This window comes from Streptosporangium heterodermiicola (genome assembly GCF_051390675.1).
Classification (GTDB): domain Bacteria; phylum Actinomycetota; class Actinomycetes; order Streptosporangiales; family Streptosporangiaceae; genus Streptosporangium.
The window spans coordinates 1-115,343 of record NZ_JBPJSR010000023.1; the positions used below are offsets into that span (position 1 = coordinate 1).

The 115,343-nt window shown below is 72.9% G+C and carries 81 protein-coding genes and 1 pseudogene (1 of these 82 running past the window's edge); 34 read left to right on the forward strand and 48 right to left on the reverse strand.

What is annotated here, in order from left to right; genetic code table 11:
• A partial coding sequence (locus ACSC1Q_RS35110) for a fibronectin type III domain-containing protein (protein ID WP_436763027.1) occupies positions 1-690 on the forward strand: 690 nt, incomplete at its 5' end.
• Positions 691-947: 257 nt separating this feature from the next.
• Here ACSC1Q_RS35110 and ACSC1Q_RS35115 read toward each other — a convergent pair.
• From ACSC1Q_RS35115 to ACSC1Q_RS35140, 6 genes are all read right to left on the reverse strand, one after another.
• Entirely contained in the window at positions 948-1,700 is a 753-nt protein-coding gene (locus tag ACSC1Q_RS35115) for a TetR/AcrR family transcriptional regulator (protein ID WP_436763028.1), read from the reverse strand.
• Positions 1,690-2,475, reverse strand: coding sequence for an SDR family NAD(P)-dependent oxidoreductase (locus ACSC1Q_RS35120; protein ID WP_436763029.1), 786 nt, complete (start codon positions 2,473-2,475; stop codon positions 1,690-1,692). Before ACSC1Q_RS35120 ends, ACSC1Q_RS35115 begins: the two co-directional genes overlap by 11 nt.
• Before the next feature lie 51 nt (positions 2,476-2,526).
• The gene (locus tag ACSC1Q_RS35125) at positions 2,527-2,730 is read right to left on the reverse strand and encodes a hypothetical protein (protein ID WP_436763030.1); all 204 of its coding nucleotides are present in this window, start codon (positions 2,728-2,730) and stop codon (positions 2,527-2,529) included.
• Positions 2,731-2,847: 117 nt separating this feature from the next.
• Positions 2,848-4,002 carry an inorganic phosphate transporter gene (locus tag ACSC1Q_RS35130; protein WP_436763031.1) on the reverse strand — a complete coding sequence of 385 codons (1,155 nt, stop codon included), beginning with the start codon at positions 4,000-4,002 and terminating at the stop codon, positions 2,848-2,850.
• A gap of 189 nt (positions 4,003-4,191) precedes the next feature.
• On the reverse strand, positions 4,192-5,091 hold the full coding sequence (locus ACSC1Q_RS35135; RefSeq protein ID WP_436763032.1) for a sulfotransferase family protein: 900 nt from the start codon (positions 5,089-5,091) through the stop codon (positions 4,192-4,194).
• Positions 5,092-5,183: 92 nt separating this feature from the next.
• Positions 5,184-6,341, reverse strand: coding sequence for an alkaline phosphatase PhoX (locus ACSC1Q_RS35140; protein WP_436763033.1), 1,158 nt, complete (start codon positions 6,339-6,341; stop codon positions 5,184-5,186).
• A gap of 197 nt (positions 6,342-6,538) precedes the next feature.
• Here ACSC1Q_RS35140 and ACSC1Q_RS35145 point away from each other — a divergent pair, with 197 nt between their 5' ends.
• Both ACSC1Q_RS35145 and ACSC1Q_RS35150 read left to right on the forward strand, forming a co-directional pair.
• Positions 6,539-6,877, forward strand: coding sequence for an RNA polymerase sigma factor (locus tag ACSC1Q_RS35145; protein WP_436763034.1), 339 nt, complete (start codon positions 6,539-6,541; stop codon positions 6,875-6,877).
• Positions 6,871-7,470: a hypothetical protein gene (locus ACSC1Q_RS35150; protein ID WP_436763035.1), complete on the forward strand. Its 600-nt coding sequence runs from the start codon at positions 6,871-6,873 to the stop codon at positions 7,468-7,470. The genes ACSC1Q_RS35145 and ACSC1Q_RS35150 overlap by 7 nt, the downstream gene beginning before the upstream one ends.
• Before the next feature lie 141 nt (positions 7,471-7,611).
• On the opposite strand, the gene ACSC1Q_RS35155 is transcribed toward ACSC1Q_RS35150, so the two are convergent.
• From ACSC1Q_RS35155 to ACSC1Q_RS35170, 4 genes are all read right to left on the reverse strand, one after another.
• Complete coding sequence (locus tag ACSC1Q_RS35155; protein WP_436763036.1) at positions 7,612-8,556, reverse strand: helix-turn-helix domain-containing protein; 945 nt, start codon at positions 8,554-8,556, stop codon at positions 7,612-7,614.
• Between the two features lie 473 nt (positions 8,557-9,029).
• On the reverse strand, positions 9,030-10,304 hold the full coding sequence (locus ACSC1Q_RS35160) for a lysine N(6)-hydroxylase/L-ornithine N(5)-oxygenase family protein (protein ID WP_436763037.1): 1,275 nt from the start codon (positions 10,302-10,304) through the stop codon (positions 9,030-9,032).
• Between the two features lie 85 nt (positions 10,305-10,389).
• Entirely contained in the window at positions 10,390-11,424 is a 1,035-nt protein-coding gene (locus ACSC1Q_RS35165; protein WP_436763038.1) for an iron-siderophore ABC transporter substrate-binding protein, read from the reverse strand.
• A gap of 93 nt (positions 11,425-11,517) precedes the next feature.
• Positions 11,518-23,844, reverse strand: coding sequence for a non-ribosomal peptide synthetase (locus tag ACSC1Q_RS35170; protein ID WP_436763039.1), 12,327 nt, complete (start codon positions 23,842-23,844; stop codon positions 11,518-11,520).
• A 139-nt stretch (positions 23,845-23,983) separates the two neighbouring features.
• Between ACSC1Q_RS35170 and ACSC1Q_RS35175 the strand changes: the two genes are divergently transcribed.
• Positions 23,984-25,453 (forward strand): salicylate synthase, encoded by a 1,470-nt coding sequence (locus ACSC1Q_RS35175; RefSeq protein WP_436763040.1) that lies wholly within the window; start codon positions 23,984-23,986, stop codon positions 25,451-25,453.
• Positions 25,454-25,738: 285 nt separating this feature from the next.
• Here the strand turns inward: ACSC1Q_RS35175 and ACSC1Q_RS35180 are convergent, their stop codons facing one another.
• Together ACSC1Q_RS35180 and panD are read right to left on the reverse strand one after the other, a co-directional pair.
• The gene (locus tag ACSC1Q_RS35180) at positions 25,739-27,310 is read right to left on the reverse strand and encodes a (2,3-dihydroxybenzoyl)adenylate synthase (RefSeq protein ID WP_436763041.1); all 1,572 of its coding nucleotides are present in this window, start codon (positions 27,308-27,310) and stop codon (positions 25,739-25,741) included.
• A gap of 5 nt (positions 27,311-27,315) precedes the next feature.
• The gene (panD, locus tag ACSC1Q_RS35185; protein ID WP_436763042.1) at positions 27,316-27,723 is read right to left on the reverse strand and encodes an aspartate 1-decarboxylase; all 408 of its coding nucleotides are present in this window, start codon (positions 27,721-27,723) and stop codon (positions 27,316-27,318) included.
• A 78-nt stretch (positions 27,724-27,801) separates the two neighbouring features.
• Between panD and entS the strand changes: the two genes are divergently transcribed.
• On the forward strand, positions 27,802-29,058 hold the full coding sequence (gene entS, locus ACSC1Q_RS35190) for an enterobactin transporter EntS (RefSeq protein WP_436763043.1): 1,257 nt from the start codon (positions 27,802-27,804) through the stop codon (positions 29,056-29,058).
• 185 nt (positions 29,059-29,243) lie between these two features.
• The gene (locus ACSC1Q_RS35195) at positions 29,244-29,654 is read left to right on the forward strand and encodes a hypothetical protein (RefSeq protein ID WP_436763044.1); all 411 of its coding nucleotides are present in this window, start codon (positions 29,244-29,246) and stop codon (positions 29,652-29,654) included.
• 70 nt (positions 29,655-29,724) lie between these two features.
• Here ACSC1Q_RS35195 and ACSC1Q_RS35200 read toward each other — a convergent pair whose 3' ends face one another.
• The 5 genes from ACSC1Q_RS35200 to ACSC1Q_RS35220 form a co-directional block, all read right to left on the reverse strand.
• Positions 29,725-30,525, reverse strand: coding sequence for a hypothetical protein (locus tag ACSC1Q_RS35200; protein WP_436763045.1), 801 nt, complete (start codon positions 30,523-30,525; stop codon positions 29,725-29,727).
• Positions 30,526-30,671: 146 nt separating this feature from the next.
• A complete protein-coding gene (locus ACSC1Q_RS35205; protein ID WP_436763046.1) occupies positions 30,672-31,091 on the reverse strand; it encodes a hypothetical protein in 420 nt (139 codons plus the stop codon).
• 1,134 nt (positions 31,092-32,225) lie between these two features.
• On the reverse strand, positions 32,226-35,837 hold the full coding sequence (locus tag ACSC1Q_RS35210; protein WP_436763047.1) for a non-ribosomal peptide synthetase: 3,612 nt from the start codon (positions 35,835-35,837) through the stop codon (positions 32,226-32,228).
• A 144-nt stretch (positions 35,838-35,981) separates the two neighbouring features.
• Positions 35,982-37,010, reverse strand: coding sequence for a FecCD family ABC transporter permease (locus ACSC1Q_RS35215; RefSeq protein ID WP_436763048.1), 1,029 nt, complete (start codon positions 37,008-37,010; stop codon positions 35,982-35,984).
• A complete protein-coding gene (locus ACSC1Q_RS35220; protein WP_436763049.1) occupies positions 37,007-38,026 on the reverse strand; it encodes a FecCD family ABC transporter permease in 1,020 nt (339 codons plus the stop codon). The genes ACSC1Q_RS35215 and ACSC1Q_RS35220 overlap by 4 nt, the downstream gene beginning before the upstream one ends.
• 291 nt (positions 38,027-38,317) lie before the next feature.
• Here ACSC1Q_RS35220 and ACSC1Q_RS35225 point away from each other — a divergent pair, with 291 nt between their 5' ends.
• From ACSC1Q_RS35225 to ACSC1Q_RS35235, 3 genes are all read left to right on the forward strand, one after another.
• Complete coding sequence (locus ACSC1Q_RS35225) at positions 38,318-38,782, forward strand: nuclear transport factor 2 family protein (protein WP_436763050.1); 465 nt, start codon at positions 38,318-38,320, stop codon at positions 38,780-38,782.
• Between the two features lie 219 nt (positions 38,783-39,001).
• On the forward strand, positions 39,002-39,682 hold the full coding sequence (locus tag ACSC1Q_RS35230; protein WP_436763051.1) for a pyridoxamine 5'-phosphate oxidase family protein: 681 nt from the start codon (positions 39,002-39,004) through the stop codon (positions 39,680-39,682).
• A gap of 71 nt (positions 39,683-39,753) precedes the next feature.
• Positions 39,754-40,395 (forward strand): response regulator, encoded by a 642-nt coding sequence (locus ACSC1Q_RS35235; protein ID WP_350974286.1) that lies wholly within the window; start codon positions 39,754-39,756, stop codon positions 40,393-40,395.
• An 83-nt stretch (positions 40,396-40,478) separates the two neighbouring features.
• On the opposite strand, the gene ACSC1Q_RS35240 is transcribed toward ACSC1Q_RS35235, so the two are convergent.
• The 16 genes from ACSC1Q_RS35240 to ACSC1Q_RS35315 form a co-directional block, all read right to left on the reverse strand.
• Positions 40,479-42,206: a sensor histidine kinase gene (locus ACSC1Q_RS35240; RefSeq protein WP_436763052.1), complete on the reverse strand. Its 1,728-nt coding sequence runs from the start codon at positions 42,204-42,206 to the stop codon at positions 40,479-40,481.
• 73 nt (positions 42,207-42,279) lie between these two features.
• Positions 42,280-44,103, reverse strand: a complete 1,824-nt coding sequence (locus tag ACSC1Q_RS35245) for a hypothetical protein (protein ID WP_436763053.1) — start codon at positions 44,101-44,103, stop codon at positions 42,280-42,282.
• A gap of 38 nt (positions 44,104-44,141) precedes the next feature.
• The gene (locus ACSC1Q_RS35250; RefSeq protein ID WP_436763054.1) at positions 44,142-48,431 is read right to left on the reverse strand and encodes a DUF6603 domain-containing protein; all 4,290 of its coding nucleotides are present in this window, start codon (positions 48,429-48,431) and stop codon (positions 44,142-44,144) included.
• Positions 48,428-49,720, reverse strand: a complete 1,293-nt coding sequence (locus tag ACSC1Q_RS35255; RefSeq protein WP_436763055.1) for a ComEC/Rec2 family competence protein — start codon at positions 49,718-49,720, stop codon at positions 48,428-48,430. Before ACSC1Q_RS35255 ends, ACSC1Q_RS35250 begins: the two co-directional genes overlap by 4 nt.
• Before the next feature lie 18 nt (positions 49,721-49,738).
• On the reverse strand, positions 49,739-52,432 hold the full coding sequence (locus ACSC1Q_RS35260; RefSeq protein ID WP_436763056.1) for a LamG domain-containing protein: 2,694 nt from the start codon (positions 52,430-52,432) through the stop codon (positions 49,739-49,741).
• Positions 52,429-52,593, reverse strand: coding sequence for a hypothetical protein (locus ACSC1Q_RS35265; RefSeq protein WP_436763057.1), 165 nt, complete (start codon positions 52,591-52,593; stop codon positions 52,429-52,431). The genes ACSC1Q_RS35260 and ACSC1Q_RS35265 overlap by 4 nt, the downstream gene beginning before the upstream one ends.
• 89 nt (positions 52,594-52,682) lie before the next feature.
• Positions 52,683-56,090, reverse strand: coding sequence for a hypothetical protein (locus tag ACSC1Q_RS35270; protein ID WP_436763058.1), 3,408 nt, complete (start codon positions 56,088-56,090; stop codon positions 52,683-52,685).
• A 532-nt stretch (positions 56,091-56,622) separates the two neighbouring features.
• The gene (locus tag ACSC1Q_RS35275; RefSeq protein ID WP_436763059.1) at positions 56,623-58,026 is read right to left on the reverse strand and encodes a helix-turn-helix domain-containing protein; all 1,404 of its coding nucleotides are present in this window, start codon (positions 58,024-58,026) and stop codon (positions 56,623-56,625) included.
• Positions 58,027-58,150: 124 nt separating this feature from the next.
• Entirely contained in the window at positions 58,151-59,665 is a 1,515-nt protein-coding gene (locus ACSC1Q_RS35280; RefSeq protein WP_436763060.1) for an FAD-dependent monooxygenase, read from the reverse strand.
• 336 nt (positions 59,666-60,001) lie between these two features.
• The gene (locus ACSC1Q_RS35285) at positions 60,002-60,430 is read right to left on the reverse strand and encodes a nitroreductase family deazaflavin-dependent oxidoreductase (protein WP_436763061.1); all 429 of its coding nucleotides are present in this window, start codon (positions 60,428-60,430) and stop codon (positions 60,002-60,004) included.
• Positions 60,431-60,616: 186 nt separating this feature from the next.
• Entirely contained in the window at positions 60,617-62,680 is a 2,064-nt protein-coding gene (locus ACSC1Q_RS35290; protein WP_436763062.1) for a hypothetical protein, read from the reverse strand.
• Entirely contained in the window at positions 62,677-66,603 is a 3,927-nt protein-coding gene (locus tag ACSC1Q_RS35295) for a DUF5682 family protein (protein ID WP_436763063.1), read from the reverse strand. The genes ACSC1Q_RS35290 and ACSC1Q_RS35295 overlap by 4 nt, the downstream gene beginning before the upstream one ends.
• Positions 66,604-66,788: 185 nt before the next feature.
• On the reverse strand, positions 66,789-67,988 hold the full coding sequence (locus tag ACSC1Q_RS35300) for an ATP-binding protein (protein ID WP_436763064.1): 1,200 nt from the start codon (positions 67,986-67,988) through the stop codon (positions 66,789-66,791).
• Positions 67,989-68,288: 300 nt separating this feature from the next.
• Positions 68,289-73,340, reverse strand: a complete 5,052-nt coding sequence (locus ACSC1Q_RS35305) for a DNA-binding protein (RefSeq protein WP_436763065.1) — start codon at positions 73,338-73,340, stop codon at positions 68,289-68,291.
• Entirely contained in the window at positions 73,337-74,197 is an 861-nt protein-coding gene (locus ACSC1Q_RS35310; RefSeq protein WP_436763066.1) for a DUF4132 domain-containing protein, read from the reverse strand. Before ACSC1Q_RS35310 ends, ACSC1Q_RS35305 begins: the two co-directional genes overlap by 4 nt.
• A 329-nt stretch (positions 74,198-74,526) precedes the next feature.
• Positions 74,527-74,943 carry a winged helix-turn-helix transcriptional regulator gene (locus tag ACSC1Q_RS35315; RefSeq protein WP_436763067.1) on the reverse strand — a complete coding sequence of 139 codons (417 nt, stop codon included), beginning with the start codon at positions 74,941-74,943 and terminating at the stop codon, positions 74,527-74,529.
• A 115-nt stretch (positions 74,944-75,058) separates the two neighbouring features.
• On the opposite strand from ACSC1Q_RS35315, the gene ACSC1Q_RS35320 reads away from it, so the two are divergent.
• Complete coding sequence (locus tag ACSC1Q_RS35320; protein ID WP_436763068.1) at positions 75,059-75,916, forward strand: SDR family oxidoreductase; 858 nt, start codon at positions 75,059-75,061, stop codon at positions 75,914-75,916.
• Between the two features lie 165 nt (positions 75,917-76,081).
• Here ACSC1Q_RS35320 and pdxR read toward each other — a convergent pair whose 3' ends face one another.
• Complete coding sequence (gene pdxR, locus ACSC1Q_RS35325) at positions 76,082-77,551, reverse strand: MocR-like pyridoxine biosynthesis transcription factor PdxR (RefSeq protein ID WP_436763069.1); 1,470 nt, start codon at positions 77,549-77,551, stop codon at positions 76,082-76,084.
• 254 nt (positions 77,552-77,805) lie between these two features.
• Here pdxR and ACSC1Q_RS35330 point away from each other — a divergent pair, with 254 nt between their 5' ends.
• A complete protein-coding gene (locus tag ACSC1Q_RS35330) occupies positions 77,806-79,032 on the forward strand; it encodes an MFS transporter (protein WP_436763070.1) in 1,227 nt (408 codons plus the stop codon).
• 190 nt (positions 79,033-79,222) lie between these two features.
• Positions 79,223-79,804 carry a dihydrofolate reductase family protein gene (locus tag ACSC1Q_RS35335; protein ID WP_436763071.1) on the forward strand — a complete coding sequence of 194 codons (582 nt, stop codon included), beginning with the start codon at positions 79,223-79,225 and terminating at the stop codon, positions 79,802-79,804.
• 33 nt (positions 79,805-79,837) lie between these two features.
• On the opposite strand, the gene ACSC1Q_RS35340 is transcribed toward ACSC1Q_RS35335, so the two are convergent.
• The 3 genes from ACSC1Q_RS35340 to ACSC1Q_RS35350 all read right to left on the reverse strand — a co-directional run bounded on the left by ACSC1Q_RS35340 (position 79,838) and on the right by ACSC1Q_RS35350 (position 82,049).
• Positions 79,838-80,599: an SRPBCC family protein gene (locus ACSC1Q_RS35340; RefSeq protein ID WP_436763072.1), complete on the reverse strand. Its 762-nt coding sequence runs from the start codon at positions 80,597-80,599 to the stop codon at positions 79,838-79,840.
• A gap of 49 nt (positions 80,600-80,648) precedes the next feature.
• Positions 80,649-81,551: a helix-turn-helix domain-containing protein gene (locus ACSC1Q_RS35345; protein ID WP_436763073.1), complete on the reverse strand. Its 903-nt coding sequence runs from the start codon at positions 81,549-81,551 to the stop codon at positions 80,649-80,651.
• 141 nt (positions 81,552-81,692) lie between these two features.
• Complete coding sequence (locus tag ACSC1Q_RS35350) at positions 81,693-82,049, reverse strand: ArsR/SmtB family transcription factor (protein WP_436763074.1); 357 nt, start codon at positions 82,047-82,049, stop codon at positions 81,693-81,695.
• A gap of 48 nt (positions 82,050-82,097) precedes the next feature.
• On the opposite strand from ACSC1Q_RS35350, the gene ACSC1Q_RS35355 reads away from it, so the two are divergent.
• The 4 genes from ACSC1Q_RS35355 to ACSC1Q_RS35370 all read left to right on the forward strand — a co-directional run bounded on the left by ACSC1Q_RS35355 (position 82,098) and on the right by ACSC1Q_RS35370 (position 85,110).
• Entirely contained in the window at positions 82,098-83,267 is a 1,170-nt protein-coding gene (locus tag ACSC1Q_RS35355) for a cation diffusion facilitator family transporter (protein ID WP_436763075.1), read from the forward strand.
• Positions 83,268-83,544: 277 nt separating this feature from the next.
• On the forward strand, positions 83,545-84,144 hold the full coding sequence (locus ACSC1Q_RS35360; protein WP_386162672.1) for a hypothetical protein: 600 nt from the start codon (positions 83,545-83,547) through the stop codon (positions 84,142-84,144).
• A gap of 73 nt (positions 84,145-84,217) precedes the next feature.
• Positions 84,218-84,445 (forward strand): hypothetical protein, encoded by a 228-nt coding sequence (locus ACSC1Q_RS35365; RefSeq protein WP_350974245.1) that lies wholly within the window; start codon positions 84,218-84,220, stop codon positions 84,443-84,445.
• A 122-nt stretch (positions 84,446-84,567) separates the two neighbouring features.
• Complete coding sequence (locus ACSC1Q_RS35370) at positions 84,568-85,110, forward strand: nucleoside/nucleotide kinase family protein (protein ID WP_436763076.1); 543 nt, start codon at positions 84,568-84,570, stop codon at positions 85,108-85,110.
• Positions 85,111-85,119: 9 nt separating this feature from the next.
• Here ACSC1Q_RS35370 and ACSC1Q_RS35375 read toward each other — a convergent pair whose 3' ends face one another.
• Positions 85,120-85,530 (reverse strand): RidA family protein, encoded by a 411-nt coding sequence (locus ACSC1Q_RS35375; protein ID WP_436763077.1) that lies wholly within the window; start codon positions 85,528-85,530, stop codon positions 85,120-85,122.
• A gap of 110 nt (positions 85,531-85,640) precedes the next feature.
• Positions 85,641-86,513 (reverse strand): alpha/beta fold hydrolase, encoded by an 873-nt coding sequence (locus ACSC1Q_RS35380; RefSeq protein ID WP_436763078.1) that lies wholly within the window; start codon positions 86,511-86,513, stop codon positions 85,641-85,643.
• Positions 86,514-86,584: 71 nt separating this feature from the next.
• Here ACSC1Q_RS35380 and ACSC1Q_RS35385 point away from each other — a divergent pair, with 71 nt between their 5' ends.
• The gene (locus tag ACSC1Q_RS35385; protein WP_436763079.1) at positions 86,585-87,106 is read left to right on the forward strand and encodes a CGNR zinc finger domain-containing protein; all 522 of its coding nucleotides are present in this window, start codon (positions 86,585-86,587) and stop codon (positions 87,104-87,106) included.
• 360 nt (positions 87,107-87,466) lie between these two features.
• Positions 87,467-88,045: an HAD-IA family hydrolase gene (locus ACSC1Q_RS35390; protein WP_436763080.1), complete on the forward strand. Its 579-nt coding sequence runs from the start codon at positions 87,467-87,469 to the stop codon at positions 88,043-88,045.
• An 89-nt stretch (positions 88,046-88,134) separates the two neighbouring features.
• Here ACSC1Q_RS35390 and ACSC1Q_RS35395 read toward each other — a convergent pair whose 3' ends face one another.
• The gene (locus ACSC1Q_RS35395) at positions 88,135-89,202 is read right to left on the reverse strand and encodes a sugar phosphate isomerase/epimerase family protein (protein WP_436763081.1); all 1,068 of its coding nucleotides are present in this window, start codon (positions 89,200-89,202) and stop codon (positions 88,135-88,137) included.
• A gap of 246 nt (positions 89,203-89,448) precedes the next feature.
• On the opposite strand from ACSC1Q_RS35395, the gene ACSC1Q_RS35400 reads away from it, so the two are divergent.
• On the forward strand, positions 89,449-90,123 hold the full coding sequence (locus ACSC1Q_RS35400; RefSeq protein WP_436763082.1) for a pyridoxamine 5'-phosphate oxidase family protein: 675 nt from the start codon (positions 89,449-89,451) through the stop codon (positions 90,121-90,123).
• Positions 90,124-90,235: 112 nt separating this feature from the next.
• Here the strand turns inward: ACSC1Q_RS35400 and ACSC1Q_RS35405 are convergent, their stop codons facing one another.
• The gene (locus ACSC1Q_RS35405) at positions 90,236-91,069 is read right to left on the reverse strand and encodes a Sco1979 family transcriptional regulator (protein ID WP_495573951.1); all 834 of its coding nucleotides are present in this window, start codon (positions 91,067-91,069) and stop codon (positions 90,236-90,238) included.
• Positions 91,070-91,350: 281 nt separating this feature from the next.
• On the opposite strand from ACSC1Q_RS35405, the gene ACSC1Q_RS35410 reads away from it, so the two are divergent.
• The 3 genes from ACSC1Q_RS35410 to ACSC1Q_RS35420 all read left to right on the forward strand — a co-directional run bounded on the left by ACSC1Q_RS35410 (position 91,351) and on the right by ACSC1Q_RS35420 (position 96,271).
• Positions 91,351-93,303: a serine/threonine protein kinase gene (locus ACSC1Q_RS35410; RefSeq protein WP_436763084.1), complete on the forward strand. Its 1,953-nt coding sequence runs from the start codon at positions 91,351-91,353 to the stop codon at positions 93,301-93,303.
• The gene (locus tag ACSC1Q_RS35415; protein ID WP_436763085.1) at positions 93,300-95,252 is read left to right on the forward strand and encodes a serine/threonine protein kinase; all 1,953 of its coding nucleotides are present in this window, start codon (positions 93,300-93,302) and stop codon (positions 95,250-95,252) included. The genes ACSC1Q_RS35410 and ACSC1Q_RS35415 overlap by 4 nt, the downstream gene beginning before the upstream one ends.
• 158 nt (positions 95,253-95,410) lie before the next feature.
• Positions 95,411-96,271, forward strand: coding sequence for an aldo/keto reductase (locus tag ACSC1Q_RS35420; protein WP_436763086.1), 861 nt, complete (start codon positions 95,411-95,413; stop codon positions 96,269-96,271).
• A gap of 105 nt (positions 96,272-96,376) precedes the next feature.
• Here ACSC1Q_RS35420 and ACSC1Q_RS35425 read toward each other — a convergent pair whose 3' ends face one another.
• Positions 96,377-98,218: a discoidin domain-containing protein gene (locus ACSC1Q_RS35425; protein WP_436763087.1), complete on the reverse strand. Its 1,842-nt coding sequence runs from the start codon at positions 98,216-98,218 to the stop codon at positions 96,377-96,379.
• 516 nt (positions 98,219-98,734) lie between these two features.
• On the opposite strand from ACSC1Q_RS35425, the gene ACSC1Q_RS35430 reads away from it, so the two are divergent.
• Positions 98,735-100,399 (forward strand): serine hydrolase domain-containing protein, encoded by a 1,665-nt coding sequence (locus tag ACSC1Q_RS35430; RefSeq protein ID WP_436763088.1) that lies wholly within the window; start codon positions 98,735-98,737, stop codon positions 100,397-100,399.
• On the opposite strand, the gene ACSC1Q_RS35435 is transcribed toward ACSC1Q_RS35430, so the two are convergent.
• A complete protein-coding gene (locus tag ACSC1Q_RS35435; RefSeq protein WP_436763089.1) occupies positions 100,382-101,119 on the reverse strand; it encodes a response regulator transcription factor in 738 nt (245 codons plus the stop codon). The two genes, ACSC1Q_RS35430 and ACSC1Q_RS35435, sit on opposite strands and share 18 nt — an antisense overlap.
• Positions 101,110-102,411 (reverse strand): sensor histidine kinase, encoded by a 1,302-nt coding sequence (locus ACSC1Q_RS35440; protein ID WP_436763090.1) that lies wholly within the window; start codon positions 102,409-102,411, stop codon positions 101,110-101,112. The genes ACSC1Q_RS35435 and ACSC1Q_RS35440 overlap by 10 nt, the downstream gene beginning before the upstream one ends.
• 444 nt (positions 102,412-102,855) lie before the next feature.
• Here ACSC1Q_RS35440 and ACSC1Q_RS35445 point away from each other — a divergent pair, with 444 nt between their 5' ends.
• Together ACSC1Q_RS35445 and ACSC1Q_RS35450 are read left to right on the forward strand one after the other, a co-directional pair.
• Positions 102,856-103,365, forward strand: a complete 510-nt coding sequence (locus ACSC1Q_RS35445) for a hypothetical protein (protein WP_436763091.1) — start codon at positions 102,856-102,858, stop codon at positions 103,363-103,365.
• Positions 103,366-103,823: 458 nt separating this feature from the next.
• Positions 103,824-104,792 (forward strand): annotated as a pseudogene (locus ACSC1Q_RS35450) (RNA polymerase sigma factor); the annotation flags it as partial.
• Between the two features lie 259 nt (positions 104,793-105,051).
• On the opposite strand, the gene ACSC1Q_RS35455 reads toward ACSC1Q_RS35450, so the two are convergent.
• Together ACSC1Q_RS35455 and ACSC1Q_RS35460 are read right to left on the reverse strand one after the other, a co-directional pair.
• A complete protein-coding gene (locus ACSC1Q_RS35455; RefSeq protein ID WP_436763092.1) occupies positions 105,052-105,882 on the reverse strand; it encodes an NAD(P)H-binding protein in 831 nt (276 codons plus the stop codon).
• Between the two features lie 461 nt (positions 105,883-106,343).
• Positions 106,344-107,117 (reverse strand): class I SAM-dependent methyltransferase, encoded by a 774-nt coding sequence (locus ACSC1Q_RS35460; RefSeq protein WP_436763093.1) that lies wholly within the window; start codon positions 107,115-107,117, stop codon positions 106,344-106,346.
• Positions 107,118-107,494: 377 nt separating this feature from the next.
• On the opposite strand from ACSC1Q_RS35460, the gene ACSC1Q_RS35465 reads away from it, so the two are divergent.
• A complete protein-coding gene (locus tag ACSC1Q_RS35465) occupies positions 107,495-108,184 on the forward strand; it encodes a histidine kinase (protein ID WP_436763094.1) in 690 nt (229 codons plus the stop codon).
• The gene (locus tag ACSC1Q_RS35470; RefSeq protein ID WP_436763095.1) at positions 108,178-108,693 is read left to right on the forward strand and encodes a LuxR C-terminal-related transcriptional regulator; all 516 of its coding nucleotides are present in this window, start codon (positions 108,178-108,180) and stop codon (positions 108,691-108,693) included. Before ACSC1Q_RS35465 ends, ACSC1Q_RS35470 begins: the two co-directional genes overlap by 7 nt.
• On the opposite strand, the gene ACSC1Q_RS35475 is transcribed toward ACSC1Q_RS35470, so the two are convergent.
• Positions 108,690-109,130, reverse strand: coding sequence for an Lrp/AsnC family transcriptional regulator (locus ACSC1Q_RS35475; RefSeq protein ID WP_436763096.1), 441 nt, complete (start codon positions 109,128-109,130; stop codon positions 108,690-108,692). The genes ACSC1Q_RS35470 and ACSC1Q_RS35475 overlap by 4 nt on opposite strands.
• A 34-nt stretch (positions 109,131-109,164) precedes the next feature.
• Between ACSC1Q_RS35475 and ACSC1Q_RS35480 the strand changes: the two genes are divergently transcribed.
• Positions 109,165-110,052: an SMP-30/gluconolactonase/LRE family protein gene (locus tag ACSC1Q_RS35480; RefSeq protein WP_436763097.1), complete on the forward strand. Its 888-nt coding sequence runs from the start codon at positions 109,165-109,167 to the stop codon at positions 110,050-110,052.
• 164 nt (positions 110,053-110,216) lie between these two features.
• On the opposite strand, the gene ACSC1Q_RS35485 is transcribed toward ACSC1Q_RS35480, so the two are convergent.
• Positions 110,217-110,633, reverse strand: a complete 417-nt coding sequence (locus ACSC1Q_RS35485; RefSeq protein WP_436763098.1) for an SRPBCC family protein — start codon at positions 110,631-110,633, stop codon at positions 110,217-110,219.
• Between the two features lie 327 nt (positions 110,634-110,960).
• Between ACSC1Q_RS35485 and ACSC1Q_RS35490 the strand changes: the two genes are divergently transcribed.
• From ACSC1Q_RS35490 to ACSC1Q_RS35515, 6 genes are all read left to right on the forward strand, one after another.
• On the forward strand, positions 110,961-112,004 hold the full coding sequence (locus ACSC1Q_RS35490; protein ID WP_436763099.1) for a CPBP family intramembrane glutamic endopeptidase: 1,044 nt from the start codon (positions 110,961-110,963) through the stop codon (positions 112,002-112,004).
• Between the two features lie 160 nt (positions 112,005-112,164).
• Positions 112,165-112,479: an ArsR/SmtB family transcription factor gene (locus tag ACSC1Q_RS35495; RefSeq protein WP_436763100.1), complete on the forward strand. Its 315-nt coding sequence runs from the start codon at positions 112,165-112,167 to the stop codon at positions 112,477-112,479.
• Between the two features lie 35 nt (positions 112,480-112,514).
• Positions 112,515-113,462 (forward strand): SRPBCC domain-containing protein, encoded by a 948-nt coding sequence (locus tag ACSC1Q_RS35500; RefSeq protein WP_436763101.1) that lies wholly within the window; start codon positions 112,515-112,517, stop codon positions 113,460-113,462.
• 93 nt (positions 113,463-113,555) lie between these two features.
• On the forward strand, positions 113,556-113,963 hold the full coding sequence (locus ACSC1Q_RS35505; RefSeq protein WP_436763102.1) for a RidA family protein: 408 nt from the start codon (positions 113,556-113,558) through the stop codon (positions 113,961-113,963).
• Between the two features lie 173 nt (positions 113,964-114,136).
• A complete protein-coding gene (locus tag ACSC1Q_RS35510; protein WP_436763103.1) occupies positions 114,137-114,445 on the forward strand; it encodes a hypothetical protein in 309 nt (102 codons plus the stop codon).
• A protein-coding gene (locus tag ACSC1Q_RS35515) for a bifunctional WXG100 family type VII secretion target/C40 family peptidase (protein ID WP_436763104.1) crosses the window boundary here: on the forward strand, positions 114,442-115,343 show its 5' portion. It continues 226 nt past the right edge of the window; only the first 902 of its 1,128 coding nucleotides appear in the window; its start codon is at positions 114,442-114,444; the stop codon falls past the right edge of the window. The genes ACSC1Q_RS35510 and ACSC1Q_RS35515 overlap by 4 nt, the downstream gene beginning before the upstream one ends.

Below are 115,343 nucleotides of genomic sequence, written 5' to 3' on the forward strand. Positions count from 1 at the left end.
GTGGTCGGAAGCGGGGGTGACGGGCAGGCGCCGACCGTGCCGGGCAATCTCGTCTCGACGGCGAAGACGGCCACCACGGTGACGCTGTCGTGGTCGGCCTCCACCGACAACGTGGGGGTGGCCGGATACCAGGTGCTGCGCGGCGGCACGGTCGTGGCCACCGCCCCGAACACGCCGTACACCGTGACCGGCCTGACCCCGGCCACGGCGTACAGCTTCACCGTCGTCGCGCGCGACGCGGCCGGCAACACCTCCGGCGCCTCGAACGCCGTGAGCGTGACCACGTCGGCGTCGTCGTCGACCTCGGTGATCTCCCTGCGCTCCAGGGCCAACAGCCGCTACGTCACCGCCGCCAACGGCTCGCCGCTGATCGCGAGCGGGACGTCCGCCGGGGCGGCGCAGCAGTTCGAGCGCGTCGACCTGGGCGGCGGCAACGTGGGGCTGAGGGCGAGGGTCAACAACCAGTTCGTGTGCGCCGAGGGCGCCGGGGCGCAGCCGCTCGTCGCCAACCGCGCCGCGGCCGGGGCGTGGGAGACCTTCCAGCTGGTCACCAACCCCAACGGGTCGGTCAGCCTGCGCGCACAGGTCAACGGCAAGTACGTGTGCGCCGAGGGCGCCGGGGCGCGGCCGCTCATCGCCGACCGCGACGCGATCGGCCCCTGGGAGCAGTTCGACCTCGTGACCGGCTGAGAATCTGACCGGCTGAGACGGCGTCCCCGCCGGGCGGGCCACGGTGCCCGCCCGGCGCTTCCACCACGAGATCACGGCGTCACAGTGTCACGAAGCCGGGGCGTCACGAGATCACGGCCCCGGGACCAGGGCATCGGGCCGAGGCGTCACGGGGTCAGGACACCTCGGGGCCAGGGCATCACGAGGTCATGGGGTGGAGCGGCACGAGGCCAAAGCGTCACGGAGTCACGGAGTCACGGAGTCACGGGGTCAGGGCGTCATGGCGAGACGTCGGCTCGCAGGGATCGCCAGATCCGCCCGGGGAGCAGCCTGCACGCCTCGTCCAGGTCGATGCCGGGGGCGCCGGCCAGCCACCGGCGGGCCGTCTCCGCCACCGGGCCGACGACCAGCATCTCCGTCAGCGCGTCCGGCAGCTCCACGACCAGCCCCGCCTCGGCGTACGGTCGCAGCCGGCCCAGGATCCCGGCCAGCCTGGGCTCCTTCTCCTCCGCGATCAGGGCGGCGTGCGCGGGGAGGAAGGCGGCGTAGGCGGAGGCGTGGACGAAGTGCGCGGCGGCCCTGTGCTCGCGGGTGAAGCCCAGATAGCCGATGACCACGGCCCTGATCCCGGCGGCGGCCCGCGCCTCGGCCCCCTCACGGCTCTCGGCGTCGACGCCCCCACCGCCCTCACCTCTCTCGCCCTGAGCGCCCTGAGCGCCTTGAGCGCCCTGAGCGCCCTCGCGGCCTTCGGTCTCGCCGCCCTCGCCGGACTCCGTGCCCTCCCCCGGAGGCACCGCGGCGAGTGCGGCGATGACGGCGTCGAGCAGGCGGGACAGGCAGCGGGCGTAGAGTGCCGCCGCCAGCCCGTCGAAGCTGCCGAAGTGGTGGTAGAGGCTGCCGACGCTGACGCCGCTCGTACCGGTCACCGCCGTCATTGTGAAGCCGTCGGCGCCCTCCCGCTCGTAGAGGTCCAGCGCCGCGGCGAGCAGCCGCTCCCTGGTCTCCTCGCCGCGCCGGTGCCTAGGCGACACCGGTCAGCTCCGCGGCCTGCGCCCACAGCCTCCCCGCCACCGCCGGGTCGGCGGCCACCGGGGCGAGGGGCGTCTCGCGGTCGACGTCGAAGTAACGGCCGGTGCCGGTACGGTCGAGTGCCAGCCGCACGACGGGGGCCGCGCCGTCCGCCGGTGCCCTCCACAGCAGCTTCGCGGCCTTCAGCAGCAGGCCCACCGGCCCGCCCCGGTCGCCGAGCCCGGTCCTGATCACCCCGGGGTGCACGGCGTCGATCGTGATGCCCCGCTCCCTCCAGCGTTCGGCCCACAGCGGCATCAGCGCCAGGTTGCAGAGCTTGGTGTCGGCGTAGGTGCGTACGGGAGAGAAGCCGGCGCCCGCCGGAGTGCGCGCGGGGTCGGCCCTGCCCTTGACGTACAGGCCCGCGGTGACCTGGACGACCCTGTCCAGGCGGTCCTCCAGCAGGTGGTCGAGCAGGAAGGGGGCCAGGTGGTTGACGGCGAAGGACTCCTCGAACCCGTCCTCGGTGAGCCGTCGCGCCGACGGCCAGATCCCGGCGTTGTGGACCAGCACGTCGAGCCTCGGGCAGGTCCCGGCCAGCGCCTCGGCGGTGGCGCGGATCCCCTTCAGGGTGGAGAGGTCACCGGTGACCAGGTCGGCGCCGAGCCGGGCGGCCTCGTGCGCGGCGCCGGGATTTCTCGCCACGAGCACCACCCGGTGGCCGCGGCGGGCGAACTCCTCGGCCGTGGCCAGCCCGATCCCGCGGTTGCCTCCGGTGATGACGGCAGTGGCTCTCATCCTGGAAGCGTAACCGATTCTAGAGAGTCTCTCTAGAATCCGGGCGGGCAGTCAGCTCGCGAGCATGGTGTGGAGGCCGATGACGATGCCGGCGGCCACGACCAGGAAGCAGAGCCCGGCCCCCGCGCGGCCGGCCGCCCGCCCGCTGGACAGGCCGACCAGGGCCAGGGAGAAGACGGCGACCAGCCCGGCGCCCGCCAGCAGCGAGGCGAGCAGGACCCTCCACAGCGCGTCCAGGTCGATGTAGTCGTTCACGCGGCACCTCTCCTTGTCTTCGTGGCCGGGGTGAACCGGTCGGCCCGGCCGATGTACGCGTTCACGCGGCGTTCCCTCTTGGTCTCGTGGCCAAGGCAGGCCGGTCGGTGTGGTCGTTCACGCGGCGTGCTCCCTCGGCCTCGTGGCCGGGGCGAGGCGGCCGGTCCATTCGTCGTTGACGTTCCCGGCGTTGACCGGCCGGCGCCGCGAGGCGAGATACAGCGCCCCCGACAGCGCCAGGGCGACGCCGAAGACCACGGCGACCCCCAGCGCGCCGCCGATCACGTTGGCGCCCGCCCAGGCCAGCGCGCCGACCACGGCGGCGGCCGGGAGGGTGATCAGCCACGCGGCCCCCATCCTGGCCGCGATGCTCCAGCGGACCTCGGCCAGGTGCTTGCCGATCCCGGAGCCGATCACCGAGCCCGCGCACACGTGCGTGGTCGACAGCGGGAAGCCGAAGTGGGAGGAGGCGAAGATGACGGCCGCCGAGGAGCCCTCGGCGGCGAAGCCCTGCGGGGTCTCGATCTCGGTCAGGCCCTTGCCGAGGGTACGGATCACCCGCCAGCCCCCCAGGTAGGTGCCCAGCGCGATCGCGGTCGCGCTGGCCACGATCACCCAGGTCGGGGTCCCCTCGTCCTTGCCGATGGCACCGGCGGCGATCATCGCGAGGGTGATGATGCCCATCGTCTTCTGCGCGTCGTTGGTGCCGTGAGCCAGGGAGACCAGCGAGGCCGAGCCGATCTGGCCGTACCTGAAGCCGCGTTTCCTGGTGCCGTCGGGGACGTCGCGGGTGATGACGTAGACCAGGTAGGTCCCGACGGTGGCCACCAGGATCGCCGCCAGCGGTGCCAGCACGGCCGGGATGAGCACCTTGGACACGATCTCGGCGCCCTTGACGGCCGAGGCGCCCGCCGCGATCAGCGTGGCCCCGACCACGCCGCCGATCAGCGCGTGCGAGGAGCTGGAGGGGATGCCGAAGTACCAGGTGAGCAGGTTCCAGGCCAGACCCCCGATCAGCCCGGCGAAGACGACCGTCAGGGTGATGGCGCCGGCCTCGACGATGCCGGTCGCGATGGTGGCCGCGACCTTCAGCGACAGGAACGCCCCGGCGAAGTTGAGGACCGCCGACAGGGCGACCGCGACCTTGGGGCGTAACGCGCCGGTCGCGATCGAGGTCGCCATCGCGTTGGCGGTGTCGTGGAAGCCGTTGGTGAAGTCGAACGACAGCGCGGTGACGATCACGATGGCGAGCAACACGAAGTTCGCATCCATGCCCACGGATATGACACCTCAGAGGACATCTATGCAGATCAGAGAATTCCATTCCCAGAATTCATCCTCCCGTCGACCGCGCTTCACCTCGGGCGCCCCGGGCAACGGAGATCGTCGGGAGTCACACCCGCTCCCGCGCCGGGGTTCCCGTACGGGCGGGAAGCCGTCCCGGGGGGCCGGGGCGGTCGATCAGAGATATCCCCACTCGGCGCAGATCTCGCGCAGTTCCTCCGGGATCTCCTCGGGGGCGGGCAGCGGCCTGCCCGGCTGGACCCTGCCGGTCCTGATCTTGTCGCGCCAGTCGCCGATGCCCTTCACGAACTCCCCGTGCCCGTGGTCACCGTACGTGATCATGCCGGGCTCGTAATCGACCCCGAGATGGTCGCAGACCCGCCGCATCTCCCCCTCCGGATCGGCGACGAGCGCCTCGTACGTCAGGGTGAGCCCGTCGAGCAGCCGCCTGGCCTCGGTGAGGTAGCGCATGTACTGCAGGGTGTGCCGGATCGCCTCCGCCCAGGGGCGTTCCAGCGGGGCGGCCTCGTGCCACGACAGCGCGATCGAGGCGGGATGGCGCATCAGGAAGATGTAGCGCGCGTCGGGCCAGCAGGTCGCGAGGCGCCGGTGGGCGAAGACGTTGCTGGGCGTCTTGTCGACGATGATCTGCTTGCCGCTCCCGGCCAGCTCGCGGTGGAGCATGCGGTCCCACAGGATGTGCTCGATGTCGCTGGTGGAGAGGCCGAGCGCCTCCATCGCCTGGCGCAGCGGGTCGGTGGTCAGCGTGACCGCCATCCGCCGCACGTGCAGCTCGTGCGGCGCGTGGATCCGGGAGTGGCTGTTCAGCATGACGCGCAGCAGGGTGGAGCCGGACCTCACCGGCGACAGCACGAACACCGGTTCGCGCAGCAGCCGGTCGGTCTCCGGGTCGGCCGGGGGCCGGGGAACGTCGGCGGGCGGGGGTGGGGGCGGCGGGGGTTGCGGAGGAGTGACCCCGCGCCGCACCCGGGTGATGTTGTAGCCCGTCATCCCTTCGAGAGCCGTGTTGACTCTGGTCTTCCACGCCATGACCAGCACCGTAGGGAGCCAAGGCATCGGGAGAGTGAACGTGACCTGTGTGTTTGTGCCGCGCCGTGCGACCACCGCCGCACGGCGCGGCCTCCCCTCGGGGACGGATCAGGGACGGATCAGGTACGGAACGGGCCGGTCACGCAGTAGGTGATGCCCCCGGAGGAGGAGCCGGACGTGCCGCGCTGGGAGGAGAAGTACAGGCGGTTGCCCGCGGGGGTGAAGGCGGGGCCGGTGATCTCCGAGGACCCCTGGCCGCCGACGCGCAGGAAGGAGGAGACGGTGTCGTTCGCGGTGATCAGGCAGATCTCCATGTTGCCGCCGTCCTCGGCGACGTACAGGTCGCCGAAGGTGGAGCCGGTGACGTTGTCCACGCCGGTCAGCGGGGCGGTGCCGGGGCTGACGAGGCTGTCGTCGTAGGCGAGCTCGTAGGTGCCCGCGGCGACGTTGACCTGCCAGACCCGGTTGTCGCCCTTGGTGGTGAACCACACGGTGTCGTTGGCGTAGTAGCACCCCTCGCCGCCGTTGAAGGACTTCGACCCGGAGACCTGGCTGCGGGTCGCGGTCGGGGAGCCGTCGGGGTCGGGGACGTTCGCCCAGGTGAACGAGCCGCTGGTCGCGGAGCCCGCGCGCAGCACCTGCAGCGTGCCGGAGGACAGGTCACCCCAGGTGGTGGGGACGAAGCGGTAGAACCGCCCGTTGGTCTCGTCCTCCGTGAGGTAGATGACCTTGCGGACCGGGTCGGCCGCCGCCGCCTCGTGCTTGAACCGGCCCATGGCGGGACGCTGGATCGCCGCGCCCCCGAAGGGGCGGGTCTCGTAGACGAAGCCGCGGTCGACCTCCTCGCACGACAGCCAGGTGTTCCACGGCGTCGCGCCGCCCGCGCAGTTCTGCCGGGTGCCCGACAGGATCGAGGAGGCGGAGACCACGTTGCCGGAGGAGTCGAAGCGGATCGCCGAGGCTCCTCCGCCGGGGTTGATCTCCGAGTTGGACACGTAGATCCAGCCGCTGCCGTCGGCGAAGCAGGCGCCGCCGTCGGGGGCGCTGTGCCAGGTGTAGGAGGTGCCGGGAACCACCTGGCCGGAGCGGGCGATCACCCGGCTGGTGAACCCCGCCGGGAGCTGGATGCCGTTGGCGTCGGCGGCCAGCAGGGGGCCGTAGGGGCCCGGGGCGTTCTGGGCCGGGGCCGCGAGGGCGGCGTCCTGCCAGAGACTTCCGGTGAGGGCCAGGGTGCTCGTACCGAGCACCGAGGCACGAAGGAATGTGCGGCGTTCCATCGACGAACCTCCAAGACGAGGATCAGCAGAACCACTTCCCTGAGCGATCACCACGGTAGGAGCGTCGGTGAACTGCCGCTAGTTAATCCGGTAAACGGCATATGTCATACATATGCTGATTAAAGGGGAATGTCCCGCTCAAAGGGGCCGGAAGGTTTTCCGGTACGGGGTGAAACAATCCGCCGGCGTCCGGACACGTGCGGAGTGGAAGAGTCCCCGACGAGAGGGAGCAGCGTGGGCCCCCTGACCCCAGACAGCGCTTCGAGAAGATCTACACCGCGCACTACCCCGACATCCTCGCCTACCTCCGGCGGCGCACCGTCTCCTCCGACGACGCCGCCGACGCCCTCGCCGAGACCTTCACCGCCGCCTGGCGTCGCCTGGCGGACATCCCGGACGGCCACGCGGCCCGCCTGCGGCTGTACGGCGCGCGCAAACGCCTGGCCAGAGAGCTGGACACCGCCGGATTCGACCTGACCCGGTACGGCTCGCGCGCGATCGCGCTGACGAAACTGACGGAGGGAAAGACGTGCTGAACGACGTCCACCGCACCATCGACCGCCTGGTGGCGGACATCGCACCCGACCCCGGCCCCGGCATGACCCCGCTCGCCATGGAGCTGTTCGAGGAGATCACCACGGCCCCGGCCGTCGCGCCCGCGCCGCCGCGCCGCCGTCACCGGCGGTTCGCCGTGCCGGTCGTCGCCGCGCTGGCCGCCTCGGCGGTGGTCGCCGGATGGGTCCTCCCCCCCGCCCTCGGCGTCGGACCGGCCCCGGCCTCCGCGGCCCCGGACATCAAGCGGGAGGACGACCACTACATCATCACGGTGAAGGACCTCTTCGCCGATCCGGACACGTACCAGTCCGAGCTCAAGGCGCGGGGCCTGGACATCACGCTCAAACTCCTGCCGACGTCCGCGAGCAGGGTGCGGAGCGTGTTCGTGCTCAACTCCGTCGACCTGCTGAAGGCGGGGGAACCGGCGCCCGCCGAGGGCGGCATCACGACCGCCGACGCTTGGTACGTCCACGACGGCGTCATGAGCGCGGCGGGCCGGGCGACCGTGCTGACCGACCCCGCGCCGAATCCCACATCCCAGCCGCTGGACGCGTCCTGCCCCGGCGGCTCCTGAACCACCGGAGGTCTTCCACGGAGACGCGGAACCGGCCGGAGGCGGTGAACACCGCTTCCGGCCGGTTCCGGAACGCGGCGGCGGGGCCCGTCGGCCGCCGTGGCCCGCGCACCACGCGTCGAACAGGCGGTACGCGGGCCGTCAGGCGCAGACGGGCAGCGCGGGGTTGTCGTGGGTGCGTACGGCGGGGAGCCAGGCGACGCCGCCGGGGACGTCGGCGAGGCGGACCCGGAACCAGCGTGTCGTGCCGACGCCCCTCTCGTCCTCGACGCGGTCGCCCCCGTAGAGGACGCAGTCGGCCCACAGGACGTCGTCGTGCCACACGCGATGACCGACCACGTTGCCGGCGTCGTACCTCCGCCGGGGGTCGCGGGCCAGCCCCATGCTGCAGGCCGGCACCCGCTGCGGCCGGCTCCTGCAGTCGCCCTCGATGTTGAAGACCCGCACCGGCGCCGTCGAGGAGGCGGTGACGGTCTCGCCCTCCACGATCGTCGGCGAACCCGCGTCGCTCCCCGGCCCCAGCACGACGAAGGTGGTCACGGTGATCACGGCGGTCACGGCCAGCGCGATCGTCACCGCGGCGACCGGCAGCGGACGCCAGCCTCGGCGGCGTTCCTGCGAAGCGGGGGCGACCGGCCGCGACGACGGCTCGGCTCCCCCGCGCCCGGCGTCGTACGCGCCGTGCGACGGGCCGCCGGTCACGGGCTCGGCCGGTGCGGCGTCGTCCAAACCGTCGTCCAAACCGTCGTCCAAACCGTCGTCCGGGCCGTCGGCCGGGCCGTCGTCCGGGCCGTCGGCCGGGCCGTCGTCCGAGCTGCCGTCCGGGACCGCCGAGGAGCGCGCGGCGTCGGCGAGCGCCCACAGGCGGTGGAGCTCCCTGAGTTCCTCGCCGCTCGCGCCGCACGCCTTGGCGAACGCGTGGACCGTGCCGTAGCCGGTCGGGAGTTTCACACCGGCGCAGTAGCGTTGCAGGCTGGAGCGGCTGATTCCCGTCTGCCTGGCCAGCGTCTCGAAACTGCTGCCGGAGCGGCTCTTGAGCATCCGCAGCCGGGCCGCGAACCGCTCGGCCTCTTCCGCCCGCGCCATCGCGCCTTCCCTTTTCAGAAATGAACCGCCCGCGGAGCCCGTATCGCCGAGGATCGTATCCCACCCCCGTCCCAGCCGGTGGTGAAGTGCCCAGTTCAGAGGGGATGAGCCGTCCCGGCATCCCACCCGGGCCGTTCTTCTTGCGGGGGGCCGGGGCCTGCTGCGAACGTCGTTCCCGCCGCGCCCATCTGGAACGGCCGGTCACGGACAGGCGCGCGAACGTCGTTCCCGCCGCGAGCCCGGGAAGGGCGCGCGAACCGGCCCTGACGGCCGTTCCAGATGCCTCGCGAGCCCGGGGCGACGCGCGCACGCGAGCGTGCGCGCGTGTGCCGGATCGCCGGATCGCCGGATCACGGCTTTCACCGGCGTGATCCACCGGAACGGGCCGTCCGGGAACGACGGGCCGTTCAAAAACAACAGACCGTTCAGGAACACGGGCCGTTCGGGAACAGGGGCCTCGAACGGCCCGCCGGTCACATCTCCGCGGCCTGGGGGACCGACGCCGAGCGCCGGGCGATGGAGCGCACGATCTCGCCGGTGCGGACGGCGGTCATGGACAGCAGCGACGAGGCGATCCCGTGGCTGTCCTCGGTGGCCCCCTGGAGGTAGACGCCCCAGCTCTGCCCGGGATCGACGGCGACCCGGTAGTCGCGCTCCACCAGCAGCTCGCCCGCCTCGCCCGTACGGCAGTGCTTGCGCGCCTCGCCGAGCAGGTCGAGGGGGTTGCGCTCGCGGTAGCCGGTCGCGCAGACGACCGCGTCGGCCTCGATCGTGCTCACCTCGCCCGTGGGCAGGAAGCACGTCCGGACCCGGGCGCTGTCGCCGTCGTCGTGCACGTCGAGCAGGCGGGAGGCGTTCAGCATGCGCAGCCGCTGGACCCCGGCGACCTTCTCCGCGTACGAGCGCCGGTAGAGCTCGTCGATGAGGTCGAGGTCCACCACCGAGTAGTTGGTGTTGCGGGAGTACGCGAACAGCATGCGCTTCACGTCCTCGGGAGCGGTGAAGAAGTGGTCGACGGCCTCCGGGTCGAAGATGCGGTTGGCGAAGGGGCTGTCGTCGGCCGGCGAGTAGCCGTACCGGGTGAAGACGGCGCAGACCTCCGCGGCCGGATAGGTGCGGTGCAGGTGTTCGACGGCCTCGGCCGCGCTCTGACCGGCGCCGACCACGACGAACCGTCTGGGCTCGCGCTCGCCGAGGGTTTCGAGCCGGCCGAGCAGCTCCTCGGTGTGCCAGATCCGCTCGCCCTGCCGCACGCCGTCGGGGAGCACGGGGTCGAGGCCGACCGCGATCACGAGGTTGCGGGTCAGGCAGGTGTGCAGCTCGTCGCCGTGCTGCACGACGACCTCAAGGGTGTCGTCGTCGTGCGGGCGCACCGCGACGACCTCGGAGTCGTAGCGCACCAGGTCGGTGAAGGAGGAGGCGACCCACTCCAGGTAGTCGTGGAACTCCAGCCTGGTGGGGAACATGGTCTTGTGGTTGATGAAGTCGACCAGTCTCCCCCTCTCCTGCAGATAGGACAGGAAGGAGTAGGGGCTGGTGGGGTTGCGCAGGGTGACCAGGTCCTTGAGGAAGTGGACCTGCATCGTGGCGCCCTCGATGAGCATGTTGCGGTGCCAGCCGAACCTCGGTTGCCTCTCGAAGAAGACCGCGTTCACGCTGGAGCCGTACTCCTCCTCCAGGGCCACCGCGAGCGCGAGGTTGGAAGGGCCGAAACCGATGCCCACGACGTCATAGACCGGGCTCGACATGTTCGCCTCTCACGTACTGAAGGGATGGTCCCCCCGCGGCCGGGCGGCGGCGGGGGGCAGCATGGAACAGGGTGGAACGGATGGGTCAGGCCCCGCCGACGGCCTTGGCGGCCTTGGCGACCTGGGGCACGACCTGGTCGATCACGTACGGGACCGCGAGCGGCGTGGGCGTGCGCAGCGGCCAGAACGCCTTGAGGTCCAGCGGCACGTAGGAGCCACGCCTGACCACGTCGAGACCGGCGAACAGCTTGTTGGCCTCGATCTTCTTCTGGGTGGCCGCGTCGTCGTTGTAGTGGCTGAGCAGCAGGTCGACGTCGAGGACCTTGACCTTCTCCATGCTCAGCTCGGCCGCGAAGCCCTCGCCGGGAAGCGCCTTGATCTCCTCGGGCAGCGCGAGCCCGAACTGGCCGAAGAGCTTGACGCTGATGTCGGCGTCGGCCTTCATCACGCCGATGTTGCCGGAGGGGAAGACGCTGGTCAGCGCGAACGTCTTGCCGTCCAGCTCGGGGTAGGTGGTCTTGACCGAGGCGATCTTCGCCTCGACGTCGGCGACGAGCTTCTCCCCCTCGTCCGCCTTGCCGACCGCCTTGGCGACCTGGCGGGCCACCACCTGCCAGGAGTCCTCGGCGGGGCCGGTCTCGTAGGCGGTGGTCGGCGCGAGCTGGGAGAGGTTGGCGTACTCCTTGTCGATGTAGTAGTCGCCGCCCGCGAGGATGAGGTCGGGCTTGAGCGCGGCGATCTGCTCCAGCGAGAAGCCGGCCTCCCCGGCCTTCAGCAGCGTCGGCTTGGTGCCGGAGATCTTGGGGGCGGTCCAGGGGGTGAGCCCGTCGTCCTGGATCCCGGTCAGCTCCGCCATGGCGACCGGCTGCACGCCCAGGGCGAGCAGGGTGTCCTGGTCGATCTCGCCGAGGGCGACGATGCGCTGGGGTGCGGATTCGATCGTGGCGGTGCCGAGCTTGTGCGTGATGGTGACCGGGAATCCGGCGGCGGCGGCCTGGGTCGCGGGGGCGCTCGCGGCGGGCTGTCCGGCCTCGCCGCTCTCACCGGCGCACGCGCCCACCAGGCCGAGGCCCAGCAGCAGCGTTCCGGTCGCGGCCAGGCGGCGCATCGTGTCGCGCATGTGTGTGGATGTCCTTCCAAAGCCCGGGGAGGGCTCTCAGTTTTAGGTTAGGCTCACCTAACCTAACAATCTTTGGCTGTTGTGTGAAGCGCCTCATTCCAGGTGGTTCACGAGTTCTGCCACGGTTTGTGCCGTCATGAGTGTCGCGACCTTCACTCCGGCACCGCCCGGCTCTCGGCGGATGCGGCGCACCAGCTGCATGACGAGCAGCGAGTGCCCGCCCAGGTCGAAGAAGTTGTCGTGCGGGCCGACCGCGTCCACCTCCAGGACCTCGGCGAACGCCCGGCAGAGCATCGCCTCGCGGTCGCCGTCGCGCCGGGTCGCACCGGTTCCCGCGCTGGTCCCGGTGACCGTACGGGCCTTGAGCGTGACGGGCAGGTCGCTCAGGCGCGCCTCGGGGTCGGCCGCGACGGCCTCCAGCACGCCGACGAGCGCCCCGATCATCGTGTCGATCGTGGCCGGGTCGAACAGGTCGGCCGAGTAGTCGACGATGAGATGGAGCTCCTCCCCACGCTCCCGGAAGATGAAGTCGAGGTCGAACTTCGCCGCGGGCGGGCTGAAGAGCGCCTCCCGCTGCCGCAGCCCGGGGAAGCGGACGTCGCCCATGGCCTGGTTCTCGTAGCCGACCATCACCTGGAACAGCGGGTTCCTGCCCGGCACCCGGGAGGGCCGCAGCGCCTCGACGAGCGCCTCGAACGGCAGGTCCTGGTTGGCGAGACCGGCCAGGTCGGTGTCACGGACCCGGGCGAGCAGCTCGGCGAAGGAGGGGTCCCCCGAGGTGTCGGCGCGCAGCACGAGCGTGTTGACGAAGAAGCCGACCAGGTCGCCGGCCGCCTCGTCGGTACGGCCCGCGACGGGGCTGCCCAGCGGGATGTCCTCCCCCGCGCCGGTGCGGTGCAGCAGCGCGGCGACCGCGCTCTGGCAGACCATGAACATGCTCGCCTGGGCACCCCGCGCCAGCCCGCGGAGCCGCCCGACCAGCGGAGCGGGCAGCTCCCAGGTCGTGGTCCCGCCGCGCTGGCCGACGGTGGTCGGCCTGGGCCGGTCCACCGGCAGCGGGATCTCCTCCGGCATGCCCGACAGCGCCTTGGCCCAGTAGGCGAGCTGGCGGGCGTGCAGGCTGCCCGGGTCGACGGGGTCGCCGAGCAGCTCACGCTGCCAGAGCGTGTAGTCGGCGTACTGCACGGCCGGCGGCTTCCACTCCGGCGCGCCACCCGGCGTCCCGTCCGGCTCCCCGCCAGGCGTCCCTTCCGGGGCTCCGTCCGGCGTCCCGGCCCGAGCGCCGTCCAGCCGGGCCGCGTAGGCGTGCGCCACGTCCCTGGCGAACGGCCCGAAGGACCACTCGTCGAACGCGATGTGGTGGAACACGGCGAGCAGCAGGTGCTCGTCCTCCCCCTCCGGGATGAGCGCGACCCTCAGCGGGATCTCGGTGGCGAGGTCGAACGGCCGCGCGATCACCTCCCCGGGCGTGCGGGTGGTGATCTCCAGGACCGGACGTACCTCCTCCGGCGGAAGGATGCGCTGGTAGGGCACCCCCTCGTGCTCGGCGAAGACGGTACGCAGGCTCTCGTGCCTCGCCGTCACGTCGCCGATCGCGGCCCGCAGCGCGTCCACGTCCAGCGCGCCGCTCAGGTGTACGGCGAGCGGCAGGTGGTACGCCTCGCGGGGGCCGTCGTCCTCGCGCAGGATCTGGTCGATCAGCCAGAGCCTGCGCTGCGCGTACGACAGCGGGACGCGCTCGGGCCTTTCCCTGGGCGCCAGCGGGGGCCTGAGCGCGACCCCGGCCCTGTCGTGCAGCCGGGTGGCCAGCTCGGCGACGTTCGGCGCCTCGAACAGGTCGCGGATCGCGAGCTCGGTGCGCAACACCGCGCGTACCCGGCCGACCAGCCGGGTCGCGAGCAGCGAGTGCCCGCCCAGGTCGAAGAAGTCGTCGTCGATGCCGACGCCGGAGACGTCGAGCACCTCTCCGAACAGGGTGCACAGCAGGTGTTCCACCGCCGTCCTGGCGGCGCGCCCCGACCCGCGCGGACCGCCCTGCCGGTCGGGGGCGGGCAGCGCCCGCCGGTCCAGCTTGCCGTTGACGGTGAGCGGCAGCGCGTCCAGCGTGACGACCGCGCTCGGCACCATGTAGCCGGGCAGCCGCTTCTTCAGCCCCTCGCGCACCCGCGCGGCGAGCGCCCCGTGGTCGCGGGCCGCCGCCGGGTTGTTCGCGTACGACGCGGGCCTGCGGTCCGGGTCCGCCGGGAGGAAGGCGGCCCCGCCGCCGAAGACGGCGTCGTAGTGGCCGACCTCGTCGGAGGGGGTGGTCACCACGCCGGGGTCGAGCGCGTACAGCGGCTCGGGCTCGATGCCCTCCGCCGGTGCCCGCAGCAGCTCGCGCGCCTCCCGGTGGGAGGCGCCGCCCTCCAGCGCGCGCAGCGCGGCGAGCTCGGCCGACAGCCTGGGGTCGGGGACGGCGCGCACCCGCAGCGGCCCGGAGCGGGCAGACAGGCGGGCCGCCAGGTCGTCCGGCCCGGCCCAGTCCACGACCGTGGTCTCGGCGAGCTGCGCCACAGGTGACTTCCAGAGGGTCACGTCGTAGCGGTGCCTGCTGAGCTCGTTGTGGTGGACGCCCCGCTTGGTGCGGACCTCCACCCGCGCGGCCAGGCCGAGGGAGGCGAAGAACGCGGGGTCGAGCAGGAGTTCCTTCTCCATCCGCACGGCCCGGTCGATCGCCGCCGTACCGGTGCCGTCGTCGTCACCGCCGCCGTTCCCGCCACTGTTCCCGCCTCTGCCGAGCTGGATCGCCGCGTGCAGGAGGCGCACCGACCGCAGGTCGCGCACGTCGCCGACGAAGAGCGCGCCGCCGGGGGCGAGCAGGTCCATCGCGGCGGCGATCACGTCGGCGAGGTACGCGGCGCTCGGGAAGTACTGGACCACCGAGTTGACCACGATCGTGTCGAAGTGCCCGGCGGGCAGGCCGGTGGTGTCGTGCGCGGGCTGGCAGCTCAGGCGCACCGGCGAGTCGGGGCCGAGGTCGGCCCGCAGCTTGGCGATGACGGGGGCGGCGAAGTCGGTGCCCCAGTACTCGTCGCGGCCGGGGGCGAGCCGCGACAGCAGCAGGCCGGTGCCGACGCCGATCTCCAGCACCCGCCGGGGCTTGAGGGCCTCGACGCGGGCCACGGTGGTCTCGCGCCACTCGCGCATGTGCTCCAGCGGGATGGGCGACCCGTCGTAGCTGCTGTCCCAGCCCGCGAAGTCCTCGGTGTGCACGGCGGTGCCGATCTCGGTGTACTCGGCGTCGTAGATCTGCCGCCACTCGGCCAGGTGCTCGCGCTCGGCGTCGGGCCGCGCGGCGCCGTCGGGCACCACGTAGCCGATGAGGCGCTTCACCCCGGGCACCTCGGTGCCGACGGCGACGACGGCGGCCTGTCCCACCCCGGGCTCGGCGGCCAGCGCGGTCTCGACCTCCTCCAGCTCGACCCGGTAACCGCGGATCTTCACCTGCTCGTCGGTACGGCCGAGGAAGTCGATGTTGCCGTCCTGGCGGACCCGTACGAGGTCGCCGGTGCGGTACATCCGGCCGCCGCCGAACGGGTCGGCGACGAACCGCTCGGCGGTCAGGCCCGGCCGGTCGAGGTAGCCCCGGGCCAGACCGGCCCCGGCGATGTAGAGCTCTCCCGGCGAACCGGGCGGTACCGGGCGCAGCCAGCCGTCGAGCACGTAGCCCCGGGTGTTCCAGATCGGCTTGCCGACCGTGGGCGTGGCGCTGTCCTCGGTACCGCCGCCCAGCGTGTTGATGGTGTACTCGGTCGGCCCGTAGAGGTTGTAGCCCAGCACCCCCTCGGCCTCCGCGAGCCGGTCCCACACGGCCGCCGGGACGGCCTCGCCGCCCAGCAGCACGAGCGGCGGCCGGTGCTCGCCGTCGAGCAGCCCCTCCTCCAGCAGCTGCTGCGCGTAGGTCGGCGTCACGTTGATGACGTCGATCCGGTGGCGCCGCAGATACTCGGTGAGCGCTTCGGCGTCGCGCCGCAGCTCCTCGTCGCAGACGTGCACCTCGTGGCCCTCGATGAGCCAGAGCAGTTCCTCCCACGACATGTCGAAGGAGAACGACACGGTGTGCGCGATCCGCAGCCGCCGCCCGGCGGACGCCACCACCGGGTCGAAGATGTTGGCCCGGTGGTTGAACTGCATGTTGGTCAGGCCCCGGTAGGGCGTGACCACGCCCTTGGGACGGCCGGTCGACCCGGAGGTGTAGATCACGTACGCCGGGTGCTCCAGCCGTCCCGGCACGTCCCTGCCGAAGCCCGGCAGCTCCTCGGCCGTCAGCCCGGTTCCGGGCAGGCCCGCCAGCGTCTCCCGTACGGCGGGGTCGTCGAGCGGGATCTCCGCGCCCGGGTTCGCCAGCCCGGCGGCGATGTCTCGGTGCGAGACCAGGCAGATGGGGGCGGCGTCGGCCAGCATGAAGTCGAGCCGGTCGGCCGGGTAGTCCAGCTCCAGGGGAAGGTAGGCGGCGCCCGTCCTGAGCACCGCGAACAGCGCGACGACCATCTCGGCGGAACGGGGCAGCGCGAGGGCGACCACGCGCTCGGGCCCGGCTCCGTGCGCCTTCAGCAGCCGGGCCAGTCGGTTGACGGCCGCGTCCAGCTCGGCGTAGGTGAGCCGCGTGTCCGGCTGGGAGACCAGGGCGAGCTCGTCCGGGGTGCGGGCGGCCTGCTCGGCGAGCAGCTCGGCGATGGTGAGATCGGGGACGAACCGCTCGGCCTCGGCCCAGTCGCGGCGCAACCCCTCGTGCTCGTCGGGCAGGAGCAGGTCGAGCCGGTGACAGGGGGTGTCGGGCGCGGTGGCGAGGGTCTCCAGGACGCGCACGTACCGGTCGGTGAGCCGTTCGGCCTCTGCCTCGGTGAAGGCGTCGCCCCGGTACATGACGCGCAGGCCCGCGCCGGGCTCGACGACCATGGTGACCGGGTAGTGGGTCGCGTCGCGCACCTGGCGGCCGGTCACCCGCACGTCGCCGCCGGGGCCGAAACCGCGCCCGGTGGGCATGCCGGGGAAGTTCTGGAACACGAAGAGGGTGTCGAACAGGGTGCCCAGGCCCGTCACCCGCTGCACGTCGGCGAGCGCGACGTAGGAGTGGTCGAACAGCTCCGACTGGAACGTCTGCACCCGCTCCAGGACGGTGCGCAGCGGGTCGGCCGCCGAGGCGCGCACCCGGACCGGGACGGTGTTGAACAGCAGGCCGACGACGGACTCGACGCCGTCGACGTCGGGGTGGCGGCCGGACACCGAGACGCCGAAGACCACGTCGTCGCGGCCGGTGAGACCCGCCAGGAGCAGTCCCCAGGCGCTCTCGTACAGGGTGCCGAGGGTGAGGCCCGACTCGCGGGCGAGGGCCCCGAGCCGGGTGGCGAGGTCATCGGGCAACGCGCGGTGGATCTCCCCGGCGGTGGCGAGGTCGGCGGGGCGGTCGGCCAGCTCCGGCTTGAGCAGGGTCGGCTCGTCGAGCCCGTCCAGGCTGCGGCCCCACGTCTTGATCGTGGCCTGCCGGTCCTGGCCGGTCACCCAGTCGAGGTAGGCGTGGAAGGGGACGACGGGCCGGGCCCGCTCGGTGGCGGCGTCGGTGTAGGACTCCAGCAGCGAGGTGACGAGCAGGCCGCCCGACCAGCCGTCCAGCAGGATCAGCTCGGAGGTGAGCACCAGCCGGAAGTCGTCGTCGCCCACCCTGGCCAGCGCGAAGCGGATCAGCGGCGGCTCGTCGGGGACGAACGGCCGGGCGCGCTGGGCCTCGACGAACGCCTCCAGCGCCTCCGGGCCACCGGTCTCCGCGTAGGTCCAGTCGACCTCGAAGTCCTCGGGGACGAACTGCACGGTACGGCCGCCGTCGGTGCGGAACCCGGCGCGCAGGTTGGGGAACCTCAGCAGCACCTCGCGTGCGGCCCCGGCCAGCCGGTCGGGGTCGACGGGCCCGGCCAGGGTCACCACGGCCTGCTGGACGTAGATGTCGCGGTCCTCACCGGCGAGCATCAGGTGGAAGAGCAGGCCCTCCTGCAGCGGCGACAGCGGCAGCTCGGCCCGCTCCCCCGCACCACCGCTCTCACTGGAGAGGATCTCGCCGGGGACGGCCGCGACCTTGGCGAGGGCCTCGACGGTACGCAGCCGGAAGACGTCGCGGACGGCGAAGGGGAAGCCCGCGCGGCGGGCGCGTCCCACGAGCAGGGCCGCGCTGATGCTGTCGCCGCCGGTGCGGAAGAAGTCGTCGTCGGCGTTGACGCCGTCCCGCCCGAGGGTCTCGGCGACGAGCCCGGCGATGGCGCGTTCGGCGTCGGTCCGCGGTGCCCGGCCCTCGCGGACGGCGGGCTCGGGCAGCGCGCGCCGGTCGAGCTTGCCGTTGGGAGTGCGCGGCAGCTCGTCGAGGCCGACGAGCACGGAGGGGACGAGATAGTCGGGCAGGATCTCGCCGAGCCGGGCCCGGAGCGCGTCGAGATCGAGGCCCGGGTCGAGGCCGGGGTCGCCCACGACGTAGCCGACGAGGCGCGGTCCCGAGCGGGCCGCCACGGCCGCCTGGCGCACGCCCGGCTGCGCGGCGAGCACCGCCTCGACCTCTCCCGGCTCGATGCGGAAGCCGCGGATCTTCACCTGGTCGTCGGCCCGGCCCAGGAACTCCAGCGAGCCGTCGCGGCGGCGGCGCACCCGGTCGCCGGTGCGGTAGAGCCGCGATCCCGGCGGGCCGAAGGGGCTGGCCACGAACCGCTCGGCGGTGCGGGCCGGGTCGCCGAGATACCCGCGCGCCAGGCCGTCCCCGGCGAGGTAGAGCTCGCCGACCGGGACCTCGCGGAGCCCGGCGTCCAGGACGTACGCCACGGTGTTGGCGATCGGGACCAGTCCTCCGGCGCCCTCGGCGATCAGGCTGTCCCCGGCCGCCTCGGAGCAGCCGTACAGGTTGACCAGGCGGGCGGGGACCCGCGCGGCGAGGGCGGCGGGCAGGGCCTCGCCGCTGCTCACCCACGTGGTGACCGAACCGAGCTTTCCGGGCTTCCCGGTCTCCTCGTTGTCCCCGCTCCGAGAGGTCTCCACGAGCGCGGCCAGCAGGCTCGGCACGACCGTCACCAGGTTCACGTCGTGGCGGCGGATCAGCCCGGCCAGGGCGAGCGCGTCGGTGGCGGTGTCGTCGTCCGCGACGACGACGGTGTCACCGGCGACGAGGCCGCCGAGCAGCTCGGTGCTGCCGTCGATGAAGGCCGGTGAGCTCTTGGCGACCCGTACGCCGGTGGGGGCGAGGTCCGCGCCCCAGGCGAGCCGGTTGGCGAGCGCCCGCTGGGTGCCGACGACGGCCTTGGGAGTCCCGGTGGACCCGGAGGTGAAGATCACGTACGCGGGATGGTCGGGGCTGATCTCGACGTCGGCGCGGGGCGGGGCGTCGCGCGGCGGCTCGTCCACGCCGAGGACCAGCAGCGGCCTGGCGGTGTCGAGCATCAGGTCGATCCTGGAGCGCGGGTAGGTCGTGTCGATCGGCAGGTAGGCCGCGCCGGTCTTGAGCACGGCGAACAGGGCCACGACGAGCTCGGCCGAGCGGGGCAGCGCGATCGCGACGATCTCCTCGGGACCCGCTCCCGCCGCCGCGAGCCGGTCGGCGAGAGCCTCGGCGCGCTCGTCCAGCTCCGCGTAGCTGAGCGTGAGCCCGCCGACGCCGGAGCCGTCACCGTCACTGGAAACGACGCCGGAGCCGTTCCCGGAAACGATGCCGGAGACGCTGTCGGAGACGACGGCCGTGGCATGCGGGGTGCGCGCCACCTGCGCCTCGATCCGCTGGGCGACAGTGAGCGGGGCGAACGCGCGGGCGGTGTCGGGCCGCGCGAGCCCCTGGGACGGGGTGCCGAGCGACGACAGGCGCCGCGCCGGGTCCTCGGTGGCCCGGTCGAGCAGCTCGCCGAGCTCGGCGAGCATGCCGGTGACGGTCTCGGCGTCGAAGAGGTCCGTGGCGTAGGCGACGAACCCCTCGATCAGCTCCTCCCCCTCGGCGAAGTAGATGTCCAGGTCGAACTTGACGCCGCCGGTCTCGGGCAGGAACGGCTCGGCGCGCACGCCGGGCAGCCGCAGCCGCACGTCCTCCAGCCGCTGGTGGACGATCATCACCTGGAACAGCGGGCTGCGGGCGAGCGAGCGCTCGGGGGCGAGCCGCTCCACGACCTGCTCGAACGGCACGTCCGCGTTGGAGAACGCGGCCAGGTCGGTGTGGCGGACCCGCTCCAGGAGCTCGGTGAAGGTGGGGTCGCCGGTCAGGTCGGTGCGCAGCACGACGAGGTTGACGAACACGCCGACCAGGTCCGCGAGGTCCTCGTCGGGGCGGCCCGCGATGGGCGAGCCGAGCGCCACGTCGTCGCCCGCTCCGGCCCGGTGCAGGAGCGCGGCGACGGCGGCGTGCAGGACCATGAAGACGCTGGTGCCGGTCTCCAGGGCGAGCCGTCGCGCCCCGGTCAGCGGCAGCCGGAACGGCGCCAGCCCGCCCCGGTGGCTCGCCTCGGCGGGACGGGGCCGGTCGGCCGGCGGCGCGCTCTCCTCGGGCAGCCCGCGCAGCGTCCGCTCCCAGAAGTCGAGCTGGTTCGCGGGGGCCGGGGACTCGCCCCGCCAGACGGCGTAGTCGGCGTACCGCACGGGCAGCGGCGCCCAGTCCGGCGCGGTGCCCGTGGCGCGGGCGGTGTAGGCGCGCGACAGGTCGGCGAGCAGCGGGGTGAACGACCACTCGTCGGCGGCGGCGTGGTGCTGGAGCACGACGAGCACCGACTCCTCCGCCTCCTCGGCGGCCACCCGCAGCAGGGTCGCCCGGATGGGCAGGTCGGCCCCGAGGTCGAAGACGTGCGAGGCGGCTCTCGTCTCGGCCTCGCGCAGCCGTTCCTCCGGCCAGCCACGCGCGTCCACCACGTCGAAGGCGGCCTCGCCGGTGTCGAGGACGCGCTGGACCGGCAGCCCGTCGGGGCCCTCCTCCAGCAGGGTGCGCAGCGCCTCGTGCCGGGTGACGACGTCACCGAACGCGGTACGCAACGCGTCGACGTCGACCGGCCCGTACAGCCGCAGGCCGAGCGGGAGCGCGTCGGCAGCCGAGGGGCCGCGCAGGCGTTCCTCGAACCAGAAGCCGCGCTGGGCGGGCGAGGCGGGCACGATCGCGGGCCTGGTCACGTCGCGGACCCTCGGCCGGGTGCCCCGCACCAGCCTGGGCGCCAGCGTGGCGACCGTGGGCGCCTCGAAGACGTCGGCGATGGTGAGCTCGGCGTCGAGCGCGGCGCGCACCCGCCCGGCGAGGCGGGTGGCGAGCAGGGAGTGGCCGCCCAGGGCGAAGAAGTCGTCGTCGATGCCCACCGCGTCCAGGCCGAGCGTCTCGGCGAAGACCGCGCACAGCGCCGCCTCGCGGTCGTCGCGCGGCCCCCGGCTCGACACCTGGACCTCGGGCGCGGGCAGCGCGGCCCGGTCGAGCTTGCCGTTGACGGTACGCGGCAGCGCGCCGAGCAGGACCGTCGCTGCGGGAAGCATGTACTCGGGCAGCGATTCCGCCGCCTTCGCCCGCAGGTCCGCCTCGTCGAGGTCGCCGTCCGGCACGACGTACGCGACCAGCCGCTTCTCGCCCGGTGTGTCCTCGCGGACCACGACGGCGACCTGGGCGACGCCGGGGCAGGCGGCGAGCACGGCCTGCACCTCTGCGGGCTCGATGCGGAACCCGCGGATCTTCACCTGGTCGTCGGTGCGCCCCAGGTACTCCAGCGTCCCGTCGCGGCCCCACCTGGCCAGGTCGCCGGTGCGGTACATGCGCTCGCCGGGAGGGCCGAAGGGGTCGGCGACGAAGCGTTCCGCGGTCAGGCCGGGCCTGCCCGCGTAGCCGCGCGCCAGCTGCGTCCCCGCGAGGTAGAGCTCGCCGGGGACGCCGACCGGGGCGGGGCGCAGCGCGGCGTCCAGGACGTACGCGCGGGTGTTGGGGAACGGCGTGCCGATCCCGGACGACGGCAGCTCGGCGGAGGTCGCCCAGATCGTCGCCTCGGTCGGCCCGTACACGTTGACGGCCGACGCCGCCACCGCGTGCAGGGTCCCGGCGAGCGCGGCCGGGAGGGCCTCGCCGCCGACGAGCACCCGCAGCCCGCGCAGCGCGGCCGGGTCCAGCGAGCCCAGCAGCGACGGGGTGCCCTGGACGACGGTCGCCCCGGCGAGCAGCGCGCCCAGCGCCGCCGGTTCGCGCACGGTCTCGCGCCCGGCGAGCACGACGGTCGCGCCGCCGATCAGCGGCACGTACAGCTCCAGCGCGGCGATGTCGAACGCGATCGTGGTCACCGCGACGAGCCGGTCCCCGGCGCCCAGGGCGAGGCGCTCCCTCATGGTGACGAGGAAGGCGGTGAGCGCGGAGTGCGGGACGGCCACGCCCTTGGGGCGGCCGGTCGAGCCCGAGGTGTAGATGACGTACGCCAGGTCGCCGCCCCTGACCGGGTGCGACTCGTCCGCGCCGGGGGACGTGTCGCCCGGGGTCAGCGTCTCGGTCCCGGGCGGGAGGAGTGCGGCGGTCTCCGGGGTCAGCGTCTCGGTCCCCGGGGGAAGGAGGGCGGCGGTCTCCGGGGTCGCGATCACGCAGAGCGGGGCCGCGTCCCCGATCATGTACGCGAGCCGGTCGGCCGGGTGGTCGAGGTCCAGCGGCAGGTAGGCGGCGCCCGACTTCAGCACGGCGAGCAGCGCGACCACCAGGTCGGGGGTGCGGGGCAGGGCGAGCGCGACGACCCGGCCGGGTCCCGCGCCGCGCCCGCGCAGCGTCCGGGCGAGGGCCGAGGCCCGCAGGTCCAGTTCGGCGTAGGTGAGCGTGACCCCGCCCGCGCCGTCGACCGCGACCGCGCCGGGGGTGCGGGCGGCCTGCTCCTCGAACAGCGAGGTCACCGTCGTGTCCGGGACGGGCACCGAGGTGTCGTTCCACTCCGCGAGCAGGGCGGACTCGGCCGCGCCGAGCAGCTGCAGGTCGGCGATCCGCAGGTCCGGGCGGCTCACCGCGTCGCCGAGCAGCTTCTCCAGGTGCGCGAGGAGGGCGTCGACGCGCTCGTCGTCGAAGAGCTCGCGCCGGAAGGTGGCCTCGACGGTCATCCCCTGGGGCCGGACGAAGGCCTCCAGCGAGAGGTCGAAGTGGGTGGTGCCGTTGTGGATGTGCGTCCAGCTCGTGGTGACGCCGGGCAGGTCCAGCTCGCCGATCTCCTGGGCGAGGAAGAGCAGCATGGTGTCGAAGAACGGCGAGCCGCCGCGCCTGCGGGCGGGCCGCAGCTCCTGCACGATCCTGTCGTAGGACAGCGTCCGGTTCGCGAACCCCTCGGTGCAGGTGTCGCGGACCCGGCGCAGGACCTCGCGGAAGGTGGGCGCGCCGGACAGGTCGGTGCGCAGCACGAGGGTGTTGCCGAAGTTCCCGGCCAGCCGCTCGATCTCGGTGTGCTCGCGGTTCATCACGGCCGAGCCGATCGCGATGTCGGTCGCGCCGGTGTAGCGGTGCAGGAGGACCGCGTGCGCGGCGAGCATCACCATGTACGGGGTGAGGTTCTCCTTCGCGGCGAGCTCCCGCATCCCGGCGGTGACGGCGTCGTCGAAGCGGCGGGCCCTGCGCCCGCCCCGCTCGGACGCGGTCGCGCCGCGCGGGCGGTCGGCGGGCAGGTCCAGGGGCGCGGGCGGCGGGTCGAGGCGCCCCCGCCAGTAGTCCATCTCCTCCGCCGGGTGCGGGCGGTTCTGCTCCCAGGCGGCGAAGTCGGGATAGTGGACGGTCAGCGTGGGCAGGCCGTCCGGCTCGCCGGAGACGGCGGCGCGGTACAGGGCCGACAGGTCGCGCGACAGCGAGCCCCAGGTCATGCCGTCCCAGGCGATGTGGTGCACGACGAGGACCAGGGCGTATTTGTCGTTTTCGCCGCCTTCGCTGTCTTCGCCGCCTTCGCTGTCTTCGCTGTCTTCGCTGTCTTCGCCGCCTTTGCCGTCGCCGAGCCGGAGCAGTTCCAGCCGGATCGGCCGCTCGGCGCGCAGGTCGAAGGGGAGCGCCGCGAACCGCGTGGCGTACGCCTCGGCGTCGGCCTCGGCGCAGTCGCGCACCGGCAGGTCGAGGGAGTCGTCGGCGACGACGTGCTGGAACGGCGTCCCCTCGTCGTTCTCGTCGTAGACGGTGCGCAGCACCGCGTGCCTGCGCAGGAGGGCCCGCAGCGCCTCGCGCAGCGCCTCGGGGTCGAGCGCGCCCGACATGCGTACCAGCAGGCACACGTTGTAGGCGGGGCTGGAGGGGAACGTCCGGTGGTGCAGCCACATGCTCTGCTGCGCGTAGGACAGCGGGGCCGGGCCTCCCGAGCGGCGTGGTGTGATGCGGTCCCTGTCGAGGCCGAGCCCCGCCTCGGCCATCATCCGCCGCATCAGTTCGCGCCGCCGTGCGACGTCCTGCTGCTGTTCCCGCACGCTCAACTCTTCCTTCGGGGCCGAAGTCGGGCACTCTGTCCCGATCAAGACTTAGGTTAGCCTTGCCTCTTAAATCGACACAAGGTTAGCCTTACCTAAATTGATCGGTATTGTCCGGTTTCGCAGAGGGGTGGGTTCGTTGTCCTTTGGTGTCCGCACGGACGAGATGCGCACGGAGATAGCGGTCGAGGGCGCGGTCGACCCGTTGCGTCTGGTCACCCTCCTGGCGGGGTCCGGGCTGTTCGACGACTACACCGTGTACGAGCGACCGGGCCTGTGGACCTTCGCGGGCGGAGTGGCGGGCGAGGTGATCCTCGAACCCGGAGTCGTGCGCAGCCGCTGGCTGGACGGGGCCGCCCTGTCCGCCGCGACCTCGGTGGACTCGCTGGAGTCCCTGGAGTCGCTCGCCTCGCTCGACTCGCTCAACGCGTCTCACTCGCTCAACGCGTCGCACTCGCTCGGCTCGGTGAACGCGCTCGGCTCGGTGAACGCGCTCGGCTCGGTGAACGCGGTGGACGAGCCGTGGTCCGGCCGTCCGGCCGAGGCGCTGGAGGCCGCGTTGCGGGCCGCCCCGTGGCCGGTCTGGAACGCCTACGGCTGGATCGCGTTCGAGTTCGCCGCGCTCACCCCGGCGGGCAGGCTCGCCCACCTGGTCGTACCGCGCACCGAGGTACGCGTCGAGGCGGGACGCGCGCTGGTGACGAGCGTGAACGCCGCCGAGGCCGAGCGGGTCGCCGAGCTGCTGTCCGGCCGGGGCGTCCCCAGGAAACCCGCACCGGCGCCGTCACCGGTCGACGTGCGCCCCGGCGGCGACCTCTACCGGTCGCGGGTCGCCCAGGCGATCTCCGAGATCGACGCCGGGCTCTACGAGAAGGTCATCGTCTCCCGGCGGCTGCCGATCCCGTTCCCCGTCGACGTCGTCGCGACGTACGCGTGCGGCCGGGCCGCCAACACCCCGGCCCGCTCCTTCCTCCTCGACCTGGACGGCTTCCAGGCCGCCGGGTTCAGTCCCGAGGTGCTGGTGAGCGTCGACGAGCACGGCACGGTGATGACCCAGCCGCTCGCCGGCACCCGGGCCTTCGGCCGGGGCGAGGAGGTGGACTCGGAGACCCGCCGCGAGCTGGAGAACGACCCCAAGGAGATCTTCGAGCACGCGGTCTCCGTACGCGCCTCGCAGGACGAGCTGTACCGGGTGTGCGCGCCCGGCACGGTCCGGGTCACCGGTTTCATGACGGTGAAGGAGCGCGGCAGCGTGCAGCACCTGGGATCGAGCGTGAGCGGCGAGCTGCCCCCCGGCCGCACCGGCTGGGACGCGCTCGACGCGCTCTTCCCCGGCGTTACCGCCTCCGGCATCCCCAAGGCGGGCGCGATCGACGCGATCGCCCGGCTGGAGGAGCCCAGGGGCCTGTACGCCGGAGCCGTCCTCGCCGTCTCCCAGGACGGCGCGATGGACGCAGCCCTGGTGCTGCGCGCCATCTACAGCGAGAACGGCCGGGCCTGGCTGCGGGCCGGCGCCGGAATCGTGTCCGGCTCGACGCCCGAGCGGGAGTACGAGGAGACCTGCGAGAAGCTCTCCAGCATCGCGCCGTACGTGGTCCCGCGCACCTGAGGGCCGAGCCCCAAGGCTACGAGGTCTTGAGGCTCTGAGCCCCGGAGAGAACACCACCCCACCGTCCGCCCTCACGCGCCTTCCCCGCGCGTGAGGGCGCCGGTGTCTCACACCGCGCTCACGAGGTGCCCGCGAGGTGCTCACGAAGTGCCCGGGAACCGCGTGCCCTCCGCGCGGGGACGCGCGGCACCCGCCGCCACGCGCGGGAGGCCCGCGGGGGCGTACGGCATCATCCACCGCGGCACCCGCGAGCCTCTCGTGCGTGAGCCTCGCGCGTGAAGGCGCTCAGCGCAGGCTCGCGGCGAGCTCCTTCTTGCTGATCTTGCCGACCGGTGTGCGGGGGAAGGTCTCGACCAGCTCGACGCGGTCGGGCCACTTGTAGCCCGCCACGCCGCGCTCCTTGAGGAACCGCTTGATCTCCCTGAGGGTCGGCGCCTGGTCCCGGACGATCAGGAAGGCGCAGGTCCGCTCCCCCATCACCGGGTCGGGGGTGCCGACCACGGCGGCGTCGTGCACCGCCGGGTGGGCCAGCAGGTGGTTCTCCAGCTCCTCGGCGGAGATCTTGTCGCCGCCCCGGTTGATCTGGTCCTTGTCGCGGCCCTCCACGACGAGGTGGCCGGAGGGGAGCTCCCGCACCAGGTCCCCGGTCCGGTAGAAGCCGTCGGGGGTGAAGGACCGCGCGTTGTGCTCCGGCGCGCGGTAGTAACCGCGCAGGGTGTACGGACCTCGGGTGAGCAGCTCGCCGACCTCGCCGGGAGCGACCTCGGCACCGTCGGAGTCGACGACGAGGATCTCGTCGGCCGGGGACAGCGGCCTGCCCTGCGTGGTGTCGACCAGCTCGCGGGGGTCGTCCAGCCGGGTGTAGTTGAGCAGCCCCTCGGCCATGCCCAGCACCTGCTGCACCGCGCAGCCCAGCACGCCGGGAACCTGCGCGGCCCGCTCGGCGGCGAACTTGGCCCCGCCCACCTGCAGCAGCCGGAGCGACGACAGGTCCTCCTCCGACCAGGACGCCGCCTCCAGCCAGAGCAGCGCGATGGGCGGCACCACCGCGCACACCGTCGCGCGTTCCCGCTCGATGAGGGGGAACGCCTCGTCGGGTGACCCGGAGGGCGACAGGACGACGGTGCCGCCCTTGGCGAACACCCCCAGCACCCCCGGGCAGGCGAGCGCGAAGTTGTGCGCGACCGGGAGCACCACGAGGTAGACCGTCTCGCGGTCGAAACCGCAGACCTCGGCGCTGGCCTCCAGGTTGTACACGTAGTCGCGGTGGGTGCGCGGGATCAGCTTCGGCAGCCCGGTGGTGCCGCCGGAGAGCAGGAACACCCCCACGTCGGCCGGATCCGGCCGCTCGTAGACCACGGAACCGGGGTCGGGGTCGAGGTCCGCGAGGGCGGTGAACTCCTGGGCGTCCCCGTCCACCACGACGTGCTCCACGGCCAGCGAGCGGGCCAGGTCGCGGTAGTCGAACCCGCCGTACACGTCGGGGATGACGTACGCCCTCGCCTCGCTCAGCTCGCACAGGTAGCCGATCTCACTGCTGCGGTGCGCGGGCAGGGCGAGCACCGGGGCGGCGCCGATCCTGACCAGGGCGAGGAAGACGACGACGAAGGAGGCGGTGTTGGGCAGCTGCACCACGACGCGGTCGCCGCGCCGGATGCCCAGCCGCGCGAAACCGGCGGCGGCGCGCTCGGCGCGGCTGTCCAGCTCGGCGTAGGTCAGCCGCTCGTCCCCGGCCACGAGCGCGGTCCGCCCGGGGTCGCCCCCGCGCAGCACGTCACCGAGCAGCCGGTCGCTCCAGTAGCCCTCGGCCAGGTAGCGCGCCGCGAACTCCTCCGGCCAGGGGGTGAATCCCTCCACGGCTCTCACCGCCCCGCGATCTGGGCCACCGCGCCCGCGACCGGCTCGGCCGGGTCGGTGCCGAGCGCGACGACGCGGTTGGCACCGTCCACGTGGACGACGCTGGGCAGGTGTGCCTCCGCCTCCGCGTCGTCGAAGTTCCCGTACGAGATGATGATGACCAGATGTCCGGGGTGGACCAGGTGGGCCGCCGCGCCGTTGACGCCGATGACCCCGCTGCCCGCCTCACCGGTGATCGCGTAGGTGACCAGGCGGGCGCCGTTGTCGATGTCGACGACGTGGACCTGCTCGCCCTCGACGATGTTGGCGGCGGCCATCAGCTCGGCGTCGATCGTCAGGGAACCCACGTAGTGCAGGTCCGCTTGGGTCACGGTGGCACGGTGGATTTTTCCGTTCATAAGGACCCGCTGCACTGGTCTGTCCTCTTTCCCTGAGGTCAACTAAGGTAAGCCTCACCTTATCCACTCTGCCTGTCGAGGAGAACCCCGAAGATGCTGCGCCGTCTGGCCATGGACATCAGCCCGCTCCGGACCAGCAGGGCCTTCCGTGACGTGTTCGTGGCGCGCACCGTGTCGGTCTTCGGCATCGGCATGCTGATGGTCGCGGTGCCCGTGCAGGTCTACGCGATGACCGGTTCGACCGTGCACGTCGGCGCGGTCTCCTCGGCCGAGGGGTTCGCGCTGCTCGCGGGGTTCCTGTGGGGCGGCGTGCTGGCCGACCGGCACGACCGGCGCCGGTTGATGCTGGTCGCGCGCACCGCGGCCGGGCTCGGCTTCGCGCTGCTGACGCTGAACGCCTTCCTGCCCTCCCCCTCGCTGGCGGCGATCTACGTGCTCGCCGCCTGGGACGGGCTGGCGACCGGCGTCAGCGTCACCGCGCTGCTGGCCGCGACCCCCGCCCTCGTCCCCCCGGACAAGCTGGTCGCGGCGGGCGCGATCAACGCGCTGACCGTACGGCTCGGCTCGATGCTCTCCCCCGCGCTCGGCGGCCTGACCGTGTCGGCGTTCGGCGTCGGCTGGAACTACGCGGCCGCGGCCGCGGGAACGCTCGCCACCCTCGGCCTGCTGACGAGGCTGCCCGCCCTGGAACCGGTCGCCCAGGTCACCGAGAACCCGCTGCGGGCGATCGCCTCGGGACTGCGGTTCGTGGCCTCGCACCGCGTGGTCGGCTCGCTCATGCTGCTCGGCCTGCTGTACATGGTGGCGGGCGGCATCCCGGTGCTCATGCCCGCGTTCGCGACCCTGCGGCTGGGCGGCGGCCCGGCCACGATCGGCCTGCTCTACGCCGCGCCCGCCTGCGGCGCGGTGCTCGGCTCGGTCACCAGCGGCTGGGCCGGGCGCTCGCGCGCGCCGGGCAGGGCTCTGCTCGTCGCGTCGGTCTGCGGCTTCGCGCTCCTCGCCTGCCTCGGGCTCGCGACCCATCCCGCGCTCGCCGTCGCGATCCTCTTCGGCTACGGCCTCGTCGCGTCCATCGAGGAGATCCTGCGCTACGGCCTCATCCAGGCGCACACCCCCGACGGCTACCTCGGCCGGGTGAACGCGCTGTGGGCCGCCCAGGAGACCGGCGGCGAGGCCGTCGGCGCGCTCGGCGCGGGCGCGCTCGGCCGCTACCTGGCGCCCGGCACCGCGATCGTCGTGTACGGCGCGGCCAGCGCCGCCCTCGCCCTGGCACTCGCCCTCACCCTCACCGGCCTGCGCGGCGCCACCCTGGCCGCCGAACCGCGGGACGCCGAGCCTCAGGAGGCCTGATCGATCCGGCGAAAGCGGCGAAGGCCGTGTGAGGAAACGGCTGGAAAAACGGCCGCCTCTGTCAGATGGTGAGGAGTGACAGCAAACCCGTCATACCCATGTCGACGTACGACCACCGGCGACGCCCGGCCGGCGAGCCATCGCCCGCCACGGGAGGAGTCCGGAGGAACGACGAGAGGAAGAACATGGCTCGGACGACCGTTGCCCTCCTGCTGCTCGCCGCCCTGACCGGCGGCACGTCACCGGCACAGTCGAGCCCGGCGTCGGCGGAGACGCGCGCCGTCGCGCCCGCGACGGTGCCGGCCGCCGCCCCGGCGGCGAACGCGGCCAAGCCGAACCTCCGCGCCTGCTACGACGGGAGGTGCAAGCTCACCCTCTCGAAGACGGCGCGGTTCAAGGTGAGCCCCCGGTTCGGCGTCACCCGGCTGTCCATCTCCTTCAACCGCGCCTCCGTGCGGGTGCGGGCCACCGGGCCCGGCGTGACCTCGCAGGCGGTGCTCGGCCTCCGCTCGACGGGGTCGGTCAACGGCATCGGCATACGAGTGGTGTCGCTCTCCCGCGCCAAGGCGGTACTGAGACTCGCCCCCACACGCTGACTCCCCGCCACCCCGGCTCTTTCGCGCCCCACGAGGGACCACGAGCCTCTCGTCATCGCCGCCGAGCGCTTCACGGCAGCGGCAGGAACTGGATCCTGATGTCCGCGTTGTAGGGGAGCACGAGGGTGCCGGAGGACGAGGTCCAGCGCCCGGGGACGAGGAAGAGCCGGCCGCCGGCCTCGGTCAGCAGTCGCATGCCACGGTAGCGGTACTTGAGTTTCCGCCCCTTCGGCCCGGGAAGCGGCTGCATCCTCACGGGGCCTGCCAGGATCTCCAGCCGTTCGGCGGTGTCGATGACCACTTCGGGATACGCCTCCAGCCTCTGCGTGATGCTCACCGCCCTGCCCACGCCGAAGGCCCAGGCGAAACTGTTGGTGGCCCAGACCGCACCCGCCATGATGAGCCCCGAAGTGGCGAGGATCGCCAGAATGTTCACCCAGCGCGGCCGGTTCCAGCTTTTGACCAGGACGTATCCGCCGTAGGCCGCCAGCAGGGCACCCATGCTGAGGGAGAGCGGGGTGACTCCGGCGGACTCCTCCCTCGCCACCTCCGGCACGACCACCCCGACCGCCGCGCGGACGATCAGCGCCACCCCGCCCGCCAGCGTGACGGCCCCGGCGGCCCGCAACAGCCGCGGCCGGCTCCCCGATTCGATCAACCGCAGGTGCAGCATGTGGATGCCGGCGAAGGCCAGGATGAGCAGGAGCACGGCGGCCAGGGGAAGCCAGATGGTCTCGGTGCCGTAGAGGATCAGCTCCTGCACGGTGAGGTCCATGGCTTCCAGGTCGATGCCGAAATACCAGAACCGTCCCCGGGTCGCCACGTAACCGTAGTAGATCATGAGCGCGGTGATGAGCGTGGTGGGCGCCACGATCTGGGCGATCTGGTTGAAGCGTTCCCAGGACGCCGGCCCGTCCGGCGGGGTTTCGCTCGCGGGGGCCTCTACAGGGGCCTCTACGGGGGGCCTCCGCCGGACGGGCCGGGAATCACCTCTGACGGTGCCGCGCCGCCTGCGGCTCACGACTCGCCCGATTGCGTGGCCTCCGAGGGGGGCGGCTCGGCCGGGTCCTCCGAGGCCGGAACCTCCGGGGCCGGGTCCTTCGAGGGCGGGTCCTCCGAGGTCGAGGTCTCCGGGGTTGGAGTCTCCGAGTCCGGGGCCTCGGAGGTCGTCGGCTCGGTCGGGGTCTCCGAGTCCCGGGGCTCGGGGGTGGGCGTCGGAGAAGGGGATTCCGGGGGCTCCTCCTCCTCGCTCTGGCTACGGAGTTCGTCGCAGGTCACGCCGGGATCCCTCGGGGTGGACTTGACGGGACGCGGCGCGGCGAGGCACACCCGCAGCCCGGCGACAAACGGTTTCTTGATGGCGGCCGGATGTTCGGCGGAGGGGTTCGCGGACTCGTCGAGCAGTTCGCAGAATGGGCCGCCTCCTTGGATGGCCACACAATCCGACTCCACTGTCATGGTGACGGTGCCGTAGTAATCCAAAGGTGCAACCTGCAGCAATTGCACCCAGAGTTCACAATATGCCCCTTCTTCCGTGGAGGGAGGGAGTTCCGCGCCCGCGCACGGTCCCAAACTCCGGCCCCCGTCCGACGTGGCCGCGCTCCCGCAGGACGAGCCGTTCGCGGGTGGGCCGAGAAAGAAGGCCTTCGGCGAGGAGGGGCGCTGACTGATCGCCACGCCGGTGATACGCACAGGCCGAGGATGCCGGCTGTTGCTCACGGCCAGGCATTGGGAGGACGGCGACAGTTCGAAGTCCCCGAATATCGCGGGGTACGAGCCGTCCAGGGTCGGCCCTCCCACCTCGTAGTATTTCTTCTTGTCCTCCTGATTACCGCCCCCCTCGCCCCCGTTCTGCCCGCCGCCCCCGTTCCGCCCCTGACCCTGGCCCCCGTTCTGGTCCTTGCCCTGCCCGCCGCCCCGTCCCCCGTTCCGCCCTTCGCCCTGTCCCTCGCCCTGTCCCTCGCCCTGTCCTTCGCCCTGTCCCCCGTTCTCCCGTGTCGACGTGGCGGTCTCGTTGGGGTCGTCCGGTGAAGCCCCCACGTTGGAGCCGCAGCCCGCGAGCAGGACCGCGGCAAGCACGAACTGGACCGTTCTCGCCGTAGGACATCGCAACATGATCTGCTCCTGCTGAATACGATGTGACCTCCAATCTGACGCACACGGCCGTGTTCGAGTACACGCGGTTATGACACGGAAATATAACCATTCGTTTTTGTTTTTCGGCGACAGATGGAAACCGGTCCGAGTACGGATTCCACAAAACGTCTTTCTTGATCAGTGATCATTGATCATTGGCCGGAGAGAAGGGAGCGGGGGCGGAGTACGTCAGAGTTGGGGCCCGCACTTTTGCCGTTTGAGCGTTTTGGCGCGGCTTTCGACGAGACCGAAACTCCATTGCGAATAAGGCCGGTGGCGGTGACGTTCCGGTCGCGGCACGGACCCGTGACGAAAGCCGGTTCTCGCAGCCGAAGGTACGCCGGCGTTCCGTCCCGGGTGCGGACGAGCCCGGCACCGGCGGAGACGCGGACGGCCGCGCTCCGCCGGGGACGTCACGGGCCGCCCCGGGTACCGCTAGCCGGGCTCCCCCGCGCCCAGGCGCTCGGTGAGCTCGTCCTCGGACATGCCCTCGACCATGAGCCAGATCCCGGCGACCGCCTCCAGCCTGCCGGGGGTCTCCTCCACCTCGGCGAACCGGTGGGCGACGCGTGACACGGTCCGCTCGGTGAACAGCGCCCGCAGCGGGAGCGAGGAGGCGTCGAGCGCCTCGCGCAGCCGCGCGATGACGGTGGTGGCCAGCACCGAGTCGCCACCGAGCGCGAAGATGTCGTCGTGCGCGCCGACCCTCGGCACGCCGAGCACCTGGCCGACGACCCGGGCCAGCACCCGCTCCAGCGCGCTGCCCGGGGCGGTGTAGGGCGCGCCCGTCTCCCCGGCCGCCGCGGCGACGAGGGCGGCGAGCGCCTTGCGGTCCACCTTGTTGTTCGCGGTGAGCGGCAGCGCGTCCAGGGTCACCAGCAGGTCGGGGACCATGTGCGGGGGCAGCAGCTCCCGTACGTGGGCGAGCAGCTCCTCCGTCCCGGTCTCCTCCGCCCCGGCCTCCCCCGCCTTCTCGGTGAGGACGACCGCGGCGGCCAGCCGCGAGTCGGCGAGCAGGCCGACGGCGCGGCGCACCCGGGGGTGGTTCTCCAGCGCGGTCTCGACCTCGCCGAGCTCGATCCGGAACCCGCGCACCTTCACCTGGTGGTCGCGCCGCCCGAGGAACTCCAGCGTCCCGTCGGGACGGTACCTGGCCATGTCCCCGGTCCGGTACCAGCGGGTGCCCTCGTGGACGACGAACCGGTCGGCGGTGCGCTCGGCGTCGCCGCAGTAGCCGTCCGCGACGCCCGCGCCGCCGATCCACAGCTCGCCCTGCGCCCAGTCGGGGCGGTCGCGCCCGGCCTCGTCCACGACCCGGCAGGCCACCCCGCGCAGCGGGACGCCGTACGGGACCGCCGTCCAGTCGGCGGGCACCTCGCCGTCGACCTCGATGACGGTCGAGTGGATGGCGGTCTCCGTCGTACCGCCGAGCGCGACGAACCTGGCCCCCGGCGAGCGTTCCCGCAGCAGCGCGGGCAGGTGCGTGCCGACCCAGTCGCCGCCGAGCAGGACCAGCCGCAGGCTGGGCGCGGGGCCCGTCCGCAACAGCATCTCCAGCACCGAGGGAACGCAGTTCAGCACGGTCACCGACCAGCGCTCGGCCAGTTCGGCCCAGCGGGTGGCGTCGCGCCGGTCGTCCTCCAGGGGGATCGCCACGGCGCCCCCGCGAGACCAGAGCGCGAACAGGTCGAACACCGACAGGTCGAAGTCGAGGGCCGACACGGCGAGCGACACGTCCGCCTCGCCGATCGAGAACCGTTCGACCAGGTCGCCGATCGTGTTCATCGCGGCCCGGTGCGAGACCTCGACGCCCTTGGGCTCCCCGGTGGAGCCCGAGGTGAACAGCACGTAGCCGACCTGGTCGGGGGGGACGGGCACCGGCCCGTCCAGCGGCGCGGGGTGCGTCACGGCCGAGGTGAGCGAGACCGCGACCCCGGCCGTCTTGAGGATCCTCTCCCGCCGGGCGGCGGGCTGTCCCGCCCCGACGGGCACGTACGCGGCCCCGGCCGCCAGCACGCCGAGCACCGCCACGGCCTGGTCGGGCCCCTTGGGCAGCTCGACGGAGACCCGGTCTCCGGGCCGTACCGCCAGCTCCACGAGATGGGCGGCGACGCGCAGGGCACGGTCGGCCAGTTCCCCATACGTGAGCGTGCCCTCGGTGCCGTCGTCGCCGGTGCCCCAGTGCAGCGCCGGGAGGCCGGGGGTGCTCCGGGCCCGCGCGAAGAACTCCTCGTGCAGCGTCCGCGCGGGCGGCGCCGGCTGGGCGTTGAGCTCGTGCCGCAGGCGCAGCTGGTGCGGCGAGGCGCCGATCCGCAGCGGTTCGGCCCAGTCGGCGTCCGCCGCGCCCAGGCGGGTGATCGCGCCCGTGTAGGCGGCGAACATCGCGTCGGCGACGCCCTCGGGGAACGCGGGGTCGCGCACGTCCCAGTTCAGCAGCAGCCCGCCGGAGACCTCGGTGACCTGGGCGTCGAGCAGCACCTGCGGACCCTGGGAGATGATCCACCCCGGCTCCCCGAAGCTGCGCCGCGCCCGGTCGCCGAACAGCTCGCCGAGATTGAGCGCGCTGGTGTAGACGATCGGCGCGAGCACCTGCTCGCCCCGCGCCCGCGACAGGTCGCGCAGCACCTCCAGGCCGGAGTAGTCGCTGTGCTCCCCGGCCGTGTGCAGCAGCGCCTGCAGCTCACGGGCGCGCTCGGTGAACGGCAGCTCCCGCGACAGGTCGGCCTCCAGCAGGATGGAACCGGTGAAGTCGCCGACCAGGGCGTCCACGTCGGGGTGGATCGGCTCGCGGTGGAACAGCGGCAGGTTCAGCAGGAAACGCGGGGTCGCCGACCAGGCGCCCATCACCTCGGCGAAGACGGCGGCGAGCGCCATCGCCGGGGTGACGCCCTCGCGGTGGGCGCGGGCGACCAGCCGCCGCCTGTCCTCGGGGGCGAGCCAGTGGTGCTTGCGGACGACCCGATCGCCCGGCTGCGGCACGACCGGCAGCTCGGGCGGCCCGGACAGCTCGCCGAGCCGCTCGCCCCACCAGCGCCGGTCGCGGGCGCGGGCCTCGGCGCGCGGGTCGGCGGCGAGATAGCGCGCGTAGCTGTAGCCGATCGGCGGCAGGCTCTCGCCCTCGTACAGCGCCGCGAGGTCGGCCAGCATCGTGCGGTAGCTCATCGCGTCGGCGGCGACCATGTCGACGTCCAGGTGCAGCCGAGCCGCGCCGGACGGCAGCAGGCTCAGCCGCGCGTCGAAGACCCGGCCCGTCTCGATGGGGAGCCGCTGGGTGGACATCTCGGCGCGCAGCCGCTCCAGCTCCTCGCCGGGATCCGGTACGGCGCGCAGGTCGTGCACCGTGACGGCCGGTCCCGGCCGCTCCGGCAGGACGCGCTGGGTGCCGTCGTCGGAGATCGCGGCCCGCAGCATCGGATGCCGCTCGACGAGCGCCACGACGGCCGCCTCCAGCCGGGCGGGGTCGATCTCGCGGCCGTCGAGTTCCACGTAGAGGTGCGCGGCGACGGAGCCGAGCGACTGGCCGGAGTCGCGGCCGATCCAGTAGGCGTGCTGCATGAGCGCGAGGGGGAACGGCCCGTCCGGCTCCACGGATACCCGTTCGGTACCGGGGCCGGTGCCCGGGGCGAAATCGGAACCGGACCCGAAACCAGAAACGGACCCGGAGCCGAAAACGGACCCAAAACCAGAACCAGAGCCGGAAACGGACCCGGACCCGGAGACAGGATCGGAGCCCGAGTCGCCGTCAGGGCCGGAGCCCGGAACAAGACCGGAGCCCGGAACGGATCCGGCGACAGGGCCGGGGCCTGGGCTCGGAACCGGCTGTGGCGCGAGGGCGCCGCGCTCGGTGAGCAGCTCCCACCACTCGGCCAGCGTGGGCCGCTTCGCGAGTTCGGCGAAACCGACCTCGACGCCGAGGCGGCGCAGGCGGCCGGTGAGCCCCATCAGCTGGATCGAGTCCATGCCCAGCTCGATGAGGTTGTCGTGCGCCTCTACCTGCTCCCCGAGCAGTTCTGTCAGCGAACGGTGCAGTTCTTCCCTGGTCAGCACAGAGCTCCCCTTAAGTCAGGTAAGGCTAACCTAATTTAGGAGCGTTCGGGCGTCAACGCGCGTCTCATGACATCTAAGGCGATCCCGGACACGCGGTCTCCTTCATCCGCTCGATCGCCACCGTCACCGCGAAACGCGGGTCCCTCACGCCCGCCCTCTCCTCCCCTCGGTCGACAGCAGCCAGACCAGGTAGACGCCGCCCAGCACCCCGGTGACCACGCCGACCGGCGGCGCGACCGGCAGGCGCAGCGTCACCAGGTCGCTGACGACGAGCAGCGCCGCGCCCATCAGCGCGGCCGGTACGAGCTGCGTACCGGGCCTGCCGGTGAACCCGCGCGCCAGCTGCGGCGCGGCCAGCGCGACGAACGGGACCGGCCCCACCGCCGCGGTCGCCACCGCCACCAGCGCCACCCCGACCACCACGAGCGCGGCCCGCGTCCGCTGCACCGGCACGCCGAGCGCCTGGGCCGCGTCGTCCCCGAGCTCGCCCATCCGCAGCCGCGTCCCGAAGGCCAGCGCGACCGGTACGAGCACGGCCATGGCCACGGCGAGCGGCCACGCGTGGTCCCAGCCCCTGCCGTTCAGGCTGCCGGTGAGCCAGAACGCCGCCTCGTACGCCTCGCGCAGCTCGGCGCGGGTGACGAGGTAGGCGTTGAACGCCTCCAGCATCGCGGCCGCGGCGACCCCGACCAGGACGAGCCGGTAGCCGTGCACCCCGCCCCGGTAGGCGACCAGGTAGACGGCGAGCGCGGTCAGCACCGCGCCGCCGACGGAGCTGGCCGCGATGGCGGCGGTGCCGCCGCCGACGACGAGGATCTGCAGCAGCGCGCCGGTGGCCGACCCCGTGGTGAACCCGATGATGTCGGGGCTGCCCAGCGGGTTGCGCGTGATGCTCTGGAAGATCGCCCCGCTCAGGCCGAGCGCCGCACCGGCGAGCAGGCCGGTGAGCGCCCTGGGCAGGCGCAACGTGAGCACGATGAACTCCGTGGCCCGGTCCCCCTGCCCGGTCAGCGCTCCCAGCACCTCGGCGGCGGAGACGGGGAAGTCACCGCTGCCGACCACGGACACGGCCGCCCCCAGCGCGACGGCCACCAGTACGACGCACGCCGCGGCGACGCGCGGCCGCCAGCGCAGGGACACCGTCCCGACGCGCAGGACACGACTCGTGCTCACAGCTGGGGAACCCTTCCGCGACGGACCATCAGTGCCAGGAGCGGAGCGCCCAGGAACGCGGTGACGATGCCCGTCTCCAGCTCGCCGGGCGCCGCGACCACCCGTCCCGCGACGTCGGCGGCGAGCGTCAGCACCGGCGCCAGCAGCAGCGAGTACGGGAGCACCCAGCGCTGGTCGGGCCCCACCAGTGCCCTGACCACGAAGGGCACCGCCAGCCCGACGAACGCGATCGGCCCCACCGCCGCCGTGGCGGCACCGCACAGCACCACGACCGCGAGCGCCCCCAGCGCGCGGGTCCGGCCCGGCCGGGCACCCAGCGCCCGCCCCGTGTCCTCTCCCAGGGCCAGGGCGTTGAGCGGGCGCGCCAGGCAGAGCGCCAGCACCGTCCCGGCCAGCAGGAACGGCCCGATCTGGACGAAGACGCCGAGGTCGCGCCCGGACAGCGAGCCCACCTGCCAGAAACGGAAGCTGTTGAAACTGCGCGGGCTGAGCAGCATCATCCCCGCCGTCAGCGAGCTGAACACCGCGTTGATCCCGGCACCCGCCAGGACCAGCCGCGCGGGGGTGGCGCCGGAACGGCCGCGCGACCCGATCAGGTAGACCAGCAGCGCGGCTCCGGCGGCCCCGAGGAACGCCGCCCACACGTAGACGAGGACGTCGTCCACCCGGAACAGGCCGATCACGGTCACGACCGCCATCGCGGCGCCGCCGTTGACGCCGAGCAGGCCGGGTTCGGCCAGGGGGTTGCGGGTCAGCGCCTGCATGAGCGCGCCCGCCAGGCCGAGCGCCGCCCCGACGGTCACCCCCAGCAGCGTGCGCGGCAGCCGCAGCTCCTGGACGATCAGGGCGTTCTCCGAACCGTCCGGGGAGAACACCCCGGACAGGGCCTGGTCCGGCGGGATCTGCTTGGCACCGATCACGATGCTCGCCAGCACGGCGAGCAGCAGCAGAGCACCGAGCAGGCCCAGACCGGCGAGCCGTTTGGGGAGGTACGCGCTCTTTGCGGGAGGAGACACGCGCTTCAAGTTAGCCTAACCTAACCGGGCTGGCGACGGACGGTCCCGGCGACGCCCGCCGATCCTGTCGTGCGCCCTCCCCTCCCCGGGACGCGCGGTCGCGCCCGGCCCGCGACGGCTCAAGGGAAGGGCGCCGCCACCTCAGGAAACCGTCAAACACGCGCGGCGGAATCCGTACGCGGACCGCCGGTTCCGTACCGTGCGCGAAGTGGCCCACCCGAAGCACGACCACCGAGGCGCCGACATCCTCCCCGAGGCCGAAGCCCGGGGTCCCCACGCTGGAGGTATCCGATGACACGTCCTCCGGTCCCGCCCTTCACGCCGGAGACCGCCGTCAGGAAGGTCCGGCTGGCGGAGGACGGCTGGAACACCCGCGACCCGGAGAAGGTGGCGCTGTCCTACACGACGGACTCGCACTGGAGGAACCGCGCGGAGTTCGTCGACGGGCGGGACGCGATCGTCGCGTTCCTCCGGCGCAAGTGGGACAGGGAGCTGGAGTACCGGCTCATCAAGGAGCTGTGGGCGTTCGACGGGAACCGCATCGCCGTGCGCTTCGCCTACGAGTGCCACGACGACTCCGGCAACTGGTTCCGCTCCTACGGCAACGAGAACTGGGAGTTCGACGAGGGAGGGCTGATGCGCGCGAGGCACGCGTCCATCAACGACCTTCCGATCGCGGAGGCGGACCGCCGGTACCACTGGCCCCTGGGACGCCGCCCCGACGACCATCCGGGACTGAGCGACCTGGGCTTCTAGGAACCTCCCAGGTCCTTCCGGGAGCCTTCCGGGCTTCCAGCGACCCTCCGGGGATCTCCCGGCGACCTACCGGAGACTTTCCAGCGACCCTCCGGCGACCCTCGGGGGACCTTCCGGGGACGGACGAAAGGCCCGCTTCCCAGGGACCTCGGCCTCTGCTCCCGGAGCCGTCGCCGGAGTGGGATGGAACCGTCCGCGCCCCCCTCGTTGGGAGATGTCATGATCGAACGCATAGCGACCCCCGGTGACCTGGGCAGGCGGGTGTCCCGGCTGCGCGAGTCCCTGGGCCTGAGCCGCGAGCAGCTGGCCGGCAGGGCCGGGGTCGACCTCGGGTACGTGGAGTACCTGGAGGAGAGCGCGGCCTCGCCGGCGGCGGAGACCGTGAGCCGTCTGGCCTCCGCCCTGGAGGTCGGCGTCGAGGAGTTGCTGGGCGCGACGGCGGACCTGCCGCCCGGTCGCGGCCGTCCCGCCGCCGGTCCCGTGCTGGAGAGGTTGACGGAGCGGGAGTGCCTGCGGCTGCTCTCCCCCGGCGGGGTGGGCCGGGTCGCCTTCAACGATCCCGGAGGACCGGCGATCCTGCCGGTCAACTACGTCCTGCGCGATGGCTCGATCGTCTTCCGTACCGCCTTCGGCGGGCCGCTCGACGAGGCCCTGCGCACGGGTGTCCGGGGCGTGGAGCTCAAGATCGGCTTCGAGGTCGACCGGATCGACGAGGCCGGTCGCGCGGGCTGGAGCGTGCTCGTCAGGGGCGGCGCCCACCACGTCTCCTCCGAGGAGGCCGAGGAGCACGCCGTCGCGGCGGCCTCCGGCGTCCAGCCCTGGGCGGGCGGCGACCGCGAGCTGTACGTCACGATCGTCCCCGCCGAGATCACCGGCCGCCGCATCCGGCACGCCCCCTGACCCCGTACGGAGGCGACACGAAGGACCTTGGTCCCTACCTGCGAGGTCACGGGAGGACTAGCGTTCGAGGCATGATTCGCGTGTTCCTGGTCGACGATCACGAAGTGGTACGGCGGGGCGTGGCCGCGCTGCTGGAGTCCGAGGGCGACATCGAGGTGATCGGCGAGGCGGGGACCGCCGAGTCCGCGGTGGCCCGCATCCCGGCGCTGCGGCCGGACGTCGCCGTCCTGGACGTGCGCCTGCCCGACGGCAGCGGGGTGGACGTGTGCCGGGAGGTCCGCTCCAGGGTGCCGGGGCTGGCCTGCCTGATGCTGACCTCCTTCGCCGACGACGACGCCCTGTTCAACGCGGTGATGGCCGGAGCGTCCGGCTACGTGCTCAAGCAGATCCACGGCTCGGACCTGGTCGGCGCCGTCCGTACGGTGGCGGGCGGCCAGTCGCTGCTGGACCCGCAGACGACCTCGGCCATGCTGGCGCGGCTGCGCGAGCAGGCCACCCGCAAGGATCCCCTGGAGGCGCTGACGGACCAGGAGCGGCAGATCCTGGAGCTGATCGGCGAGGGCCTGACCAACCGGCAGATCGGCGAGCGGATGCATCTCGCCGAGAAGACCGTGAAGAACTACGTCTCCAACCTGCTGGCCAAGCTCAGCATGGACCGCCGCACCCAGGCGGCCGCCCTCTCGGCCCGGCTGAAGGCCCAGCGGCGAAACTGACGGCGCCTCCTCCCCCAAGATGGTTCTCCCGACCGGCGGTGACTCCTTCCCGACCGGCAGAGCGGGACCGGGACCGCAGAAGGTCACCCGGGGGCCTGCGAGCCGTCCCCCTTCGGGTCGAGGGGGACGCTCCAGGTCAGGCGGGTGCCGCCCCGGGCCGGGGTCTCGGTGGTGAGGGAGCCGCCGAGGGTCTCGGCGCGTTCCTGGAGGTTGCGCAGCCCGCTGCGCCTGCCGTCGGCGGGGAGGCCGACGCCGTCGTCCGCCACGGTGAGGACGAACCGCTCCGCGCCGAGTTCCGCCGACACCTCCGCCCTGGAGGCCCTGGCGTGCCGCACCACGTTGGACAGCGCCTCGCGCAGCACCGCGGGCAGGTGCTCGGCGATCTCCGGGGGGACCCCGGTGTCCAGCCGTCCCTCCATGGTCAGGCCGGGCATGAAGCCGAGGTGGGCGCGCGCCCCCTCCACCAGGTCCACGATCTGGGCGCGCAGGCCGGCGTCGCCGTCGCCGGGGGCCTGCAGGGCGAAGATGGTCGAGCGGATCTGCCGGATGGTGCCGTCCAGCTCGTCGATCGCGGTGCGCAGCCGGCCCGCGGCCTCGGGCCGCTCGACGAGCCGTACCGTGCTCATCAGCGTCATGGCCACCGCGAACAGCCGCTGGATCACCACGTCGTGCAGGTCCTTGGCGATCCGGTCGCGGTCCTCCAGCAGCCCCAGCCGCTCGGCGTCCGTCCGCCGCTCCGCCAGCTCCAGGGCGATCGCGGCCTGGGCGGCGAAGGCGTGCAGGGTGCGTACCTCCGCCTGGTTGAACGGGACGCGGCCCTGGCGCTTGCCCAGCGACAGCACGCCCCGCACGCCCCCCGCCGCGCCGAACGGCACCGCGGCCACCGGGCCGAGCGAGACGTACTCGGCGATCACGATCGAGACCTCGGTCTCGGCCGGGTCGGTGACCATGACCGGCTCGCCGCCGGTGAACGCCAGGCCCGCCAGGGACCTGGCGATCGGGGCCTCCGCGTCCACCACCCGCTCGTGGTTCTCGCCGTCGGCGACGACCGCCCGCAGGACCCGGCCGCTCTCGTCCGGCAGCAGGACCGCCGCGATGTCGGCCCCGGCCATCTGCCGCGCCCGCCGCGCGATCAGCGTGAGCACCCGGCCGGGCTCGGCGCCCGACAGCAGGCTGGTGGTGACCTCCGCCGAGGCCTGCAGCCACATCTCCCTGCGCCGCGTCTCCTCGTACAGGCGGGCGTTCTCGATGGCGACGCCGGCCGCGGTGGCCAGCGCGGTCACGATCGCCTCGTCCTCCTCGTCGAACTCGCCGCCGCCGCGCTTCTCGGTGAGGTAGAGGTTGCCGAACACCTCCTCGCGCACCCGGACCGGCACCCCCAGGAACGACCCCATCGGCGGGTGGCCTGGCGGGAAGCCGTAGGACGCCTGGTGGTCGGAGATGCGGGCCAGCCGCAGGGTCCGCGGCTCCTTGATCAGCAGGCCGAGCAGGCCGAGGCCGTGCGGCCAGTGCTCGATGCCGGCGATCTCCTCCTCGCTCAGCCCCACCGGGACGAACTGGATGAGGGTGCTGTGGTCCCCGGCCACGCCCAGGGCCCCGTAGGTGGCGTCGACGAGGGTGGTGGCGGTCTCCACGATCCTGCGGAGCATGGTCTCCAGGTCCAGGTCGCTGCCCACCGCGACCACCGCGTCCAGCAGGGCGTGCACCCGGTCGCGGGTGGCCAGCACCGCCTCCAGGCGCTCCCGCAGCTCCTCCAGCAGCTCGTCCAGCCTCATGTGCGGGATCAACGGCCCTGACTCGCCCTTCGCCATGCCTCCGAGTCTCGCACCCTCGTACGCGCTCCCCGCCCGCCGGGGGTGAGCGCGTACGGCGTACGGCGGCCGGTCAGGAGGTGCGGAGGAAGGTGACGCGTTCGGCGGTCTCGATCATCTGGCGGGCGAAGGCGGCCGAGTCGAAGGTGGCGGGGGACACGTTCAGGGCCGTCGCCATCGCGGTCGCCAGGGCCGTGACGGGCACCGTCCCCGACGCGCCGAGCGGCTGGGACGGGATCGACGGGCCCGGTGAGCCGTCGGCGGCCCGCAGGGTCTTGCCGAACCGGCCCGCGAGCGGGCCCTCCGGCGGCGGTTCCACGCCGAAGTGCTGTTCCTCAGGGGCCTGGCGCAGGTCGAGGCGGCCCAGCACCCCGGTGAACAGGCAGAGCAGGACCGTCGGGGAGAGCCGTTCGAGCCGCAGCAGAGACAGCGGGGCGCTCTCGTCGGCCGAGGCGTACCCGTCGACGAGCAGCCCCGGATAGCCCGGTACGAGGTCGGAGCGGATCAGCGCCCCGGTGACCTCCGAGGTGTCCACCGGGGGCGGTCGCAGCCGGTCCCGGTCGGCGTCGGCCCTGGTGACCCGGCCGACGCTCGTCGCCCCGTCCAGCAGGTGGGCGATCCAGCGCGGGTCGAGCCGGAGGAACCTGATCGTCTCGACGGGCAGCAGCCGCTCGTCCGGCACGAGGTAGCGGTAGGGCACCCCGCGCAGCCGCGCGAGGTCGTCGAGGAAGGTCCTCACGTCGTCGGGCATCGTGTCGTCGATGTCCACGATGTCCAGCGGGTGGCCGGACGGCTCGTCGCGCCCGTCGGCCATCGCCCGCCGTCGTTTCCAGGAGTAGACGCTCCTCGCCACGGTGGTGTGCTGGAGCGTCAGCAGCCGCCCGAGCTGCCACGCGGCGGCGTAGCCGATGTCGAGCATCCCGGCCGACGGGTGGTAGCGCAGCAGCTCGTCCGGGGTGCGGACGCCGAAGCGCGTGTCGGCGCCGGAGCCACCGGTGTCGCCGGTGACGAACGGCCCCCGGTACCAGGACGCCGTCCGCCCGCCCTGCCGCAGCGTGTGCGCGACCGGCACGTACCCCTGCCGCAGGAACGGGTCGGCCGCGGGCTCCCCGCTGTCGGGCAGCCGGAAGGGCCGCCCCCCGTGGGCGAGCGCCCGGACCAGGTAGGGGAAGGTGTGCTCCTTCGACAGGGAGGAGAACCGCCAGGAGGCCAGCGTCACCAGGCGTACCAGCGCGCCGGGGGTGTCGGGGCCCGCGGCGAACCCCGAGGCGTCGTAGCGGCCCTCGACGGAGACCAGGTGGACGGTCGAGGAGACCCCGGGCGCGGGCAGCCGGTTGGCGATGACGACCGCGGTCTCGTCGCCGGCCCGGCGGACGTGCGCGAGCCGTCCCAGGTCGTCCGGGCCCGGCATGATCGAGACCAGCAGGGAGCGCGGCACGTCGATCACGTTCACCGGGTCGGACGCATGCTGCCCCCGTTCCAGCACCGGCGCCGGGATGGAGACCCCGCCGGAGGCGAGCGTCCCGAGCGTGACGGTCTTCTGCGGCGGCTGCTCGTCGCCGCCGAACACCAGCAGCGCCAGCCAGGGTGGCGGGACGGCGGAGGCGGCGCGCGCGCTCCGTTCCCACGGCAGCGTCGCCCGGCCGAGCACCACGTGGGGCAGCGCGTTGGAGTGCTCGCCGAGGCTCCCGTCCGGCGGGAACACCGACCGCACCGTGCCGGGCGGCAGCGTGAACCGGTCCCCGGACACGCTGAACGTCCGGGTCGTCTCGAAGGTGGTGGCGTCCACCCCGGTGGCCGGGGCGACGTTCCCCAGGTCCTGGACGACCTTGATCGTGTAGTCGCCCACCGGCAGGGACGGCCGCCGGTACGCCAGGAAGGTCAGGTCGTCAGCCATCCGAACGCGCCTCCGGGGCCTGCGGGAAAGCCTGGTCGTCAGCCATACGAGCCCACCTCCGGGGCCTGGAGGAAGTCGGTCGCGGTCAGCCCGTTCAGGTCGATCCGCAGGTCCGGCAGCAGCTTGCCGGCTATGGCCGAGCGGGCCCGTTCCCCGGCCGCGAGGTTTAGTGTCTGGTCGGCGGCCCGGGTGAACGCCGGCTGCGCCGTCCAGGAGAAGGCCGGGTCGCTGGACAGGGACGTGGCCGCCCGCAGCCTCGACAGCGGGAGGCTCTGGACGGTGTCCGGTTCCCTCGGCGGGTTCGGCCGGACGACGTACCCGGTGAGCAGGTTCTCGCGCAGCGCGGGCTCGCCGAGCGACGGGGTGAGCCGGTCGCCCCACAGCGCGGCGGGCAGGTTCTTGCCGACCGGCTCGAACCGGAAGGCGGTGTTCACCGTGTCCCCGCCCCGGGTGATCGTGATCGTCTGGACCGAGGTGAACGTGCCGGGGGCGGCCTCCACCGGCGCGATTCCGAACGGCGCGGCCCCGGTGGTGGCGAGCGCGGTCCCCGCCGACACACCGGAGGTCGAGGGGACGGCCGCGTCGGTGAGCAGTTCCAGTCCTGCCGGGTCGACCGTGCCCAGGTGGGTGCCCGAGGAGTCCTTCGGCGAGCCGCCGCGCAGCACGACCGTGACGGCGTCGGCCGCCTGGGGCAGCTGCGCCGCCCTGAACCGGCTCCACGGGACGGGTTTCGCCGACGCGCCGGACGAGGACCCGAACGAGATCGTGAAGGAGATGACGTCCAGGTCGATCGTGGCCGTGCCGCCGAACTCCGGCCCCCAGAACCGCACGTCGGTGCCGACGTGCGCGGTGATCGTGTGGGTGCCGAAGAACTCGAACGCGTAGGAGGCGCCGACGCCGATGCGCAGCCCTGCCTCGTAGTGGTAGGGCTGCCAGGCGATGAGGAAGTCCACCGCCGCGTCGAACCAGGCCCGCAGCGAGCCGTCCTCGTAGACGGCGCTGAGCGCGGCCCCGGCCATCAGCGCGCCCGGGGTGAGCGCGTAGTAGGCCGAGCCCTTCATGCTGAGCTGCGGCGTGACCTGCCAGGAGAATCCCAGCCTCGGCACGGCCGGGTAGTGATCGGGCACGGTGAAGTGCGGGTGGTAGCCGCCGACGCTGAGCACGAAGTCGCCCTGATGCTCCTCGCCGAACCAGGTGACGAACGCGAACCCGCCCGTCAGGCGGCAGGCCCGCGACAGCAGGTAGGAGTTGGACGTGAGCTGCGCCAGCAGCGAGAAGTACCCGTCCTCCGGCGCGAACGTCGCCCTCAGCGCGAGCTGGATCTCGGCGACAGGTGTGACGCCCGCCTGCGCCGCGTCCGCCACCGGCAGGACCAGGGTGGACAGGCCCAGCACGTTCATCTCGAACCGGTGCCCGAACTGGGCGGTCACCAGCAGGAACGAGTCGATCATCTTGAACGAGGTGAAGTGGATCCCCGCCGCGAGGAAGAAGTCGCCGGGCGAGGGCGGCAGGTCGTCCTCCAGGCGGGCCAGCTCGGTCGCGAGCGTGCCCGGTACGACCGTGCCAATGGCCTCGGCCACCAGCGGGAAGTCGGCGATCCTGTCGACGGGCGGCGCGACGATCCTGCGGTTGTAGCCGAACCCGGCCGCGACGCCCTCGACGAAGAAGAACGCGGGCCCGCCGATCGGGTAGTCCAGGAAGGCGTACACGAACAGCGACGGCCCCTCGGGCAGTTGCATGTAGGAGCCGAGCGCGCCGACGGTGAACGTCTCGGTCCCGATGACGGCCTTGCCACTGTACGCGGCCAGGTTCTTGCCCTCGTAGGCGACGGTGTCCTTGAGGAACGCCCCGCTCACCGTGACCGGCCCGCCGCTGTAGGAGACGCCGAGCCCGGCCAGGTCGAACGCCGGCACGGCGGTGGGATCGGCGAGCGACACCGCCGCCGAGAGCCCGTCGCAGGCGAGCGTGAGCCCGCCGGCCGAGATCGAGGCGTCCACCAGCACGGCGAGCCGCGCGGGCCGGTCGGGCACGTGCTCGTAGGCGAGCCCCACCCGTTCGACGTGGACCGGCCCGAAGTCGGTCTGCGCCCTGTACCACAGCACGTCGTCGGCGGTCTTGGCCTGTGCCGGCGTCACCTGGGCGGGCGTGCCGACGGGCAGCGTGACGGCCCGCTCCAGCGGCCCGAGCCGCAGGTGCCCGCTGAAGGCGAACCCCGGCGGGTACTCCCCGGCCTCCAGTTTCGCCACGCCCGGCGGCAGGATCGCGTTCAGCGCGGTGACCTGCTCGGGGGTGAGCGTCCCGGTGGTGGCCAGGACGCGCAGCGGGTCGAACCCGACGACCTGGTCCCCGGTGAGGCGCGGCCCGACGACGGGCAGCTTGGACAGGTCCACCTTCGCAGTGAGGTCGACCTCGAAGACGTGGGTGTCGCCCTCGACGGCGAGCAGCGCGTCGTCGACGCCGACCACGATGTCGGCGGGGATGTCCGCCGCCGCGGACGGCACCAGCGCCCCGACCAGCTCCTTCACCGTCGGCGTCGTCCCGCCCGTCCGGTAGGTGACGGCGTAGCGCGCCGCGTCCGCCTGGCCGGAGAAGTGGACGGCGAAGTCCAGTTCCAGCCCCGGCCGCACCGTCACGGCGATCGCTCCGGAGTACGTCCTGGCGTAGGTGTCGATCGCGACGGACAGGTCCACCTCGGTGGTGTCGACCGGGAACCGCATCGCGGCCGTGAAGAAGAACCGTTTCGTCTTGGTGGTGAATGAGGTGTCCAGGTCGTGCACGACCAGCCCGGCCAGTGGCGCGGGCAGCGGCGGCGCGTCGAACCTGTCCGCCAGCGACGCGATCATGTCGCCGACGGGCAGCCGCTGGCCCGGCGTGGTCGATCCCTCGAAGACCCAGGCCTCGGCCGCGTCGTACGACGCCGTGACGTGCACGGCCGCGGAGGCGATCAGGAGGACCGTGGCGGAGGAGAACGCGACGTCGTCGCCGTTCATGTCGAAGGCGAACCGCAGGTCCTCCAGGACCACGCCGTCGTCGATCGGCCACTGCCCCGCGACGTCGAGGGTGCCGCTAGCGGTCAGCGGGACCGTCCCCGACGGCAGGCCGACGGACAGGTCGAACTGCTCGACGACCACGTCGGGGAGGTGTCCCGAGGCGTCCTGCCCGGTGAGGTGCCGCCACACCTCGCGGATGCCGAGCGGGCCGTCGCCGCGGCGCAGCGCGCCGCCGAGACTCACGCCGTCCCCCAGGCCGGCGCTGATCTCCAGGGTTCCGTCCCGCCCGATGCCGATCAGGCCCGTGACGACGACGGAGACGCCGGGGGACGCGCTGAGCGGGGCGTCCACGCGGAAGGAGAGGTCGACGGCCTGCACGGTGAACGGGCCGGCGTCCCAGGTCTCCGCGGTGGCGACGCTGAGGGCGACATAGCCGATCTTCTGGGCGGCGGACGGGGTGACCAGGACGGTCAGCCGGCGCGGGACGACCGGCGCGGTGACCTCGACGTCGACGGGGATGTCCAGTGACTCCTGCCCCAGGAAGGCGGCGATCTCGTCGAACGCAGCCTCCCCCAGGTCGGTCAGGTCCGCGGTGAACAGCAGGGACTGGCCCCAGCCCACGATGTCGGCCCCGATGAGCACCTCGCGCTCCACCCCCCGCGCGGTGAACGGGATGACACCGGTGAGGCCCAGGCGGACCGCCGTGGTCAGGTCGCCCGCGGAGTAGTCGATCGCCGCGTCGGAGGTGATCTCGTACCGGAGTTCGGTCACCCGCAGCAGGCCGAGGTCGAGCGTCGCGCCCTCCGGCCCGTAGAGCAGGATGTCCGGAACGGGAGTGAGGTCGACCTGGAGCCCCGGGAACGGGCCCACCATGTGGACCTCGCCGTACACGGTGTGGTCCGCGCCTCGCATCAGCAGGTCCAGCAGGGCCATCTCGGTCGTGACGATCAGGGCGCCGCTGAACGCGAGCGTCTTCGCCGAGGGGGCCAGGCGCAGTCGCGCGTTCCGGAACCGCAGAGTCTCGAAGAGGGTGTGCCTGAGCGTGGGGAACGGTGTCGCGAACGTCCACTGCTCGTCGCCCTCCGCGGTGATGTCCGCGGTCACCGCCGACCCGTCCGAGGTGAACCGGGCCGTGAGGGTCATGCCGGTGAACGGGGCGCTGGCCCCGGTGCCGGCGACGCCCACTCCCCCGTCGACCTCGGTCCTGTCGTGGGCGTCGCGCAGCGTGAGGCGTTCGCCGAGCAGGTTGCTCAGCTCGGGCGAACCGAGCGCGGCGACGTCCACGGACACCGCCCCGTTCCGGACGGTGACGGCGGCTCGCAGCTGTTCCGGCGTCATTCGCCACCTCCGGGGGCCAGGATCGAGTACTCCCAGGTGCCGCGTGATCCGGTGATGTAGATCGGCAGAGTGGTCGTGTGGGAGTCCGGGTAGTAGGTTCCGGTCCCCGTGGGGGCCCAGAAGTAGATGGTGTGACTGGGAACGTTCGTCCCACCGGACGTCTTCATGACCTCCATGTAGCGGTCGATCACCGCCTTCGAGGGAAGGTGGTGCAGGTCGATCTGCTTGCCCGCGCTGACCACCAGCCGTTTGGGTCTGACCTGGTCCACGTACGCCTGCAGCGAGGAGGTGTTGTCGCTGCCGTGGTGGCTGGCGGTGGCGAGGTCGACGCCGGTGATCCGCTTCTCGTGCTGGGTGACCACGTAGTTCTCGGTGTTGAGGGTGGCGTCCCCGGACAGCAGCAGCTTCTGGCCGAAGACGGTGACCATGACCACGATGCTCGCCCGGTTGGCCTCGGTGCTGTTGTCCTTCAGGCTCGCGGTGTTCACTCCACCGGCGAGGATCGAGATCTTGCAGTCGGGCTCGTCGAGGATGCGGATTCCCCCGTCGCCGTCCAGCCGGTCCTCCTTCACGGTGGCGGTGGCGGCCTCGACACGCTTTCCCTCCAGCCGGATCAGCGGCGGTTTCGGGCTGGCGATGCCGTTGCGGTGGTGCTCCACCTGCTGCACGCGGGCACTGGTGACGGCCCGCTCGTTGATCCAGGCGCAGGCGCCGCCCTCGGCGTACCGGGTCCGCAACAGGCTGTGGTAGACCTTCTCGAGCTTGACTCCGGCGGGCAGGACGGTCTTCAGCTTGTTGTAGTGGTCCCCGTCGGGGTGGGTGAGGACCAGCACGTCGATCACGTCGCTTCCCAGCATGAACTTGGGGTCCCGCAGCTTGCCCCTGACGATGTTGACGAAGCGCTGGTCGGCGGTGAGACCCCCGGGCGGGCCGCTGCCGAGGACCTCGTTGTAGGAGTCCGAGCCGCAGTCGACCACCACCACGCGGCCGCCCGGAGTGCTCATGATCGTGCAGTCGCCCATTCCCATCCGGATGAACGCGGCGTGGAAGTGCTTGTCGTTGCGGTTGCCCGTGGGGGCTGGGGGGATGTTCTTCAGCTCCTCCGCGCGGCGCGCGGCCAGTTCGGCGTCCTCCGCCTTCGCCTTCTTGATCAGCTCGTCCCTGGCGGCGTCACGCTCGGGCTTGGTCGAACTTCTCGTACGCTTCCTGACAGGAGTGTCCGATTCGTCCGTCTCGGCTTCCTTGCGCTTCCTGGACTCGTCCGGGGTCTCCGGCGGCGTCTCGCTCATCTCTCACTCTCTGCCTGCTCAGGAGGGGTAGGTGATGCGCCAGCGGCCCTGGTTGATGCGGGTCTTCTGCCGCCAGGTGTAGACGTAGCGCCGGTCGTTGTCGCGCGGCTCGTAGTCGGCCGCGTAGGCGTACTCGCCCTGCTTGGTGTTGTAGAGGTCGAACTCCAGCTGGCCCGCGGCCAGGCGCTGCAGGATGCGCAGCTCGTCCTCGCCGACGGTGACGCCGCCGATCCGGATGTTCTGCGCGACGAAGGTCCGGGCGATGACGTCGATGAGCTGGTCGACCGGGATGTTGCCGTCCTTGAACGCGATGCCCTCGGGACGGCCCTCGATCCGGTGCCAGAACTTGCTGGCGTGGTGGAAGCGGATGCTCGGGTACGTGACGTCCGTGCCCGTCGTGTTCTCCTGGAACAGCTCCAGGTACAGCGTCTGCCCGCTCGCGCCCTGCGAGGCGTCCCTGCGCAGCTGCAGGTGGCTGTTGTCGTTCCTGATCGTCACCTTGCCGCCCAGCGGGCCGGGCGTGCCGAAGCCGATCTGGTCGGTGCCCAGCGGGTTGATCAGCAGCGGCCGGGAGCCGCCTGACTGGATCCAGGAGTAGGTCTGGTGGTGGCCGATGCGCAGGTGTGCCTGGTTGACCGGGCCGACGATCACCGCGCCGCCCAGCGAGTCCTGGTTGACGTGGACGACGTGCAACCTGCCCTGCGGGGAGCCCACCGGGCCGATGCCCACGGCGTCGCCCCTCGGGTTGAGCAGCAGCGGCCTGGAGCCGTGCGACTGGATCCAGGAGTAGTCCTGGTGGTAGCCCAGGCGCAGGTTCGACTGGTTGGTCGGCCCCAGGATCAGCGTGCCGCCCCCGGCGTCCTGGTTGGTGTGCACGACGTGCAGGCGGGTCTCGGGGGCTCCGGTGCCGATCCCGACGGAGTTGCCCAGCGGGTTGAGCGCGAGCGGCAGCCCGCTGTGCGACTGGATCCAGGTGTAGGTGCGGTCGTAGCCCAGGCGCATGTTCTGCTCGGACTTCCAGCCGATGACCAGCGCGTCGCCGTTGGCGTCCTGCGGGGTGTGGATGATCTGGAACCGCGCCTGGAGCCTGTCGGCCGCGACGTTCACCCCGGCGGAGGACTGCGAGAACAGCAGCGGGGTGCGGTCCACCATCACCGTCGCCGAGCCGTCGGCGTAGCCGGGGATGTTCTCGTACTCGACGAGGATCGGGGCGTGTCCCGGTTTGGGCAGCGCGAGGATGTTGGTGAGTTCGAGCTCGACGTACTCGCCGGGGGCGAGCACGGTGTCGGCGAGGGGGGTGACCTCCCACGTCCTGACCTTGTCCGGGCGTTTCCTGGCGCTCCACCGGCTGCCGGTGACCGAGAGCCCGACGCCCCCGGCCGCGCCGACCTTGGTGAGCGCCCAGGGCGTCCTGTCGGCGTCGGCGCCGCTGTCGGCCTCGGCGTCGAACGAGATCAGGAAGGTCGAGGTCGGCAGGCCCTTCTGGAGCGGGATGCCCTTGCCCGAGCGCATCGTGTTGGCGATGTGCAGCCTCAGCTTGTTGGGCGTCGTGCCGTCGCTGAGCACCCGGTCGCCGCCGACGAGGCGGATGTCCAGCGGGATGTTGTGCAGGCCCCGGTGGTTGATCACGTCCAGGTACTGGATCCGGCTGCCGTCCAGCGGCATGGTCTGGCCGGAGTATCTGATGTTCCGGTACTCCAGCTCCACCTGGGTGCCGTGGGTGCCGTCCGTGCCGTCGGCGTTGAGGCCCGCCACCTCGACCGAGACGAAGCCGCCCGGCGGGATCGGCCTGGCGTTCTTCCACTGGAAGTACAGGGCCGTGCCGTCCGCCTCGGGCACCATGGCCCAGTCGGCGGAGTTCAGGGCAGGGGTGAGCCCGGCGGCGAGCGTCCCCTTCCGCAGGCGCAGCGCGAAGTGGTACGTGCTGGAGGACACGCCGGTGAGCGGCATCGTCTCCACCGTGCCGCGCGAGCTGTTGGTGAGTTGCAGCGTCATCGTCTGGAGCCTGACGTCGTCGATGTACAGCACCGGCTGGGCGTCGTCGTTGACGAAGGCGAAGTCCAGCGGGTGCGACCGGACGAACATCTCCAGGGGCGGCTCGTCGTCGGCCATGTCCCGCAGGATCTCCGCGGCCGTCAGTGCCCGGTCGTACACCCGGAACTGCGCGATCATCCCGTTGTAGGCCGCCGTGCCGTTGCCGGATCCCAGCCGGAACTCCTCCCGGTCGGCCACCCGCGAGGCGCCCCGCAGGCCCCACTCCCCCGCGAGCCCGCCGTCCACGAAGATCCGCGCGGTCACGCCGTCGTTGGTGACGGCGACGTGCTTCCAGGTGTTCGGGGGGATCGAGCCGACGCCCGAGCGGTGGCTGTCCAGGCCCCTGGTCGAGTCGTACAGGTGCTCAAGCTGCCCGTTGCTTTCCAGGCGCAGCCGGATGTTGGGCGAGCTCTTGCCGAACACGGCGACGGTCCCGCCGCCGGGCCAGTTGATCCACGCCGAGAGGGTGTAGGTGGTCAGCCCGAGCAGCGGCTGGCCCGCCGGTACGGTCGCGTACTGGTTGCCGCCGCCCAGCCGCAGGCAGGCGAACTTCGGGTCGGTGACGACGGCCGGCGCCTCGGCGAAGGTGCCCGTCAGCTGGTGGGGACCGCTGTCGAGGACGGCCCTCTGCGGGGCGAGGGCGTCCAGCGGCCAGTGCAGGACCAGGGAGTCGCTCATCCGTGCCTCTCCTCGGGGACCGAGGTGAGGCCGAGCTGCCCCTGGGCCTGCTGCCGCACGGTGGCGACCAGCTCGTAGACCTGGGCGTAGGGAAGATTGCCGAGCGCGTCGAGGATCTGGTTGACCTCGGGGAGCGTCAGCGTCAGGTTGATCTTCTGCATGGAGGGGGTCCTCTGGTCGGTGTCCTGGATGGGCTGCTCGGTGTCGTGGGTGAGCCGTGCCGGGGTCCCGACGGGCTGCTCCGCGTGAGTTACTCGGTGTCCGGGACGAGCGTCAGCCAGCCCTCCCGGGCCGTGGGCAGGGCGGGGGCTCCCGCGTCGTCGTGGACCGGGTCGAGCGGCCGGTCGATCCAGGTCGACGGGGTGCGCTCGCGCCAGCTCCACCGGTGCCCGGGGACGTCCGGCACGGGCAGCGCCAGGCTGTCGCCGTCCAGGAGCACCGGCGCGGTGAACTCCGGGACGCGCAACGCGTCCATCGCGGCGCGGTACTGCTCGGCGGGCAGGGTGGCCGTCTTGCCCGGCAGGAAGCCGGACGTCACGTGGATCGGGGCCCGGGGGTCGGCCAGCAGGGTGAGCGTGCGCGGCGGCAGGTCGATCCCGACGGTGAGCGGCGGCGCCGTCGTGACGGGCAGGAAGTCGCCGAGGCCGTACGGCGGGCCGGGCTCCTCGCGCCAGTACCCGATGAGCCCGTCGTTCAGCCGGTCGGCCGTGCCGACCCGTACGGGCAGCGCGACGTCCGGGTAGCCGTTGGAGTCGCGGGTGCCGCGCCGCATGTCCTGCCGGAAGACGTTCCAGTCCTGGTGGACGGCGGGCGGGCCCATGACCTGGAGGTCGAGTTCGGCCCGCAGCACGGCGAGCGGCCGGGCGGTGAGCACGTCCAGGCCGTGGTCCTCGGGTTCGACGCCCGCCGTCAGCGTGTCGAGGGTCGCCAGGAACGCCGCGAACGCGTCCGGGCCGAGCGCCTGGATCCGGGTGGCCACCGCCCGCAGGTGCGCGTTGCCGATCCGCGCGACGCCGGTGACCGCGCTGCCTGGGGAGGGCAGCCAGCGGGCCAGTCCCGCGTCGGACGGCTCCGGGCTCGCGACGACCAGGCCGAGCGGGGTGCCGTCGTCGGCGTAGAAGGCGAGGCCGTCGTTCAGGTCGTCGGGGACGAGCCACCCGCACACCGGGGAGGTCACCGGCACGTCGTTCATCTCGCGCAGCTCGTGGTCGGAGTCCAGCCAGCGGAACGACAGCCGGGACGGCTGGGCCAGCCTCGGCGGCATCGCGGCCCAGCCGGGGCGGCCGGGGACGCGCATCCGCGTGGTGGTGGCCGCGCCGCCGGTGTCGACGTCGCAGGCCAGCCCGAAGTTGTCGACGATCCGCAGCCGGTTCAGGCGCATCACCCCGGCGCGGATCGGGTTGAACGCCGACAGCGGCTCCGGCGCGTGCCGGGTGTCGTCGCCGACGGCCCGCGCGACCTCCGCCGCGAACCTCCGGTAGCCGGGGAAGCCGAGCGGGTCGGCGATCGGGAGCTGGCGGGTGAGCCGCCGCATGAGCAGGGCGTCGTTGAAGCCGCCGAGGACCTGGGCGAGGTTGCCGCCCTCGTTCGCGGCCAGGTGCCGGTACATCGAGATGATCGTCTTGAGGCGGGCGTCCGTGCCGTTCGCGGCGTACCAGGCGATGACCGTGCCCGGGGCCTTCTGGAAGGCGGCGGGGTCGACCGTCGTCCCGTTCGCCGCGTTGTAGGCGGCGACGACGTTGCCCGCCAGGTAGCGCAGGATACGCGCCGACATCACCGGCCTGGCGCTCCGCGACAGGATCGTGGTGCCCGAGTAGACGCTCGCGGCCCTGGTCGGGGCCTCGTACCCGGGCCTGGTCCGCAGGTCCGCCTCGCCGGGGGCGAGCTCGTAGGCGTCGGTGACGAACGCGGGGTCGTAGACGGGGTCGTCCGGGTCGAGGTTGTCGCCGCCGCCGACGGCGAGGAACTCGGCCTCCCAGTGCAGGAGCACCGGGCGCCACGGGTTGTGCGCCCAGACGTCCGGTTTCAGCCCGAGTTTGGGCAGCTCCCGCTGGAGCGTCGCGGGGTCGCGCGGGTCGGCGGCCGCGAGCACCCGGCAGGGCAGCAGGCCGTCGGGGGTGCCCTCGCCGTCCCGGCCGTGCCGGTCGGAGGGCGTGGCCACCTGGCCGGTGAGCAGCACGACCGGCTCGGCGGGCAGATAGAACTGCGGCGCCGGGACGGTACCGAGGACGAACGTCGCGCCGGCCGGTCCGGCCGTCCGGGTGTTGTACGCCGCGAGGGCGGTGTCGAGGGCGGTACGGGCCTCGGCGACGGCGTTCCCGGGACCGCTCAGGAGGTTGGTCCGCTCGTCCAGGTGGTCGATGTGCCATTCGAGGTAGGAGCGCACCTCGTCGGGGTCGGGGTAGCTCTCGCGCAGGCCCGCGCCGGGGTAGGCGCAGATCATGTACCGGTACCAGTCGGCGAACAGCTGCTCGCGCAGGCCGACCAGCTCCTCCTCGGCCCGGTCGAGGTCCTCCCGCGCCGTGTTGAGCCGGTTGAGCAGGTCGCCGATCTGGCGGGGCAGGGCCAGCGTCTCGCGCCGCTGGCGGGTGGCGGCGTCGGCGTCCGGGGCGTCCTCGCGGCGGATCGTCCAGAGCTGTCCCGAGGGCAGCGGCCGGAAGCCGTCGGCGTGCCGTTCCTCGGCCAGCTTGGCGCCGACGTCGAGCGGCTTGGCCTCCAGCTCGTCGGCGTAGGCCAGGGCTTCGAGCAGGTCCTCTGCCTCGTCGGGGGCGACCCCGTCGAGCACCGTGCCGAGGTGGGCGGCGAGCGCCTCGGTCGCGCTCGTGCCGACGAACACGCCGCCGTCCTGGGCGTACAGCAGCGGGTCGACGGCCCGGCCGTCCGGCCTGAACAGGAGCGACGCGTAGCAGACCGTGGACGCCGGGCGGGCGCTGCCGTCCGGGACGCCCCAGCCGAACCCGTCGGCCAGCGCGGCCCGCCACCCGGTGCCGGTGTCCAGGCCGGCGAGGGTGTCCCGCGCGGCGGCCGAGAACCAGCCCGCGACCTCGTACTGGGTGCCGCTCGGCGGGCGGGAGGCGGCGAAGTCGGTGTCGTGGAAGCCGAACACGCTGTGGCAGCCCGGGTAGAAGGCCGCGAAGGCGGGGTCGCCGTGCCCGATCGCCGTCACCTTCGGCAGCCGGTCTCCCGGCAGGCCCGGCCGCCACGTCTCCAGGGGCACGGCCCGGCCGAGCCTGCGGAACGGGACGTCGCCCTCGGTCATCGGGAACGCGATCCCGGCCGAGCCCGCGTCGCCAGGCGCGGCCAGGTAGTCGCTCTCGACCACCCAGGAACGTTCCAAAGTCCCGTCCCGGCGGCGCGTCACCAGCCATCGGTCCGGTACGGCGGGCACCAGCGTCTTCCCGTCCCGCTGGACGAGCCTGGTCAGCGCGTCCGGGAGGGACCAGTGCAGGTGCACTCCCGGCCCGAGCACGAAGTCCCGGTCCTCGAAGGGGTCGGGAAGGATCTCCTCGCTGACGTACGGGGTGCCTGGCCGGACGTCCCGTTTCGTGATGGGATCGACGTACGGCAGCCTGGTGAAGTCCACCGGCTCGACGACTCCGACCTCGTCCTCCAGATAGAGCGCCGCCAGACACACCGGAACCACAAGCACATCGGCCATGACGCCCCTCTCTCAGTCCGGCTGCCACACAATAGCGATATGGGCGACATTCCGGAAAGACCGAAGTTCAGAGCTGTAACACGGCGAGATTTTCTCCACAATTACCGGCAAGACTCATTCGCCTATCCCCGGGGTGGGATCTGGGCCACTTTTTACGCCGACCTTTCTTGACCGCTCCGAGCTGGGCGGGCAATTAAAGTCAACGAATTTCGCGGATCGTGTTCGTCATTCCCCGCCACGGGTCTCCGTCGCTTCATCCGTCGCGACGGGCCGGAAAGTCGGACGTTACTCTTGGGCGATCACATTTACCCGCACGACGTTACCCGTCGCCTTCCGGTCCGGATTCACACCCGCCGACCGGAACATGACGAGCCCTCACGTCCCCTTCGCGCCGATGCTCCCGTCCGGCGCCCCGCGGAACGAGAACGGCCCCTGGCCGGCGAGGGCGCAGGGGCCGATCCGTCGTACTCGGGAGCGGGGTCAGGGGATCAAACGAGATCAGGGGCGGGGGAACATCCGGGAGGGGAGAGCGTCACCCGGCCTTCGATTCGTGCGGGACGCCGAGACGCGCCGGGACAGCCGCCGGGACCGCCGGGACGACCACCTCGCGCCACGTCGAGCCGGGCGGGGTCTCCGTACGCGAGCTGACCCCGACGGTCTCGAGCGCGGCGCGGTAGGCGTTCGCCTGCCTTTCCAGCGCCCCGGCCCGGCCCCAGAGGTCACCGATCTCGCGCCAGAGCCTGGCCGACTCCCGGTCGACGAAGGAGGCCACCGAGGCGACCGGGTCGGCGAGCAGCTCCTGCGCCTTCTCCAGCGCGGGACCGCCGTCTTTGGAGCGTGCCATAGCGAGTTCGGCCAGAACCACGTACGCCATCGCCGGCACCGTTCCCCGCACACCGGTGAGCAGCCCGAGCGCCTGCTCGGCCAGCTCGGCGGCGGCGTCCGCGTCGCCGGAGCGCGACCGCACGCGGGAGAGCACGACCAGGCCCCGGGCGTGCTCGATCGTCCCCGGTGACAGGCGCGAGAGGATCTCGGTCGCGGAGGCGGCGAACTCACCCGCCCGGTCGAGGCCGGCGTCCCCGGGACGCGCGGTGGCGCTCCACGCCCAGCGCATCGCGCTCCGGACGTAGCGGACGGCCATCCGCGCGGGCCGGCCGGCGGCGACGGCGTCCGCCGCGAGCCGCGCGGCGAGCGCGGAGTCCTCCTCCGCCGCGGCCGTGCTGGCCCGCCACAGGCCGAGGACCTCCGGCTCGCGGTCGACGGCGTCGGGCAGGTGGGAGGCGGTCAGCACCCGCTCGACGTACGCGAGGTCGACCTCCATCTCGGCGAGCACGGCGGCGAGGTCGAGGGCGAGGTCACCCTGGTCGAGCCCGAGCCGCCCGGCCTGGGCCAGGGCCTCCCTCCCGAGATCCCGGGCGCGCAGCGTGTCACCCGCGCGGTGGTAGCAGCGGCAGAGCCCCACGACGAGCGGCAGGTCGGCGAGGCGCTCGGGGTGCTCCGCGGCCTCGTGGCGGAGCAGCTCGTAGACCTCGACCGCCCGCGCCGTGTGCCCCTGGGCCTCCAGCGCGCGGGCCTGGCCGAAGCGCGCCTGCGCGGCGAGGGCGGCGTTGTCGCCCCCCGCGGCCTCCGCCGTGTCCGCGAAGAGCCCGGCCGCGACGGCCGGGTCCCCGTGGCACAGTTCGAGCTCGGCCTGCCGCAGGGCGAGCGCGGTGTCGACGCGCTGGTGCGGCTCGATCCCGTGGAGCAGGAACTCCATGCCGCAGCCGAGCCGGTCGGCGAGCAGGCGCGTGACGACCGGGGTGGGAGTCCGCTTCCCGGACTCGATGAGCGAAACATAACTGTCAGACAGGTCTGGCCCGGCCAACTGCGCCTGGGACATGTGCCTGCTCAACCGCAATCCACGGATGCGGTCACCGATGGTTGCTTGACCGGCCATCACCAGAGCCGTTCCGTCGGCGGCACGATGAGATCCACGTCCCACTCCTTACGCACGGTTTACTGTTAATTACAGTAGATCGTACTGCCCTTCGTGGCCAACGGGGCGTCAGCGGCGGACCGTTTCACCCGGGTTTCGTGGTGGATGCCACCGTAGGGCGGGCGGTGCACCACGCGGCCAGGGCCGCGCGCAGGGCGACGTCGAGCGCGACGGGGTTCCGCTCGTCGATGGCGCAGGCGATGTACCCGTCCGGACGGATCAGCAGGACGGGGAGACCGGCGCACGCGGGAACGGCGTGGATCACCCGTTCCCCGTACGGCGAGCCCGCCGCGTCCGCCGGATCGCCCTCGGGGGCGAGGATCACGAAGCGCCCGGCCCGCAGCGTCTCGTACAGCCGGATCGGCTCCCCCGCCAGATGGATGTCCGGCACCCGCTGACCGGCCAGCCGGTGCGCTCCCGGGAGGGCGGGATAGGAGATACTCAGGCCCGATATGGTCTCGGCCAGCCATCGGCCGAGGGGATGGATCCGGTTCGCGACGACCGGGAGCAGGGAGCGGGCGGCCCGCGCCCGCCGGGTGGAGCCCATGGCGGCGCTGAGCAGCGCGCCGTTGGTCCGCAGGGTCCTCCTGCCGACCGGATGCCGCTCGGTGTGGTAGGTGTCGAGCAGGCCGTCCGGCGCCCAGCCCTGGACCCCGGCGACGAGCTTCCAGCCGAGGTTGGCCGCGTCCTGCAGGCCGGTGTTCACGCCCTGCCCGCACGCCAGCGAGTGCACGTACGCGGTGTCGGCGGCCAGGAACACCCGGTCGACGCGATAGCGGAGCACCTGCCGCTCGTCGCTGTGGGCCCTCGACAGCCGGCGGGCGTCGTGCATGCCGAAGTCGCTGCCCATGACGCGCCGGGTGGCGTCGCTGAGCTCGCGGAGGCTGAGCCGGGCGTTGTCGGGAAACTGCCGCCGCCGGTCCCAGGCGATGATCTGGTACCAGCCGTCGCCGTAGGAGGAGACGAAGGAGAAACCCTCCTCGTTCGCGACGAGGATCAGCTCCCGCTCCGGCCTCTCCTCCAGGAGGACGTCGGCCTGCATGACCGACTGCACGGCGGAACGTCCGGGAAAGGGGACCCCCAGCGCGTCCCGCACGACGCTGCGCAGGTCGTCGGCGCCCACGACGAACCGCGCGCGCCAGGTCCGCATCATGCCGTCGGCGCGTACGTCGACGTCCACCCCGGCCGCGTCCTGGCTCAGCCCGACCGCCTCGGCGCCGCGCACGATCTCCGCTCCGAGCCGGGTGGCACGCTCCTCAAGCACCCGCTCGGCGTTGTACCGCGGGGTGCACAACAGGAACGGGAACCGCGACGGCAGGTGGGACAGACTGAGATCCAGGCCGTCGAACATCCGTACCGTCTCGACGATCGTGCCGGCGTCGATCAGCTCGTCGGCGACGCCCCGGGCGTCGAGCTGCTCCAGGGTGCGAGCGTGCAGGGGGAAGGCCCGGGTGAGCCTCGAACACTGGGGCTCCCGCTCCACGACCGTGCAGGCGACACCTCTCGCGGCGAGGTCACCCGCGATCAGCAGACCCGCAGGACCGGCACCAACAACCAGCACATCCGTGTCGAACGGCACCATCAGCGTCTCCAATCCCACGCGAGGCGGCTCCCTGAAGCGATCACCGGGATGAGAACCAGCGCCGATCCGACCCCCTGCCTTCCCCGTACGCCGATGTCCGGCCCTCGGACCGACGGATCGCCGCTCCGGCACCGTCCGTCCTTCGCCGCCGCCCCGTCCGGCCGAGGTCGCGCGACGACCAACCGGCGGCCTTATCATGCTACGACCAGGCATTTCCCGGCGTATCGGCGCCTGCCCCGCCCACGGCGCGATCACCGTGAGGCCCGCACCGGCCCGTGGGTCTCGTGGGCCCCGCGGGCCGGTACGGAGGAGCCTCGCCGCGTACGCCTCCTGTCACCGCGGCGGGGCCGGGCGTCAGGCGCGGGTGAGGATCACCACCGGGATGTCGCGGGCGGTCTTGCGCTGGTAGGCGGCGTACTCGCCGTGGATCCCGACCATCCGCTCCCACAGGGCGGGCTTCTCGTCGGCGGTCGCGGTCCGGGCGACGGCGGTGAACACCTCGGCCATCACCTGCACCTCGACCCTCGGCAGGGCCAGCACGTTGTGGTACCACAGCGGGTGATCGTCGGCCCCGCCGTTGGAGGCGACGACCACGTGGTCGTCGCCGTCGCGCCCGTAGATCAGCGGGGTCCGCCGCTTCAGCCCGGACCTGCGGCCGACGGTGGTCAGCAGCAGGGTGGGCCTGCCGTAGTAGAGGTGGCCGTCGGCGCCGTTCGACTCGACGTATTTGCGGAGGTGCCTGGAAACCCAGGCGGTGGGGGAGTCGGTGATCTCGTCGCTCATGCGGCTCACGCTATAGACCTCCGTTGACATTTCTTGATCTGGTTTGCTCCAGTTTTAATTAGTTTTCGATATGTTTCTCCTGGTTCTTCCGATTTTTCTACTTTCACGGTTCTTTCGGCTCTTCCGGTTCTTTCGGCTCTTCCGGCTCTTTCGGTCGCGCGGCGATGCGGGTTCCTCGCTCCCCCGCTACTCCCCCGTTCCGTGACGGTCGTGGTCGCCCGGCTCACCGGGATCGCGGTGGATGTGGCCGTCATGCCAGGACGCCTGGACGAGGGCCCTTTCGGTGGCCGCGAGGTGGACCGCCGCGGCGAGCCACGCCCAGGCGTACCGGTCGCCGCCGGAGTCGGCCAGGCGGCCGAACACGTCGCGGGTGCGGCGGTCCGCCTCCTCGGTGAGCGCGGCGACGAGGTCCGCGGAGGTCTCGAAGCCCGCGCGGCGGAGCGGGGCCAGCTGGGCGAGAGAGTCGCCGTCGCGAGCGGACTCGGCGACCGCCCGCCGCCCGCCGGAGACGGCCAGCTCGACGAGACGGCCCGCCCGCCACAGAGGTGAGCCCACCACGGGATCCGGGTCGGCCCCGGCCGTCTCCCGCCGGGGCGGGCAGTCGTCGCGAGGCGGAAGGTGGGAGCCCTGCAGGCGGTCGTATCCCAGGTCGGCGCGGTCCAGCCATTCGGCGGGCAGGCGCAGCGTGGGCCCGGCGCCCGGAACCGGCCCGACCGCGAGCGGGCGCAGGGTGGCGGCCCGGCCGGGGTCCAGCCGGCCGATCACCCGCACCCGCAGTCCCGGCCTGGACGCGAGCTGCCGCAGGTTGGCGACATGGGCCAGCTCGGGGTGGGAGTCGGCCGCCACGAGCCGGATCAGCGGCCCCCGCGTCCACCCCGCCGCCGGTCCGGCGTGATCCCGTTCCCCGGGGGGCGGTAGCTCTCGGGCGAGCAGCCGGTCGCCCTCGGCGCCGACGATCTCCAGGTCGCATCCGACCGGCTGTTCCGCTCCCCCGCCGTCCTGCGGATCGCTCCACGAGGTCCCGGAGAACGCCGCGTCGGCCACCGTCGCGAGCGGCCGGGCGAACAGGGCCGCCAGCGGGCCCTCCGACCAGGAAAGTCCCGCGACGGGGTTGGCCCGCACGCCCCGGCCCGCGCCGAGGCGCCCGTCCGGGGAGATCGTCGCACCGGAGATCTGCAGCCCCCGGCGGGCGAGCTGGGCGTGGTTGAGGGCCGCCGCGCCGAGGGCGACGGTGGCGGTGGCGGCCCCTCGGGCGCGGGCCGACCCCCCGGGCCTGACGTCGGCGACGGAGAACCAGCGGCCGTCCTCGGCGACGAGGTGGGTGACCACCCCGCCGTAGCCGGTGGCACTGATCACCGGTTCCCTGCAGACCCCGTACACCCTCAGTCCCTCGCCCCGCCGGTAGACGCGGCGCGCGGTTCCCACCAGGACGGGATCGGGGTCGGCCGCCGCGAGCCTGCCCGCGGTCAGCAGGAGCTCCCGGAGCGCGGAGACCAGGTCGGCGAGGCGGTGGCCGTCATGGCGGGCGCGGGCGGCCCGCAGCTCGCGGACGACGCGCAGGGCGGCGGCCTCGGCCCGGTGCAGGCCCGCCACCCGGGCCGTGTGGGCCGCGCGGAGCAGCTCGGCCTGGGGCACCGCCCCGGCACCGGGCACCCCGCCCGCGAGAACCCCGGCGGCGGCGTTCCACACCCCGGACGCGGCGGCCGTCTGCCCGGCGTTGGGACCGGGAGCGGGGGCGGTGGGCGAGCCTGTCCCCGGGGCCGCCTTCCCGCCGGAAACCGGGACGAGATCAGCGCCCGAGCCTGCGGTCGTGTCCGAACCCGTACGCGAGCCGGGTCCCGTCTCCGTACCCGAACCGGAAACCGTGCTCGTCCCCGCGTCCGAGTCCGGGTCCGCGGGCGGGTCCGGAGGCATCGACAGGGCCGGGTCCGCGACCGGGCAGGCGCTGAGGACGGCCGCGCGGTGCAGGCAGCGGGGCGCGAGCAGGCAGCTGCACCGGGCCGCGCCGGGGTCGGCGATCACACCGGGCGGCCCCGGTGTGAGGGTGACCACCGCGTCCTCCCCCCAGCTGATGGAGACGCTCTGACCGTCGGCGACGGCCGGGAGCCCGGCGCACCGCTCGATCGCCGCGTCGAGCTTCTTGCGCAGCCGGGGCGTGAGCTCCTCCACGGCCGAGGCGACCACGTGCGGCTCCACCGGCGGCAACTGCCCCGCCGGGGCTTCCGGGGCTTCCGGAGCTGGGGGGTTCAACGGGTTTCTCCTCGGAGACGGTCGCCCACCCAGCGGGCGAGGGCGAGCGGGCTGAGTGCGGCGACGGGCATGCCCGCCGCGACGAGCTGCTGGGCGACGGGCACCGAGTAGCGCGGGGCTCCGTTGTCGTCCAGGGCGGCACAGCCCAGCAGGTGCACGCCGGAGGAGACGAGGGCGCGGACCTCGCCGAGAAGCCCTCCGAGCGGGTAGCCCTCCTCGAAGTCGCTGACCACCACGACGAGCGTGCGGCTCGGCACGGTGACCAGGGAGCGCGCGTGGGCGAGCCCGGCGGCGATGTGCGTGCCGCCGCCGACCCGCACGTCGAGCAGCAGGGACAGCGGGTCGGCGACCCGGTCCGTCAGGTCGATCACGCTGGTGGAGAAGGCCAGGAAGTGGGTGGAGAGCGTGGGAACGCCTCCCAGGACGGCCGCGGTGAGCGCGGACCAGATCACCGAGGCCTCCATCGAGCCCGACACGTCGACCACGAAGACCAGCCGCCAGTCGGCCTCGTTGCGTACCCGGGTGGTGAAGACCGGCCGTTCCGGCACGACGAGGAGCCTGCCGTCGCCCGTCCGGCGCGTGTGCGCCAGGTTGGCCCTGAGGGTGGCGGGCAGGTTGAGCCGTCCTCCGGGGCGCCGGGTGGGACGCGGCGTCGCCAGGCCGGTCAGCGCGGGGCGTAGCCGGGTGGCGAGTTCCCTGGCCAGCTCGGCGACCAGGCGGCGGACGAGCGGCCTCAGCCGGGAGAGCCGCTGCTCGGGCAGCCCGCCCGCCAGGGACAGGACGGAGGTCAGCAGGTCGATCGACGGGCGTACCGAGTCGGGGTCGAGCTCGGCCAGCACGTCGGTCCGCCCGGCACCGGCCGCGTCGGCCAGCACCTCCTCCCGCACCTCCGTCCCGAACAGGGCGTCGAGCTCCTCGGCCCACTCCCGGGCGGAGGGGAAGGAGGCCCCCTGCCCGCCGCCGTCACCACCGTCGCCCGGCCCGTACCCGAAGTCGCTCGCCCCCTCTCCCCGGCCCGCCCCGTACAACTCGTCCAGGGCGTGCGCGTAGCGTCTGGCTCCGGCGGGCAGCCGCCCCGTCTCCCTTCCGAGGAGCAGACGCCACCGGTCGGCCGGAACGAGCCGCCGCGGTGCGGCCTCCCTTTCCTCCCCCGGTGCGTCCTCCCTCGGTTCCGTTCCCGGTACGGCGGCGGCGGTCGGAGGCTCGCTCGCCTCCCCGGAGGGCGCGGCGGAGGGATCCTCCCCGGGAGGTACGACGCGGAGAGGATCCGGCTCCACGGCGGCCGTAATCGGCCGGTCCTGGGCGAGTGTCGCGGGCGGCTCGGACGGCTCGGACGGCTCGGACGGCTCGGACGGCTCGGACGGCTCGGACGGCTCGGACGGCTCGGACGGCTCGGACGTACCAGGCAGCTCGGGTGTACCGGATCCGGCCTGCGGGAGGGAGACGCCGGGCATGGGAAGCCTCAGGGCGGTCAGGGCGGCCCGTCCGGCGGCGTCCGCGGCGGCCCAGAGTGCCATGAGCTCGGGCGGAGCGCTCAACGCCAGGTCGAGCCGGTCGCCGAGACGGTCGGTCACGGCCCGCAGCAGCCGGTCGCGCGCCGCCGGGGCGAGCGTGTCGAAGCCGCCGCGCAGCGCGGGCAGCCGGTCGAGGAACCCCTGGTCGCTGAGGCCGTCGACGCGGTCGAGCAGCGGGTCGAGGGCCCCGGCGGCCGACTGCAGGAGCGGCCCGGCGGCGACCAGCAGGCCGGTGAGCAGGCGGGACAGCCGGTGGCGTCCCGCCGGTCCGGTGGCGGTGTCGATCCATCCGGCGGCTCGGGCTCCGAGGGTGCCCGGCGCGTCCAGGTCGAGCAGGACGCGGGCCGCGAGCGCGGTCCCCTGAACGAGCGGGGAACCGGTGCGCGCGAGGGTGTCCAGCGCGTCGTCGAGGCCCAGGCCGAGCCGGTGCTCGGCGGAGCGGGTGACGAGCGCGATCAGGGCGGACGCGTCCTCGGGCCGGTCGCTGCCCGCCAGGCCGGGCAGCGACCGTACGGCCGCCTCCAGCAGGGTGCCCGCCAGCTCCGCCGCCCGTTCCCGGCTCTCCCGCGTGGTGCCGGGAAGATGCTCGTGGCGCAGCGCCTCCAGCAGGTCGAGGGCCTGGAGCAGGTCGGGCAGTCCCGCGGTGGCGGGAAGTACGGAGGCGGCGTCCTCAAGCCGGTCGGCGACCAGGTCCCGCAGGTCGCAGGCGGCCGCGGCGCGCAGTCCCGCGAGGATCAGCTCGCAGGTGGGGCCACCCTCGGCGGACTCCCTGCGGAAGGTCTCGCGCAGCGTCCCCTCGGCGGCCAGGGCCGCGGTGACGCCCCTTACACCCGCCAGGTCCAGCAGCGCGGCGGCCGAGGGCGTCCACGAGAGCTGCCACTTGGTGGTGAGGGCGCTCCCGTCACCGGTGCCCGTCACCTCGGCCGGTTGTCCGTAGCCGGTGCCGCACACCAGCAGGCGTTGCAGCAGGACCTCGCGGCGGCGGTCCAGGTCCGAGCGGAGCGGGTCGAGACGGACCTCCCGGGAACCGGGGTCGCCGGGGTGGGGCAGCCGCAGCTCCGCCAGTTCGGCCTCGACCGCCGGGCCCAGCCCGGAACGTGGGGTGCCCGGCGCGGTCCTGCCGCGCTCGGTGCCGACGAGAACCGTTTCGAGGGCGCGGGCGAGCGCCCGGCCGCGCCCCAGGGGTTCGCCCTGGCCGAGCACGGTCGTCACCGCCTCCAGCAGCTCGCCGCGCCCCGGCGCGGGCAGCCCGCGCAGACGGGCCAGGTCACAGGCGAGCCGCAGTGTCTCCACGGCCTCGCCGGTGCCCGCGGTGTGCCCGGCGGCACGCAGCTCACGGCAGATCTCGGTGATCGTACGGGCGGCGGCGTCCCTGATCCTCCCGGGATCGCCGCCCGCGGTGAGGACCGCCTGCTGCCAGCGCGGATCACGGATGCCCGCCGGGTAGCCGGACCTGGAGTCGAGCAGGTCGAAGGCGTACGGGACGAGCGACGTGGCGGGCGAGGGACCTCCGGTGCCCGGCACGGCGGGGATGCCGGTGCCGCGTGCCGGAACGCCTGGCGTCGTACCGCCTGCCGAGGTGCCCTTGCCCGAGGTGACCGGGCCTGAGGTATCCGGGCCTGAGGTATCCGGGCCTGAAGCGACCGGATGACGGGTGACCAGGGCGGGAGCGTGGAAGGCACCGATCACCGCGGCGACCCGACGGCCGCCGACACTCGCCTCGGCGAGAACCTCGCGCATGTACGCCTCGCGGGCCAGGTCGCCGGGCGGCACTCCACCCGAGGCCTCCGCGTCCTGTCGCAGCGCCCAGCCCACGCCCAGCGCGGCGCGACGCACCGCCTCGGGCGGGCAGCCGGGAGCGAGGACCTCGACGGCGCGGTCCCACATGTCGTCCCCCTCCCTGCCGGTGACGGAGGCGGCGAGACCGTCGGCGAAGGCCCTGGACGGCGGTGCCGCCACGCCGGTCCCGGCCGGTGCCGCCGCGTCGGAGCGGGCCGGGTCGCTCTCCGACCAGGCGGGGGCGGAGAGCGGGAGGTCGCAGCAGAGAACCTCGGCCCCGCGTTCGCGTGCCCAGCGGATGGCGGCCAGTTCGGGCGAGAAGTCGGCGAAGGGGTAGAAGCCGAGCCGCCCGCCGCCGCCCGTACCCGCGAGGGCGACCGGGGCGAGGGTGGCCGGATCCGCGAGGTGGACCAGCCACGGCTGGAAGTCGGCGGGCAGCTCGACGCAGACCACCTCGGCTCCGGCGGCGTCGAGCAGGGCCGGGACGGCCGCCGCGAGCGCGGGGCTGTGGTGGCGTACACCGAGCAGGTAGGGCCGCCCGTCACCCGTCCCCGCGAGCACCTCCACCGCACCCCGCGGATCGGCACCGACGTCCCCGCCGTGAGAACCGGAACCGCGATCGGCCGTCACCCGGACATCACCATCTCGAACGTCCCCACCGAAAACCCCGGAGCCATGCTCGGCAATCACCCGGGCATCATCGTCTTGGACGTCCCCGTCAAGAACCCCGGCGCCATACCCGGCCGCCACCCGGGCATCGCCGTCTTGAGCATCGGTGCTTCCCATGTCGGAAGTGTTCGCCTGTCGGTCGGTCGTCACCGCAGGCTCTCCCGCAGGTCCCAGAGGCGGCGCCACATCGCGGAGCCGTCCTCGGCGCGGCGGCGCACCGGGCCGTCCCAGTAGCCGAGCAGCCGCGCGTGGTCGGCCGGGTCGTCCTTGCGGACCACGCCGAGCAGGTGGCCGGGTACCAGGTCGAGGACGTCCCCGCCCGGCAGGTAGGCCGCCGCCACCCCGAGGGAGGCCGCCACCTGCACCGCCTCGGCCGTGGACATCACGGTTCCCGGGCGCTCCACGTCCCAGCCCTCGGCCGATCGGCCTGAGCGCAGGTCGCGGAAGACGGTGACCAGCGCGTCCAGCACGGCGTCGTCGACGCCGAAGGCGGCACCGGCCCGCCGCACCACGGCGGTGGCCTGGCCACGTACCAGGGCGGCCTCGGCGACGGGATCGGCGATGGGGGCGACGGTCTCGAAGTTGAACCGGCGCTTGAGGGCCGCCGACATCTCCGAGACGCCCCGGTCACGCAGGTTGGCCGTGGCGATCACGGTGAAACCGGGGGTGGCCGCCGTCAGGGCGTCGGGCGTGCCCGCGAGCTCGGGCACGCTGAGGCGCCGGTCGGACAGGATCGACACCAGGGCGTCCTGCACCTCGGGCAGGCAGCGGGTGATCTCCTCGATCCGGACGACCTGCCCGGCCCGCATGGCGGCCAGTACCGGGGAGTCGACCAGCGCCTGACGGCTCGGGCCCTGGGCGAGGAGCAGGGCGTAGTTCCAGCCGTACCGGAAGGCGTCCTCGGTGGTTCCGGCGGTGCCCTGCACGGTGAGGGCGCTCGTGCCGCAGACTGCGGCGGCGAGAAGCTCGGAGAGCATCGACTTGGCGGTGCCCGGCTCGCCGACCAGCAGCAGGCCGCGCTCGCCGGCGAGGGTGACCACGCAGCGTTCCACCAGGGAGCGTTCGCCGACGAACTTGGGGGTGATGGCGAGCCTGGCGGGCGGCACGGCGCCGCCGTCGCCATCGCCGCCGCCCTTCGCCCGCCGGGATCCGGGCAGTTCGAGGGGCTCGCCCCCGCTGCCGCAGACGAAGGTGACGACGGCTCGTGGGGTCAGCGCCCAGCCGGGCGGGCGGGGGCCGTCGTCGTGGGCGGCGAGGAAGGCGAGTTCGGTGGCGTGCTGTTCCTCTGCCGGGAGCGTACGCCGGTCGGGAAGGGCCACAGGGGCCGCCTGTTCGGTCATGGTCATCGAGGGGATCCTTCTGGTCTGGAAACTGCCCGGCCCGGCCGGAACCTGGTCTGGAAACCGCCGGAACCTGGTCTGGAACTGCTGGGACCTGGTCTGGAACTGCTGAGTCCGGCCGGGATCCGGTCCGGGACTGCCCGGTCCGGCCGGGATTCGGTCTGGGGGTGCCCGGTCCGGCCGGGATTCGGTCTGGGGGTGCCCGGTCCGGCCGGGACGCGCGACGAGCCCGCGCCCCGGCCGGACCAGGCCTGGTCAGGACGGATGTTCTCCAGCGAGAGCGATCCGTGCCGGAGAGGTCCCGCGTCAGCGGCGTCTGCCGCGCCGTACGCGGAGCTCCTCGAAGCGCGGGACGCCACCGTCGCGGACCCGTCGCCACGCCCCGGTGTAGAGGTCGGCGACGGGCTCCGCGGGAACGATCACCCCGAGCACCGCGCTCTCCTCGGCGACCAGGTCGAACAGGGGGAGTTTCCACCGTTCGAGCGGGACGTTCGGAGCCTTGAGCTCGGTCCAGGCGCCCGGCAGGAAGAGCGAGCGGCCCGCGCGGGTGCGGCTCGCCTCGACCACCAGGTCGGTGGCGGCCAGCTCGGCACGGGCCGCCTTGAACCTGGCGGGCTTCCAGCCGGTCCACCGGGCGACGTTCTTGTCGGTGGGATCCGGCATCGCGAGCAGCGCCAGGTAGAGGGCGGCGGCGTCCTGACCCAGCCCGTACTCCCCCGCGACCTGGGACTGCAGCGCGGGCACGGAACGGGAGGGGTCCTGTGGCCACCAGGTGCCGTCGGCCGCGCGTTCCCCCGCCGCCGGGTCTCCGGGGTCGGCCAGCAGCGCCTCGAAGCGCGGGTCGCGGGCGGTGCGCAGCGCCAGCTCGGCGGTGAAGGGCCGTTCGGGGTGACCGGCCAGGGCGCGCAGGGCGGGCAGGTAGGGGTCGTCGCCCGACGCGTCGAGCAGGGCGACGCGCAGGCCCGGCGCGGGCCGGTCGTCATGGGTGGCCATGATCACGGCGCCGTACCGCTCCCAGCCCTCGGCGACCTCGGTGGGAACCCCGGCGACCTTGCGGAATCCGGGGAGGTCGGCGTAGTCGCCCAGGTCGAGCAGCAGGTCGGGGTTGGCCAGCCGGTCCCTGATCGCGGCCAGCACCGCGGGCAGCGCGGCCCGTACGGGATCGCCGGAGGGCAGCCGGTGGGCCAGCCACGCGCTCAGCGCGATCGTGGAGATCAGCGTGGACTGGGTGAATCCGGTGCCTCCGTCGTCGTCCGGGTAGACCCGGTCGCCCTTCACCCGCCAGCCCAGGTCCGTGCTGAGCTCCGGCGCCGAGGCGGGGTCGAGCAGGGCGGGCAGCGCCCGGCTCGGCTCCCATCCGGTACGTACCGCGCGGGTCGTCTCCCCGACGAGCCACTCGGGAACGGCGGCCCGCCGCCCCACCCTGGCGTTCCACACGCGCGCGGCGGCGGCGACGTCCGGGCCCTCGGTCCACAGCTCGGCCGGACGCTCGGGCAGCAGCGCGCCGACGACCTCCCGCCGTACGTCGGCGTCCAGCCGGCGCAGCTCGTCCTTGGCAACGGCGGCGTCGACCGCCTTCACCCCGAGTGCGGCCCGCAGGTCCGCGGGCAGGAAGCCGCGCTCGTAGGTGTCCGCGTACGGCAGCCCGGCGACGACCAGCCTGGCCATCGTCTCGGTCACGCCGGTGAGCCGCGCGAACTCCTCGGCGCTCTCCGGACGCCAGGGCGCGGCGCCGCGTCCGGCGAGCTCGGCGAGGAACTCCCCGAGCCAGCCCGCCCGCCTCGCCTCGCCGACCGGCCCCGAGGAGTGCACGGTGTAGGGCTGGGGTACGGCGAAGCGGCCCGCCGGGTCGTGGAAGAGCGCGGTGAAGCGGTAGCCGCCGCCGTAGCTGGAGCCGGAGGTCAGGAACGCGATGAGGGCCCCGTCCTCCAGCGGGAGCACGTTGCGCCCGTCACCGGGACGGCTCTCGCGGCCGTTGTCGACCCAGGCGCCGTCGAGGTGCAGGACGAAACGACGCCACGAGGACGGTTCGGCGGAGGCCAGCCCGAGCGCCTCGAACTCGGAGAGCAGCTCGCGCAGCGCCTCCGCCTGCCCGGGATCGGACGCCGACGCCGTCCGGTAGGCCAGTGCGGCCGACCGGTCGAGCAGCGGCTCCCACTCCGTGGAGAGGTGCGCGAGCGGCGGCCCGTCCAGGTGGACGCGAACGGTCCGGCCGGAGGGCGTCCGCCTCTCGTCGCCGATCGCCCGCAGCTGCTGGAAGATCCCGTGGGACGCCTCCCGCCACCCCCAGTAGGGGGCCACGGCACCGAGGCCGTTCAGCGCCTCGGTGATCAGCCGGTCGGAGGGGCCTTCCGGCTCTCCCTCCTCCCGCTCGCCCGCGAGGGCGGCGGCGAGCCTGGCAGCCGCCGCGTCCAGGGTGGCCCGCTGGGCGGCGGCGAACGCCACCACCCCGGCGATCCCGGCGATCAGCGCGTCGTGGGTGACCTGCGGCAGCAGGGAACGGACCAGGTCGCGCAGCTCCTCCCGCGCCGACCTCGGCGGTTGTCCCGACCGAGTGGGAAGGGCGGATTCGGTGGAGGTGGACTCGACGGACGCGGCGGCCTTCAGCAGGGCCGCCGCCGTCTCCCCGTCGATCCGGCGCAGGGCCGACGAGCCCTCCAGGTCACGGGGCCGCATGTGGTGCCAGTAGCGCATGGGCGGCAGCAAGGCGCTGCCCTCCGCGAAGGTCCCCGGCTCGTCCCGCAGCGAGGCCGTCGCGACGACGACGCCCTCCGGGTCGACGAGCTTGAGCTCGCGATAACCCATGACGACGGCACGCGGCCGGTCGTCGCCGGGGAAGGTCACCGCGCGCGACGGCCTGCCGTGCCCCTCCTGGCCGCTGCGCAGGGTGACGACGCGCCCGGCGAGGTCCTCGCCGCGCAGCGAGCCGTCGGGCAGCTCGACCACCCGCCAGCCGAGCAGGCCGTCCACCGGGACACCGGCCGGGGTGGCCTCCTCCGAGGGGGCGGGCAGCACCCAGCCGTCGCGGAAGGTGCTGCCCGGCGGTGCCGAGCGCAGCGCGTCGGCGAGGAACCCGGGCATGCTCAGCCTGCCGTCCGTCATGGTGACCGGGTCGTGCTCGCGCCAGCCCTTGACGTCGCCGTCCCAGGTCCAGAACGAGGTCCCGTCGCCCATCAGGGTGCACCTGGGGGGTATCGCGGTGTCGCCCGGGTGCAGCACGCCCATGCCGGTGGCCCGCCCGCCGCCGGGCAGCGGCAGGGTGATCGTGTCGGAGTCCAGCCTCCACCAGCTGATCTCCCCCTCCATCGAGAGGATCGTCCCGGCGGAGGAGTGCCAGTATCCGAGCAACCCGTCACCATGGGTGCCCCAGTAGACGAGCAGCTCGCCGTCGACGTGGTGGAAGCCGGGGTCGCCCCAGACGCCGTCCGGCGCGGAGCGCAGGTCGTGGACGAGCACGGTCCCGTCCCGGCCGATGACCCTGGCCTGGGAGGGGCCGGAGACGATCAGGTTCGGCCAGGAGTCGGCGAGCTCGATCTCGTCCAGGTCCTTCGGGGCGACGAGGCTCGCGACCGCCTCCTCCCAGGCCGGCCAGCCCAGCTCGTCGAGGAGCCCGCCGCGCAGCGTCCTGGCGAGTTCGGCGGCGAGGTCGGCCCGCACCGCCTCGGCGACCTCCTCCTCGGCGAGGACCAGCGCCTCGCCGGGCAGCCAGGTCAGCCGGCTGAGGGCGCCGGGCAGCTGCGGCAGGCCGGCGGCGGCCGAACGCCGGGCGACCGTGGCCACCCACTCCGCGAGCATCGTCCGGCCGCCGGGCGAGGCCGCCAGGCGGCGTACGGCCCGGTGCCCGTCGGTGTCGTCGCCGAACGCCTCGGCGGCGCGGTGGAACGCGGGCCGGAACCTGGGGGCGGCGGCCAGCGCGAGCAGGTCACGCCCCTCCTCCCCCCGCGCCCAGGGCTCCAGCAGCAGGCGCGCGTCGTCGCCCGGGTCGGCGACCGGTATCCCCAGCGACAGCAGGAGGTCGACCAGGTCGGGATCGGGCTTGAAGGACACGGCCCCGCCCGTCGCGGCGAGCTCGGCGCGCAGCCGTCCCGCCACCCGCTCGACCAGGGCGTACAGGCCGGGCAGCGCCGGTGTTCCGCGCCAGCCGGGGCTCCAGATGGCCAGGAAGCGCTCCAGCCAGCCCGCCGTGCCGTCGGCGGGACGTTCGCGCTCGGGCACCTCGGCCTCTCCCAGGCCCGCGGTGGCGCCCGACTCCTCCAGCACCTCCAGCCAGAGGGCGGGCATGTCGTCGTCGCCGTTGGCGGGCATCGTGTTCAGCAGCGTCCCGCGGAAGGCGGGCTCCCGCCCGGCGAGCGCCACCAGGGCCTGGCGGTGCGCCTTCCACCAGCCCGGTGCCGCCCCGGAGGTGGCGGGCAGGGCGAGCAGGTCCACCAGGTACGACTGTTCCTCGACGTCCGCGTCCCGTCCGGCGGCCCTGGCCAGGCGGCGCAGCTCGACGGCCATCTGCGCGGACGGCGACAGCCCGCCCGCCGTGCGGCGCACGCACAGCCGGTGGATCCTGCTCAGGGCCTCGTCGGCGGGCACCCGGCCGGCCAGCTCCTTGGCGTACACGGACAGCGCCTTCACCGGCAGGGCCCCGGCGAGCGCGAACTCCAGGAACACCGCGTCGAGCCGGTCCTCGTCGACGGGCAGGCCGTGCTCGGTCTCGGCCCTGCGCGCCTGGACGAACATCTGCGCCGCGTAGGTGGCGTTCTCCACCGAGAGGAACACCCGGCCCGCCTGTTCGAGGAACGTGGGCAGGAAGTGCGGGACGGATCCGGCCAGCTGGGTGGCGAGCCGCTGGTAGGCGTCGAGGGCGGCCTTCGGCTTGGACTTCGCCTGCCGGCCCGCGCGGTCGAGCTCCGGCACCAGGGCGAGCGCGTGGTGGCCGTCCTCGGGGTGGTGCACGAGCACCCATTCGGGGAATCCGAGCGAGCGCCGCAGGTCCACCCCGACGACGGCCGGTCCGCCGTCCGGCACCAGCCCGAGGAAGGCCGCCGCCGCGTCCTCCGCCGCGCCCAGCTCCTCGGCGACCAGGCGGACCACCACCCGGTCCTCCAGGCCGGGGTGCCGGTACGCGCGAGCTGTCAGCGGCACCGCCCGCTCACCGCCGTCCGTGCCCGGCGGAAGGACCGCCCCGGCCTCCAGCAGCTCCCGCGCCTCGGCGACGCCCGCGGCCTCCCGCGACTCGGGCGCCGCGGTCCCACCGCCCTGCCCGGACGGCCCGTACGTCCCGGCCCCGCCACTCGCTTCCGGCAGGTCCTGGGCCCCGGCCGCGGTCCGGGCCGCGGGGGTGCTCGCTGACGACGTGGCGCCGCTCACGCGTTCGTTCCTTCCTCGACGTTGCGGCCGGCGTACAGCGCCGCGGCCATGCGCATTCCCTCGGACCAGGCCACCGGGCCGACCTCCCGCAGGGGAAGCCTCCTGCCGTCACGGTCGTTCCAGGTCAGGTTGCCGGTCTCGGTGTCGCCGTCCCAGTAGGGCTCTCCGATCCACACCGACGCCTCGGCGCTCCGCCCGGCGTCGCGCACCGCGCAGGTGGCGTAGCCGCCCGACACGCGGTAGCCGAGCGAGGTCGCGCGGGCGGCGAGACCGAACCGGGAGGCGAACCTCCCCCCGGCGAACTCCGTCACCTCGGTGGCCTTCTCCGCGTGCTCGGCGGGCCTTTCCCAGGTCGCCCGGTGGATCTGCTCGACGCGCTGGGTCACCCCCAGCTCCGCGGCGAACTCCCGCAGGTCCTCCAGGTCGGGGAGGAGCACCGGGTGGGGCAGGGTCACGGTCTCCGGGGACATCCGGACGGTCTCGCCGTCCAGGTTCACCGTCCGCAGCTCGCCCGATCCGGTGACGTCCCGCAGGAGGCCCGCCTCGCCGTCGCCGACCACCACGAGGTCGCGCAGCACAGATCGCCACGCCTCGTCCGGCCACACCCGGGCCACCAGCCCGGTCGGGACGGGCAGGGACGACACCATCCAGGCGTCCACCCGCGCCACGCAGGCCGCCTCGTGCCGGTCGAGCCACTCGGCCAGGCGGCGCAGCCGCTCGACCTCGGGGTGCTCGCGCACCTGCTTGGGCAGCGACTTCAGCCGCCGTCCCGCCGCCCGGCCCGTGGTGGCTCTCGCCGCCACCCGGCCCTCCACCAGGGCGACCTCGTACCCGTCGCCCGCCGCCAGCCAGCCCAAAGGGTCCCGCCTTTCATCATGGAAGGATCGCCGACGCCCGCGGGGATTTCGTCACCCGCGACCGTGATGCGCGGAACGCTAACGCCCCTGACCGACAAACCTGTACTCGGCGTCGCGCGGGTCCCCCGCCACGGCATCGGAACCTTCGCATGGAGGCCGGATCACGACACAACCACCGGATCCCAGCACGACAGGCGGACCCCGGCACAACCTCCGGCCCCGGCACGACAGGCGGGTCCCGGCACGGCTCCCGGCTCCCGGCCCCTGGACGGCTTCCGTCCCTCGGCACGACAGGTGGATGCCGGCGCAAGGGACGGCAGGCGAGGGGCCTACGTCGTCCGCCGGTCTTCTCTGGCCTGGTCGTAGCGTGCGCGGGCCTCCATCACCGCGGGCATCTCGCCCTCCAGCCACTCGATGAGGTCGAGCAGGCGCCGGGCGGCCTGGCCGCCGAGCGGCGTGAGGCTGTACTCGACCTTCGGGGGGATGGTCGGCTCGGCCTCGCGATGGACCAGGCCGTCGCGCTCCAGGGCCTGCAGGGTCTGGGCGAGCATCTTCTCGCTCACTCCGTCGACCCGGCGGCGCAGGGCGTTGAAGCGGTAGGTCCCCTCGTGGAGCGCGACCATGACCAGGATGCCCCAGCGGCCGGTCACGTGCTCCAACGTCTCGCGCGAGAAGCATCCGCGCATGAAGACGTCGAAGGTGAGCTGGCTGAACTCGTCCAGCGGGATCGCGGCCTGGTCGTCCATCCGTCCACCTTACTTTCTCACCGCACCACACAAAAGAAAGCACTAACTTTCAGTTGGCACTGTGGATTAGTTAGTACTAACCTGACGGCGACCCCTTCGAGCGAGGAGAAGCGAAATGATCGTTGTCACCGGTGCCACCGGCCAGCTCGGCCGCCTGGTGGTGGACGGCCTGCTGGAGAGCGTGCCCGCGGACCAGGTCGCGGCGGCCGTACGGAATCCCGGCAAGGCCGCCGACCTGGCCGCACGCGGCGTCGAGATCAGGGAGGCCGACTACGATCGGCCGGAGACGCTGGAGCGGGCCTTCGCTCCCGGTGACACGGTCCTGCTCATCTCCGGCGACGCCGTCGGGCGGCGCCTCGGGCAGCACCAGGCCGTGGTGGACGCGGCCAAGGCGGCCGGGGTCGCCCGCATCGTCTACACCAGCGTGCTGCACGCCGACACCACGCCCCTGGCGCTGGCCGTCGAACACCGGGGCACCGAGGAGCACATCCGCGCCTCGGGGATCCCGTTCACCTTCCTGCGCAACGGCTGGTACACCGAGGTCTACGCGGCGTCCGTCCTCCAGGGCGTCGAGCACGGCGCGATCCTCGGCGCGGCCGGTGACGGCCGTCTCGCCAGCGCGTCCCGTGCGGACTACGCGGCCGCGGCCGTCACCGTGCTCACCGGCGAGCAGGCCGGCGACAAGGTCTACGAGCTCTCCGGCGACACGGCGTGGAGCCTGTCCGAGCTGGCCGCCGAGGCGTCGGCGGTCTCCGGCAGGCCGGTCGTCTACCGGGACCTCCCGCACGCCGACCACCTCCGGGCCCTGATCGACGCGGGCCTGCCGGAACCGGTGGCGACCATGTACGCCGACATCGATCTCGCCATCGCCCAGGGGGTCCTCTCCCCCACGCCGGGCGAGCTCAGCGCCCTCATCGGCCGCCCCACCACGCCGCTGCGCGAGTCGGTGACCGCCATCCTGAAGGAGGCGTGAACCCCGGCGACGAGGCCGCCGCCCGGAAGCCCACGAAAGCCCCCGGAAGCCGTCGGAAGCCGTCTTCCGGAAGAGTGCCCGCGCTGTCATGACGAAGCGGCCACTCCGAAGCGGGCCTGGACTCTCGCGAAGGAAAGGCACCGGCCTGCTCGGGCCCGCGGCGGCTCAGCCGCCCCGCAGCAGGTCCGCGACGGTGGCGATGCCGTCGGAGATGGAGTCCGGGGTCAGGTTGCCGAACCCGAGAACGAGCCGCGCGGAAGACGTGCGTCGCTCCGGCGGGTCGAGGAGATAGCCGCTGATCCCGTACAGCGCGACGGACCGGCGGCGGGCGGCCTCGACCACGGCACGCTCGTCCGTGCCCGGTGGCAGCCGGGCGACGGCGTGGAACCCGGCGGCCAGCCCGCGCACCTCGACCTCGGGCGCGTACCGCCCCAGCGCGTCCACGAGGGCCGCGCGCCGGGCGGCGTAGCGTGTCCGCATGTGGCGCAGGTGGCGGTCGTAATGACCCGACCGCACCAGGTCGGCGAGCGCGAACTGGTCGAGGACCGGCGAGCCGCGGTCGGCGAGCCGCTTCTGACGCGCGATCTCGGCCGACAGCCGGGGCGGGCAGAGGATCCATCCGAGACGCAGGGCCGGGGCGAGCGACTTGCTGACCGAGCCGAGGAGCGCCACCCGGTCCGGAGCGAGACCCTGCAGCGCCCCGACCGGTTCGCGGTCGTAGCGGAACTCGGCGTCGTAGTCGTCCTCGACGATCGTCGCGTCACGGGCGACGGCCCAGGCGATCAGCGCCTGCCTGCGGCCGGGAGCCAGTACGACCCCGGTGGGCGACTGATGGGCGGGGGTGAGCAGCACGGCACGCGCGCCGGTGGCCGCGAGCACGCCGGTGTCGACGCCGTGCTCGTCGACGGGTACCGCGATGATGTCGAGGCCCGCCGTCGCGGCGGCGGCGCGGTGGTCGGGGTCGCCGGGATCCTCCACGGCCACGACACGCACGCCCTCCCCCGCCAGCGCGCGCAGGACGAGCTGCAGCCCCTGCGCGTACCCCGCGCACACGACGGTGTGAGCCGCGTCGGCGGCGGCCCCGCGAACCCGCCGCAGGTAGGCGGCGAGCACGTCGCGCAACACCGGGTCACCGTACGGGTCGCCGTAGCCGAGCAGGTCGCTGGGCACGTCGCGGCAGGCACGCCGAAGGGCGCGGCTCCATCGCTCGCGGGGAAAACTCGACAGGTCGGGCACACCGGGCCGGAAGTCGATCCCGACGGACCCGGCGAGCGCGGGGAGCCCGGGGATCTCGGGGGTCTCGGGGAGCACAGCGGGCCCGGCAGGCATGCTGGGTGGTGACGGCGCGTCCACCGGCGGGCGGGCGGCGGCCGCCACGCGGGTGGCCGAGCCGCCGCGCGTGACGAGGTAGCCCTCGGCCTGCAGCTGCGCGTAGCACTCGGTCACCAGGCCCCGAGAGACGCCGAGGTCGCGGGCGAGGACGCGCGAGGACGGGAGCCGCTCACCGGCGGCCAGCCGACCGGCGCGGATGCTCTCGCGCAACGCGCTTTCCAGCTGCTCACGCAAGGGTTCCGGCCGGTTCCTGTCAACCCGCAACGGGAGTTCCGGCCCCGAACCGGTCCACTCGATCGACATGAAACCGGACCTTATCGCTGAGCCGGTTTCCGCTCTAGGGTCGGCCCATGACTCACCAGAAGAGCGCCGCCGACGAAGGCCGGGGGGACGGCGGAGAGACTCAGGGGGACACCGTGGAAACTCGGGGAGAGAGCGCGGAGACCCGGGGAGAGAGCAGGGAAACTCGGGGAGCGGGCGGGGAGACTCAGGAGGAGGACGGGGAGACTCAGGGAGAGGGCGCCCGCGTTCCGGATCCTCGCATTCTGAACCGCCCGGTGGTCCTGCTGCTGGCCGCCTCGCTCGGTGCCCTCGGCGGCTTCTACCTGCTGGCGCCCGTCGTCCCCCTGTACGCGGCCACGTCCGGTGCGGGCGGTGTGGGCGCGGGCCTGGCGACCGGCACCATGATGCTGGGGACCGTGCTGACGGAGTTCGCGGCGCCCGGCCTGCTGCGCGCGTACGGCTACCGGGCGGTCATGGGACTGGGCCTGCTCCTGCTCGGAGCACCCGCCCTCCTGCTGCCGGCGTCGGCGTCGATGCCCCCGGTACTGGGGATCTGTCTGGCCCGGGGTGCCGGGCTCGGGCTCGTGGTGGTGGCCGGTGCGGCCCTGATGGCCGAGCTGGTGCCCGCCGACCGTCGCGGCGAGGGGCTGGGACTGTACGGGGTGGCGGTCGGGATTCCCTCCATCGCGTGCCTGCCGCTGGGGCTCTGGCTGAGCGAGCGCATCGGCCACGGACCCGTCTTCGCCGCCGGGGCGGCGCTGTCGCTGCTCGCGCTGGCCGCCGTACCCGGCCTGCCCTCCCTGCGGACGCGGACCGAACGGCATGATCGAACCCGGAACGAAATCCGGAGCGGGACCGAGGGCAGAATCCAGGACAGGGCTCGGGGCAAGACCCGGGACGGAAGTCGGGGCGGGATCCTCGACGTCCTCCGTGACGGCGGTGTCGCCAGGCCCGCGATCGTCTTCGTCATGGTGACACCGGCGGCCGGTGTCCTGCTGACCTTCCTCCCGCTCGCCGTGTCGGAGCGGTCACGCGACCTGGTCGCGCTGGCCCTGCTCACGCAGTCCTGCGTCACGCCCCTCGCGCGCTGGGCGGCGGGCCGGTACGGCGACCGCCACGGCCCCGCCCGCCTGCTGGTCCCCGCCGTCCTGGCCGCCGCTCTCGGCACGGCCGCACTCATCCGGGTGGACGACCCTCTCGCGATGATCGTCGGCATGGGGCTGTTCGGGGCGGGGTTCGGCATGGCCCAGAACGCGACCCTGGCACTGATGTTCGAGCGTGCCCCCGAATCCGCCTTCGGCCAGGTGAGCGCGGCATGGAACCTCGCCTACGACGCCGGGCTCGGCGCCGGGGCGGTCGGGTTCGGGCTCCTGTCCGGGTCGGTGGGCTACCCGGCGGGGTTCGCCGTCACCGCCGCCGTGCTGTTCACCGCACTCGCTCCCGCCCTGTACGACCGGACGGCGGGCAGCCCGGCGAGGGTGGCGGAGGACGCCGCGACATGACTGTCCTACGCCTCCCGCCGAACACGGAGGACACGGAGGACACGGAGGACACGGGACAGAGGACACAGGGGACACGCGCCGAGCCGCAAGGGCTCCGGCGACCAGGGTCCTGACGACCGGGGCTCCGGCCACCATGACTTTGACAACGAGGGCTTCGGCGACGAGGTCCCTGGCAACAAGGAGAAATCTCGTGGGAACGGTTCTTCTCAACATCACGGTGTCGCTCGACGGCTTCGTGGCGGGCACCGGCGTCGGTATCGAGCGTCCCATGGGCGAGGGCGGTGAGCGGCTCCACGAATGGCTGTTCAACGACGACGCCGACCGGGAGGTGGACGCCGGGGTGCATCGGGACCTGTCCGCCTCGACGGGGGCGGTGGTGGTGGGCAGGCGGACCTTCGACGTGGGGGTGGGCCTGTGGAAGGACACCCCGTTCCCCGCGCCGTGCTTCGTACTCACCCATGAGAAGCGGGAGGAACTACCCATGACGAGCGGGACCTTCACCTTCGTCTCCGACGGCCTCGAGAGCGCGATCCATCAGGCGCGGAAGGCGGCGAAGGAGAAGAACGTCCTCGTGATGGGCGGGGCGGACATCGCCGGGCAGCTCGTGAGGGCCGGGCTCGTGGACGAGATCCAGCTCCAGCTGGCACCGGTGCTGCTCGGGGCGGGCACCCGTCTCTTCGACCGCCTGGGCGGCGACCGCGTCGAACTGGAGAGGACCGGCATGGCCGGGTCCGCGCGCGTCACGCATCTGCGGTTCCGCGTGGTGAGGTAGCCCGTGGACGAGCCTGCCGCGTGAACCTGCCGGTCACTCGTTCGGGACCCGCTCCGTGTCGGCGGGGGCGTCCTGGTCGTTCGCGGCGGGCTCGGGGAAGTTCCGTCCCCACCACGCGTTCCAGCGGGATTCGAGGCCGGCGAACGCGGCGTCGTCGAGGCCGTACGTGGTGAGCACCATCATGGCGGCGCCGCCGGGGTTGGCGGGCGAGGGCGGGTTCTGGGCCGCGACCAGCAGGCCGTCGCCCCAGCCGTCGACGGTGAGGCCGACCTGGTTGGCCGAACGGAACCGGACCTCGCCGCGCAGCGTCTCCCCGGTGGGCCCCTCCAGCTCGTACGGGCTCCCCTGGGACAGCCCGGCCACCGCCGCGAGGCCGGTGGCCTCCAGCACCGGCGTGGCCGCCGCGCCGGAGAGGAAGACCGTGCGCCGGTCGGCGCCCGGGTGCCGTTCCAGGGCGAACGCGAGCTGGTGGACGAAGGTGATCCAGCCCTCGGTGATGTCGTCGTAGTAGGCGTCCCACTCGGGGTCGCCGCCGTGCGGGGCACGGGTCACCCGCAGGCGCGTACGGTCGCCGAGATCGGTCAGCTCGAACACGTCGCCGCCCTGGAGCTCCAGCCGGTGCTCGGCGGCCGACTCCACGACGTTCTGGTGGTAGATGACCTCGACCTCCTTGTCGAGGCCGTCGAAGTGCCAGCCGTGCCAGCGCCGGATCGACTCGGGATCGCGCAGCGCGCTCCACACGTCGTCGACGGGCGCGGCGATGGTGACCTCAAGGGAGAACGGCTCGTCTGTCATCGGATGCCTCTCGACGGGGAAACCTCGGACCTCGGTCCCGGGATGGGTGTCAACGGTCGATATCCGGCGATCCGGGGGCCGGACGTCCAGCACCCTCCCCCGCACCGGGGAAGGGGGACGCAGCGGCTTCCGGCGTACCGGGGGCGGAAGGGCCGACGCTCTCTCGCGCCCCCGGTACGCCGGGGGCCGGATGTCCACCGGCGACGAGGCGGTAGGGCCGCCCCCCGGGGGTGTCGAAGCGGGCCGCGACCCGCGAGAGGGCGTCGGCGAGCGCGTCGGTGAAGTCGTGCACGTCGCCGGGTTCGGCGAAGCGTACTCGCGCCTCAAGAGTGAACGTCAGCAGCCGGACGCCCTGCCGGTCGGCGGCGGCGGCCATGCGGGCGACGTCGCGCACGGTCCCGGCGGCCACCTCGACGAGATGCTCGGCGGCGTACTGGTCGGCGACACGGCGGAACTCCCCGGCCGCCCCGGCCACCTGAGCCACCTGAGCCACCTCGGCGGCGCCGGTGAGCCCGGTGAGCCCGGTGAACTCGCCACCGCCACCGCCGGTTTCCCCTGCTCCGCCGACCCGAGCACCCCCGGTGACCCCGCCGGCTTCGGTGACTCCGTCGACTCCGGTCGCTTCGTCAGCCCCGGAGGCTCCGTCGGCTTCGGGGGCTTTGTCGGGTGCGTCGAGCACGCCGGGATCGACGAGGAAGGCGTTCGCGGTGACGCCCATGACGCGCTCGACGAAACCGCGTCGCGGGCGCTCCTCCACCAGCTCGACCAGCCCCACCTCCTCCAGCACCCTGAGGTGGTAGCCGACCCGCTGGCGAGGCAGGTCGAACTCGGCCGCGAGCTGGACGGCGGAGGCGGGCTCGCGCAGGCGGGCGAGAAGCCGTCTGCGGATCGGGGTGAGCGCGACCCGCAGACGGTCGGGCTCGTCCATGAGTGTCATCTCGATCGCGGCCACGCCCACATGAAACCATTGGACAAATTAATCTGTCAATTAACAGCGTGACCGTGAGAAGCCCTCGACCGGTTCGCCGTCATCCGGCGCGCACTCCCGCGTACCCAGGCCGGGCGCTCCCGCGCACACCGGCGGGCGCTTCCCTCAGTCGTGGCGCGGGATGCCGGAGACCTCGTGGTCGGCGTGGAACAGGGCCTCCCCGATGAGCGCGCGGACGTGGGCGTCACGGGCCCGGTAGAGCACGCGACGGCCGTCCCTGCGGGTGCGCACCAGCCCGGCGAGGCGGAGTTTCGCCAGGTGCTGGGAGACCGATGGACGCGCGATCCCGACGGCCTCGGCGAGCGAGCCGACGTCGTACTCCCCCGACGACAGCAGCCACATCAGGCGCAATCTGGTGGCGTCACCGAGCATCCGGAAGGCCTCGACGGCGGTCTCCACCTGGGCGCCGGTGGGTTGCTCCTGCGACGGGTTGGCACCTGATTCGTTGTCGCGTGCATACATGGCTACATATACTCCGGGAAAAGGGCGCCGGCAGCAAACGAGGTAGCCATGTCCGACCAGCAGGACGCCGGTTCTCCGTCCCCCGACGGACCCACCGGCCCCGATTCCCTCCACGGTCAGGGCCACGAGGCCGCGCACGACCCAACGTACGAACACGGGCCCGAACATGGACACGGCCACGGCCACGGTCATCATCACGAGCACGGCCACGGGGTACGGCGACCGGCGGGCCAACGGCTCGGAAGGCTGCTCCCACGAGCCCGCCACGCCCTCACCCCGCACAGCCACGACAGCGCGAGCAAAACCGACACGGCCCTGGAGTCCAGCAGCCGCGGGATGCGCGTACTGGCCGTCTCCTTCGCCGTGCTCATGGTGACCGCCGCCGTCCAGGCGGTGATCGTCGTCCTCTCCGGCTCGGTCGCCCTCCTCGGTGACACGCTGCACAACGTCGCCGACGCGCTGACCGCGCTGCCGCTGGCGATCGCCTTCTCCCTCGGGCGCCGCGCGGCCACCCGCAGGTTCACCTACGGCTACGGCAGGGCCGAGGACCTGGCCGGGATCGCCATCGTCCTGGTCATCGCCGCCTCCGCCGCGCTCGCCGGGTACGAGGCCGCGCGGCGCCTGGTCGACCCCCAGGAGGTACGGGCGCTCGGCTGGGTCGCCGCGGCGGCCGTGATCGGCTTCGCGGGCAACGAGTGGGTGGCCCGCTACCGGATCGGGGTCGGCCGCCGGATCGGATCGGCCGCGCTGGTCGCCGACGGGCTGCACGCCCGTACCGACGCCCTCACCTCGCTGGCCGTGCTGCTCGGCGCGGGCGGCTCGGCACTGGGCTATCCGATCGCCGACCCGATCGTCGGCCTGCTGATCACGGTGGCCATCTGCCTCGTCCTCAGGGGCGCGGCCCGCGAGATCTACCACCGGCTGATGGACGCGGTCGACCCGGCACTCGTCGACAGCGCGGAACGGATCCTGGCCGCCACCCCCGGCGTGCGGCGGGTGGGATCGGTACGGCTGCGCTGGGTGGGCCACACGCTGCGCGCCGAGGTGGACATCGTGGTCGGCGAGGACCTGTCGCTGCTCCAGGCGCACGCCGTGTCGGTGGAGGCCGAGCACCGGCTGATCCACCACCTGCCCCGGCTGGGTGCCGCCACCGTGCACGCCGACCCGGACGGCCGGGAAGGCGCCGACCACCACGCCGTCCTGGCCGGACATCGGTAGGCCGGGCCATACCGGAACCGCTGGACACCGGTAGGCCGGGCCATACCGAAACCGCAGGACACCGGTAGGCCGGGCCGTACCGGAACCACCGGGCACCGGTGGACCGAGCCGTACCGGAACCGCAGGACACCCTCACCGCGAACGCGCGCTCGCACGGGCCGGGCGCGGGGGAGGTAGTCTCGCGTGATCACCGTCGCGGCCCGCGGACCGGAGCGCCCGGCCCGGCCCGCAAGCCGTGGCGGCCCCCGATCCCCCCGATCCAGGAGAAGCGGCTGCGTTGGCCGACCACAGCAGAGGACGCCCCGGCTGGCTGCACGTCGGCCCATTGGAGGTGCGGCTGACGCGCACCTGGGAGCCTGGCACGTTCCCACCGGCGGAGACACTCCTCGCGATACTGACGCTGGCGGCCGTGCCGCAGGCTCTCGCCACCCGCCTGACCACCCACCTGAGCGGCGGCATCGTGGTGGGGCCTGGATCGGTGCCCGACCTTCCCGGCTTCGAATGGCTGCGCGGTGTCGCGCTGCCCCTGCAGGCGGGCCTCTGGGAACGCAGCGCGGGCGTCTACGACCCCCGGCAGCGGCGGATCGGGGTGGGGAGCGCCCCGTCACCCTCGGTGTCGGTGTGCGGGCACGAGATCGGCCACGCCACCGACCACATGGACAGGCTGCCCTCGCACTCCCCGTTCTGGACCGACCTGCACGCCCGCGCCCGCGGCCGCCTTCGGCCGCCCTACCGCGACGACGTCACCGAACTGTTCGCCGAGGCCTTCGCCTGCGTGCTCACCCGGAGGGCGACCCGGCTGCTCCACCTGATCGGCGCGGAGGCGGAGGCCGAACGGGTGTATCACCAGCTGTCCGGGCAGTACGGCATCGGGTGACCGTGGGCGTGCCACGACCCCCGGAGCTATGCTGGGCGAACAGCGGACAGAGAGACGACGGAAAGGCCACGCCATGAACGTGACCATGCTGCCGGGAGGCACCCTCCGCGTCCCCGCGACGACCACGCTGGCCAACGGCACCAAGATCGACGGCACCCGCGACATAGGCCGCGACGACCCCGAATACTCCGAATGGCTCGCCCTGGCACAGGACGAGGACGAGCAGCGCCGCCGCGACGTCGAGGAGCGCGACTCCGACCGCGAGATCCTGACCCGCTGGCGCACCCGCCGGAGCGCGTGACCGCGCCCTCCGGTCCCGGGGCGCGCAGCGAGGTCACGTGGAGTACGCCGCGAGGTCACCGGAGCACACCGTGAGGTCACCCGGAACCCCCTGTGACACCGACGCGAACCTGTGAAATCGACGTGAACGGCCACGTGCCGCGGATCTCGCGCTGGCTGCGCACCCGCCCCGCCCGGGCGGGCCGCACCCGCGTCCTGGCGGTCGAAGGACGCTCGGGGTCGGGCAAGTCCACCCTCGCCACCGCCGTGGCCGCTGAACTCGCCGCGCCCGTCGTACGGATGGACGATCTCTACCCGGGGTGGGACGGCCTGCTGGGAGGGGTCGACGCGCTGGTCGGGTGGGTCCTGCGACCGCTGAGCCTGGACCGGCCCGCGCGGTGGCGCCGCTACGACTGGGCGGAGGGCGCCTACGCGGAGTGGCACGAGGTCCCGGGCACCGGCATCCTGGTCCTCGACGGCACCGGCTCCGGCGCCCTAGCCGCCGCCCCGTACCTGAGCGGCCTGCTGTGGCTGGAGGCGGCCGACGAGGTGCGCAAGGCCCGCGCGCTGGAGCGCGACGGCGATCTCTACGCCCCGCACTGGAACAGCTGGGCGGCCCAGGAGGAGCGTTTCCACACCCGCGACGACGTCCGCGCCCGCGCGGACCTGACGATCACCACCACCTGAGGGCCGGGGTCAGCGGCGCGGGACGGCGGCGACGCCCTCGACCTCGATGACGAGGCCGGGGGCGGCGAGCGCGGCGACCACGATCAGCGAGTGCGCGGGGAAGTCCCCTCGCGGGTACCACCTGGCGAACACCTCGCCCTGCGCCGCGCGCGAGCCCGCCAGGTGCTCGGTGCCGGAGAGCATGGTGAACAGTTTGAGCAGGTGCTCGGGACCGGCGCCCGCGGAGCGGAGGAGGCTCTCGATGTTGGCGAAGACCTGGCGCGCCTGCGACTCGGCGTCCGGGCCCGCGAGGGTGCCGTCCTCCAGGACGCCGACCTGACCGGAGATCATCAGCAGTTCGTGGTCGGCGGGCGCGGCGGCCAGGTGGCTGTACCGGCCGAGCGGCGCGGCCGGGCCTGGGGGATTCCAGCGGCGGATCATCGTTTCTCCTCGTCGTACGGCGTCGTGCGTCACGCGCCCGCGCCCCATCCTCCCTCCCCCGGCCCGTCGAACGCGCCGCGGGTCGCCGATAGCAGGCGCGGCCCGCACGGTCAGCGGGGAAGCGTGCGGCCGAGGAAGTCGTCGACGAGCCGGGCGATCTGGGCCCCGTGGCTCTCCAGCGCGAAGTGACCGGCGGGAAGCAGGTGGATCTCCGCGTCGGGCAGGTCGCGCCGGAAGGCCGTGGCGCCGTCCGGCCCGAAGATCTCGTCGTGGGCTCCCCAGGCGGCGAGCAGCGGGACCCGGCTCGCGCGGAAGTACTCCTGGAAGGCCGGGTAGAGGTCGATGTTGGTGACGTAGTCGCGGGCGAGCCGGAGCTGGATGTCGATGTTGCCGGGACGCTGCAGCAGCGCGAGGTCGTGGTGCCAGGTGTCGGGGCTGACGAGGCTCGCGTCGGGAACGCCGTGGGTGTACTGCCAGCGGATCGCCTCAAGGGTCTGGAACTGTCGTACGGGAGCCTCGGTGGCCGGGGACGGGTCGGTGCCGTAGGCCCGGATCGGGGCCCAGAAGTCCTCGTCCAGGCCGTCGAGGTAGGCGTTGCCGTTCTGGGTGACGATCGCGGTGACGCGCTCCGGGTGAGCGGTGGCGAGCCGCCAGCCGATGGGCGCGCCGTAGTCCTGCACGTACATGGCGAAGCGCGACAGGCCGATTCGCTCGGTGAAGGCGGCGGTGATCTCGGCCAGGTTCGCGAAGGTGTAGTCGAAGTCGTCCACGGACGGCATCGCGGAGTAGCCGAAGCCGAGGTGGTCGGGGGCGACGAGCCGGTACCGGGCGGCCAGCCTCGGGATGAGGTCACGGAACATGTGGGAGCTCGTCGGGTAGCCGTGCAGCAGGAGCAGGACCGGCGCGTCGGGGTTCCCGGCCTCCCGGTAGAAGATCTCCTGCCCGCGTACGACGGCGGTGCGGTAGTGGACCATCTCATCCATGTCTAACCCCTTTGAGTCATTGAGGGAGTTACTCATGGCCAGCGAAGCACCACCACTGCTAACCTGTCAACATGTCCAAGGTGGTTATAGAGGACGTTGACCTCCTCGTGGAACTGCTCAACACCACCCCCGTGGTCGACGGCGTCCCCACGGACGCCCTGGAGGACCGGCACGAGGCCGCCCGATGGCTGGGCGAGCGCGACCTGCCCCGCTCACCGGCCGCCGTCGCCTCGGCCCGCCGCGTCAGGGACGCGGTCGCCCGCGTCGTCAGGGGCGAGGAGCCCGCCCGGACGCTGGAGCCCTTCCTCGAAGGGGTGTCGCGGACCCCGTCGGTCGGCGACGACGGCGTGCGCTGGGAGCTGAGCACCGGCTCCGCCGACCCGTTCGGCCTCCGGTGCGTGCTGGCCTGGGCGCATCTCCAGGAGACCCTGCCCGGCCGCCTGCGCCCGTGCGCCAACGACGACTGCCGCCTGTTCCTCGTCGACCACAGCCGGGCCAACACCCGCCGCTGGTGCTCGATGGCCGCCTGCGGCAACCGCCTCAAGGCCCGGCGGCACCACCACCGCGCGACGAACCGGGACGGCGACGACTGACCGCCACACGGCGAACCGGCAGGCGTACGGCACCGGGCGGGCACACGGAACCGGCAGGCGTACGACAGGACAAGCACACGCCCCGGGCAGGCACACGAGACCTGGCGGGCGCACGACCGAAGGGCTCCGGGACGGGATCCCGTTCCCGCCGTGGCGATCGAGATCTACATCTTGAAATCAAACACGAAGTACGATCGAATGAACACGAAAGAGTTCCGGAACGGCCCCGAACGATCAATGATCATCCCCGTCCCACCGAGCGCGAGACGCGCCGGGCAGGGCGTGCGGGGCCCCACCCGCCACGTCGAAGGGTGACACCGGAGCCGCCGGCGCAGGACCGTTCCGAGGCGAGGAGAGCACGTGACCACGTGGATGCTGCTGGACTACGGCGAGGTCATCTCCACGCCGCAGCCCTCCGACACGACGGCCTCCATGGCGAAGCTGCTCGGCCTGGACCAGGCGACCTTCCGCGACCGCTACTGGCGCCACCGCGACGCCTACGACCTCGGCCAGGCCTCCCACCTGTACTGGGGCGCGGTCCTCGGCAAGGCGCTCGGCGACGACGACCCGCTCGTCGCCAAGCTCGACGCGGCCGACGTCGAGAGCTGGTCCCACCTGAACCCGGAGACCCTGCGCGGCATCGAGGACCTCGCGGCGCGCCACAGGCTCGCCCTGCTGTCCAACGCCCCCGAGCCGCTCGCGGCGGCCATCGACGACGCCCCCTGGTCGGCGGCGTTCGCCCACCGTTTCTACAGCTGCCGCATGGCCCTGTCCAAACCGGACCCCGCCATCTTCGAGGAGGTCCTGCGCCACCTCGACGCCGCCCCCGGCGACGTCACCTTCCTCGACGACCGGGCCGTCAACGTCCAGGCCGCGGCGGCGCTCGGCATCAACGCCCTCCTCTACCCGGAGTGGCCCGCCGTCCCGCACCCGGGCTGACGGGCTCGCGTACGGCCACGAGCCGCCCGAAGCCGGTCAGCCCCGGCTCCGGACGGCCGGTCACAGGACGACGTCCCGCCCGGCGGCGGTCACGACGAGAAGCGGGCGACCCACTCGCGGGCCCCGGGGAGGATCTCCTCCACCGGGGCCACGTGCGGGTACCAGGTGCGCTCCCACTCCAGGGAGACCCAGCCCCCGAAACCGCGCAGCAGCTCGCCGCACTCGTCGAGGGGGACCCCGCCCGCCCACATCGGCACCGGGGTCGTGTCACCGGCCGAGACCGCGTCCTTGATCTGCACGTACGCCAGATGCCCGGCCAGCGCCGCCAGGGTCTCCGCGGGCTCCTCGCCGTGCCGCCACGGGTGCAGCACGTCCCACAGCGCGCCCACCGCCTCGGGAACGCCCGCCGCGTCCAGCAGCCGCCCGACCGCGGCGCCGGTCGGCATCGCGTCGTGGGTCTCCACCAGCACCCGTACCCCCGACTCCGCGCACAGGTCCGCGACCGCGCGCAGCCGCCGCGCCCCCGCCTCGACGTCGTCCCCTCCTGGGAACACCCGCACGGCGGGCGCGCCCAGGTCGGCGGCGAGCGCCAGGTCGTCACGCAGCGCCCGCACGACGGGTTCGTCCGGCCCCGCCGCGGCGATCCTGACGTATCCGGCGAGGGCGGAGACCTCCGGCCGGGCGGTCCCGGACAGGCCGTCACCGGCGCGACGCGCGGCCCCCGGCGCGCCTTCTCCCCCGTCGCCCGGCACGCCTTCCCCGCCACCGCCCGGCAGGCCTTCCTCCCCGTCGCCGGACGCCCCGGCGCCCTCCGGACGACCGCCTGACAGGGCGACGCCTTCCGGACGACCGCCGCCCGACAACCCGATGCCTTCCGGACGACCGCCCGACGACCCGGCACCCTCCGCGCGACCGCCCGACGACCCGGCGCGCTCCCGGTGGCCACCCGGCGCCCCCGTGGCGGCCGGGTGACCCTCCGGCGACCCGGCGAGGATCTCGCGGACCGCCGCACGCCGCGCCGGGGAGAGCCCGGCGTGGACCCCGGTGTCGGGGTGGAGGCGGAGTTCGAGCCCGGCGCACCCGTACTCCACCGCCGTCGCGACGGCCTCGCGCAGACCCTGCCCCGGCATGCCGAGCGTGCTGAACGCCAACTTCATCGAGGCTCCCTCGCCGCCGTTGCTCGGAAAGCGCTTCCCGAGGAGGTCCATCGTAGACGCCGCGTCACCCCGCGCGCGCCGGGGACGGCGGGGCTCCGCCAGGTGGGGCCGCGGGACGGGTCGTCCACCGCACCGGATTAGGGGCGCGCGACCGGGGGGAGGCCTCAGGTGATGCCGATCGGGGGGCGCGGAGCCGGAGGAGCCCCGGACTCGCAACGACATCGATCTTCTCAGCTGGAGAATCCCATGACTGGACGCGTATCGGCCCCGGGCGACCTCGGCCGCCGGATCGCCAGGCGGCGCGAGGACCTCGGCCTCACCCGGGACGAGCTGGCGAGGCGGGCCGGGATCGATCCGGGCTATCTCGCCTACCTGGAGGACGCCGTGGCCTCGCCGAACACCGGCACCGTGAACCGCGTGGCCACCGCCCTGGACACCAAGCCCGAGGACCTGCTGGGCGGGAACGCCGACCTGCCGCCGGGCCGGGGCCGGCCGGGCTCCAGGCCCCAGATGGAGAAGCTGGACCGGGACGAGTGCCTGCGGCTCATCACCCCCGGCGGGGTGGGGCGGATCGCCTTCGAGGAGATCGACGGGCCGGTGATCATGCCGGTCAACTACGCCCTGCACGGCAGCTCGGTGATCTTCCGTACCGCCTTCGGCGGCCCGCTAGACGACGCCCTGCGCACCGGGGTCCAGGGGGTCGAGTCCAAGGTGGCCTTCGAGGTCGACCGGATCGACGACGCCGGCCGCGAGGGCTGGAGCGTGCTGGTGCGCGGCGGGATCCACCACGTCTCCTCGGAGGAGGACCGTGCCGCCCTGGCGGCGCTGGGCGTCCGGCCGTGGGCGGGGGGCGAGCGGGAACTGTACGTGAGGATCGCCGCCAGCGAGGTCACCGGCCGCCGCATCCGGCGCGACCCCTGACCGTCGCGGGGCCTCCGGGGCGGTCTCCTCCGTACCGCCGCACCGGAAGCACCGCCGCACCGGAAGCCTCGCCAGACCGGAGGCACCGCCGTGCCGGAAGCCTCGCCGGGGCTCAGGTGTCCTTGAGGATGCGGTGCAGGATGTCCTTCGTCGCGACCGGTTGCTCGGCCTCGATGCCCAGGCGGTTCATGACGTGCCAGTAGCGCTCGACGTCGGCGAGCTTCTCCAGGTAGATGGCGCCGGTGAGCTGTTCGAGGTAGACCACGTCGGGCAGCTCGCCCTCGGGGAAGCGCAGGATCGTCGCGGGGCCCGTCGCCGCGGCGGCCGCTCCGGCGCTGAACGGCATGACCTGGAGGGTGACGTGGCCGAGTTCGGCGATCTCGGTGAGGTGACGGAGCTGGGCGCGCAGCACCTCGGGGCCTCCGACGGGGCGGCGCAGCACCGCCTCGTCGACGACGCTCCAGAGCGTGGCGGGCTCCCGCCGGGTGAGGAGCCGCTGGCGCTCCATGCGCAGGGCGACGCGACGCTCGATCTCGGACTCCGGGGCTCCCGCGCAGCCGGGCCGGATGAGGGCGCGGGCGTAGTCCTCGGTCTGCAGCAGCTCGGGGACGAACTGGACCTCGTAGCCGCGGATGAGAGAGGCGGCCTGTTCCAGCCCGAGGTAGGCGTCGAACCAGGAGGGGACCAGGTCGCCGTAGACGTGCCACCAGCCCGGCCTGTTGGCCTCCGCGGCCAGGGCGAGCAGCGGGGCTCGCTCGTCGTCGTCGACGACCCCGTAGAGGGTGAGGAGGTCGGCGACGTCGCGCTGCTTGAAGCCGGTCCGCCCGAGCTCCAGGCGGCTGATCTTGGAGTGTGACGCGCGGATAGCCTCCCCGGCCTCCTCGCGCGTGATGTGGCCGTCCTCGCGCAGCTTCCGGAGCTGCGCACCGACCAGCATGCGGACCACGGTGGGCCCGGCCTGCCGGTGATCCGGGCTCTGACCCTCGGCTTGTTCGCCCGTCGCCCGAACAACGCGCAACTTCGCTCCCTTCGACCGCGGCCGGCCGGCCTGTGAATGTTCAACCTTTTCACGTCCGGGTGGTTCCCCGCAGTGAGACACGGAGTCCGCGCCACGCGGGCGCGGCGCCCGGAGAAGTCCGCATCTCTTCTCCAGAGTTCTCCACTTTAGGCGAGTAAATCTTCATAATTGGTGATCTCGAATGGACTCCTCGGAGAGGAAGCCAGACCATGCCCGATATCGACCCCGTACGGGCGGGGGATCCCGAACGCGTGGGCGAGTACCAGGTCGTGGGACGGCTCGGGGAGGACGTCTACCTCGCCACCGCGCCCTCGGGAGACCGGGTGGTCGTGCGCCTGCTCCCCGCGGACGTCGGCCCCGAGCGGTTCCGGGAGGCGATGGAGCCGCTGCGGGAGATACCCGCCTTCTGCACGGCGCAGGTCCTGGACAGCGGACTGGACGGCGGGGTGGACGGCGACAGGCCGTACATCGTGAGCGAGTACGTCGACGGCCCCACGCTGCGGGAGGCGGTGGCCGCCGAGGGCGTCCTGGGCGCGGCCGCGCTGCACCGGCTCGCCGTCGGGACGATGACCGCCCTGGTCGCCCTGCACCAGGCGGGTACGGTGCACGGCGACCTGCGTCCCGACGCCGTGGTGTTCGGCCCCGACGGGCCGCGGGTGATCGACCTCGGCATGGCGCGGGCGCTGGAGGCGACCGCGTCCAGCACGACCCGCAAGGTCGACGTCCCCGCCTACAGCTCTCCGGAGAGGCTCATGGGCACCTCCCCCGGGCCCGAGGGGGACCTGTTCTCGTGGGGGGCGACCGTGGTCTTCGCCGGGTCGGGCCGCTCCCCCTTCGACGCCGGGACGATGTCGGGCACGGTGAACCGCATCGTCAACGACGAGCCCGACCTCGGCGCGCTCCCCGACGACCTGCGCGGTCTGGTCACGGCCTGTCTGGCCAAGGATCCCGCGCGGCGGCCGACCGCGAGCGACGCCCTGCTCCGCCTGGTCGGCGGGTTCCTCACCTCCGACCAGGTGCCCTCCGACCCGTCCGCGTCCTCGGGGCCCGGCACTCCCTCCACCCGGCCGCTGCGACGCGCCCGCCCCGCGCTGCTGGTCGCGGGCGCGCTGGCCGTCGCCCTCGTCTCCGGTGGCGCGGTCTACCTGGCGGTGTCGGGCGACCCGGCGCCCGTGGCCGCCCCGCGCCCGGCCCGGAGCACCGCGCAGGGCGCGCTCGCCCCGGCCTTCACCCCCCAGCCCCAGCTCAGCCCGAACGTCACCACGGCGCCCTGGGAATCGGTGGAGAAGACCACCACGGACGTCGAGCTGCCGGGGACGGGCATCACCCTGCACGAGAACCCGAAGGACCCGGTCAAGATGGGCGCCTACCTGAACGTCAAGGCCCCCTTCGCCGCGTTCGCCAGGGAGAAGGGCAAGGAGACCTTCAAGCAGGTGGCCAGCGCCCTGCAGCCGGTGCTGTCACCGCGGGGCGACCTGGTGGCGCTGAACCCGTTCGGGAAGTTCGCCGACTCGTCCTTCGACTACGTGAGGATCCTCGACCTGGGAAACGGCTCCCAGTTCAACGTGCGGACCGTCGAACGACCGCTGGAGGGGCACAACCCGGTGTGGTCGCAGGACGGTTCCAAGGTCCTGCTGTCGGTGCGGAATCCGGCGAAGGAGCAGTCCGACGGGTTCGTGGTGGTGGACGTGGCGGCGCGCAGGGCCACCCACGTGCGCACCGAGTCCGTCGGCTCCGACACGTTCCCCGCCACGTTCGCGGCGGACGGCTCGGTCGCGCGGGGATACTACGACGGCAAGGGCTACGGGGTCGACTTCTACGGCCCGAACGGGCAGGCCATCCGGACGATGCACTGGGTCGGCCAGCCGCGCAGCACCGGCTGGTTCTCCCCCTCGGGCAAGCTCTTCGCCACGGTGTGCCCCAAGGGGGACACCGTGTGCGTGTGGGACTCGGTGAGCGGCAACCGGCGCTACACCCTCGCCATCGGCGAGCAGACCCGGTTCATAGGCTGGTTCAACAACAACCACCTGCTCCTCCAGAACCCCGTCAAGAAGGGTTCCAAGATCGAGGTGGTCGACCTGTACGGCAAGTCCGTCCGGGGCCTCGCCGACCTGGAAAAGGGCGACACGGCCTTCCTGAGCTTCACCGTGGCGGCCGGGTGACCAGGGTCCTGCCCCCGGCTCCCGGCGATCCCGACCGGATCGGGCCGCACCGGGTCACCGGCAGGATCGGCCGCGGCGGGCAGGGGACGGTGTACCTGGCGGAGTCCCCCGCCGGGGCGCGGGTCGCGGTGAAGGTGCTCGGCAGGGGCGGCGGCGAGCAGACCCTGGCGCGCTTCCATCGCGAGATCGAGCTGGCCCGCCGGGTGGAGGCCTTCTGCACCGCGCAGGTGCTGGAGCACGGCGAGGCCGGCGGCATGCCGTACATCGTCAGCGAGTACGTCGACGGGCCCAGCCTCGCCCAGGTCATCGACGAGCGGGGGCCGCTGCGCGGGGCCGAGCTGCGCAGGCTGGCGGTCGGGACCGTCACCGCGCTGGCCGCCATCCACCGGGCGGGCGTCGTGCACCGCGACTTCAAGCCCGCGAACGTGCTGCTCGCCCGCGACGGCCCCCGGGTGATCGACTTCGGCATCTCCCGCGCGCTGGACGCCGTGGTGACGGCCTCCGACCACCTGGTCGGCACCCCTCCGTACATGGCTCCCGAGCAGTTCGACGGGCGCGAGGCGGGCTCGGCGGCCGACCTGTTCGCGTGGGCGTCGACGGTGGTGTGCGCCGCGACGGGGGAGCCGCCCTTCGGGACCGGCCCGGTGCCCGCGGTGATCCACCGGATCCTGAACGCCGAGCCCGTGCTCGGTTCCCTGGACGACGAGCTGCGCGAACTGGTGGTCGAGTGCCTGGCCAAGGATCCGCGGGCGCGTCCCGCGGCCATGCCGGCGCTGTTGCGGCTGCTGGGCCACCCGGCGGAGCGGCCGTCGTACGAGTCGGGTCAGGAGGTGCTCGGCGAGGGCCGCAAGCAGGCCGCTCCCCCGGCTCCCCCGGCGGCGCGGCGCCTCTCGCGCCCGGTGGTCGCCGCCCTCGCCGCGCTCGCGCTCGCGGCGGCCTCCGGCGTCACGGTCCTCGCGGTCCGGGCTGCGGGGACCGAGGAGCCCGCGAAGGTGGTCACGGGCGGTACGGAGGGCACCCCCGCCGCGCCCGCGAGACCGGCGGTCGGGGCGATGCCCACCACCTCCACGACCGACCTGCGGATCCCGGGAACGAAGGTCACCCTGCGGGAGAACCCCGCGGACACGGAGCGGGTCACCACCTACCGGGACGCGCGCGAGGAGGCCACCGGCGCCCCCGTCCACCTCAGGCTGGGCGACACCGCGGAGTTCAGGTTCCTGGGGACGTTCATGACCGCCGTGGCCGCGCCGGGTGGAGCGCGCGTCGCCGTCAACCCGGACAGCAAGTTCACGCTGGAGGGGTTCGACCTGATCCGGCTGACGGATCGGAAGGGAGAGCCGGAGGCCCAGATCAGGACCGTCGACCCCCCGCTGATGACCTACAGCCCCCACTGGGACCGGAACGGGACGAGGATCCTGCTGACGATCTACGAGGGACTCGGGAAGGAGCAGCGCTCCAGGGGCTTCGTGATCGTGGACGTGGCCTCGCGCACCGCCCGCGTCACCCGGACGCCGGACGACGACCACCGCTCCGACTACGTCTGGGGCGCCGACTCGGCCTCGGTCGTCCACTCCGGGCCGGACGGGGCGGTCCGCTTCTACCGCCTGGACGGCACGCCGCTGCGGACGGTCCCGAAGGTGGGCGAGCTGGTCAGGGACGACGTCAGGGCCACCTCGCTCGGCACGGTCTTCACGACCCGCTGCCACGAGAGGCCCCGGGACGTCTGCGTGTGGGACGCCGCCACGGCGACGCGCAAGGCCGTCGTCCCGATGATGAAGGGGATGGCCTTCAACGGATGGCTGGGCGACCGCCACTTCCTCGGCACCGTGACCGAGGGGAAGACCACGAAGGTCGTCCTGCTCGATCTGCGGGGGAAGGTCGTGCGCGTCCTCGCGGACGGCCCCGCCTCGGAGCTGGGCGAGATCGGCCTCTACTACACGCCCAGGTGAACCGGCCTCTACCGCACGCTCAGGTGACGGGCTCCGGCGGGACGGGGCGCTCGACACCCGTGGCGGCGAACACGTCACCGGCCTCCTCTGTTGGACAGCCGAATCGGGGGCAGGAGAGGGTGAAGGCTGTACCAACCGATCTCCGAGGAGGAACTCCCATGCAGACACGCCGCATCGGCGACGTCCAGGTCAGTGCGATCGGTCTCGGCGGCATGCCGATGTCGATCGAGGGGCGCCCCGACGAGCAGCGTTCGGTCGCGGCCATCCACGCCGCGCTGGAGGCGGGCGTGACGCTGATCGACACCGCGGACGCCTACCACGTGGGCGCGGACGAGGTCGGCCACAACGAGTCCCTGATCGCCCGCGCGGTGGCCGGCTTCGGCGGTGACACGTCCGACGTGCTGATCGCCACGAAGGGCGGCCACGTACGCCCCGGCGACGGCTCGTGGACCCTGGACGGCTCGCCGGACCACCTCAAGAAGGCCTGCGACGCGTCGCTCGCCCGCCTCGGCGTCGAGGCCATCGGGCTCTACCAGTTCCACCGCCCCGACCCGAAGGTCCCGTACGCGGAGTCGGTCGGGGCGATCCGCGACCTGCTGGACGCGGGCAAGATCCGTTTCGCGGGCGTCTCGAACGCCGACCCCGACCAGATCCGGCTGGCCGACGAGATCCTCGGCGGGCGGCTGGTGAGCGTGCAGAACCAGTTCTCGCCGTCGTTCCGCTCCAGCGAGCCCGAGCTGGAGCTGTGCGCGGAGCTGGGCATCGCGTTCCTGCCGTGGAGCCCGCTGGGCGGGATCTCGCGGGCCGGTGAGCTGGGCTCGCGGTTCGCCGTGTTCTCGGACGTCGCCGAGGCTCACGGGGTGAGCCCGCAGCGGGTGTGCCTGGCGTGGATGCTCGCCAAGGCGCCGGTGGTGATCCCGATCCCGGGCTCCTCGCGCCCGGAGACCATCCGCGACTCGGCCGGCGCGACCGACGTGAAGCTGTCGGCCGAGGAGCTGGCCCGCCTCGACGCGGCCTGACGGGGCTTGTGGCGATCGGGCCGTACGGCACCTGAGCGGTGCCGTACGGCCCGATCGTTCTCAGGGAGGCGTCCAGTTCTCGGGGGGAGCCTCTAGGGAGGGCCTCTAGGAGGAGTAGACCTCGAACGAGGAGAGCTGCCCGGCGGGCCAGCCGGTGTTGCCGGTGATGTTCACCCGCACGTACCTCTTCGACGTCGCCGGGAAGGTGACGGTCGCGGTGTTGCCGGTGGCCGGGTTGAAGGTGAGGCCCCGCGACGACACGAGGGTGTCGAAGGTCGTGCCGTTGGACGAGCCGAGCACCGACAGCGTCTGGGTGCGCGTGCCCCAGGCGCTGGACGGCGGCAGCTTCAGCACCACGCGCCCGACGGTGGCCTGCGCGCAGAGGTCGACGGTGATCGACTGGGGGAAGGCGCTGTTGGCGCTCTCCCAGTAGGTGTTCGCGTTGCCGTCGACGGCGTTGGCCGCCACGTAGTTCTGCGTGGTGCTGCTCGCGGTGATCGACTTGCTCCGGGCCAGGTCGCCGACGCCCGGGGAGCAGCCGGGCGGGGGCCCCGTCGTCGCGGTCACCGTGCCTGAGGGCGGCGAGGTGTTCTGCGCGGCGTCCCTGGCGACCACGTAGAAGCTGTAGGAGGTCGACGGCGTGAGACCGGTGACGGTGAACGACGTCCCGGCGGTGCTGCCCACCTTGACGTCGGTGGCGCCCGCCTCGCGGTAGACGTCGTAGCCGGTCACCCCGACGTTGTCGGTGGCCGCGTTCCAGCCCACCGCGATGCTCGTGCTCGACGCCGGGACGGCGCGTGCGGCGCCCGGCGCGGTCGGGGCCTGGGTGTCCGGCGTGCCGCCGCCCCTGCGGGTCTCGAACTCCGTCGCCCAGTACTTCGTCCGGTCCAGGTACGCGTTCTCCGCCGCCGCTCCCGTCTTGCCGTACGCCCCCTCGAAGGTCTGGTAGCCGAACCCGGCGGGCGGGGTGGAGTCGGCGGGCTCGATGGAGCTGCCCTCGTGCCACTCGTTGAACGAGGTGATGGAGACCCAGGTCGGCAGGCCGCCCTTGGCCGGGTCGAGGGCGTTGGACCACTCCAGGTCGTAGGTGGCGCCGTTGGCGCGGCCGAGGGTCGGGGTGGTGTTGCCGGGCACCGCGCGGTCGTCGATGTAGCCGGGGGCCACCGAGGGCGCCCAGATCAGGTTGTTCTGCTTGGCGTACGCGCTCGCGTTGGCCCAGCCGGGAGCGGTGGCTCCGGTGATCCCGTCGTAGGTGTACATGCCGGAGAAGTGCGCGATTTTCGACGTGTCGGTGGTCTGGGCGAGCACGATGTTGCCCGCGGTGACCTGGTCGAGCACGGCCCAGTCGGTGATCCTCAGGCTCTCGAACACGTAGAACGCCGCCCGGTCGCCGTGCCCGGCGTCACGGTAGAAGGCCGGGTGGGAGCCGTAGCGGGTGTTGATGTAGCGGATGTCCTCGACGGTGGAGGCCGCCGTGCGCCCGCCGTACGGCTCCAGGTGCCAGGCGACCTTGACGCCGTACCGCGCGGCGGCGTCCATCACGCCCTGGGTGAGCCTGTCCTCGAAGCTGTCGCGGCCCCACCAGCTGTAGACGATGACGCCGACCCCGGCCTGCTTGATCCACTGCATGTGCCTGGTGACGGCGCCCGCGTAGTCGCCCGAGTCGTAGGCGCCCAGGCTGGGGTACAGGTCGGCGCCCACGTCGTTGGGCGGGGTGTGGCCGCCCTGCTGCCAGTGCCGCCAGTCGCCGCTCGTCTGGGGGTTGCCGTACCAGGAGTAGTAGAACAGGTGGACGTTGGAGGACTGCTCGGGGACGGCCGCGCCGCGCGCCGGGAGCGGCGCCTGGGCTCCGGCCCAGCACAGGGCGGCCAGCAGGAGCGCGAGGACGATCTGGACACGTCGCCCGGTATGGCGCAAGCGGCTGACAGATTGGTCGGATGTCTTCATCGGCTGACCCTTCGTCACGCGGGGCCGGATCGCCGCGGCCGGGCGGGGTGTGCGGTCACCGCGATCCAGCCGGGTGGGGGGCGGAGAGGCTACCGCCGTCGCCGGGGAGGTCGGCGAACGGCGCTGTGCACACCATAAGATGGCGGACAGATGTCCGCAATGTTTCTACTTCTTTTCGCAAAAATATGCTTGTTGTGCGGCTTTGGGTGATGGATCAACCGGCAGAGACTGACAGACGAGGCTGGTCCGGGCCCGCGAGCCGGCACGCCCTCCTGGAACGGTCCGATGTTTCGTTTCCCCCGCCGAAAGGGCTTCCGGCCGTGCCGGGGTCTCCCATACCGGGGTCTCCCATACCGGGGGTCTCCCATACCGGGGGTTTCCCATCTCCGGGAGGTTTTCCTTCGGGGGTACGAAGCGGCGGGGCGACCCGACGCGGAGGAACCTGTGGTTTTTCGCAGGGGAACGCGGAGGGATCTCACAATGGTCCGGGCGGGGCAGTGTTCGTAACGTCGACTGGTGCCCGAATTCAAGATCAAAAACAACCTGTCCCCTCGGCGCCGCACCGGTGGCCTCCCGGTGGCCCGCGCCGTCGTGTTCGCGGCGACCCTCCTGATGACAGCCCCGTTCACGACGGCGTCGTTCGCGTCGCCGTTCACGTCATCGTCGCCGTTCACGACGACGTCACCGGCGCCGTCGTCATCGGCGCCGGTGTCGTTCGCGTCAGCGTCGTTCGTGCCGGTGTCGTTCGTGCCGGCGTCCTTGGCGGGGACGAGTCCCGTCGCCCGGGAGATCGGTCCCGCGTCCGTCGACCGTTTCGTGAACGCCTACCGGGAGGCGACCGGCCTGCCGGGGGTCGCCGTCGCGGTCACCAAGGGGGACGAGGTCGTCCACGTCGCCGGCTACGGCCGTACCTCCTCAGGTGAGCCCGTCACGGCGGACACCCCCATGGCGATCGCGTCGCTCAGCAAGTCCTTCACCTCCCTGGCCGTCATGCAACTGGTGGAGAAGGGAGTGGTCGGGCTCGACGATCCGGTACGCGTCCGGCTCCCCGAGTTCGTGATGGCCGATCCTCGGGCGGCCCGCATCACCGTCCGCCAGTTGCTGGACCAGACCTCGGGCATGGCCGACGAGGCCTTTCCCGAGAGGAGCCTGCCCCAGCCCGACTCGCTCCGCGAGGCCGTCGCACGGCTGAGAGGGGCGAGGCTCGCCGCCGACCCCGGCACGCGGTGGAGCTACCACAACACCAACTTCCAGGTCGCCGCGCGACTGGTCGAGGTGGCGAGCGGCCTGCCCTTCGCCGGTTACCTGGAAAAGCACGTGTTCGGCCCGCTCGGCATGCGGAACAGCACCACGATCGACACCGAGCGCGACCTCCCCGCGAGCGCGGGTGGCCATCTCCACCTGCTCGGTGCCGCGCTCGCCCTCCCCGAACCCCCGGGGTTCGGCAACGGCTCCGGCGGGGTGATCAGCAGCGCGAGGGACATGGCCCGGTGGATGATCGCGCAGAACGGCGAGGGGGCCGGGCCGGGCGGCGTCCGCGTCGTCTCGGCCGCGAGCGTCGCGGAGATGCGAACCCCGTCCAAGGTCGAAGACTCCTACGCCCTGGGCTGGGCGATCGGCACGACGGGAAACGGCTCGCCGGTCGTCGAGCACGGCGGCGACCTGCTCACCGCGACGGCCCGGCAGACACTCCTGCCCCGGTCCGGGTACGGCATCGTGGTCATGGCCAACACCGGCACGGCGTACGCCGACAGCGACGCCATCGCGGACGCGCTGGTCGCCATGGCCGAGGGAGAGGAACCCGAGGCGCCGCCCTCGATCCCCCCGACCCTGGTCATCGATCTCGTCATCGCACTGGCCGCCGTCGTCACACTCCTCCTGGCGGGCCGCGGCCTGGCCCGTTCCCGCCGGTGGGCGGCGCGGCGTGCCGGGCGCCCGGCGTGGCACGCGGTGGCGCGGCTGCCGCCGTACGCGCTACCGGGGGTGCTGTGCCTGACGATCACCGATGTCTTCGGGGTGCTGGCCAGGGGAAAGGACATCACCTGGACGCAGGTGGCCTACCTCTATCCGTCCTTCATGATCTGGCTCGTCCTCGCAACCGTGGCCTGCGTGGCCGTGGTACTCGCCCGGATCGGCCGGCTGGTACGGACGCGCCGGGTCCCCTCACCCGACGCCGGGTGAGGGCTCCGGGCTCCGGGCTCCGGGCTCCGGGCTCCGGGGAAGGCGGGCACAGCGCCGTTCAGCCGTCCAGATAGCCAGGATGGCCAGGACGCGCAGGATGGCCAGGACGCGCCGGCTGTAGCCGGGGGTGCGGGCCAGCCCGAACTTGTCGAAGATCGCGTTGACGTGCTTCTCCACCGTGCTCTGGGACACGTGCAGACGCTCGGCGATCGCGGCGTTGACGAGCCCCTGGGCCAGCTGCTCCAGCACCTGGGACTCCCGCCGGGTGAGCCTGCTCAGCGGGTCGGCGCGGGTGGTGCGGGCGAGCAGCCGCCGGACCACCTCCGGGTCGAAGACCGTCCCGCCCGCGCGGACCCGCTCCAGCGACTCCAGGAACTCCCCCACCTCGGTCACCCGGTCCTTGAGCAGGTACCCCAGCCCTTCCGGGGTTCCGGCGAGCAACCGGGCGGCGTAGGCCGTCTCGACGTACTGCGACAGCACGAGCACGCCGACGTCCGGCCGGCGTTCCCGGATCGTCAGCGAGGCCCGCAGCCCCTCACCGGCCTGGCCCGGCGGCATGCGCACGTCCACGATCGCCACGTCGGGGCGATGCTCGTCCACGGCCGCGAGCAGCGCCACGGAGTCGCCCACCGCCGCCATCACCTCGTGCCCCGCCTCCTCCAGGAGACGGACCAGGCCCTCGCGGAACAGCACGGAGTCGTCGGCGAGGATCAGCCGCATGACGGCTCCGGGTGTTCGGACCCGCCGCGGGGCAGTGTCGCCGTGATCCTGGTCGGGCCACCGGGTGGACTGTCCACCTCGAAGGCGCCGTCCAGCGCCAGCACCCGCCGCTCCAGCCCGGACAGCCCGCCGCCGGAGGGATCCGCCCCGCCCCGGCCGTCGTCGGAGATCCGCACGGTCACCGCGTGCTCGTCCTCGCTCAGGACCACCAGGACGCCCCTGGCCTTCGCGTGTTTCGCGGCGTTGGCGATGGCCTCGCGGGCCACGAAGTAGACGGCCGTCTCGACCTCGGACACCGGGCGCTCCGCGAGGCCGTAGCGGACGGTCACCGGCACGCCCGCCCGTTCCGCCACCCCGGCCAGGGCGGCGCGCAGGCCCAGCTCGTCCAGCGCGGCCGGGTAGACCCGCCAGGCCACGCTGCGCAGCTCGTCGAGGAGGCGGCGCGACTCCGCGTACGCCTGGTCCACGAGGGCGGCGACCGCGGCCGGGTCGGTACCGTGCCGAGCCCGGCCCAGCAGCATTCCCAGGGCCACTCCCCTCTGCTGCACGCCGTCGTGCAGGTCGCGCTCGATGCGCCGCCGCTCGTCGTCGACGGCCCGCACGATGCCGCTGCGGGTGGCGGTCAGCTCCGCGATGCGGCGGCGCATCGCCTCCCGCTCCCCGGGACCGGCGAAGTGCGTGGCCAGCCGCCGCTCCGCGGCCACCGTCGCCGCGCCCCACAGCGCGGACAACCCCAGCAGGACCAGCCCGTAGGCGGTGCCCACCGGCCCGCTGTCGACCGTCAGGCGCACACCGGGATACCGCAGCGGGACCGGGGACGAGGCACCGGAGAGCAGTTCCCCGACGCCACCGAACAGGAACAACAGGCCGACGAAGAGACCGGCGAAGGTCAGATAGCTCGCGAACGTGCCGAACGTCACCCGCAGCGCGAGGTAGCCGTACCCGCTCCTCACCGACCTCCCGCCGGTCCCGTGGCCGGACCACGCGCGGGTGTCGTGGTCGAACCACGCCGCCAGCCGAGCGCGTTCCAGCGCGACCAGCCGCGCCGTTCCCGCCGCCGCGAACCACCGGGCGGCGCGTCGGCCCGCGGGCCAGACCGCCAGGACCGCGAACAGCCCGGCCGCGACGCACAGGAAGCCGAGCTCGGCGACGCCTGTCACGCCACCCAGGGCCAGACCCGCGACACGCCTGGCGGCCCGTGAGACCGGTGCCCCGGCCCGCGCGAGCCGGGGCACCGGTCGCGGCATGACGTTCGTCCTCGCTGTCATCGGCGTCATCGACATCATCGACATCAGACGAATTGTATTGACCTTCGTTCGCCCCCCGAGGAACACCGGGAAACGGCGTCGACCGCCGAAACCGGACGGTGTCACGGCTCGCGGCCCGGCGGAACCCCGGCCCAGGAGACCGGAGGAGGAGGAGCCCGGTTTGGAAGGGCCGGAAAACCCGGGAGACCTCGCGGCCCGAGAACCCGGGGAACGGGGGAACCGGAGGAACCGGGGAAGCCTCGGGCCGGAGAGCGGTGAGGCCCGGTACCGGCCGGTCGCCTCCGGCGGTCCTCCGGCCCGGGAGCCGGAAATCGAAGATCGGAAACCGGAGAACCGGAGAACCTACGAAGCCCGGACGTCACGCGAGCCCTCAGCCAGGGGGCCCAAATACCTATACAAATCACCCAAAGGGTCACTGCGGCCGTGAATTGCTTTGACCGGCAACCAGGAATTAGCCATATTTACGCAATGATTTATTTACGTCACCTCGCAGGAGCGGCCCTCGCGTCCGTCCTGCTGGCAGGGTCCCTCGCCGCCCCCGCGGCCGCCTCGACCCAGGAAACCGTCGCCGTCTCCTCGACCGAGGCCGCCGCGCGACCGAGCAACGGCAGAATCCTCTACGACCGCATCAGCGGTGGGCCGGGCACGCTGAAGGTCAAGAACGGCACCAGCAGGGACTCGGTCGTCACGCTGGTCCGTGGCAGGTCCAAGGCGATCAGCATCTACGTCCGCGCCCGGTCGACGGCCTCCGTCCGCGATGTCAGGGACGGCACCTACACGATCTTCTTCACCTCCGGCTACCGGTTCAGCGTCTCCCGGGGCAGGTTCACCAGCGCTCCCTCCTACCAGCGTTTCACCACCAAGCTGAGGTTCACCTCGACCGCGACCAGTTCGACCATCGCGACCCTGACCCTCAACCCGGTCAGGGGCGGCAACGCCCGGACGACCGGCGTCAACCCGAACGACTTCCCTGCCTGAGCGAGCCCGAGCAAACCTGAGCAGTCCTGATCAGGCCAGATCAGGCCGGAAACAGACCTGAGCCGACCTGAAAAAGACTCGAACAGGTTTGATCCAGCGGAGTCAGGCGAGGTCGGTCGGGTTTCAGACCCACCCCTCTCCCTCGTACGCCCACCGTCACGGCAACGCCCGCAGCGTCGCCGGAAGATCCACCGGGCCGTCTTTCCCAGCGGGGAAGGCGGCCCGGCGGCCGCTCGGCGGCATGACGGGACGGCCGCGCCCTTCGCGAGAACTCCCCGCGGCGAAGACTCTCCGCTCCCAGCGAAGGACACGACGGCGAGCCAGGCGCCGCAGCACACCGTCGCGGGACGTACCTTGAACTGCACGGGTTGTTGTATCTGACCAGACCTGGGGAAGGTGTGAACGCCATGGAAGCCGCCACCGTGGAAGGCACCGTTGAGGTTGTCGAGGTTGAGGAAGAAGAGCTGGTCCTGACCGACGACGACGAGGCACCCGCAGCCCTGGAGGCGACCGTCGGGGCGAGCACCGACCCGGTCAAGGACTATCTCAAGCAGATCGGCAAAATCCCCCTCCTCAACGCCGAGCAGGAGGTCGAGCTCGCCAGGCGCATCGAGGCCGGGCTGTTCGCCACCGAGCGGCTCAACGACGGCGACCGGCTCCAGCCCGACGTGCGCGCGGAGCTCGAATGGCTCGCCGAAGACGGCCACCGCGCCAAGAACCACCTGCTGGAGGCCAACCTGCGCCTGGTGGTGTCGCTGGCCAAGCGCCACACCGGCAGGGGCATGCTGTTCCTGGACCTGATCCAGGAGGGCAACCTGGGGCTGATCCGCGCCGTGGAGAAGTTCGACTACACCAAGGGTTTCAAGTTCTCCACGTACGCCACCTGGTGGATCAAGCAGGCGATCACCCGGGCGCTCGCCGACCAGGCCCGCACCATCCGCATCCCCGTGCACATGGTCGAAGTGATCAACAAGCTGGCGCGCGTGCACCGGCAGATGACGACCGACCTGGGCCGCGAGCCCACCCCCGAGGAGCTGGCCGTGGAGCTGGAGATGACCCCGGAGCGGGTCGTCGAGGTCCAGGGGTACGGACGAGAGCCGATCTCCCTGCACAGCCCGCTGGGCACCGAGGGCGACAGCGAGTTCGGCGACCTCATCGAGGACTCCGAGGCGATCACCCCCGAGGACGCGGTCGCCTCCGCGCTGCTGCAGGAGCAGCTGCACACGATCCTGGAGGCGCTGTCCGAGCGCGAGGCCGGGGTGGTGGCGATGCGGTTCGGGCTCGGCGACGGCCGGCCCAAGACGCTGGAGGAGATCGGGCGTGCCTACGGGGTGACCCGCGAGCGCATCCGGCAGATCGAGTCCAAGACCATGACGAAGCTGCGCCACCCCTCGCGCTCGCGGGCCCTGCGCGACTATCTGACCTGATCGGTCTCCCGCCCCCGCCGGCACCCGAGCCGATCGGCGCACAGGCCGATCGCCACCGGGACCGGCCCGCGGGTGCCACTCACCGCGGCCGACCTGCCGATGCCGCTTACCGAGACCGACCTGCCGGTGGCGTTCACCGTGGCCGGCCGGTGTCGCTCACCCAAGACCGGCCTGCCGATGCCTCTCACCGTGACCGGCCCGCCGCTCACCAAGATCGGTCTGTCGGCGCCGCTCACCGTGACCGATCTGCCGGTGCCGCTCAGCCGGCCGTACGCGCGACGAGAGCGCCGACCGTCTCCTCCAGCCCCGACGGCGGCCGGTCCAGCAGGCGCGCGAGGTCGGAGCCGGTCTCGGCGAGGGCCCCGGCGCGCACTGCCGAGAACACCCCTCCCAGCCACCCCGCCTCCGCGTCGGTGATCTCCCGATGCTCGACGGGCCTGCCCAGCACGCGGGTGAGGACCTCGGCGAGCTCCGGGTAGGTCCAGAGCGGACCGCGCAACTCGTAGGTCGCGTTCTCGTGCCCGGGGCCGGTCAGGGCCGCGCTCGCCGCCAGCGCCAGATCACGGAACCTCGCGGTGTCGAGCGGCCGCCCACCAGTGGAGGAGGTGATCTCACCGTCCTGCCCCGCCTGGGCCAGCGCGACCCCCAGGAACGCCTCGGAGTAGAGGGCGTTGCGCAACACGGTGTAGGCGGGCCCCGCCTCGCGGAGCGCCTTCTCCGTCGCCGTGTGGTCGGCGATGGGGCCTCGGCCGTCCTCAGCGCCCGCGCCGCTGGTGTAGACGACGCGGCGCACGCCCGCCCGGGCGGCGGCGTCGATGACGGTGCGGTGCTGCCGCACGCGGACCCCGGGCGTCATGTCCGACCCGGACACCAGGAGCAGGACCTCGACCCCCGCGAGCGCGACGTCGACGGACGCGGCGTCATCGTGATCGCAGTGCCGCACCTCGACGCCACGGTCCGGCAGGTCACCCGCCTTCTCCGGGGTGCGGGCGAGCGCGACGAGATCGCGGGAAGGGACCCTGGTGAGCAGGTCCTCGACGACGAGACGTCCGAGATTGCCCGTGACACCGGTCACAGCGATCCTGGTCAACGGCGTTCTTCTCCTCTTCCACGGCATCCTGCGGCCTTCCCGCAGCCTTCCTGTGGTTTCCCGCCGAATCCGCGCCGGCTCCGCACCGGCCTCCATGCGCGGTTCCGCACCGGTTCCGTGCTGGCTCCGTGCTGGTTCCATGCGCGGTTACGTGCCGGTTCCGCGCGTGCGGGCAGTCGCCGACGGCGGGAAGATGCCCGGGGAGCGTACCGGTGAAGGCGCACCGGCCGCCTCGGATTTAATTCCCGCCACCACGGGCCCCACGGCCACGGTCCCGCCACAGGGCGCGACCCGGCAAGCGGACGGACGGGCGTACGGACGAACGGGGCGTTCGAAACACCCGTGCGCCAGCCGGTACGACCCGCATCAACCCTTGGGACCTGCGTCAGCCACCACAACCCGCACAGCCGTCACAGCCCCGCATCAACCCTTGGGACTCGTGTCAGCCACTACGACCCGCGTCACGGCCTGCGCGCGACGAGTATCTCGGTGACGACCTCCTCCTGCCACTCCCCCGACGGATTCGCCGCGGCCAGTGCCTCGCGCACCGCCTCCGTGAACGCGGGCAGGCGCTCACCGAGCCGCGCGGGCGAGGAGTAGGAGAGCGACAGCTGCAACCCCACGATGTCGTCGACGGACTGCCGGGCCGTACGGCTGAAACACCGGGACTCCAGCCGGTGGAACGCCGACTCGCGCAGCACCTCGTCGTGATGCCGCCCGCTCTGGGCGTACTCCTCGCTGTTCGCCCGCCACTCCAGCCCGAACGTCTGCCGTACGGCCTGCACCGCCGGCTCCCAGGGCGGGTCGACCGGGTCGGTGGTGGGGCCGGCGAGGACGACCGCGCCGTGCGCGGGGAGCAGGTCGTCGAAGTGACGGAGCAGCCGATCGCGCTCCATCCAGTGGAAGGAACGGCCCATGACGACGTGGTCGATCGGGCCGAGGGACAACTCCCCGAGCGTCGACGAGTCGCCTCGCAGCCAGCGGACGCCGGGCGTGCCCCGTCGGGCCCCCTCGGCGAGCATCTCCTCGCTGGGGTCCACGGCCAGGATCTCCCCGGCCCGCGCCGCGAGGGGGATCGCCAGCGTGCCCGGCCCGCACCCGAGGTCCAGCACCCGCACCCGGTCGTCGAGGTCCAGCACGTCCGCGATGTATTCGATGATCTCTGTTTCGTAGCCGTGCCGGTAACGCGCGTAATAGGTGGCGGCACCCGCGAACAGCTCGCTCCGAGAGATCATGTGAACCAGTCTAGACACGCTTTTCCGGGAGCCGGAGACCGTCGGCCGGGCCGGTGGAGGCGTTCCCAACGGCGGCGGAGGCTGTTCGGAACGCGTTTTCCGGACACCGGGAAGACACCGGGAAAGCCACGTCTTACTCAGGACACGTGGGAATTCACGTCCCGTTCGAGACGCCGGGAAAACCACGTCCCGTCCGGCGGCACCGGGAAATCCGGGACACCGGAAAAGCCGCCCGCCGTTCAGTGCGTCCGGGAGCCGGAGGGAACGGCCTTGCCGAGCCCCCAGGCGACGAGGCCGGTGATCGCTCCGACGATGACACCGGTGAAGACACTGCCGATCGCGGCGAAGAGGCGATCGGTGCGGGCGTCACTCTCATCGTGTCGATCGCCATCTCCGCCGACCAGGGAGGACGGCAGGGCCCGGACGCGATCGCCCATCTGTGGGCCGTGGGGCTGGGCGCGCTGATGCTCGCCCGGCGGCGGCACCCGGTGACCGTGCTCGCCGTCACCGCCCTGGGGCTGTTCGCCTACTACGCCGCCGGCTATCCGGCCGTCGGGATCGCCGTCCCCGTCACCGCGGCGCTGTTCTCGGCGGCCGAGTTCGGGCGTCTCGTCCACGCCGTCGTCACCGCCACCGTCGTGGTCGCGGTCTCGGTGTTCTTCCGCCTGGTCGAGGGACAGGACTTCTCGTTCGTCGTCGGCTACGAACTGGCCGGGCACATCCTGCTCATGGCAGCGGCGATCGCCCTGGGAGACGGTCTGAGATCGCGGCGGAACGCGCAGGCGGGAGCGCGGCGGATCGCCGAGCTCACCGCCCAGCGGTACAGGCAGGAAGCGGGCGCCCGGCTGCACGCCGAACGCCTGGCCATCGCCCGGGATCTGCACGACTCGATCGGCCACACGACCTCCGTCGTCTCCCTGTACGCCGATGTCGCCCGCGAGTCGCTCGGCCACGACGAGTCGCAGACCCGGGCGGCCCTCGACCTGATCAAGTCCACCACCACCCGCACGATGAGCGAACTGCGCAGAACCGTCGCCCTGCTTCCCTCACGGGCTCGCGGGTGCTGATCCTGACCACGTTCGACGACGAGGAGGACATCGTCGAGGCCGTCACCCTGGGAGCCGCCGGGTACCTTCTCAAGGACACCCCGTCGGAGGACCTCCGCAAGGCGGTGCGCACGGCCGCGGAAGGCGGGAACGTGCTCTCCCCCGCGATCGCCCGGCGCGTCATGGAACGTCTCGCCCGCGCCCCGAGACCGCCCGAGCCCGACCCTCGGCTGGCCACCCTGACCGAACGGGAACGCGCCGTCCTGGCCCGCATCGGTCACGCCGAGACCAACGACAGGATCGCCGCCGCGCTCTTCATCAGCCCGGCCACCGTACGCACCTACGTCAGCCGGATCCTGACCAAGCTCGACGCGCGGGACCGTACGGCGCTGGCCGTCCATCGCCCACCGCTCCGGGCTCGCCACCGGCGAGGACCCCCGCCGGTAGCACCCGGCGCGCGCCGGCGACCGACGGCCTCTCGCCGCTCCCGGCCCGGGCGAGAAACCCTCGCCCTGGGGAGACGAGGCTAGTGAGGGACGTGCAGGCCACGCTCGAAGAAGCTCTCCAGCACCATGATGGTTCGCGTCCCGGCCACCCCCTCGATCTCGAAGATCCTGCGCAGCACCTCCTGCAGTTCCCGGGTGCTCGCCGTGCGCACCTTGACCAGCAGTGACGCCGGGCCCGCGATGACGTGCGCCTCCTCGATCTCGGGGATGGCCAGCAGCGCCCCGCCCGACGCGCCCAACCACGCCTCCCCCTCCACGAGCACGAACGACAGCACGCCCCGGCCCGCGGCGATGGGATCGACCTCGATGGTCGTCCGCCGGATCAGCCCTCGTTCGCGCAGTTTGCGCACCCGTTCGTGCGCGGCACCGCTCGACAGCCCCACCGCGGCGCCGAGCACGGAGTAGGGCTGACCGGCATCGGCCTGAAGGAGGCCGACCAGCATCTTGTCAATTTTATCCATCGCCGTATCATATTCTGTGATCAAGGAGGATTGCATGATGGAAACCATCGCGGCGGAGTTCGAGACGCTCGACGAGCGGTTCGCCGGTGTCGGGGGCGACGAGCGGGTCGAGCGGATCCACCACGGTTGCCGGTGGGCCGAAGGTCCCACCTACGTCGCGGCGGGCCGCTATCTGCTGTGGAGCGACATCCCCAACGACAGGATGCTCCGGTGGGACGAGATGACCGGGAACGTGGGCCCCTTCCGCGCCCCCTCGGGTTACAGCAACGGTCACACCCTCGACCGGCAGGGCAGGCTAATCTCCTGTGAGCAGGGCAACCGGCGGGTGACCCGCACCGAGCACGACGGCTCCGTCACCGTCCTCGCCGACCGCTGGCGGGGCAGGCGCCTCAACAGCCCCAACGACGTGGTGGTCAGGTCGGACGACTCCGTCTGGTTCACCGACCCCAGTTACGGCATCACCAGCGACTACGAGGGCCACCGCGCGGAGAGCGAGATCGGCAACGACCAGGTCTATCGTCTCGACCCCGCCACCGGGGAGGTCACGGCGGTGGCCGACGACTTCGCCCGCCCCAACGGCCTGGCCTTCTCGGCGGACGAGTCCCTGCTCTACGTCGCCGACACGCGCCAGGGGCATCTGCGGGTCTTCGACGTACGCGGCGCCGCGCTGGAGAACGGCAGGGTGCTCGCGGAATGCTCGGCGGGCGGCCTCGACGGCATCAGGCTCGACACCACCGGCCGGATCTGGGCGGCGACGCACGAGGGGTTGCACTGCTTCGCCCCGGACGGCACCCTGATCGGCAAACTCAGGCTTCCCGAGAAGACCTCCAACCTCGTCTTCGGCGGCCTCAAGCGCAACTGGCTGTTCATGACGGCCTCCAGCTCCGTCTACGCGATCATGACCAACGTCCGCGGCGCCTGACCCTCCGGAGCGGGACGGCGGCCAGCCCGCGGACGCGGGGCGTGGTCGCGTACGGCCGGCCGCCCGTGCCCGCTGGACGGGGGACGAGGACGGGGACAGCCGGCCGCCCGTGGCCGTCAGGCGGGGACGGGGACGGCCGACCGCCCATGGCCGCCGGACGGGGGTCAGCCACCTCGCCGGGCCACCACCTGACCGGCCAGCCGCTCCAGGCTGTCGCCGAGTGCCCGGTCGACCGCGTCGCCCGGCGGGGCGTGCGTCTCGTCGAAGAAGGACAGGTGGATCGTCACCTCGCTCTTGGCGTCACCGATGCCGGCCACCTGCAGCCACCCGGCGTAGCTGCCGTCGTCGCGGGTGCCCCACTCCATCCGGAGCTGGTCGCGCTCGGTGCGCAGCAGCGCGCGGAAGTCCTGCCCGGCGCCCTTCCCGTCGGCGTCCTCGTGCACCGTCACCGCGGGCAGGTCCCCCGGCTGTACGTGCAGGTCGTGCGGGAGCCACTCGTCGAGGTTGTCCAGGTCGCCCGCCCGGTCGAACACCACCTCCGGCGGCGCGGCGATCGTACGGGAACGCTCGTACTCACTCATCTCGATCCCTCCGGTGTGCAGACCCCGGCCTCGGCCCCGGGGAGATCGCCGGCCGGTCATGAACGTTGATCGACGACCTACCCCGCCCCGCGAGATCCATCCATGAAACGCCAGGTCAAACCGTATTCCGAGGACTGAGGGCCGGGGTTCTCACCGGGATCGCCCGCCGGGGGCCCGTGATGCCCCCCGGTGGGAACGGCGCGGAACCGAACGGCACCGGGTGTCGTTGTGCGAGGAGTACCGGGCCCGGGTGGCGCGTCGAGCCCGCTGCCTCCGATCGCCCCCGACCTCGTAAACTCCGTGAACCCATTGGAACGGAATGAAGCCATGCACGTCCCCCAGGACCCCAGGACCCCCGGCCCGCCGCCCCACCGGTTCGGCGTTCCCGGTGCCATCGGTGCCACCGGTTCTCCCGACGCGTCAGGCGTGCCCATGGAACACTTCCCGCCCCCGCTCCGGCACGACCCCTGGCTGGTGCCGGCGCCGTCCGGCAGCCGCTACGACCGGCTGGCGCGCACCCGCCTGCACGCCTGGTGGCGACCGCTGGTGGGCACGGTCGTGGGTCTCGCGGGCCTCATGCTGGCCGGGCTCGCCGTCATCCTCGGCGGTGCGGCGCTCGGCGTGCTCGTGGGTGTCGGGGTGGGCGGATCCGACGGGCAGATCTTCACCGATCCGGTGTTCGACCTGGGGATCAACCTGCTCGCGATCGCGGCCGTCCTGCCGATCGTGTACGGCGTGGTGGCGTGGATCCAGCGGCGCCCGCCCGGTACCCTCTCCTCGGTCACGGGCCGCCTGCGGTGGCGGTGGATGGCGCGCTGCGCGGCGGTGGCGATCGGCGCCGTGACGCTGGGCCAGGGCGCGGTCGCCGTCGCCTACGCCGTCACCGGGGAGGACCTCGGCGACCTGTTCGGCTGGATCGGCTGGGAGCGCTTCCTGCCCGTCCTGGCCGTCACCCTGCTCCTGGTGCCCTTCCAGGCCGCCGCCGAGGAGTACGTCTTCCGGGGGTGGCTGATCCAGGCGTTCGGCGCCTTCCTCTCCAACCCGTGGCCGGGCATCCTGCTGAGCGCCGCCGGTTTCACCGCGGTGCACGCCTACATCGACTGGGGCATCGTCGATGTTTTCGCCTTCGGCGCGCTGATGGGCTGGCTCGCGGTGCGCACCGGCGGCCTGGAGGCCGCCATCGCCCTGCACGTGGCCAACAACGTGTTCGCGTTCGGGGTCAGCGGGGCCGACGGGAGCCTGTCGGAGGCGCTGAAGCAGGGATCGGTCCCCTGGCAGACCCTGGCGGGCACGGTCGTGCAGCTCGGCCTCTACGCGATCGTGGTGGTGGTCATGGCCAGGAGACGAAGGATCGAGACCGTCTCCCGCTGAGCCCCGCAGACGCCCCGGACGCCCCGCGTCGGAGCGGGCCGTTCCCCTGTCGCCCGCCTTCCGGCGCCGGGCGCCACGTCCGCACGCTCGATCCGAACGCGATGCCCGGACCGTCCCGTTCCCTTGACAGCTTATATGCCAATCTGGCTATATTGCTGAAGTGGCAACCACATTCGAAGTACTGGCCGAGCCCCGGCGCCGGGAGATCCTCGACCTGCTCCGTACCGGCGAGCGTCCCGTGGGCGACCTGGTGGAGCGGCTCGCGCTGACCCAGCCGACGGTGTCGAAGCACCTGAGGATCCTGCGCGAGGCGGGCCTGGTCGAGGTCAGGCATGACGCGCAGCGCCGGTGGTACCGGCTGCGACCGGAGCCGCTCGCCGAGATCGCCGCCTGGCTGGAGCCCTACCGGAGCATGTGGGAGACCAGCCTGGACGCGCTCGAACGCCGCCTCGGCGCCATGCCAGAAGAGACCTGACGGAACACGCGACAGAACGAAAGAAGGACGACACGATGGAAGAGCAACGGGCGACCCTGCGGACCGTCGACGACCGGCCGGCGCTTCGGTTCGAACGGCGACTGGCCCACTCCCCCGAGAAGGTCTGGAGGGCCGTCACCGACCCGGCCGAGATGGTCCACTGGTTCCCGGCGGCGGTGGAGACCGAGCGGGCCGTCGGCGCCGAGATGCGCTTCACCTTCGAGGGCGGGGACGACCCCACGCACGGCCGGATCCTGCAACTCGACCCCCCGAAGGTCTACGCCTTCCGCTGGAACCAGGACGTGCTGCGCTTCGAGCTGTTCCCCGACGGGCCGGGGTGCCGGCTCGTCTTCACCCACACGCTGGGAGGCGGGTGGGGCAGGCTCACCGCGGGCCGCACCGCGGCGGGCTGGGACGTCTGCCTGAGCGCGCTGTCGGCCAGGCTGGACGGCGAGCCCTCCGAGGCCTCCGAGCCGCCTTCTGGCTGGGCCGACCGCATCGGCGCCTACGTCGAGGTCTTCGGGCTGGCCGAGGGCGAGACGCGGGAGAGCGGCGACGGCCACCTCGTGAGGTTCGCACGCGACCTGGTGTGGAAGCCCGTCGAGGAGGTGTGGAACACCCTCGCCGAGCAGGACGCCCCCCTGCCGGGCGCGGAGCCGCCGGCCTGGTTCACGAACCCGTACGTGCCCGCGGGCGCGGTGACGGAGGCAGGGGCGCCGCGCGTCCTGGAGTACGAGTGGCTCCATGACGGCGAGCCCGCGGGACGGGTGCGCTGGGAGTTCACGCACGATCCCGCGCAGGGTACCCGGGTCGTGCTGACACAGACGGTTCCCGCGCGGCTGGCCGACCTCCGCGCGACGGCGCTCGCCGCCTGGCAGGCGCACCTGGAGGTGCTCTTCGCGGCCGTCCAGGGCGAGGCCCGGGAGCGGGCCGAGGGTCGCGTCGAGGAGCTGCGGAAGCTGTACGAGCACCGCCTGGGCTGACAGCCCGGACGCGGGATCTCTCGTCTTCGTCGCGCCGTCTTATTGCATAGCAATGCTATGGTTTCGTGAAAAAACGACGACGAAGGAGCAGCGATGGCCGTCACCCTGGTCAACCCGGACGGACTGCCGAAGCCCGAGGTCTACCGGCAGCTGTCGATCGCCACCGGATCGAAGCTGCTGTTCCTCGCCGGTCAGGTCGCCCGCGACGCCGACGGCGGCAAGGTGGGCGAGGGCGACCTCGCCGCCCAGGTCGAGCAGGCGTACCTCAACATCGGCACCGCGCCGGCCGGGATCGGCGCCTCCTTCGACGACGTGGCCAAGCTGACCGTCTACGTCGTCGACTGGAGCCCCGACAAGATGCCCCTGCTCGGCGAGGGGGTCGGCCGGGCGGCCGCGAAGCTGGGGGTCGACCCGGTCAAGCCGATCACGCTGCTGGGCGTCGCCGCGCTGGGCGAGCCCGATCTCCTGGTCGAGGTCGAGGCCACCGCGATCCTCGACTGAGCGTCGTCCCGGCGCGCCGGACCGCGATCAGCGGGTCAAGCCGACGAATGCGCTTTTGTACTGCGATGATTGCCGTTCGGTGGATATGATCACTTCTTGGTAGATATGGCCGGACGGTGGGCAGGCAACCGGCCAACAGGCCACATCGGCGACCGCGGAGGGAGTCGGCCCCGGTGGGAAACCTCGATCTGAATCGCGAGGCGCTGGCCAAGCTGCGCGTCACGGTGAACTCCCAGGGGGGAAGGCTCGCCACCGTCGGCGACGACTTCCCGGCGGGGAGCGGCGCGAGCTCGTCGCTCTTCGGGACCCTGGACGGCGCCCAGGAGCTGGCCGCGGCGATCGGCCGGGTCGAAGCGCACGCGGACAGCGAGCTCGGCACGGTGAAGAGCCGCCTCGACGGCGTCGAGCGCGCCCTCGACACGATCGAGGACAACGTGACCACGGCCGAGCGGGGCACCACGAGCCACCTTCCCGCCGTATGACCGACATGGACGCCGTGGCGGCGCTGCCCGGAGGCCAGGCCCTGGTCGCGCTGGTGAGGAAGGCGGACGGGGACCCCGCCGCGATCCGGGCCGTCGCCACCCGGTGGCGCAAGGCGGTCAGCTCGTCCGCCGAGCCGTTCAGGCTCCTGAACAACGCGGTCAACCAGGTGGACACCGCCTGGAAGGGCGCCTCCGCCGACGCCTTCGTGGCGTACATGGGGCGCTACAACAGGGCGGGCGGTTCCCTGCGGGACGCGCTGAGCGACTGCGCGGGCTCCCTGGACACCGCCGCCGGCGCCGTCGAGACGGCGACGTCGAACGCCGGGCGCGTCTGCGACGACCTGCTGGCCTGGGTGGCGGAGTACCGGCGTCGCAACCCGCACGCCACCGAGGAACAGCTCAAGCCCGGCATCGGCGAGCAGGTCGAGCTGGCGGTGTCCCGCGTACAGGGGCACGTCGACACGGCCGGGACCGCGCTGTCCACCGCGCGGCGCGAGATCGACAAGCATCTCGGCGACACCTCGCTCTTCTCCGCCATCCCGGCCGCGGGCGACCAGGACTTCGTCCCCGGCCCCGGGCACACCACCCGGTGGGTGCCGGTGCCCGAGGGGGAGCTCCGCACCACGCTCGCCGGTACGGAACCCGGCTCGCAGGGCGGCGGCGGTGACGGCGGTGGCGGCGGATCGTCGTCCGGGAACCAGGGAGGCGGCGGTGCCGGGGGCGGTGGAGGTGGCGGAGGTGGCGGCCAGGCGATCCCGTACACGGTCACCGGCGACGGCACCGGAGCCGACGTCGTGGCCGCCGCGAGGAGCCACATCGGCAAGCCCTACGTCTGGGGCGCCGACGGGCCCGACGCGTTCGACTGCAGCGGTCTGGTGCACGTCTCGCTGAACGAGGC

Excerpts from the sequence above, each read along its gene's own strand:
- ACSC1Q_RS35120 (WP_436763029.1), bottom strand. The coding sequence starts at position 2,475 with ATGAGAGCCACTGCCGTCATCACCGGAGGCAACCGCGGGATCGGGCTG.
- ACSC1Q_RS35130 (WP_436763031.1), bottom strand. The coding sequence starts at position 4,002 with ATGGATGCGAACTTCGTGTTGCTCGCCATCGTGATCGTCACCGCGCTG.
- ACSC1Q_RS35135 (WP_436763032.1), bottom strand. The coding sequence starts at position 5,091 with ATGCCTTGGCTCCCTACGGTGCTGGTCATGGCGTGGAAGACCAGAGTC.
- ACSC1Q_RS35140 (WP_436763033.1), bottom strand. The coding sequence starts at position 6,341 with ATGGAACGCCGCACATTCCTTCGTGCCTCGGTGCTCGGTACGAGCACC.
- ACSC1Q_RS35155 (WP_436763036.1), bottom strand. The coding sequence starts at position 8,556 with ATGGCGCGGGCGGAAGAGGCCGAGCGGTTCGCGGCCCGGCTGCGGATG.
- ACSC1Q_RS35160 (WP_436763037.1), bottom strand. The coding sequence starts at position 10,304 with ATGTCGAGCCCGGTCTATGACGTCGTGGGCATCGGTTTCGGCCCTTCC.
- ACSC1Q_RS35165 (WP_436763038.1), bottom strand. The coding sequence starts at position 11,424 with ATGCGCGACACGATGCGCCGCCTGGCCGCGACCGGAACGCTGCTGCTG.
- entS (WP_436763043.1), top strand. The coding sequence starts at position 27,802 with ATGCTGCGCCGTCTGGCCATGGACATCAGCCCGCTCCGGACCAGCAGG.
- ACSC1Q_RS35195 (WP_436763044.1), top strand. The coding sequence starts at position 29,244 with ATGGCTCGGACGACCGTTGCCCTCCTGCTGCTCGCCGCCCTGACCGGC.
- ACSC1Q_RS35225 (WP_436763050.1), top strand. The coding sequence starts at position 38,318 with ATGACACGTCCTCCGGTCCCGCCCTTCACGCCGGAGACCGCCGTCAGG.
- ACSC1Q_RS35230 (WP_436763051.1), top strand. The coding sequence starts at position 39,002 with ATGATCGAACGCATAGCGACCCCCGGTGACCTGGGCAGGCGGGTGTCC.
- ACSC1Q_RS35235 (WP_350974286.1), top strand. The coding sequence starts at position 39,754 with ATGATTCGCGTGTTCCTGGTCGACGATCACGAAGTGGTACGGCGGGGC.
- ACSC1Q_RS35240 (WP_436763052.1), bottom strand. The coding sequence starts at position 42,206 with ATGGCGAAGGGCGAGTCAGGGCCGTTGATCCCGCACATGAGGCTGGAC.
- ACSC1Q_RS35245 (WP_436763053.1), bottom strand. The coding sequence starts at position 44,103 with ATGGCTGACGACCTGACCTTCCTGGCGTACCGGCGGCCGTCCCTGCCG.
- ACSC1Q_RS35250 (WP_436763054.1), bottom strand. The coding sequence starts at position 48,431 with ATGACGCCGGAACAGCTGCGAGCCGCCGTCACCGTCCGGAACGGGGCG.
- ACSC1Q_RS35255 (WP_436763055.1), bottom strand. The coding sequence starts at position 49,720 with ATGAGCGAGACGCCGCCGGAGACCCCGGACGAGTCCAGGAAGCGCAAG.
- ACSC1Q_RS35260 (WP_436763056.1), bottom strand. The coding sequence starts at position 52,432 with ATGAGCGACTCCCTGGTCCTGCACTGGCCGCTGGACGCCCTCGCCCCG.
- ACSC1Q_RS35265 (WP_436763057.1), bottom strand. The coding sequence starts at position 52,593 with ATGCAGAAGATCAACCTGACGCTGACGCTCCCCGAGGTCAACCAGATC.
- ACSC1Q_RS35270 (WP_436763058.1), bottom strand. The coding sequence starts at position 56,090 with ATGGCCGATGTGCTTGTGGTTCCGGTGTGTCTGGCGGCGCTCTATCTG.
- ACSC1Q_RS35275 (WP_436763059.1), bottom strand. The coding sequence starts at position 58,026 with ATGGCCGGTCAAGCAACCATCGGTGACCGCATCCGTGGATTGCGGTTG.
- ACSC1Q_RS35285 (WP_436763061.1), bottom strand. The coding sequence starts at position 60,430 with ATGAGCGACGAGATCACCGACTCCCCCACCGCCTGGGTTTCCAGGCAC.
- ACSC1Q_RS35300 (WP_436763064.1), bottom strand. The coding sequence starts at position 67,988 with ATGACCATGACCGAACAGGCGGCCCCTGTGGCCCTTCCCGACCGGCGT.
- ACSC1Q_RS35315 (WP_436763067.1), bottom strand. The coding sequence starts at position 74,943 with ATGGACGACCAGGCCGCGATCCCGCTGGACGAGTTCAGCCAGCTCACC.
- ACSC1Q_RS35320 (WP_436763068.1), top strand. The coding sequence starts at position 75,059 with ATGATCGTTGTCACCGGTGCCACCGGCCAGCTCGGCCGCCTGGTGGTG.
- pdxR (WP_436763069.1), bottom strand. The coding sequence starts at position 77,551 with ATGTCGATCGAGTGGACCGGTTCGGGGCCGGAACTCCCGTTGCGGGTT.
- ACSC1Q_RS35340 (WP_436763072.1), bottom strand. The coding sequence starts at position 80,599 with ATGACAGACGAGCCGTTCTCCCTTGAGGTCACCATCGCCGCGCCCGTC.
- ACSC1Q_RS35350 (WP_436763074.1), bottom strand. The coding sequence starts at position 82,049 with ATGTATGCACGCGACAACGAATCAGGTGCCAACCCGTCGCAGGAGCAA.
- ACSC1Q_RS35355 (WP_436763075.1), top strand. The coding sequence starts at position 82,098 with ATGTCCGACCAGCAGGACGCCGGTTCTCCGTCCCCCGACGGACCCACC.
- ACSC1Q_RS35365 (WP_350974245.1), top strand. The coding sequence starts at position 84,218 with ATGAACGTGACCATGCTGCCGGGAGGCACCCTCCGCGTCCCCGCGACG.
- ACSC1Q_RS35375 (WP_436763077.1), bottom strand. The coding sequence starts at position 85,530 with ATGATCCGCCGCTGGAATCCCCCAGGCCCGGCCGCGCCGCTCGGCCGG.
- ACSC1Q_RS35380 (WP_436763078.1), bottom strand. The coding sequence starts at position 86,513 with ATGGATGAGATGGTCCACTACCGCACCGCCGTCGTACGCGGGCAGGAG.
- ACSC1Q_RS35385 (WP_436763079.1), top strand. The coding sequence starts at position 86,585 with ATGTCCAAGGTGGTTATAGAGGACGTTGACCTCCTCGTGGAACTGCTC.
- ACSC1Q_RS35395 (WP_436763081.1), bottom strand. The coding sequence starts at position 89,202 with ATGAAGTTGGCGTTCAGCACGCTCGGCATGCCGGGGCAGGGTCTGCGC.
- ACSC1Q_RS35400 (WP_436763082.1), top strand. The coding sequence starts at position 89,449 with ATGACTGGACGCGTATCGGCCCCGGGCGACCTCGGCCGCCGGATCGCC.
- ACSC1Q_RS35410 (WP_436763084.1), top strand. The coding sequence starts at position 91,351 with ATGCCCGATATCGACCCCGTACGGGCGGGGGATCCCGAACGCGTGGGC.
- ACSC1Q_RS35420 (WP_436763086.1), top strand. The coding sequence starts at position 95,411 with ATGCAGACACGCCGCATCGGCGACGTCCAGGTCAGTGCGATCGGTCTC.
- ACSC1Q_RS35425 (WP_436763087.1), bottom strand. The coding sequence starts at position 98,218 with ATGAAGACATCCGACCAATCTGTCAGCCGCTTGCGCCATACCGGGCGA.
- ACSC1Q_RS35435 (WP_436763089.1), bottom strand. The coding sequence starts at position 101,119 with ATGCGGCTGATCCTCGCCGACGACTCCGTGCTGTTCCGCGAGGGCCTG.
- ACSC1Q_RS35440 (WP_436763090.1), bottom strand. The coding sequence starts at position 102,411 with ATGTCGATGATGTCGATGACGCCGATGACAGCGAGGACGAACGTCATG.
- ACSC1Q_RS35445 (WP_436763091.1), top strand. The coding sequence starts at position 102,856 with ATGATTTATTTACGTCACCTCGCAGGAGCGGCCCTCGCGTCCGTCCTG.
- ACSC1Q_RS35460 (WP_436763093.1), bottom strand. The coding sequence starts at position 107,117 with ATGATCTCTCGGAGCGAGCTGTTCGCGGGTGCCGCCACCTATTACGCG.
- ACSC1Q_RS35475 (WP_436763096.1), bottom strand. The coding sequence starts at position 109,130 with ATGGATAAAATTGACAAGATGCTGGTCGGCCTCCTTCAGGCCGATGCC.
- ACSC1Q_RS35480 (WP_436763097.1), top strand. The coding sequence starts at position 109,165 with ATGATGGAAACCATCGCGGCGGAGTTCGAGACGCTCGACGAGCGGTTC.
- ACSC1Q_RS35485 (WP_436763098.1), bottom strand. The coding sequence starts at position 110,633 with ATGAGTGAGTACGAGCGTTCCCGTACGATCGCCGCGCCGCCGGAGGTG.
- ACSC1Q_RS35490 (WP_436763099.1), top strand. The coding sequence starts at position 110,961 with ATGCACGTCCCCCAGGACCCCAGGACCCCCGGCCCGCCGCCCCACCGG.
- ACSC1Q_RS35500 (WP_436763101.1), top strand. The coding sequence starts at position 112,515 with ATGGAAGAGCAACGGGCGACCCTGCGGACCGTCGACGACCGGCCGGCG.
- ACSC1Q_RS35505 (WP_436763102.1), top strand. The coding sequence starts at position 113,556 with ATGGCCGTCACCCTGGTCAACCCGGACGGACTGCCGAAGCCCGAGGTC.